The organism is Pseudomonas fluorescens (assembly GCF_902497995.1).
In the GTDB taxonomy this organism is placed as follows: domain Bacteria; phylum Pseudomonadota; class Gammaproteobacteria; order Pseudomonadales; family Pseudomonadaceae; genus Aquipseudomonas; species Aquipseudomonas fluorescens_BK.
Map to the genome: position 1 here is coordinate 1 of NZ_CABVII010000024.1, position 100,622 is coordinate 100,622.

At 60.6% G+C, this 100,622-nt stretch carries 90 protein-coding genes and 1 pseudogene; 49 read left to right on the forward strand and 42 right to left on the reverse strand.

Annotated features, from left to right (window positions below; all coding sequences use genetic code 11):
• A partial coding sequence (locus F8N80_RS32240) for a hypothetical protein (RefSeq protein ID WP_440131173.1) occupies nucleotides 1-65 on the forward strand: 65 nt, incomplete at its 5' end.
• 124 nt (nucleotides 66-189) lie between these two features.
• Here the strand turns inward: F8N80_RS32240 and F8N80_RS24200 are convergent.
• Together F8N80_RS24200 and F8N80_RS24205 are read right to left on the reverse strand one after the other, a co-directional pair.
• On the reverse strand, nucleotides 190-2,400 hold the full coding sequence (locus F8N80_RS24200; protein WP_150784845.1) for an OsmC domain/YcaO domain-containing protein: 2,211 nt from the start codon (nucleotides 2,398-2,400) through the stop codon (nucleotides 190-192).
• A 150-nt stretch (nucleotides 2,401-2,550) separates the two neighbouring features.
• Complete coding sequence (locus F8N80_RS24205) at nucleotides 2,551-3,105, reverse strand: cysteine hydrolase family protein (protein ID WP_150749148.1); 555 nt, start codon at nucleotides 3,103-3,105, stop codon at nucleotides 2,551-2,553.
• A 101-nt stretch (nucleotides 3,106-3,206) separates the two neighbouring features.
• On the opposite strand from F8N80_RS24205, the gene F8N80_RS24210 reads away from it, so the two are divergent.
• The 3 genes from F8N80_RS24210 to F8N80_RS24220 all read left to right on the forward strand — a co-directional run bounded on the left by F8N80_RS24210 (nucleotide 3,207) and on the right by F8N80_RS24220 (nucleotide 6,379).
• Nucleotides 3,207-4,202, forward strand: a complete 996-nt coding sequence (locus F8N80_RS24210; RefSeq protein WP_150749147.1) for a GlxA family transcriptional regulator — start codon at nucleotides 3,207-3,209, stop codon at nucleotides 4,200-4,202.
• A gap of 319 nt (nucleotides 4,203-4,521) precedes the next feature.
• Nucleotides 4,522-5,631, forward strand: a complete 1,110-nt coding sequence (locus F8N80_RS24215; RefSeq protein WP_150784846.1) for a DUF3182 family protein — start codon at nucleotides 4,522-4,524, stop codon at nucleotides 5,629-5,631.
• Nucleotides 5,621-6,379, forward strand: coding sequence for an alpha/beta hydrolase family protein (locus tag F8N80_RS24220; protein WP_150748795.1), 759 nt, complete (start codon nucleotides 5,621-5,623; stop codon nucleotides 6,377-6,379). The genes F8N80_RS24215 and F8N80_RS24220 overlap by 11 nt, the downstream gene beginning before the upstream one ends.
• A 140-nt stretch (nucleotides 6,380-6,519) precedes the next feature.
• On the opposite strand, the gene F8N80_RS24225 is transcribed toward F8N80_RS24220, so the two are convergent.
• The 5 genes from F8N80_RS24225 to F8N80_RS24245 all read right to left on the reverse strand — a co-directional run bounded on the left by F8N80_RS24225 (nucleotide 6,520) and on the right by F8N80_RS24245 (nucleotide 15,107).
• A complete protein-coding gene (locus F8N80_RS24225) occupies nucleotides 6,520-7,506 on the reverse strand; it encodes a lysylphosphatidylglycerol synthase domain-containing protein (RefSeq protein ID WP_150784847.1) in 987 nt (328 codons plus the stop codon).
• Entirely contained in the window at nucleotides 7,506-8,789 is a 1,284-nt protein-coding gene (clsB, locus tag F8N80_RS24230; RefSeq protein WP_150748797.1) for a cardiolipin synthase ClsB, read from the reverse strand. The genes F8N80_RS24225 and clsB overlap by 1 nt, the downstream gene beginning before the upstream one ends.
• On the reverse strand, nucleotides 8,786-9,583 hold the full coding sequence (locus F8N80_RS24235) for an endonuclease/exonuclease/phosphatase family protein (RefSeq protein ID WP_150784848.1): 798 nt from the start codon (nucleotides 9,581-9,583) through the stop codon (nucleotides 8,786-8,788). The genes clsB and F8N80_RS24235 overlap by 4 nt, the downstream gene beginning before the upstream one ends.
• Nucleotides 9,580-10,506 (reverse strand): DUF72 domain-containing protein, encoded by a 927-nt coding sequence (locus F8N80_RS24240; RefSeq protein ID WP_150784849.1) that lies wholly within the window; start codon nucleotides 10,504-10,506, stop codon nucleotides 9,580-9,582. Before F8N80_RS24240 ends, F8N80_RS24235 begins: the two co-directional genes overlap by 4 nt.
• A gap of 284 nt (nucleotides 10,507-10,790) precedes the next feature.
• A complete protein-coding gene (locus F8N80_RS24245) occupies nucleotides 10,791-15,107 on the reverse strand; it encodes a DEAD/DEAH box helicase (protein WP_150784850.1) in 4,317 nt (1,438 codons plus the stop codon).
• Nucleotides 15,108-15,428: 321 nt separating this feature from the next.
• Here F8N80_RS24245 and F8N80_RS24250 point away from each other — a divergent pair, with 321 nt between their 5' ends.
• Together F8N80_RS24250 and F8N80_RS24255 are read left to right on the forward strand one after the other, a co-directional pair.
• A complete protein-coding gene (locus tag F8N80_RS24250) occupies nucleotides 15,429-16,313 on the forward strand; it encodes a sugar nucleotide-binding protein (protein WP_150748801.1) in 885 nt (294 codons plus the stop codon).
• Entirely contained in the window at nucleotides 16,306-17,235 is a 930-nt protein-coding gene (locus tag F8N80_RS24255; RefSeq protein ID WP_150748802.1) for an NAD-dependent epimerase/dehydratase family protein, read from the forward strand. The genes F8N80_RS24250 and F8N80_RS24255 overlap by 8 nt, the downstream gene beginning before the upstream one ends.
• Nucleotides 17,236-17,382: 147 nt before the next feature.
• Here F8N80_RS24255 and F8N80_RS24260 read toward each other — a convergent pair whose 3' ends face one another.
• From F8N80_RS24260 to F8N80_RS24280, 5 genes are all read right to left on the reverse strand, one after another.
• Nucleotides 17,383-18,081: an OmpW/AlkL family protein gene (locus F8N80_RS24260; RefSeq protein WP_150784851.1), complete on the reverse strand. Its 699-nt coding sequence runs from the start codon at nucleotides 18,079-18,081 to the stop codon at nucleotides 17,383-17,385.
• 250 nt (nucleotides 18,082-18,331) lie between these two features.
• The gene (locus tag F8N80_RS24265) at nucleotides 18,332-18,850 is read right to left on the reverse strand and encodes a DUF3299 domain-containing protein (protein ID WP_150748804.1); all 519 of its coding nucleotides are present in this window, start codon (nucleotides 18,848-18,850) and stop codon (nucleotides 18,332-18,334) included.
• A gap of 11 nt (nucleotides 18,851-18,861) precedes the next feature.
• On the reverse strand, nucleotides 18,862-20,127 hold the full coding sequence (locus tag F8N80_RS24270) for an ABC transporter permease (RefSeq protein ID WP_150784852.1): 1,266 nt from the start codon (nucleotides 20,125-20,127) through the stop codon (nucleotides 18,862-18,864).
• Between the two features lies 1 nt (nucleotide 20,128).
• Nucleotides 20,129-20,839 carry an ABC transporter ATP-binding protein gene (locus F8N80_RS24275; RefSeq protein ID WP_150784853.1) on the reverse strand — a complete coding sequence of 237 codons (711 nt, stop codon included), beginning with the start codon at nucleotides 20,837-20,839 and terminating at the stop codon, nucleotides 20,129-20,131.
• Between the two features lie 178 nt (nucleotides 20,840-21,017).
• A complete protein-coding gene (locus F8N80_RS24280) occupies nucleotides 21,018-21,596 on the reverse strand; it encodes a DUF2796 domain-containing protein (RefSeq protein WP_150748807.1) in 579 nt (192 codons plus the stop codon).
• Nucleotides 21,597-21,731: 135 nt separating this feature from the next.
• Here F8N80_RS24280 and F8N80_RS24285 point away from each other — a divergent pair, with 135 nt between their 5' ends.
• Complete coding sequence (locus tag F8N80_RS24285; protein WP_150748808.1) at nucleotides 21,732-22,076, forward strand: hypothetical protein; 345 nt, start codon at nucleotides 21,732-21,734, stop codon at nucleotides 22,074-22,076.
• A 47-nt stretch (nucleotides 22,077-22,123) separates the two neighbouring features.
• Here the strand turns inward: F8N80_RS24285 and trxA are convergent, their stop codons facing one another.
• The 3 genes from trxA to F8N80_RS24300 form a co-directional block, all read right to left on the reverse strand.
• Entirely contained in the window at nucleotides 22,124-22,996 is an 873-nt protein-coding gene (gene trxA, locus F8N80_RS24290) for a thioredoxin (RefSeq protein WP_150784854.1), read from the reverse strand.
• 202 nt (nucleotides 22,997-23,198) lie between these two features.
• A complete protein-coding gene (locus tag F8N80_RS24295) occupies nucleotides 23,199-23,855 on the reverse strand; it encodes a class I SAM-dependent methyltransferase (RefSeq protein WP_150784855.1) in 657 nt (218 codons plus the stop codon).
• Nucleotides 23,852-24,310: a YbaY family lipoprotein gene (locus F8N80_RS24300; RefSeq protein ID WP_150784856.1), complete on the reverse strand. Its 459-nt coding sequence runs from the start codon at nucleotides 24,308-24,310 to the stop codon at nucleotides 23,852-23,854. The genes F8N80_RS24295 and F8N80_RS24300 overlap by 4 nt, the downstream gene beginning before the upstream one ends.
• A gap of 118 nt (nucleotides 24,311-24,428) precedes the next feature.
• Here F8N80_RS24300 and nrdR point away from each other — a divergent pair, with 118 nt between their 5' ends.
• The 12 genes from nrdR (at nucleotide 24,429) to F8N80_RS24365 (ending at nucleotide 33,278) form a co-directional block, all read left to right on the forward strand.
• Complete coding sequence (gene nrdR / locus F8N80_RS24305) at nucleotides 24,429-24,893, forward strand: transcriptional regulator NrdR (protein ID WP_003228656.1); 465 nt, start codon at nucleotides 24,429-24,431, stop codon at nucleotides 24,891-24,893.
• Nucleotides 24,890-26,023 (forward strand): bifunctional diaminohydroxyphosphoribosylaminopyrimidine deaminase/5-amino-6-(5-phosphoribosylamino)uracil reductase RibD, encoded by a 1,134-nt coding sequence (gene ribD, locus F8N80_RS24310; protein WP_150784857.1) that lies wholly within the window; start codon nucleotides 24,890-24,892, stop codon nucleotides 26,021-26,023. Before nrdR ends, ribD begins: the two co-directional genes overlap by 4 nt.
• Nucleotides 26,024-26,069: 46 nt before the next feature.
• Nucleotides 26,070-26,735, forward strand: a complete 666-nt coding sequence (locus F8N80_RS24315) for a riboflavin synthase (protein ID WP_150748813.1) — start codon at nucleotides 26,070-26,072, stop codon at nucleotides 26,733-26,735.
• A gap of 30 nt (nucleotides 26,736-26,765) precedes the next feature.
• Nucleotides 26,766-27,857, forward strand: coding sequence for a bifunctional 3,4-dihydroxy-2-butanone-4-phosphate synthase/GTP cyclohydrolase II (gene ribBA / locus F8N80_RS24320; protein WP_150784858.1), 1,092 nt, complete (start codon nucleotides 26,766-26,768; stop codon nucleotides 27,855-27,857).
• A gap of 91 nt (nucleotides 27,858-27,948) precedes the next feature.
• Nucleotides 27,949-28,425, forward strand: coding sequence for a 6,7-dimethyl-8-ribityllumazine synthase (gene ribH / locus F8N80_RS24325; RefSeq protein WP_095668200.1), 477 nt, complete (start codon nucleotides 27,949-27,951; stop codon nucleotides 28,423-28,425).
• Nucleotides 28,422-28,922 carry a transcription antitermination factor NusB gene (gene nusB, locus F8N80_RS24330; RefSeq protein ID WP_008033741.1) on the forward strand — a complete coding sequence of 167 codons (501 nt, stop codon included), beginning with the start codon at nucleotides 28,422-28,424 and terminating at the stop codon, nucleotides 28,920-28,922. Before ribH ends, nusB begins: the two co-directional genes overlap by 4 nt.
• 24 nt (nucleotides 28,923-28,946) lie before the next feature.
• Nucleotides 28,947-29,912 carry a thiamine-phosphate kinase gene (gene thiL / locus F8N80_RS24335; protein ID WP_150784859.1) on the forward strand — a complete coding sequence of 322 codons (966 nt, stop codon included), beginning with the start codon at nucleotides 28,947-28,949 and terminating at the stop codon, nucleotides 29,910-29,912.
• The gene (locus F8N80_RS24340; RefSeq protein WP_150746813.1) at nucleotides 29,909-30,412 is read left to right on the forward strand and encodes a phosphatidylglycerophosphatase A family protein; all 504 of its coding nucleotides are present in this window, start codon (nucleotides 29,909-29,911) and stop codon (nucleotides 30,410-30,412) included. The genes thiL and F8N80_RS24340 overlap by 4 nt, the downstream gene beginning before the upstream one ends.
• Nucleotides 30,413-30,434: 22 nt before the next feature.
• A complete protein-coding gene (locus tag F8N80_RS24345) occupies nucleotides 30,435-31,172 on the forward strand; it encodes a substrate-binding periplasmic protein (protein WP_150784860.1) in 738 nt (245 codons plus the stop codon).
• A 272-nt stretch (nucleotides 31,173-31,444) separates the two neighbouring features.
• Nucleotides 31,445-32,062 carry a GTP cyclohydrolase II gene (gene ribA, locus F8N80_RS24355; protein ID WP_150746816.1) on the forward strand — a complete coding sequence of 206 codons (618 nt, stop codon included), beginning with the start codon at nucleotides 31,445-31,447 and terminating at the stop codon, nucleotides 32,060-32,062.
• A complete protein-coding gene (locus F8N80_RS24360) occupies nucleotides 32,059-32,478 on the forward strand; it encodes an MFS transporter (protein WP_150746817.1) in 420 nt (139 codons plus the stop codon). The genes ribA and F8N80_RS24360 overlap by 4 nt, the downstream gene beginning before the upstream one ends.
• Nucleotides 32,478-33,278 carry a cobalamin-binding protein gene (locus F8N80_RS24365; protein WP_150746818.1) on the forward strand — a complete coding sequence of 267 codons (801 nt, stop codon included), beginning with the start codon at nucleotides 32,478-32,480 and terminating at the stop codon, nucleotides 33,276-33,278. The genes F8N80_RS24360 and F8N80_RS24365 overlap by 1 nt, the downstream gene beginning before the upstream one ends.
• A gap of 138 nt (nucleotides 33,279-33,416) precedes the next feature.
• On the opposite strand, the gene F8N80_RS24370 is transcribed toward F8N80_RS24365, so the two are convergent.
• The 4 genes from F8N80_RS24370 to F8N80_RS24385 form a co-directional block, all read right to left on the reverse strand.
• Nucleotides 33,417-35,300 (reverse strand): TonB-dependent receptor domain-containing protein, encoded by a 1,884-nt coding sequence (locus tag F8N80_RS24370; protein ID WP_150784862.1) that lies wholly within the window; start codon nucleotides 35,298-35,300, stop codon nucleotides 33,417-33,419.
• 162 nt (nucleotides 35,301-35,462) lie between these two features.
• The gene (gene dxs / locus F8N80_RS24375) at nucleotides 35,463-37,361 is read right to left on the reverse strand and encodes a 1-deoxy-D-xylulose-5-phosphate synthase (protein ID WP_150746820.1); all 1,899 of its coding nucleotides are present in this window, start codon (nucleotides 37,359-37,361) and stop codon (nucleotides 35,463-35,465) included.
• A gap of 92 nt (nucleotides 37,362-37,453) precedes the next feature.
• A complete protein-coding gene (gene ispA, locus F8N80_RS24380) occupies nucleotides 37,454-38,341 on the reverse strand; it encodes a (2E,6E)-farnesyl diphosphate synthase (protein ID WP_150784863.1) in 888 nt (295 codons plus the stop codon).
• A complete protein-coding gene (locus F8N80_RS24385) occupies nucleotides 38,338-38,580 on the reverse strand; it encodes an exodeoxyribonuclease VII small subunit (RefSeq protein WP_064680011.1) in 243 nt (80 codons plus the stop codon). Before F8N80_RS24385 ends, ispA begins: the two co-directional genes overlap by 4 nt.
• A gap of 353 nt (nucleotides 38,581-38,933) precedes the next feature.
• Here F8N80_RS24385 and F8N80_RS24390 point away from each other — a divergent pair, with 353 nt between their 5' ends.
• From F8N80_RS24390 to F8N80_RS24415, 6 genes are read left to right on the forward strand one after another with little or no spacing between them, the layout of a single operon-like run.
• Nucleotides 38,934-39,725 carry a YfaP family protein gene (locus F8N80_RS24390; RefSeq protein WP_150746822.1) on the forward strand — a complete coding sequence of 264 codons (792 nt, stop codon included), beginning with the start codon at nucleotides 38,934-38,936 and terminating at the stop codon, nucleotides 39,723-39,725.
• 48 nt (nucleotides 39,726-39,773) lie between these two features.
• The gene (locus F8N80_RS24395) at nucleotides 39,774-41,468 is read left to right on the forward strand and encodes a DUF2138 domain-containing protein (protein ID WP_150784864.1); all 1,695 of its coding nucleotides are present in this window, start codon (nucleotides 39,774-39,776) and stop codon (nucleotides 41,466-41,468) included.
• Nucleotides 41,453-42,103 (forward strand): DUF1175 domain-containing protein, encoded by a 651-nt coding sequence (locus F8N80_RS24400; protein ID WP_150746824.1) that lies wholly within the window; start codon nucleotides 41,453-41,455, stop codon nucleotides 42,101-42,103. The genes F8N80_RS24395 and F8N80_RS24400 overlap by 16 nt, the downstream gene beginning before the upstream one ends.
• Complete coding sequence (locus F8N80_RS24405; RefSeq protein WP_150784884.1) at nucleotides 42,100-46,665, forward strand: alpha-2-macroglobulin family protein; 4,566 nt, start codon at nucleotides 42,100-42,102, stop codon at nucleotides 46,663-46,665. Before F8N80_RS24400 ends, F8N80_RS24405 begins: the two co-directional genes overlap by 4 nt.
• A 1-nt stretch (nucleotide 46,666) precedes the next feature.
• On the forward strand, nucleotides 46,667-48,286 hold the full coding sequence (locus F8N80_RS24410; RefSeq protein WP_150784865.1) for a DUF2300 domain-containing protein: 1,620 nt from the start codon (nucleotides 46,667-46,669) through the stop codon (nucleotides 48,284-48,286).
• A gap of 3 nt (nucleotides 48,287-48,289) precedes the next feature.
• The gene (locus F8N80_RS24415) at nucleotides 48,290-49,105 is read left to right on the forward strand and encodes a YfaP family protein (RefSeq protein ID WP_150746826.1); all 816 of its coding nucleotides are present in this window, start codon (nucleotides 48,290-48,292) and stop codon (nucleotides 49,103-49,105) included.
• Nucleotides 49,106-49,198: 93 nt separating this feature from the next.
• On the opposite strand, the gene F8N80_RS24420 is transcribed toward F8N80_RS24415, so the two are convergent.
• Nucleotides 49,199-50,254, reverse strand: coding sequence for a PDDEXK nuclease domain-containing protein (locus F8N80_RS24420; protein WP_150784866.1), 1,056 nt, complete (start codon nucleotides 50,252-50,254; stop codon nucleotides 49,199-49,201).
• A 582-nt stretch (nucleotides 50,255-50,836) separates the two neighbouring features.
• Here F8N80_RS24420 and F8N80_RS24425 point away from each other — a divergent pair.
• Complete coding sequence (locus tag F8N80_RS24425; RefSeq protein WP_150746828.1) at nucleotides 50,837-51,100, forward strand: helix-turn-helix domain-containing protein; 264 nt, start codon at nucleotides 50,837-50,839, stop codon at nucleotides 51,098-51,100.
• Nucleotides 51,100-52,440 carry a type II toxin-antitoxin system HipA family toxin gene (locus F8N80_RS24430; protein ID WP_150746829.1) on the forward strand — a complete coding sequence of 447 codons (1,341 nt, stop codon included), beginning with the start codon at nucleotides 51,100-51,102 and terminating at the stop codon, nucleotides 52,438-52,440. The genes F8N80_RS24425 and F8N80_RS24430 overlap by 1 nt, the downstream gene beginning before the upstream one ends.
• A 69-nt stretch (nucleotides 52,441-52,509) precedes the next feature.
• Here F8N80_RS24430 and F8N80_RS24435 read toward each other — a convergent pair.
• The 10 genes and pseudogenes from F8N80_RS24435 to exaC all read right to left on the reverse strand — a co-directional run bounded on the left by F8N80_RS24435 (nucleotide 52,510) and on the right by exaC (nucleotide 62,859).
• A pseudogene (locus tag F8N80_RS24435) lies at nucleotides 52,510-52,748 on the reverse strand (type II toxin-antitoxin system RelB/DinJ family antitoxin).
• 564 nt (nucleotides 52,749-53,312) lie between these two features.
• Entirely contained in the window at nucleotides 53,313-54,059 is a 747-nt protein-coding gene (locus tag F8N80_RS24445; RefSeq protein ID WP_150746840.1) for a S24 family peptidase, read from the reverse strand.
• Between the two features lie 221 nt (nucleotides 54,060-54,280).
• Complete coding sequence (gene ppa, locus F8N80_RS24450; RefSeq protein WP_028620880.1) at nucleotides 54,281-54,808, reverse strand: inorganic diphosphatase; 528 nt, start codon at nucleotides 54,806-54,808, stop codon at nucleotides 54,281-54,283.
• Nucleotides 54,809-55,059: 251 nt separating this feature from the next.
• Nucleotides 55,060-55,881 (reverse strand): zinc-dependent peptidase, encoded by an 822-nt coding sequence (locus F8N80_RS24455; protein ID WP_150784867.1) that lies wholly within the window; start codon nucleotides 55,879-55,881, stop codon nucleotides 55,060-55,062.
• Between the two features lie 6 nt (nucleotides 55,882-55,887).
• Nucleotides 55,888-56,544 carry a DedA family protein gene (locus tag F8N80_RS24460; protein ID WP_150746842.1) on the reverse strand — a complete coding sequence of 219 codons (657 nt, stop codon included), beginning with the start codon at nucleotides 56,542-56,544 and terminating at the stop codon, nucleotides 55,888-55,890.
• A 318-nt stretch (nucleotides 56,545-56,862) separates the two neighbouring features.
• Nucleotides 56,863-57,324 carry a GNAT family N-acetyltransferase gene (locus tag F8N80_RS24465; protein ID WP_150746843.1) on the reverse strand — a complete coding sequence of 154 codons (462 nt, stop codon included), beginning with the start codon at nucleotides 57,322-57,324 and terminating at the stop codon, nucleotides 56,863-56,865.
• Nucleotides 57,325-57,437: 113 nt separating this feature from the next.
• Entirely contained in the window at nucleotides 57,438-58,262 is an 825-nt protein-coding gene (gene eutC / locus F8N80_RS24470) for an ethanolamine ammonia-lyase subunit EutC (protein ID WP_191632973.1), read from the reverse strand.
• 8 nt (nucleotides 58,263-58,270) lie between these two features.
• On the reverse strand, nucleotides 58,271-59,665 hold the full coding sequence (locus tag F8N80_RS24475; RefSeq protein ID WP_150784868.1) for an ethanolamine ammonia-lyase subunit EutB: 1,395 nt from the start codon (nucleotides 59,663-59,665) through the stop codon (nucleotides 58,271-58,273).
• A 51-nt stretch (nucleotides 59,666-59,716) separates the two neighbouring features.
• A complete protein-coding gene (eat, locus tag F8N80_RS24480; RefSeq protein WP_150746846.1) occupies nucleotides 59,717-61,165 on the reverse strand; it encodes an ethanolamine permease in 1,449 nt (482 codons plus the stop codon).
• Between the two features lie 173 nt (nucleotides 61,166-61,338).
• Nucleotides 61,339-62,859 carry an acetaldehyde dehydrogenase ExaC gene (gene exaC, locus F8N80_RS24490; protein ID WP_150784869.1) on the reverse strand — a complete coding sequence of 507 codons (1,521 nt, stop codon included), beginning with the start codon at nucleotides 62,857-62,859 and terminating at the stop codon, nucleotides 61,339-61,341.
• A gap of 297 nt (nucleotides 62,860-63,156) precedes the next feature.
• On the opposite strand from exaC, the gene F8N80_RS24495 reads away from it, so the two are divergent.
• From F8N80_RS24495 to F8N80_RS24510, 4 genes are all read left to right on the forward strand, one after another.
• Nucleotides 63,157-65,070 (forward strand): sigma-54-dependent Fis family transcriptional regulator, encoded by a 1,914-nt coding sequence (locus tag F8N80_RS24495; RefSeq protein ID WP_150784870.1) that lies wholly within the window; start codon nucleotides 63,157-63,159, stop codon nucleotides 65,068-65,070.
• Between the two features lie 171 nt (nucleotides 65,071-65,241).
• Nucleotides 65,242-66,591, forward strand: coding sequence for a UDP-N-acetylmuramate:L-alanyl-gamma-D-glutamyl-meso-diaminopimelate ligase (mpl, locus tag F8N80_RS24500; RefSeq protein WP_150746849.1), 1,350 nt, complete (start codon nucleotides 65,242-65,244; stop codon nucleotides 66,589-66,591).
• Nucleotides 66,588-67,220, forward strand: a complete 633-nt coding sequence (gene ubiX / locus F8N80_RS24505; protein WP_150746850.1) for a flavin prenyltransferase UbiX — start codon at nucleotides 66,588-66,590, stop codon at nucleotides 67,218-67,220. The genes mpl and ubiX overlap by 4 nt, the downstream gene beginning before the upstream one ends.
• The gene (locus F8N80_RS24510; RefSeq protein ID WP_150746851.1) at nucleotides 67,213-67,497 is read left to right on the forward strand and encodes a YceK/YidQ family lipoprotein; all 285 of its coding nucleotides are present in this window, start codon (nucleotides 67,213-67,215) and stop codon (nucleotides 67,495-67,497) included. Before ubiX ends, F8N80_RS24510 begins: the two co-directional genes overlap by 8 nt.
• Before the next feature lie 133 nt (nucleotides 67,498-67,630).
• On the opposite strand, the gene F8N80_RS24515 is transcribed toward F8N80_RS24510, so the two are convergent.
• The 3 genes from F8N80_RS24515 to F8N80_RS24525 all read right to left on the reverse strand — a co-directional run bounded on the left by F8N80_RS24515 (nucleotide 67,631) and on the right by F8N80_RS24525 (nucleotide 70,586).
• On the reverse strand, nucleotides 67,631-68,272 hold the full coding sequence (locus F8N80_RS24515) for an oxidoreductase (protein WP_150746852.1): 642 nt from the start codon (nucleotides 68,270-68,272) through the stop codon (nucleotides 67,631-67,633).
• A gap of 27 nt (nucleotides 68,273-68,299) precedes the next feature.
• Nucleotides 68,300-70,018, reverse strand: coding sequence for a C13 family peptidase (locus F8N80_RS24520; protein ID WP_150784871.1), 1,719 nt, complete (start codon nucleotides 70,016-70,018; stop codon nucleotides 68,300-68,302).
• A 112-nt stretch (nucleotides 70,019-70,130) separates the two neighbouring features.
• The gene (locus tag F8N80_RS24525) at nucleotides 70,131-70,586 is read right to left on the reverse strand and encodes a MaoC family dehydratase (protein ID WP_150746854.1); all 456 of its coding nucleotides are present in this window, start codon (nucleotides 70,584-70,586) and stop codon (nucleotides 70,131-70,133) included.
• Nucleotides 70,587-70,783: 197 nt separating this feature from the next.
• Here F8N80_RS24525 and F8N80_RS24530 point away from each other — a divergent pair, with 197 nt between their 5' ends.
• From F8N80_RS24530 to F8N80_RS24540, 3 genes are read left to right on the forward strand one after another with little or no spacing between them, the layout of a single operon-like run.
• Nucleotides 70,784-71,146, forward strand: coding sequence for a CidA/LrgA family protein (locus F8N80_RS24530; RefSeq protein WP_150746855.1), 363 nt, complete (start codon nucleotides 70,784-70,786; stop codon nucleotides 71,144-71,146).
• Entirely contained in the window at nucleotides 71,143-71,859 is a 717-nt protein-coding gene (locus F8N80_RS24535) for an LrgB family protein (protein ID WP_150746856.1), read from the forward strand. The genes F8N80_RS24530 and F8N80_RS24535 overlap by 4 nt, the downstream gene beginning before the upstream one ends.
• A gap of 10 nt (nucleotides 71,860-71,869) precedes the next feature.
• Entirely contained in the window at nucleotides 71,870-72,460 is a 591-nt protein-coding gene (locus tag F8N80_RS24540; RefSeq protein WP_150784872.1) for an LON peptidase substrate-binding domain-containing protein, read from the forward strand.
• A gap of 108 nt (nucleotides 72,461-72,568) precedes the next feature.
• Here F8N80_RS24540 and F8N80_RS24545 read toward each other — a convergent pair whose 3' ends face one another.
• The 4 genes from F8N80_RS24545 to F8N80_RS24560 form a co-directional block, all read right to left on the reverse strand.
• A complete protein-coding gene (locus tag F8N80_RS24545; RefSeq protein ID WP_150784873.1) occupies nucleotides 72,569-76,084 on the reverse strand; it encodes a calcium-binding protein in 3,516 nt (1,171 codons plus the stop codon).
• A 111-nt stretch (nucleotides 76,085-76,195) separates the two neighbouring features.
• Entirely contained in the window at nucleotides 76,196-78,271 is a 2,076-nt protein-coding gene (locus tag F8N80_RS24550) for a hypothetical protein (protein WP_150784874.1), read from the reverse strand.
• Between the two features lie 320 nt (nucleotides 78,272-78,591).
• Nucleotides 78,592-79,908 (reverse strand): bifunctional DedA family/phosphatase PAP2 family protein, encoded by a 1,317-nt coding sequence (locus F8N80_RS24555; protein WP_150784875.1) that lies wholly within the window; start codon nucleotides 79,906-79,908, stop codon nucleotides 78,592-78,594.
• Between the two features lie 198 nt (nucleotides 79,909-80,106).
• The gene (locus F8N80_RS24560) at nucleotides 80,107-80,805 is read right to left on the reverse strand and encodes a DNA-3-methyladenine glycosylase (protein ID WP_150784876.1); all 699 of its coding nucleotides are present in this window, start codon (nucleotides 80,803-80,805) and stop codon (nucleotides 80,107-80,109) included.
• A gap of 189 nt (nucleotides 80,806-80,994) precedes the next feature.
• On the opposite strand from F8N80_RS24560, the gene F8N80_RS24565 reads away from it, so the two are divergent.
• From F8N80_RS24565 to F8N80_RS24625, 13 genes are all read left to right on the forward strand, one after another.
• Entirely contained in the window at nucleotides 80,995-82,266 is a 1,272-nt protein-coding gene (locus F8N80_RS24565) for a glutamate-5-semialdehyde dehydrogenase (RefSeq protein ID WP_150784877.1), read from the forward strand.
• A 64-nt stretch (nucleotides 82,267-82,330) separates the two neighbouring features.
• Nucleotides 82,331-82,957 (forward strand): nicotinate-nucleotide adenylyltransferase, encoded by a 627-nt coding sequence (gene nadD, locus F8N80_RS24570; protein ID WP_191632975.1) that lies wholly within the window; start codon nucleotides 82,331-82,333, stop codon nucleotides 82,955-82,957.
• Nucleotides 82,958-83,029: 72 nt separating this feature from the next.
• Complete coding sequence (gene rsfS, locus F8N80_RS24575) at nucleotides 83,030-83,524, forward strand: ribosome silencing factor (RefSeq protein WP_150784878.1); 495 nt, start codon at nucleotides 83,030-83,032, stop codon at nucleotides 83,522-83,524.
• A 9-nt stretch (nucleotides 83,525-83,533) separates the two neighbouring features.
• The gene (gene rlmH / locus F8N80_RS24580) at nucleotides 83,534-84,001 is read left to right on the forward strand and encodes a 23S rRNA (pseudouridine(1915)-N(3))-methyltransferase RlmH (RefSeq protein ID WP_007937439.1); all 468 of its coding nucleotides are present in this window, start codon (nucleotides 83,534-83,536) and stop codon (nucleotides 83,999-84,001) included.
• 10 nt (nucleotides 84,002-84,011) lie between these two features.
• On the forward strand, nucleotides 84,012-85,907 hold the full coding sequence (gene mrdA / locus F8N80_RS24585; RefSeq protein WP_150784879.1) for a penicillin-binding protein 2: 1,896 nt from the start codon (nucleotides 84,012-84,014) through the stop codon (nucleotides 85,905-85,907).
• Nucleotides 85,908-85,938: 31 nt separating this feature from the next.
• Nucleotides 85,939-87,042, forward strand: coding sequence for a rod shape-determining protein RodA (gene rodA, locus F8N80_RS24590; RefSeq protein WP_191632976.1), 1,104 nt, complete (start codon nucleotides 85,939-85,941; stop codon nucleotides 87,040-87,042).
• 17 nt (nucleotides 87,043-87,059) lie between these two features.
• The gene (gene mltB, locus F8N80_RS24595; RefSeq protein ID WP_150747293.1) at nucleotides 87,060-88,070 is read left to right on the forward strand and encodes a lytic murein transglycosylase B; all 1,011 of its coding nucleotides are present in this window, start codon (nucleotides 87,060-87,062) and stop codon (nucleotides 88,068-88,070) included.
• The gene (locus F8N80_RS24600) at nucleotides 88,070-89,101 is read left to right on the forward strand and encodes a septal ring lytic transglycosylase RlpA family protein (RefSeq protein ID WP_150784881.1); all 1,032 of its coding nucleotides are present in this window, start codon (nucleotides 88,070-88,072) and stop codon (nucleotides 89,099-89,101) included. The genes mltB and F8N80_RS24600 overlap by 1 nt, the downstream gene beginning before the upstream one ends.
• Nucleotides 89,102-89,282: 181 nt before the next feature.
• Entirely contained in the window at nucleotides 89,283-90,440 is a 1,158-nt protein-coding gene (locus F8N80_RS24605) for a D-alanyl-D-alanine carboxypeptidase family protein (RefSeq protein WP_150747295.1), read from the forward strand.
• 80 nt (nucleotides 90,441-90,520) lie between these two features.
• Nucleotides 90,521-90,796 (forward strand): DUF493 domain-containing protein, encoded by a 276-nt coding sequence (locus tag F8N80_RS24610; RefSeq protein WP_008152827.1) that lies wholly within the window; start codon nucleotides 90,521-90,523, stop codon nucleotides 90,794-90,796.
• On the forward strand, nucleotides 90,796-91,443 hold the full coding sequence (lipB, locus tag F8N80_RS24615; RefSeq protein WP_150747296.1) for a lipoyl(octanoyl) transferase LipB: 648 nt from the start codon (nucleotides 90,796-90,798) through the stop codon (nucleotides 91,441-91,443). Before F8N80_RS24610 ends, lipB begins: the two co-directional genes overlap by 1 nt.
• A 1-nt stretch (nucleotide 91,444) precedes the next feature.
• Complete coding sequence (lipA, locus tag F8N80_RS24620) at nucleotides 91,445-92,467, forward strand: lipoyl synthase (protein ID WP_007894397.1); 1,023 nt, start codon at nucleotides 91,445-91,447, stop codon at nucleotides 92,465-92,467.
• A gap of 171 nt (nucleotides 92,468-92,638) precedes the next feature.
• Complete coding sequence (locus tag F8N80_RS24625) at nucleotides 92,639-93,589, forward strand: S66 peptidase family protein (RefSeq protein WP_150784882.1); 951 nt, start codon at nucleotides 92,639-92,641, stop codon at nucleotides 93,587-93,589.
• 119 nt (nucleotides 93,590-93,708) lie between these two features.
• Here F8N80_RS24625 and F8N80_RS24630 read toward each other — a convergent pair whose 3' ends face one another.
• On the reverse strand, nucleotides 93,709-95,031 hold the full coding sequence (locus F8N80_RS24630; protein ID WP_150747298.1) for a lytic murein transglycosylase: 1,323 nt from the start codon (nucleotides 95,029-95,031) through the stop codon (nucleotides 93,709-93,711).
• Nucleotides 95,032-95,093: 62 nt separating this feature from the next.
• Entirely contained in the window at nucleotides 95,094-95,258 is a 165-nt protein-coding gene (arfA, locus tag F8N80_RS24635) for an alternative ribosome rescue factor ArfA (protein WP_017340991.1), read from the reverse strand.
• Between the two features lie 392 nt (nucleotides 95,259-95,650).
• Here arfA and F8N80_RS24640 point away from each other — a divergent pair, with 392 nt between their 5' ends.
• On the forward strand, nucleotides 95,651-96,544 hold the full coding sequence (locus tag F8N80_RS24640) for a PA4780 family RIO1-like protein kinase (protein ID WP_150747300.1): 894 nt from the start codon (nucleotides 95,651-95,653) through the stop codon (nucleotides 96,542-96,544).
• A 168-nt stretch (nucleotides 96,545-96,712) separates the two neighbouring features.
• On the opposite strand, the gene cueR is transcribed toward F8N80_RS24640, so the two are convergent.
• From cueR to F8N80_RS24660, 3 genes are all read right to left on the reverse strand, one after another.
• Nucleotides 96,713-97,126 (reverse strand): Cu(I)-responsive transcriptional regulator, encoded by a 414-nt coding sequence (cueR, locus tag F8N80_RS24645; RefSeq protein WP_150747301.1) that lies wholly within the window; start codon nucleotides 97,124-97,126, stop codon nucleotides 96,713-96,715.
• Entirely contained in the window at nucleotides 97,123-99,516 is a 2,394-nt protein-coding gene (locus F8N80_RS24650) for a heavy metal translocating P-type ATPase (protein WP_150784883.1), read from the reverse strand. Before F8N80_RS24650 ends, cueR begins: the two co-directional genes overlap by 4 nt.
• Before the next feature lie 237 nt (nucleotides 99,517-99,753).
• Nucleotides 99,754-100,137, reverse strand: coding sequence for a hypothetical protein (locus F8N80_RS24660; protein ID WP_150747304.1), 384 nt, complete (start codon nucleotides 100,135-100,137; stop codon nucleotides 99,754-99,756).
• 146 nt (nucleotides 100,138-100,283) lie between these two features.
• Here F8N80_RS24660 and F8N80_RS24665 point away from each other — a divergent pair, with 146 nt between their 5' ends.
• Nucleotides 100,284-100,481, forward strand: a complete 198-nt coding sequence (locus tag F8N80_RS24665; protein WP_150747305.1) for a heavy-metal-associated domain-containing protein — start codon at nucleotides 100,284-100,286, stop codon at nucleotides 100,479-100,481.
• Nucleotides 100,482-100,622 lie beyond the last annotated feature (141 nt).

Sequence of the window (100,622 nt, forward strand, 5' to 3'; positions counted from 1 at the left end):
TGGCGACCCTGCCGTATCCGAAGAACTACCCGCTCAAAAGCGTGGATGATGTGTTCAACGGCTAAGCCGTTGTAGCGCTTCAGCCAAAGGCCCCGGCTCACTCTGAGTCGGGGCTTTTTTGTATCTGCGGCTTTTGCGTCGTCCGCAAGGGCCCCTTCGCTGCGGTGCGGCGATCCGACAAGCCCGCTCCTACAGAGTGGTCACATTGGCCCGCGCCGAGTGCAGTTTCTTGTAGCTGTCGATCAACCGCAGGTGCCTGTCGAGCCCCTCGAGTTTCATGCTCGTAGGCGTCAGGCCAAAGAAGCGCACGCTGGCGTCCACCGATCCGATCGCTGCATCCATCCGCTCGTTGCCAAACATCCGGCGGAAGTTGGCCTCGTAGTCTTCCAGTTCCAGATCCTCGTCCAGCTTCATCTCCAGCACCACATTCACGGCCTGATAGAACAAGCCACGCTCGACCGTGTTGTCGTTGTACTGCAGGAACATTTCCACCGCCTCCTTCGCCTCTTCATATTGCTGCAAGGCGAGATAAATCAGCAGCTTCAATTCCAGGATCGTCAGCTGACCCCAGGCGGTATTGTCATCGAAATCGATACCGATCAAGGTGGTGATGTCGGTGTAGTCGTCCAGCTCACTTTCAACCAGGCGCTCGGCCAGCGCTCGCAGTTCCTCTTCGTCCAGGCGATGCAGGTTCAGGATGTCGGCGCGGAAGAACAGCGCTTTGTTGGTGTTATCCCAGATCAGATCGTCTACCGGATAAATCTCCGAATAGTCCGGCACCAGGATGCGGCAGGCCTTCGCGCCGATATGCTCGTAGACCGCCATGTACACTTGCTTGCCCATGCCTTCGAGAATGCCGAACAAGGTCGCGGCTTCCTCGGCATTCGAGTTTTCACCCTGGCCGGAGAAGTCCCACTCCACGAATTCGTAATCCGACTTCGAGCTGAAGAAGCGCCACGACACCACGCCGCTGGAGTCGATAAAGTGCTCGACGAAGTTATTCGGCTCGGTCACCGCATGGCCTTCAAACGTCGGCTGGGGCAAGTCGTTGAGGCCTTCGAAGCTGCGGCCTTGCAGCAATTCGGTCAGGCTGCGTTCCAGCGCCACTTCCAGGCTCGGGTGCGCACCGAACGAGGCGAACACACCGCCGGTACGCGGGTTCATCAGCGTGACGCACATCACCGGGAACTCACCCCCCAGGGACGCATCCTTCACCAGCACGGGGAACCCCTGTTCTTCCAGCGCCTGAATACCGGCCAGTATCCCGGGATATTTCGCCAGCACGTTGGCCGGTACATCCGGCAGGGCAAATTCACCTTCGATGATTTCGCGTTTTACCGCCCGCTCGAAGATCTCCGACAGGCACTGCACCTGGGCTTCGGCCAGCGTATTACCGGCACTCATGCCGTTGCTCAGGAACAGGTTTTCAACCAGGTTGGACGGGAAATACACCACCTCGCCGTCCGACTGGCGCACGTACGGCAGCGAGCAGATGCCGCGCTCTTCATTGCCCGAGTTGGTATCGATCAGATGGGAGCCACGCAGCTCGCCGTCGCGGTTGTAAATCTTCAGGCAGTACTCGTCGAGAATGTCGGCCGGCAGTGCATCTTTACGGCCAGGCTTGAACCAGCGTTCATCCGGGTAGTGCACAAACGCTGCGTTGGCGATGTCTTCGCCCCAGAATTGATCGTTGTAGAAGAAGTTGCAGTTGAGTCGCTCGATAAACTCGCCCAACGCCGACGCCAACGCGCCTTCCTTGGTCGTACCCTTGCCGTTGGTAAAGCACATCGGCGAGTGCGCATCGCGGATATGCAGCGACCACACATTGGGCACGATATTGCGCCACGAGGCGATTTCAATCTTCATGCCCAGGTCCGCCAGAATGGCCGACATATTGGCGATGGTTTGCTCCAGCGGCAGATCCTTGCCAGCAATATAAGTGCCCGCCCCGGAAGTCGCCTCTGAGTTAGCAGCAGGCATCAGCAACGCCTGGGCATCGGCGTCGAGGTTTTCCACCTCTTCGATCACAAACTCAGGCCCGGCTTGCACCACTTTTTTCACGGTGCAACGGTCGATGGAACGCAGGATGCCCTGGCGGTCCTTATCCGAGATGTCCGCCGGCAACTCGACCTGGATCTTGAAAATCTGGTTGTAACGGTTTTCCGGGTCAACAATATTGTTCTGCGACAGGCGGATGTTATCGGTGGGGATATTGCGTGTGCTGCAGTACAACTTCACAAAATACGCCGCACACAACGCCGACGACGCCAGGAAGTAGTCGAACGGACCCGGTGCCGAGCCATCGCCCTTGTAGCGGATAGGTTGATCGGCCACCACCGTGAAGTCATCGAACTTGGCTTCAAGTCGAAGGTTGTCGAGAAAATTGACCTTGATTTCCATGGGGGATTACCAGAATAACGGCTAGACGATTTGGTCGCCATTATCCGGCTTTTCAGCGGTAAGTCTTGTGGTTCTCTGTCCTGAGCCAGGTTTACAAAAAGGCCAGAAACGTGCGAACGCTACTGGCCTTTTGATTTTGGAATGAGGCGTTTAGCGACTGGCCGCCAGGAACTCGTTGGTGGACACCACACTCGCATAGGCAAAACCCAAGGCCGACATGAAGGCCGCGTGCACGTGGGCGGCCGGAACGGTAAGACCGTTGAACTCCAGATCGCGGGAGGCACAGGCGTCGTGGATGACGGTGACGGTGTAGCCCATGTCGGCCGCCGCTCGGGTGATGCCATCGACGCACATGTGGCTCATGCTGCCGACCACCACCAATGCCTTGATGCCTTGCTCGTCGAGGATCGATTTCAGTTCGGTTTCGCGGAACGAATTGACGAAGTGCTTGAGCACGACCGGCTCGTCGGCGCGGTTGAGGACTTTGGGGTGCAGCTTCGCGCCGTCGGAGCCGGGCGTGAAGAATGGCGCATCGTCGGAGGTGAATTCATGGCGGATGTGTATCACCGAGTCACCGGCGTCACGGAAGGCTTCGATCAACCGTACAGCGTTGTCCGCCGCGGCGTCGGCACCGGCCAGTGGCCACTTGCCGTGGGGGAAGTAGTCGTTCTGGATATCGACTACGATGAGTGCTTGCCTGGTCATGAATGTTTCCTCGAAGTGTGTGCTGGTGTGAAATGAAGTATCGGGCCTTGCAGGCCGTCCGAGGATTGGCCGCACCGACAATAGCAGGGGGAAAACTGACAATGGACGCAGAAAGGGCCATCGTCGAACTGGGTGTGGTGATCTATCCCGGCGCGCAGATGGCTGCGGTGCACGGGCTGACGGACTTGTTCGCCGTGGCGAACCGGATTGCCGCCGAGCACCAGAGTGCACGGTTGCCGCAGCTGCGGGTCAGCCATTGGCAGGTCGATGGCGAGCAGGTCCCCGAGCGGGTCTATGACAGCCATCCCGCCCTGGACAGGGCATTGGTTGCGGTGTTGATACCCCCCTCGATCGCCGGCTTTTCCGAAGGCCAGGCACCACAGGCGTTGATCCGTTGGCTTCGCCAGCAACATGCCAACGGCGCGATCCTCGGTGGCGTCTGCGTGGGCTCGATTCTCTTGGCTGAAAGCGGCCTGCTCGACGGTCGCAGCGCCACTACCCACTGGACCTCGGCCAAGACTTTCGCCGAGCGTTACCCGGCGATCAGACTCAAGGCCGATACCCCCATCGTCGATGACGGCGACCTGATTACGACTGCCGGTTTGATGGCCTGGTCCGAACTGGGTTTGCGTCTAGTGGACCGTCTGCTCGGGCCGAGCATCGCCACCAGCACCGCGCGTTTCCTGGTGGTGGAACACAGCGACAGCGCGAGCGAGTGCGGCAGCAATTTTTCACCGATTCTCAGCCATGGCGATGCGTCGATTCTCAAGGTGCAGCACTGGTTGCAAAGCACCGGCGCGACGGATGTGTCGCTGACCACAATGGCCGAGCGGGCAGGGCTGGAAGAGCGCACCTTCCTGCGCCGATTCCGCGCGGCGACCGGCTCGAAACCCACCGAGTACTGCCAGCACCTGCGGGTCGGCAAGGCGCGGGAAATGCTCGAGTTCACCAACGGCACTATCGATCACATCGCCTGGACCGTCGGGTATCAGGATCCAGGGGCGTTTCGGGCGATGTTCAAAAGGATTACCGGGTTGGCGCCGAGTGATTATCGGGCACGGTTTGGGGTGGCATCGAGTTCGGCCGCGACGCGATAGTCACTCACAGCAGATCAAAGTGTGGGAGCGGGCTTGCTCGCGAATGCGGTCCAACATTCAACATTTATGTCGACTGTCACGCCGCATTCGCGAGCAAGTCGGATCGCCGCACCGCCGCTCCCACCTTGGGATTTGTGCGAGAGATTAGATCGTGCAAAATGCCGGAATCGAAGCAAGGGTCGTGCAAAATCAAGCAGGCTTAGAGCCATCACTCTCCCCACAACTGGCTGATTTAAAAGCCGTCTCGTGCCAGTGATCCTTGGCCTGATCTCTGCACCGTTTAAGTTACATTCATAAAGCGCCAATTGAAGGGGGATGCATGACCCCAACAAACCGCAAGAAACTGGTGGTCGCCCATTCGGTGCGCCCCGACGCTCCACTGCACGAAGTCGAAACCAATCGCGCACTGGCCCGTTGGCTGGCGCACATCCTCGGGCTCGAATTCGGGGGCAGTTACGACTCTCGGTTGCACAGCGGCCATGACCTTTATCTGTTGCCGACCCAGACCCTGGTAGGCACCGCTGCCGCCCGACAATTGGGCGTGAGAGGGCCGGATGATTTGTGGGGTGGTTACGTCGACCATGACTTCATCTGCACCAAAGCCATCAGCCACGGCTTGCTCAACAGACATGCATTCGCACCCGACGGCTGGGCGCCGTTGTTCTGCGAACGCGTGCGCAACGTGGTGCTTGATGGTCTCAGCGTATTCTCCCTCGATGACGCCCGGCCTGCGGCGGAGCACCTGCTCTACACCGGTCCGATCCGCCTGAAGCCGATTCATGCCTGTGCAGGGCGTGGTCAGGAAGTGATCAAAAGCCTCGACCAGTTCGATGCCATCCTCGCCAGGCCGGATGCCAGGAAGTTGTTCACCGAAGGCGTGGTGTTGGAGCAGGATCTGGACAGTGTCATCACCCACAGCGTCGGCCAGAGCTTTATCGGTGGCAAAGTGTTGAGTTATTGCGGTGATCAATACTTGACCGAAGACGGGCAGGGCGAGCAGGTTTATGGTGGGTCCAACCTGTTGGTGGTGCAGGGGTATTACGACGATTTGCTCAAGCTGGCGTTGTCTGACGATGTACGGCTGGCGATTGAGCAAGCACAGGTTTTCGACAGCGCAGCGGATGAGGCCTACCCCGGCTTTTACGCCTCGCGGCGCAACTACGACATCGCCCAGGGGCTGGACAGTAACGGCAAACGGCGCAGCGGCGTGCTGGAACAATCCTGGCGCATGGGCGGAGCCAGCAGTGCCGAAGTGGCGGCCTTGCAAAGCTTCGTCAACGATCCGGGGATGCGTGCGATTCGCGTATCTTCGGTGGAAAAGTACATCGATCAGCCATTGCCTGCGGATGCGATCGAGGTGTACCGCGGGCCGGCCCAAAACAGTGATTTTCTACTCAAGTACGTAACGGTTAAATCCTATGACGGCTAGAAGCGAAACCATTCAGATCGACATCGACGATGAACAGATGACCGGGACCTTCCTCAGCCCCAAGTCAAAAGTCCCGGGCGTGCTGTTCGTGCATGGTTGGGGCGGCAGCCAGGAACGGGACCTTGAACGGGCAAAGGGCATCGCCGGTCTGGGGTGTGTGTGCCTGACGTTCGACTTGCGCGGACACACCGGGGGCACCGGTATTGCGCTGGCACGGGTGACGCGTGAGGACAACCTGCGCGACCTGCTGGCGGCCTATGACCGGTTGCTTGCCCATCCGGCGCTCGATACGTCGGCGATTGCCGTCGTCGGCACCAGTTATGGTGGTTATCTGGCGTCGATCCTGACGTCGTTGCGCCCCGTTCGCTGGTTGGCGCTGCGAGTGCCGGCGCTGTATCGCGACGATCAATGGAACACACCCAAGCGTGACCTGGACAAGCCCGACCTGCGTGACTACCGCAGCACGCTGGTTCGCGCCGACAGCAATCGTGCGCTGCATGCCTGCGCGCAATTTACCGGGGATGTGCTGCTGGTCGAGTCCGAAACCGATGACTATGTGCCGCATGCCACCATCATGAGTTACCGGGCGGCCTGTCAACAGACGCATTCCCTGACACACCGGATTATCGACGGTTCGGATCACGCCTTGAGCGATCCGGTTTCGCAGCTGGCATACACCTCGATCCTGGTGGGCTGGATTACAGAGATGGTGGTGGGTGAGCGGTTGAGCATTATTCAATCCAGTTGAGATTAGCGGTGTTTTTGCGATCATTCGCGAGCAAGCCCGCTCCCACATTTGATCCCGGTCGTACACAACATTCGTGTCCACAGGAGATCCAATGTGGGAGCGGGCTTGCTCGCGAAGGCGGCACCCGCTTCACCTCAACGCTAAGATGGTTTCTTCGCAATCCGCAACGACTTCGCCTTGGCCTCGACAACCAGATACATCACCACCGTAATCAACAACGGCAAGATGAAATAGATCGCCCGATAAGCCAGCAATCCCGCCACCAGACTCCCCCGTGAAGCCTCATGTTGCAGCAGCGCGACGAACACCGCCTCCAACACCCCAAGCCCGGCAGGAATATGCGTGATCACTCCGGCGATCGCGCTGATCAACAGCACCCCAAGCACCAGCGGATAGTCCAGTTTGCTCGGCAACAGGGTGAAAATCACGGCAGCCATCAGCGACCAGTTCAGTGCGCCGAGGGCCAGTTGCAAGATCGCCATGCGCAGGGATGGCAGATTGATTTCCACCCCGCGGATCGACCATTCCCGGCGCCGGGAAAACTGACAGGCCACCAAGTACCCCGCGCTCGCCAACAGCAACAATACGCCCACCCCTTGCAACGCACCGGTGCTCAGCTTCCAGCCTGGCGGCATCCGCACCAGGCCGCTGGTGAACACCGCGCCGGCAATGACCATGTAGCCGAACCAGTTGGTTGCCAGACTGAGGCCGAGGATCTTCGCGATGTTGCCTTTGCTCACCCCGAGACGTGAGTACAGGCGATACCGCATGGCAACGCCACCGACCCAGGCGCTCAGGTTGAGGTTGAAGGCGTAGCTGATAATGCCCACCGGCAGGATTTGCTTCCAGGTCAGGTCCTGGCGGATGTAAGTACGGCCGATCAGGTCGAAGCAGGCATAGACCAGAAAACTCACCAGGGTCAGCCCGGAGGCGATGATCAGCGTGCGCACCTTGAAATCAGCGAGGTTGCTGAACACCTCGTCCCATTCGATGCGCTGGGCGAGCATCGTGAACAGTACGATCAGCGCCAGGAAAAACAGCATCGTCAGCGGTTTTTTCCAGCGGCTCCAGCGCGACTTATGCGGATGATCGGCGTGGGTCGCCGGTTGCGTTTCAGAGTGGCTCATCAGGTGTCACTCCGGGCGGTATGGGAAAAAGGTGTCAGGCGCGGCTTGTGCGCCGGCAGCCAACCGGCCCATGCCGGAAAGTGTCGCAGGAAGTGAAAAACCAGAAAGCCGACGGTCATGTGCCAGACCCGTCCGCGGGGTGACTTGTCCGCGGACATGGCCTTGCAGTGATTGTCGCTCAGGTCCTCGAGGCGTTCGAACAGTACCCGGTTGAAGGCGCGATCGCGGATCAACACGTTGGCTTCCAGGTTCATGGCCAGGCTCAACGGGTCCAGGTTGCTCGAACCCACTGTGCTCCAGTCCTCATCCACCAGCGCGACTTTGCCGTGCAGCGGGCGGTCGCAGTATTCATAAATCTGCACACCGGATTTGAGCAGGTAGTCATAGGTCATGCGCGCCGCGAGTTTGGCCACCAGCATGTCGGGCTGGCCTTGCAGAATCAGCCGCACATCGACGCCGCGCCGGGCCGCGTTGCGGATTTCGCGCAGCAGGCGATAACCTGGAAAGAAGTAGGCATTGGCGATCACCACGCGCCGTTGGGCGCTGCGGAGCACCTGGTGGTAAACCTCTTCGATGTCGGTCGTATGTTCGCCGTTGTCGCGGTACACCAGGCGTACCTGACCGTCGTGATCGGTGAAGGCCAGTTCCTGGCGCCGCTGACGGCGACGTTGCCACCAGTATTTGGCCCGGGCCGGACGGCCGCTTTGCAGCAGTGCGAAGTGATGGATGTCGGCCACTGCCGGGCCTTGCACTTCCACCGAATAATCCTGTTTGGCCTCGGGACCGAAGTCGGCCAGATGGTCGGCGGAAAAGTTGATCCCGCCAATGAACGCAATCGTGCCGTCGACTACCACTATCTTGCGGTGCAGGCGGCGGAACCAGTTGGTGCGGATGCCCAGATGCTTGGGCGCCGGGTCGAATATCTGAATGCGCACGCCGGCCTCGCTCAACGCCGCGAGGTAGGCGGTGCTCAGTTCGCCGCAGCCAAAACCGTCGAGACTGGCAGTGACCCGCACGCCGCGTTTGGCGGCATCGATCAGCACTTGCTGCAGTTCATTGCCGACCTTGTCCTCGAACACGATGAAGGTTTCCAGCAGGATTTCGCTCTTGGCCTGGCGCATGACGTCGAACACCCGGGGAAAGTACGCTTCGCCGTTTTCCAGCAGCTCCACGCGATTGTTGCCCTGCCAGCCGTACTCGACGTCGACCGTGCCGGGTTCACGGACGGGCGGGGTTGTGGATAAGTGTTCCACGCTGGTTTTTTCCATCGACGGGCTGCTCATAGCTCGATCTCCACCGACAGCGGTGCGTGATCGGAAAGGTGGGACCAGGGGCGCGCCGCCAACACTTGCGGACGGCTGGCCTTGAGGTTGCGCACGTAGATGCGGTCCAGGCGCAACGCCGGCAGGCGTGCCGGGAAACTGCGCGCCGGTTTGCCGTGGAGTTCGGCGAACACTTCTCGCAGACCACAGGGCTTGAGCAGCGCGTCGGCGCGCTGGAGCCAGTCATTGAAGTCGCCGGCGACTACCACCGGGGCATCGGCCGGAAGCTCTGCAAGACGGCTGACCAATAGCTTGAGTTGTGCATTGCGGTGGCTTTCACGCAGGCCCAGATGGACGCAAATGGCATGCACTTCCTGACCGTCGCCGGGCAGGCGCAACACGCAATGCAGGATGCCCCGGTTCTCATGACCGCTGATGGACACGTCGAGATTGTCATGGCGAATGATCTGGAATTTCGACAGCAGCGCATTGCCGTGATCGCCCGCCGGGTACACCGCGTTGCGTCCATAGGCGAACTGCGGCCACAGGGTGTCGGCGAGGAATTCGTATTGCGGCATCTGTGGCCAGTTGCTGTAACGCGCAGGATGATGCTCGTGGGTACCGTGAACCTCCTGCAAAAACACCACGTCGGCCGACACGCTACGCACCGCTTCGCGCAATTCGGGCAGGATGAAGCGCCGGTTCAAGGCGGTGAATCCCTTGTGGGTGTTGACCGTCAATACGGTGAACCGACTGACCGAGTCAATGGTTTGTGCCTGATCATCCGCTACGCTGAGCTGCTCGGAACTGTTCATTGCAGCACTCCTTCGGCAGCAGGCTCGCCGGGGGCAGTGGTGAGGTTTTTATCGAGGTGGAAGCGCTGCAGAAGGCTGCGCGCGTCGAAGGGGGCGCGGACTTTGATGTCGTTGTCGAAATAGCAAAATACCTCGCGGGATTTGCGCACCTTGGGCTTTTGCTTCGGCGCAATCAACTGTGGGTCGCTCGGTTGCTTGCCCTGGTGCCAGGCCTCGATGCGGTCGCCCCAGCGTTTCAGCGCTTGTGGCGTGTAGCCGCTGGCGTAAAGCTCCTCGGCACCGTGCAGCCGCAGGTAAACGAAGTCGCTGGTAATATCTTCGCGATAAGGCCATTTACCGGCGGTATCGGCGATGACCAAGGCAGTGTCGTAGCGTTTCAGCAGACGGACGAAGGCCGGGTCGACGAAGCTTTCATGGCGAATTTCCACGGCATGACGCAACGGCTTTTTCTTGTATGCCTTCAAGCTGGCGTGGCCGTTGAGGTGTGAATCATGCTGACGGGCGAGGGCGGCGGCCTGTTCGGTGTCGTGCGGCAGCTGCTGCAGGAAGGCCTCAAACAGCTCGGCATTGAATTTGAAGTTGGGCGGGAACTGCCAGAGGATCGGACCGAGTTTGTCCTTGAGTTCCAGCACCCCGGAGGCGAAAAAGTTCGCCAGGGGTTTGTGGATGTCGCGCAGGCGCTTGATGTGGGTGATGAAACGTGGCGCTTTGACACTGAACACGAAGCCCGTCGGCGTTTCGGTGTACCACTGGGCGTAACGTTCGGGCCGTTGCAGGGCGTAAAACGATCCATTGATTTCGATACTGTTGACGGCCCGCGACGCGAATTGCAATTCGCGCTTCTGGGCCAGCCCCTTCGGGTAGAAATCCCCCCTCCAGGGCGCATACCGCCAACCTGAAATGCCAATGTGAATCGCCGCCATATCGCCTCCCGTCTAATGGTCTTCGGACTGCCCACGTCTTCTGATGACTGCGGGGCGAGCGATAAAGTTTCGACGGAACTACGGACGGTACACCTTCTACAGAACACAAAAGATCATTGTGGGGCTTGCTCGCTAAGACGGCGGCCCAGCCATTGATGTCGCCTGACACACCGCTTTCGCGAGCAAGCCCGCTCCCACAGGTTCTCTATTGTTTGCAAGTTTTGCATCCAGCATAGATCCCTGTGGGAGCGGGCTTGCCCGCGAAGAGGCCGGGCCAGGCAACATCAATGCCGGATCAGTTTGCTACGAACCTCAGCAGTCGATTGCTGATCCAGCTCCAGCCAGAAAACCTGCTTGCCAGCGATCTCGACAGCCGCGGGCAACCCATCGCGATACACCAACCGATTACTCGCCACCGCCGGCACTTTCGCCCCGGGTAACAGCGTGCCAGCGAGATTCAGCGGATCAACCCCGCACACCGCAACCAGACTCCCGTCATGGGGCCGGCGCCGCACTTCCCGCAGCAACGGAATCGCTTCAGGCAATGCGAACTGCTCGCCCGCCAGACCACTGACAAACCGCCCGCCACGAATCTCACCCCGCGCCTCAAGCTGATGGAAGGTGCGCAGCAATTCCCGCCAACTCGGCAGCCAGTCCGCCTCGCGCTCCAACAGACGCCAGAACACCACGCCATAGCGGCGCAGCAAGGTCATGGCGATATGTTCAAGGGTATCGCCCGGCGTCGGCGCCGGACGTTTGTTCTCCACCACCGGCGCGACAGCCGTGCGGCGCAACAAGGCCCAACGGCCGGCATCGTCCATTCCGCCGACAAACGCCCCGCGCCCGCGTCGGCTGCTGCGAGCCTGGCGTTTACTGGCCGGGGTGATCAGTGCTCGCAGGCCGGCGAAACTGTCGGCATTCACCAGTCCGGCGCCTACCAGTTCCTGCAAGGCGATTTCCAGCTCCGAGCGCAGCAGGTGTGCTTCGTGAACAAGCTCATCGAAAAACAGTGCGCCGTGTTGGCTGAGGGCTTCGTGAACCTTTTGGGTTTTAGGCGACAGTTCGCTGACTGGGGTTTGCTCGGTCAGACTGCTCCACAACCCGACCTGGCTGCGCGGCAACAGCAGGACAGGCGTGCTGCGCAACGCCGTGCTGGCGCTCTTGTTGCGCGCGGTCAGGCGGGTCCAGACCAGTTTGCCGCTGCGGCACAGATCATCCAGCCAGCTCGCCGAATAACCTTTGATCCGCGCCGGCAGAATGTCGCTGTCCCAGGCTGAAGCCGCGCCAGGGTAGCCTTCGAACTGAGCGACAATCGCCGGTAACACCGCGCTGCCCTGGCCTTGGGTCGCCGCGGACAAATGCTGCCAGTCAAACAGAAAACGCATGAAATCCTGCAACGCCACCGGCTCTATTTCCCGCCGCAGACGCTTGACCGTGTAGCGATGAATGCGCGCCAGCAGATGCCGTTCGCACCATTCTTCCTGCGCGGCACCCGGCGTGAATTGGCCGCGCAGCACATAACCTTCGCGCTCCAATTGAGCCAGCGCCCGGGTGACCTGAGGCGCCGGTAATCCCAAAGGTTCGGCAATCGCTTGCAGTGGCAACGGACCAAAAGCGCTGAGCCGCGCGCGAACCACTTCAAGTGCCGCTGCGTCCGTTTCCCAGACTTCATCGAAACCTGGCAACGCCTCCAGCGGCGGCAACAATGTGGCGTGTGGAAAAATCGCCTGCAGGCAGGTCAGTCGCTCCAGTGCCAGCCACAGCGATTGCTCCGGGTTGATCTGCAAACGACTGGCGCGGCCGCTGTCGGCCAAAGCGTTCAGCCATTCGCGCCAATGAGAATCGGCCTGCGCTTCGGCATCGGTGATACACGCCAGGCTCATCAACGCCTCGTGCATTTCATCGATGCCCATGGGCGCGGGCCAGGCTTCGTCGCGAACGGCTTGAATCGCCTCGGCATCCAGGGCCCCGAGGTCGTCGGTGGATTGCGGATCGGTCCAGCGACGATTGAGCACGGCTTGCGTGCGACGCTCTTCCAGCGGTGCATCGTCGAGAAAGGTGTAGGGCCGGGCGCTGAGGATTTCTGCCGCCAGCGGCGAGGGGGCTGGCAGGTCGCGGCTGATCAGGCGCACGTCGCCACGCTCCATGCGGCGCAACAAGGCCAGCCAGCCTTCACTGTCCATGGCGTCGTGGAGGCAGTCGTCGAGGGTCTGCTCCACCAGGGGATGCTCGGGAATCTCCCGTTCGCCGGCGAGGTTTTCCACGCAGGCAAGCTGGTCGGGAAACACGCTGGCGATCAGGTCTTCGCTTTTCATCCGCTGGATCTGCGGTGCGACTTTGCGGCCGCCGGAGTAGCGCGGCAACGCCAGCGCCACCCCGGCATTCCAGCGCCAGCGTACGCCGAACAGCGGCGCTTCGAGCACCGCTTGAGTCAGGATGTGCTCGGCGCCGTTGCTGTGCAGATAACGCCAGACGTCATCCAGATCAAAGCTGTGGCTGCTGGACAGCGACAGCACGATGGCATCCTCGCTGGCGGCTGCCTGCAGTTCGAAGTTGAAGGTGCGGCAGAAGCGCTTGCGCAGGGCCAGCCCCCAGGCGCGGTTGATGCGGCTGCCAAACGGGGTGTGGATGATCAGTTGGGTGCCGCCGGACTCGTCGAAAAACCGCTCCATCACCAGTGTGTCTTGCGAGGGCAGGGCGCCGAGGGCCAGGCGCGCGCGGGCCAGGTAATCCACCAGTTGCTCGGCGCTGGCGAGATTGACGCCGAGGGTGTCGGTCAGCCAGTCGAGCGCGGGCTGCAAGTCACCGGGCGTGGCGCCGAGCAGGTCATCGAGTTGCGCTTGCAGGCGTGCCACCGCGAACGACAGTTCATCACTGCGACCGGGCGCTTCACCGAGCCAGAACGGGATGGTCGGCGGTTGACCCTGAGCGTCTTCGACCCGGACCTTGCCGGTCTCGACCCGCAGGATTCGATAAGAGGTGTTGCCTAACTGGAAGACATCGCCGGCAATGCTTTCCACCGCGAAGTCTTCGTTGACGCTGCCGATGTTCAGCCCCTGAGGCTCCAGCAGCACGCTGTAGTCGGCGTTGTCCGGAATGGTCCCGCCGCTGGTCACGGCGGTCAGTTTGCTGCCCCGGCGACCGCGCAGGGTGCGGGTCACGGCGTCGCGGTGCAGGTAAGCGCTGCGGATGCCCTGACGACTGTTGTAGCCTTCGGCGAGCATGTGCAGCAGCGCCTGGTAATGCTTTTCGTCGAGTTCGGCATAAGGCGAAGCCCGGCGGAACATCTCCAGCAGCGCCTGCTCCTGCCATTCCTGACAGCTGACTTCAGCGATGATCTGTTGCGCGAGTACGTCCAGCGGTGCCCGGGGAATCTGCAAAGTGTCGAGTTCGCCGCGCCGCACACAGTCGAGCAGGGCGATGCATTCGATCAGGTCGTCGCGGGTGGTGGCAAACAATCGCCCCTTGGGCGTACCGCCGACCTGGTGCCCGGAGCGGCCGACACGTTGCAGGAACCCGGCAATCGAGCGCGGCGAGGCGATCTGGCAGACCAGGTCGACGTCGCCAATGTCGATCCCCAATTCCAGCGAGGCAGTCGCGATCAGCACTTGCAGGTCACCGCGCTTGAGCCGTTGCTCGGCGTCGAGGCGAAATTCCTTGGCCAGACTGCCATGGTGGGCGGCTACCGCGTCCCTGCCCAGACGCTCGCTCAAGTGGCGACTCAGGCGTTCGGCCAGGCGTCGGGTGTTGACGAAGATCAGCGTGGTCCGGTGCTCGCGGGCGAGCGCCGCGAGGCGGTCATACACCAGTTCCCAGACGTCGTTGGCCATGACCGCCGACAACGGCACGGGAGGCACTTCGATGCCCAGGTCGCGCGGCCGGGCGTGGCCGATATCAATGATTTCGCACGCGCGGTCGCGACCGACCAGAAAACGCGAGACCGCTTCGATCGGCTTTTGCGTGGCAGACAGGCCGATGCGCATCAAGGGTTGCGTGCACAGTGCCTGCAAGCGTTCCAGGCTCAGGGCCAGGTGGCTGCCGCGTTTGCTGGCGGCGATGGCGTGGATTTCGTCGACGATGACCGTGCGCGTGGTGTTGAGCATTTGCCGGCCGGAGTCGGAGCCGAGCAGCACATACAGGGATTCCGGAGTGGTCACCAGAATGTGCGGTGCTGTCCTGCGCATGGCCGAGCGGTCTTTTTGCGGCGTATCGCCAGTGCGCACGGCGGTATTGATCTGCAGTTCGGGCAGGCCCATCACGCGCAATTGTTCGGTAATGCCGGCCAGGGGGTTTTGCAGGTTGATCTGGATGTCGTTGGACAGGGCTTTGAGCGGCGAGACGTAGACCACCAGCGTTTCGTCGGGCAGGCCACCGTCGGTTTCCAGGCCGCGGTGGACCAGGTCATCGATCACCGCGAGAAACGCGGTGAGGGTTTTGCCGGACCCGGTGGGTGCGGCGATCAGGGTCGATCGGTGCTGGCGAATCAAGGGCCACGCCCGGGCCTGGGCGGCGGTGGCCGTCGGGAAGGTGTTACTGAACCAGGCGCTGACGGCGGGGTGGAAGCCTGTCAGGGCGCTGTCTGCGGGGATGGGCAGATTCATGGGGTCATTTATGCGGATGGGGTGGGGAAGTTGCAAGTACCGCTCAAGATTCCGGCGTTTCTGAGTGCCTCTTCGCGGGCAAGCCTCGCTCCTACGGGGTTGTGTGTTGCTCGCGATGGTGTGGACATCGCGAAATCCGTAGGAGCGAGGCTTGCCCGCGAAGAGGCCGGTGCGGCAATGCAAATCCGGGGGATTTACACTTTACGGATGACGGTTGCGCTCTAAACCCGCAAAATGCAACGATTCCGGCACTATCGACGACATTGCCCGCGCGCAGTGTCGATAAGCCATTGTTCCAATCAGACTGGGCCTGCTGACTCTATGCGAATGCGCCTTATGTTACTGGGCGGCGGAAATGCCCTTGGGCAGGCGCTGATTCGCCTCGGTGCGGAGGAAGACATCGGCTTCCTCGCCCCCCGCCCACCGCAAGACGGCTGGGATGCTGCGAGCCTGACGCAACTGCTCGACGACACCCGCCCGGACGCGCTGATCAACCTTGCCTACTACTTCGACTGGTTCCAGGCGGAGGCGGTCAGCGAGCAACGTCTGGCCGCGCAGGAGCGGGCGATCGAGCGTCTGGCCGAGCTGTGCCAGCATCACAACATCGTTCTGATGCAACCGTCGAGTTATCGTGTGTTCGATGGCTCCCGGGCGACGGCCTACAGCGAAAAAGACGAACCGGTGCCCCTGGGCCTGCGCGGTCAGGCCTTGTGGCGGATCGAGAAAAGCGTACGCGCCACCTGCCCGCAGCATGTGCTGCTGCGTTTCGGCTGGCTGCTCGATGACAGTCCCGACGGCACCCTCGGGCGTTTCCTCGCGCGGGCGGAAACGCCCGAAGAACTGCTGATGGCCGATGACCGTCGGGGCAATCCGACGCCAGTGGATGACGCTGCCCGGGTGATCATTTCGGTGCTCAAGCAACTGGATTGCGCGGCGCCGCTGTGGGGCACCTATCATTACGCCGGGCATGAGGCGACCACGCCGCTGGCGCTGGGGCAGGCGATTCTCACCGAAGCCCGCGCGCTGCATCCGCTGGCCATCGAAGCACCGACCGCCCAGGCTCACGCCGCGCGCCCGGATGCCGCCGAGGAACCGCAACACGCGGTGCTGGCCTGCAAGAAGATTCTGCACACGTTCGGCATCAAACCCCGCGCCTGGCGCGCGGCACTCCCGGGCTTACTGGATAGGTTTTATCGCCATGGCTGACGGCCCTGTTTTAATCACCGGCGGTGCCGGTTTCATCGGCTCGCACCTGACTGATGCCTTGCTCGCCAAAGGCCATTCGGTGCGGATTCTCGATGACCTGTCCACCGGCAAGCGCAGTAATTTGCCGCTGGATAACCCCAAGCTCGAACTGATTCCGGGTGACGTTGCCGATGCGGCGCTGGTGGCGCGGGCGATGGTCGGCTGCAGTGCGGTCGCACACCTGGCGGCGGTGGCTTCGGTGCAGGCGTCGGTGGACGATCCGGTGAAGACTCACCAGAGCAACTTCATTGGCTCGCTGAATGTCTGCGAAGCCATGCGCCAGGCCGGCGTCAAGCGCGTACTGTTTGCGTCCAGCGCGGCGGTCTACGGCAATAACGGCGAAGGCGAGTCGATCGACGAAGATACGCCCAAGGCCCCGTTGACGCCGTACGCATCGGACAAGTTGGCGAGCGAGCATTACTTCGATTTCTACCGTCGCCAGCATGCTCTGGAGCCGGTGATCTTCCGCTTCTTCAACATCTTCGGCCCGCGTCAGGATCCATCCTCGCCGTATTCCGGGGTCATCAGCATTTTCAGCGAGCGTGCGCAGAAAGGCCTGCCGATCACCGTGTTCGGTGATGGCGAGCAGACGCGTGATTTTGTCTACGTCGAAGACCTGGTCGACTTGCTGGTGCAAGCCCTCGAGAAACCACAGGTCGAAGTCGGCGCGGTCAATGTCGGTTGGAATCAGGCCACCACCCTCAAGCAAATGCTTGAAGCGCTGGAGGCGGTGGTCGGTCAGTTGCCGCCCGTGAGCTACGGCCCTGCGCGCTCCGGTGACATCCGCCATTCACGGGCGAACAACCAGCGTTTGCTCGAGCGTTTTACCTATCCGCAGCAGACCCCGCTGCGCGTTGGTCTGGCGCGGTTGCTGGGACGCTAGTGTGTTCGCGGCGATGAGAAGGCGCCTGTTGAGGCGCCTTTCTTTACTTTTGGATTTTTGTAGTCTGGGCTGACGTCTTCGCGAGCAAGCCCGCTCCCACAGGGGAATGCGATCAACTGTGGGAGCGGGCTTGCTCGCGAAGGGGGCTTAGAATTTGTAACCGAGCCCGACCATGTAGATGAACGGATCCACGTCGACATCGACCTTGGCCCGGGTGCCCTGTGCGACTGCGTTATTTTCCACCGTCGCAGTGGTATCGATGTCGATGTAGCGCACCTGGGCGTTGATCATCACATTGTCGGTCAGCATGTAGTCAGCACCGACCTGAAACGCCATGCCCCAGGAATTCTTCGCCTTGAAGTTGCTGAAGCCGTTGGCGCTGGCTTCACTGCCGACGTGTTCATCGAAGATCCAGGTGTAGTTGATCCCCGCGCCGACATACGGCTGGAACGCCGACTTGGCGTCCAGTGGGTAGTACACGAGGCTCAAGGTTGGCGGCAGGTGTTTCAGGCTGCCGAGTTTGCCGTTGGCCGCACCCAGGGCGGTGCCCTTGAGCTTCACGTCATGTTCGAACGGCGAGGCCGCGAGCAGCTCGATCCCCCACTGGCTGTCGAGCATGTAAGCGAAGTTCAGGCCCAGTTGCGTGTCGCTGCTCATGGTGGCCTTGCCACCCAGGTCGGCACCCGCCAGCGGGCCCTGATCGACCTTGACGCTGGAGCTGTCGGCTGTCGGGTTGACGGTGATTGCACCGGCACGAACGATGATGTCGCCGGCGTCATGGGCAAAGGCGAGCGGCGCTGCGAGCGCGAGGGCGAACAGCGAAGCGCTGAGCAAGGGCTTGTGCATTGGGGCTCCAAAGGACGTTGAAAATGTTCGATGTCCAATGGTACGGAGGCGTCTGATACGGTCTTTTGATTCAGCTCAATGAAACTGTGATGATCTTATTGTGTGGGTGCCTTCAAGGGCCTCTTCGCGGGCAAGCCCGCTCCCACAGGGATCTTCATTGAAAACACAATATTTGATGAGCTAAGCAGGACACTGTGGGAGAGGGCTTGCCCTCGATGGCTGACTTGTAGGCGACACATCACTACCGGGTTCACTCCGGCAGCTCATACGCATAAATCTTGTCCGCCGCCATCTGATACCCCGCATCCGCCAGCTCGCTGGTCGACGCCTTGACCTGCAGCGCGCCTTCGATCCAGTACGGCTGATACAACTCATCGAGCTTCACACCGACTTCGCTTTTCACATGCACGATCTGGTTCGACGGCGGTGGCGGTACATGAATGCAGGCGCCGAAATAGGGCACCAGCAAAAATTCTGTAGTGCGACCTTCTTCACTGACTTCCAGCGGCACGATGTAGCCTGGCAAGCGAATGTTCTGGCCGTCGAGGGTTTTCACCACCGGCGCATTCGGCAGGTCCTGCCTGGCCGCGGGTGCCGATTCTGCAGCCAGCGCGTCACCCATTTGCGACAGGTCGTGCAGCGGCGTCATGTTCGGCACTTCCGGTGCGGCGTCCGGCGGGATCATTTCCGACCAGGTCAGGTCTTTCGGCGCGGCCGCCCACAGCGGCAGGGCGACCAGCATCAACAGCGCAAGCAGAGCGCGGGGCATCATTAACGTCCTCATAGTCGGATCGACAGGCCATCGGCCAGGGATTGGCGATACGCGCGCCAGGCCGGCACGCTGCCCATCAGCAACGCAGCGCTCAGGATGCCACCGAGCAGCATCCATTCATATTCGCTTGGCCAGGCCAGTGGCAGATACAAGCCGTAATTCGCCTGGACATAACCCTGGGCAGCGGCGATGCCTATGTAGAGCAGCGCCATGCCGGCTATTACCCCCGACAGCGCCAACGCAAACGCTTCCAGCACCAGCAGGGTCGCGATGTGCCACGGCCGGGCGCCCACCGAGCGCAGAATCGCCATCTCGCGCCGCCGTTCGTTGAGGCTCGTGAGAATGGCGGTGAGCATGCCGATCAACCCGGTCAGCACCACGAACAGCGACACCACGAACAGGGCCTTTTCAGCCGTACTCATCAAACTCCACAGTTCTTGCAGCGCCACCCCCGGCAGGATCGCCAGCATCGGTTCGCCACGGAATTCATTGATTTCGCGCTGCAGGGCAAAGGTCGAAATCTTGCTATTGAGGCCGAGCATGAACGCGGTGATCACTTGCGGCGTCAGGTCCATGTTGCGCGCCTGATCGGCGCTGATCCGACCGTTACCGCGCGCCGGCACCCCGTTGTGCCAATCGACATGGATCGCTTCCATACCGCCGAGGCTAATGTGCAACGTGCGGTCTACCGGGGTGCCGGTGCGTTTGAGAATGCCGACCACGGTGAACGGTTTGTCGTCGTGTTTGACCAGGCTGATCACGGCCACGCCGTGAGCCAATACCAGTTTGTCGCCCAGCGTGTAGTGCAGCGCGTCGGCGACTTCGGCACCGAGCACCACTTCGAACGGATCAGTGGCGAAGGCGCGACCACCGGCCAGTTGCAGGTGTTGCTGACGGCCGTACTGATAATGTTCGAAGTACGCCTCGGTAGTGCCCATCACCCGATAACCGCGATGGGAGTCGCCGAGGGACATCGGGATCGCCCACTTCACTTTCGGGTTGTTGGCGAAGTGTTCGAAACTGTCCCAGCGGATGTTGTTGGTGGCATTGCCGATGCGAAACACCGAGTACAACAGCAAGTTCACTGAGCCGGAACGGGCGCCGACAATCAGGTCGGTACCGCTGATGGTGCTGGCGAAACTGGCCTTGGCCTCGGTGCGCACCCGCTCCACGGCCAGCAGCAGGCAGACCGACAGGGCGATGGCGAACGCGGTGAGGATCGCGGTAAAGCGACGGTTAGCCAGGCTGGCCAGGGCTAGACGGAACAAATACATCTCAAACCTCGAACGGGATGGCGGCGCGATTGAGGTCGGCCAGCGACAGATTGCGATCGAACAACGGCGCCAGGCTCTGGTCGTGGCTGACGAACAACAGGCTCGCTCCGGCTTCGCGGCATTCGGCGAACAGCAAGCGGATGAAATGCTCCCGGGCGTCGTAATCCAGGGCCGAAGTCGGTTCGTCGGCGATCACCAGTTCCGGCTGGCCGATCAGCGCCCGTGCGGCGGCGACCCGTTGCTGTTGGCCGATGGACAGCGAATCGGCGCGGCGGCTGAGGATGCCTTCATCCTTCAGGCCCAGATGCGCGAGCAGGGTAGCGGCGGCCTGATCGACGCTGCCGTGGCGCTGGATCGCCCGTTCGGCACGCAGTCGGGAAAAGTGGCAGGGCAGCTCGACGTTCTCGCGCACCGAGAGAAACGGCAGCAGATTGAATTGCTGGAAAATGTAGCCGGTATGATCGACGCGGAATTTATCGCGCGCGCTGGCAGAAAGCTCGGTCAGTTCCTGGCCGAGCAGGCGAATGCTGCCGCGATCCGGCTTTTGCACGCCACCGAGCAGGCCGAGCAGGGTGGTCTTGCCGCTGCCGCTCGGGCCTTTGAGGAACAGGGTTTCACCCGGTTCCAGGCGAAACGCCGGGATATCCAATAGCGGCGGGTGACCGGGCCAGCTGAAGCCCAGGTCGGACAATTCGATGAGTGCTTGGGTCATATTTAGGTACTTGTCTCAATCTCACATTCAACACCCCGCCCCCTGTAGGAGCGAGCGGTGCGGCGATCCGACTTGCCCGCGAAGAGGCCATCACATTCAACGGATATATCGACTGTCAGGACGCCTTCGCGGGCAAGTCGGATCGCCGCACCGCTCGCTCCTACAGGGATGGGTTGGATCAGAATTTCAGGGCAGCCGCCTTGGCCGTCACCTCAACCCCTTGCTGCCCGCTCGGGCTGATCAGTTGTACCTGAATTTTCCGGGTCGCCGGGAAGACGTTGAAGATGTTCGCCAGGTCCAGGGTCTTCAGCGCACCCGGTGACGAGCAACTGAATTGGTAATGCGCATGGATTTCACTGTGGTCATGGTGATGCTCATCTTTGGCGTCTTCATGGTGATCATCATCGGCATCCGGCTTGCCGCCAAACAACGGGCTTTCCAGTGCCTGGGTCGCCACCACGCAGCCAGCGGCTTTTGGCAGGTTGAACAGCTCCAGCGGTTTCTCAAGCTGCGCACGGACCGCGGCGACCCTGGCCTTGTCGGCGTCGGTGGCGGCGGCGTGTTCGAAACCCACCAGGTTCATCGCCGGGCTTTCCAGCTCCAGTTCCAGGTTCTGGCCGTCCAGCGCTGCATTCAAGCGACCGACGCCGTGTTCGTGGGCGCCAAGGCTGCCGTGCTCATGGTCGTGTTCGTCAGCGGCGTGGGCGACAGCCAGTGGCAACAGGGCAAACGGCAAAGCGAGCAGCAGGCGGCGCATGGCGGATCTCCGGTCAGCAAAATGAATAATATGTTATGTAATCTTATAACGTGCGCATGGAGAGTTTGACCGCCCGCTTGGCGTTACACAAGTCCCATGGGAGCATGTGGGTCAGAAATGTGCAGGAGCAGACTTATGTTGCGTATACGCGGAAGCATCGGCGACTGGCCGGTGGATTTGACGCTGGAGCTGGATGACGCTGACTGGGCGCGGCTGGGAGCGCAGTTGCAGGTGAGCAAGCCCGAGGCCGAGGCCAGTGCTGCGCCGGCCAAATCTGTGAATCAGGATGAGGCGCTGTGGCAGATTGCCAAGGACCTGCTGCGCAAGGCCGGGCAGTTGAGTGGGCCGGATTTGCTGGAGCAGCTTGAAGGATTGACCGGCAGCGCGGCGTCGGGCAAGCGCTTGCTGGTGCGGTTGCGTCACTGCCCGGATGTGAAGGTAGAGAGCGGCGGGGATACGCCGCTGTACCGCTGGCTGTAGGCGCCGGCTTGCTGGCGATGAACGATGACGCGGTTTGTCGGTGACCCTCAGTACAGCGCAGCAAACATCTTGCGACGATACGTGGTCACCAGCGGGTGAGCGTTGCCCAGCAGTTCGAAGACCTGCAGCAACGTCTTGTGCGGCAAGCCTTCGCTGTAGCTGCGGTTGCGGATGAACAGCTTGAGCAAGGCATCCAGCGCCGCCTCGTACTGCTGGCGGGCCAACTGCTGGATCGCCAGTTGGTACACCGCTTCATCGTCCTGCGGGTTTTTCGCCAGGCGCGCTTTCAGGTCCGCCGCATCCGGCAGGTCTTTGGCCTGGCCGAGAAACTGGATCTGTGCCTTGGCACCGGCCAGGGCAGCCTTGTGCTCATCGCTCTTGACCGCGTCGAGCACGGTTTGCGCTTCGCCCAGTTCACCACGTTCGGTAAGGCAGCGCGCGTAGAGAATCAGCGCGCGGGCATTGCTGTTGTCCTCGCTCAGCAGGACTTTGAGGGTGGCTTCGGCGTCGGCAAAGCGGCTGTCATCGAACAGTGCCTGAGCCTGTTCGAATGGATCGGCGGCCGCAGGCGGCGGCATCTGCACATGAGGTTCAAGCATCGTGCGGACTGCGGATTCCGGTTGCGCACCGGCAAAACCGTCCACCGGCTGACCGTCCTTGAACAGTACGACCGTCGGCAGGCTGCGAATGCCGAAGCGCGAGACGATGTCCGGCTCGACGTCGCAATTGACCTTGGCCAGCAGCAACTCGCCCTGATAGCTCTCGGCGATGGTTTGCAGCATTGGCATCAGCGCCTTGCACGGCGCACACCATTCGGCCCAGAAATCCACCAGCACCGGTTTGTGGAAAGAGTTCTCGATCACCGATTGCTCGAAGTCGGCAGTCGTGGCGTCGAAGATGTACGGCGTTTCCTGGCTCATGGGGGATCTCGTAAAAGCTTGGATGGGACAACTATACGGCTTGGTGGGGTGTGGCCGGAAGGGTGGGGCATTGGGAGGTGCGTTGCCTGATCGGGCGCCTTCGCGGGCAAGCCACGCTCCCACAGGTTCAGCGTCGGTCTTGAGAACACCGCCGAACTTGTGGGAGCGGCGGTGCGGCGATCCGACTTGCCCGCGAAGATTTTTAGCCGCGCCGCGCGTGGTACAGGCTCACATGCCGAAACTCTTCCGGCTCCGCCAGATCGGGCAATGTCATCGCCTCCAGCATCTCGATGCGCTGATAGAGCGGGTGCCTGAAATCCCTCACCCGCGAATCCGCCACCAATGCTTCCCGGCCGCGACTCAGAAACGCATCGAGCAACGGCAGATTGGCCCGGTCATACAGCACGTCCGCCACCAGAATCAGATCGAACCGATCCGCCTCAGTAAAAAAATCCGTCGAGTAGCTGAGCGGTACCTCATTGAGTTCGGCATTCGCCCGACACGCGGCAATCGCCAGCGGATCCAGGTCGCAAGCCACCACTTCCAACGCCCCGGCCTTCACTGCGGCAATCCCCGCCACCCCGGAGCCGGCACCGAAATCCAGCACCCGCTTGCCTTTGACCCATTCAGGGAATCGGGCGAGATAGCGCGCCACCGCCAGCCCGCTGGCCCAGCAGAAACTCCAGTACGGCGGCTCATGCAGAATCCGCCGGGTTTCTTCCGGGCTGAAGGCGCGGTCCATGTTGTCGCCGTCGATCAGCCAAAGCTTCAGTTCGGTATCCGGCAAGGCACAGGCCACCAGCTGCGCATCACCGAGCAGTCCGGCCAAGGCCTGTTGCAGGTCGCGCGGTGCAATCATGGTGCTTTGACGAATTGCAGTTGACCCATCGCCTGAGTCGTTGGCTGGCTGATCACTTGCGACGGCAGGTGCAAAATCAACTGACCGGACTGGCTGGCGCGGCCACGCAGTTCAACGCGGGCACCTGCCGGAAAGGATTCCGGGTTGAAACGCAGGCGAAAGGGCAACACCTGGTTGGTGCCGATCAGGCTGGAACTGGCGAGCAATTGTTGCGGGCGGTCCTGGTTGTCGATTACCAGCAGCGCCAATTCGACTTCAGCACCGGCCGGCACGCCGTGCAAGGTGCCGCTCAATTCACGTTGATGCGCGGGCAACGGGCCGAGGTCGGCAGACTCCTTGGCTTTCTTCTGCGCCTGTTCTGGCGCGGGACCGGGCGTCGGAGGCTGGGACGGATCGCTGCTACAGGCCACCAGCAGGCTGAAAAGAGTAAGCAAAATGAGCGGTCGTAACGACATTGGCGGCTCCGGCAAGGTGAAATCCATGGATAGCCAGTCTGTATACCGCAAAGCCTATGGCTTGTCTTGCCACGGGGATGCGCTACCATGGCCCTCCCTTTTTTTGTTGCCTGCCACCATGCACTGTCCCTTCTGCGGTGCCAACGACACCAAGGTCATCGACTCGCGTCTGGTCGCCGAGGGCGAACAGGTGCGCCGCCGGCGCGAATGCCTGGCCTGCGGCGAGCGTTTCACGACGTTCGAGACTGCTGAACTGGTGTTGCCGCGCCTGATCAAAACCGACGGCAGCCGCCAGCCGTTCGACGAAGAAAAACTGCGCGCCGGCATGCAGCGTGCGCTGGAGAAGCGCCCGGTGAGTGTCGAGCGCCTGGAATCGTCGCTGGTGCACATCAAACACAAACTGCGCGCCACCGGCGAGCGCGAGGTCAAATCCCTCGTGGTCGGTGAACTGGTGATGGCCGAGCTGCAAAAGCTCGACGAAGTCGCCTACATTCGTTTCGCCTCCGTGTATCGCCGCTTCCAGGACCTCAACGAGTTCCGCGAAGAGATCGATCGCCTGGCCCGTGAGCCGGTGAAAGAATGACTACGTTCCCAGAACTTGCCATCCTCGACGCCCACTACATGGCCCGTGCCCTGGAACTGGCGCGCAAAGGTCACTACACGACGCACCCCAACCCTCGGGTCGGCTGCGTAATCGTGCGTGACGGACAGATCGTCGGCGAAGGCTGGCATGTGCGCACCGGCGAACCCCATGCCGAAGTCCACGCCCTGCGCGCCGCTGGCGACAAGGCGCGGGGCGCCACGGCTTACGTGACCCTCGAACCTTGCAGCCATCACGGCCGCACGCCGCCCTGCGCCGATGCGCTGGTGAATGCCGGTGTCGCCCGTGTGGTCGCGGCGATGCAGGACCCGAACCCGGAAGTCGCCGGTCGTGGCCTGCAACGCCTGGCCCAGGCCGGCATCGCGACCGAAAGCGGCGTGCTGGAAGGCGAGGCGCGCAAGCTCAATGAAGGCTTCCTCAAACGCATGGAACACGGTTTGCCGTTCGTGCGGGTCAAGTTGGCCATGAGCCTGGACGGTCGCACGGCGATGCACAGCGGCGAAAGCCAGTGGATCACTGGCACAGCGGCGCGTTCGGCGGTACAACGCCTGCGCGCACAGGCCAGCGTGGTGCTGACCGGCGCCGACACGGTGCTGGCGGACAACGCTCGCTTGACCGTGCGTGCCGATGAGCTGGGTCTGGACGCCGAGCAAACTGCTTTGGCGATGAGTCGTGCGCCGCTGCGCGTGCTGATCGACGGCCGTTTGCGTGTACCGCTGGATGCGCCGTTCTTCAAGGCCGGCCCGGCGCTGGTCGCCACCTGCATGGCCATCGAAGAGCAATACGCCAACGGCCCGGAATGCCTGGTCGTGGCCGGCGACGATGGCCTGGTCGACTTGCGTAAACTGCTGGTCGAGCTCGCCCATCGTGGCGTCAACGAAGTGTTGGTCGAAGCGGGCCCGCGTCTGGCCGGGGCTTTCGCTCGGCAAGGTCTGGTGGACGAGTTTCAGATTTTCATCGCGGGCAAGTTTTTAGGTTCGTCTGCGCGCCCGTTGCTGGATTGGCCGCTCGCGCAAATGAAGGATGCGCCCGAGCTTAAAATCATCGAAATTCGCGCCGTGGGCGATGACTGGCGAGTCATCGCCATTCCTTCGCCAGCAGCGAGCGTATAATTCCCGGCCTGCGCCACGCGACGGCTTTGTTCTCGAGGAGGACTCCATGTTTACCGGCATCATCGAATCCATCGGCAGTATTCGTGCATTGACCCCAAAAGGCGGAGATGTGCGGGTACACGTAGAAACCGGCAAGCTCGACTTGAGCGACGTCAAACTGGGCGACAGCATTGCGGTCAACGGCGTATGCCTGACTGCGGTTGAATTACCGGGTAACGGCTTTGCCGCGGACGTCAGTCGCGAAACCCTCGACTGCACCGCCATGAATGACCTGAAAAGCGGCAGCCCGGTCAATCTGGAAAAAGCCCTGACCCCGACCACTCGCCTCGGCGGGCACCTGGTCAGCGGTCACGTCGATGGCGTGGGCGAAGTGGTTGCCCGTACCGAAAACGCCCGTGCCGTGGAATTTCGCATCCGTGCACCGAAAGAACTGGCCAAGTACATCGCCCATAAGGGCTCGATCACCGTCGACGGCACCAGCCTGACCGTGAACGCGGTCGATGGCGCCGAGTTCCTGCTGACGATCATTCCCCACACCCTGAGCGAAACCATCATGGCGTCGTACCAGCCAGGTCGCCGGGTGAATCTGGAAGTGGACTTGCTGGCCCGTTACCTGGAACGCCTGTTACTGGGCGACAAGGCCGCAGAGCCTACAAAGTCCGGGAACATCACTGAAAGCTTTCTGGCCGAGAACGGCTACCTCAATTCCTGAAACTCAATTTTGAAAGAAGGGGGGTGCCTTGTGGCGCTCAATAGCATCGAAGAGCTGGTTGAAGATATCCGCCAAGGCAAGATGGTCATCCTCATGGATGACGAAGACCGCGAGAACGAAGGCGACCTGATCATGGCCGCCGAATGCTGCCAGCCTGAACACATCAACTTCATGGCCAAGCATGCCCGTGGCCTGATCTGCATGCCGATGAGCCGCGAACGCTGCGAACTGCTGAAGCTGCCCTTGATGGCGCCGCGCAACGGTTCCGGTTTCGGCACCAAGTTCACCGTGTCCATCGAAGCGGCCACCGGCGTGACCACCGGCATCTCCGCCGCCGACCGTGCGCGCACCGTGCAGGCCGCTGCTGCGAAAGACGCCAAGGCTGAAGACATCGTCAGCCCCGGTCACATCTTCCCGCTGATGGCCCAGGCTGGTGGCACCCTGGCCCGTGCCGGCCACACCGAAGCGGCGTGCGACCTGGCGCGCATGGCCGGTTTCGAGCCGAGCGGGGTGATCTGCGAAGTGATGAACGACGACGGCACCATGTCCCGCCGTGCGGAACTGGAAGCGTTTGCTGCCGAACACAACATCAAGATCGGCACCATCGCCGACCTGATTCACTACCGGATGATCCACGAACGTACCGTTCAGCGGATTGCCGAGCAGCCGCTGGACAGCGAACTGGGCCAATTCAACCTGGTGACCTATCGTGATTCCGTGGAAGGCGACGTGCACATGGCCCTGACCCTGGGCACCGTGTGCGGCGAAGAACCGACCCTGGTTCGGGTGCACAACATGGATCCGCTGCGCGACCTGTTGATGGTCAAGCAACCTGGCCGCTGGAGCCTGCGCGCCGCCATGGCCGCGGTCGCCGAGGCCGGCAGCGGCGTGGTGCTGTTGCTCGGTCACCCGCTCGATGGCGACGTGTTGCTGGCACACATCCGTGAAACCGCGGAGCACGCACCGGCGAAAAAACCGACCACCTACAGCATCGTCGGTGCCGGTTCGCAGATCCTTCGGGACCTGGGCGTGCGCAAAATGCGCCTGATGAGTGCGCCGATGAAATTTAATGCGATATCCGGTTTCGATCTGGAAGTTGTAGAATACGTGCCCTCCGAATAATGACCGGCAGTTTGCGGGCCTGTATTCGCGGTTAACAAATCACTGAGGGACGCGTAGAAAACGCGTTCCGGCTCTTTAAGAGATCTAACGAATGACCCTGAAGACCATCGAAGGTACCTTCATCGCCCCTAAAGGCCGCTACGCTCTGGTAGTGGGCCGTTTCAACAGCTTCGTGGTTGAAAGCCTGGTCAGCGGTGCAGTTGATGCCCTGGTTCGCCATGGCGTGAGCGAAAGCGACATCACCATCATCCGTGCGCCTGGCGCCTTCGAAATCCCGCTGGTTGCGCAGAAAGTCGCTCAGAAAAGCGAGTTCGCAGCCATCATCGCCCTGGGTGCGGTCATTCGTGGTGGCACTCCGCACTTCGAATACGTGGCGGGCGAGTGCACCAAGGGCCTGGCCCAGGTGTCCATGGAGTTCGGCGTACCGGTCGCTTTCGGCGTCCTGACCGTCGATTCCATCGAGCAAGCTATCGAACGTTCCGGCACCAAGGCCGGTAACAAAGGTGCTGAAGCTGCCCTGTCCGCTCTGGAAATGGTCAGCCTGCTGGCGCAGTTGGAGGCCAAGTGATTAGCGACGAAAGCGATCGTTTCAACCCGCGCGATCCAAAGCCTGCGGATGCCGGCAAGCCATCGAAAAGCGTCAAGCGTCGCGAAGCCCGTCAGCTCGCGACCCAGGCGCTTTACCAATGGCACATGGCCAAGCAATCGCTGAACGAGATCGAAGCGCAGTTCCGGGTCGATAACGATTTCAGCGATGTCGACGGTGCCTACTTCCGTGAAATCCTGCACGGCGTTCCGGCGCAGAAGGACAAGATCGACGCGGCGCTCAAGCCTTGCCTGGACCTGACCATCGAAGAGCTGGACCCGGTTGAACTGGCGGTTCTGCGCCTGTCCACCTGGGAACTGCTCGAGCGCGTCGACGTGCCGTACCGCGTTGTGATCAACGAAGGTATCGAGTTGGCGAAAGTCTTCGGCTCCACCGACGGCCACAAGTTCGTCAACGGTGTACTCGACAAACTGGCCCCGCGTCTGCGTGAAGCTGAAGTGAAGGCATTCAAGCGCTGATCGGCGCTTGAATCCAGTGTCCTGATGGGCGAATTTGAGCTGATCCGCAATTTCTTCGCCGCCGCGCCCTGTGCGCAGGGCGGCGAGGGCGTTGCTCTGGGGATCGGTGATGACTGCGCCTTGCTGGCTGTTCCCCCTGGGGAGCAGTTGGCAATTTCCACCGACACCCTCGTGGCCGGTGTGCATTTCGCAGACCCTTGCGACCCGTTTCTGCTCGGCCAGCGCTCGCTGGCCGTGGCTGTCAGCGACCTGGCGGCCATGGGCGCCACCCCCATCGCCTTTACCCTTGCCCTGACCTTGCCGACGGTAACCGCCGATTGGCTGGATGCCTACGCCCGTGGCTTGAACCTTATGGCGCAAAGTTGCGGTGTGGCACTGGTCGGCGGCGATACCACCCGTGGGCCCTTGAGCCTGACCATGACCGTGTTCGGGCGTGTGCCCAGTGGTTTGGCGTTGACCCGTAGCGGTGCGAAGCCAGGCGATTTGTTGTGCGTTGGCGGTGAGTTGGGCAATGCCGCTGGCGCCTTGCCGTTGGTGCTCGGCCAGCGTACGGCTGAAGCGGCCATTGCCGATCCGCTGCTGGCGCATTACTGGTCGCCGCAACCGCAGCTTGGGCTGGGCATGGCGTTGCGGGGCAAGGCGACCTCGGCGCTGGACATCTCCGACGGGCTGCTCGCCGACTGTGGGCACATCGCCCTCGCATCGAAGGCCGGCATTCAGGTTGAACGGGACAGTTTGCCGTTGTCGAAGCCTTTAGTGGCCTTGCTCGGTCAGTCGGGCGCCGAAGCGGCAGCTCTCAGCGGCGGTGACGATTACGTGCTGGCCTTCACCTTGCCGTCCGTCGAGTTGCCACAACTGATGGCCGACGGCTGGCCGATCCATGTGGTCGGACGAGTCATCGCAGGGCAGGGCGTGACTTTGCTGGATGCCGACGGACAGGACATCACCCCGCAAACCCGGGGTTATCAACATTTTCGGGAGACACCGTGACAGATCATCCCAATCAAGTCCCGGCGGAATTCGTACCGCCCTCGGTCTGGCGCAACCCTTGGCATTTCCTGGCGTTCGGCTTCGGTTCGGGCACTCTGCCCAAAGCACCGGGCACCTGGGGTTCGTTAGTTGCGCTACCCTTTATTCCGTTATGGCAGATGCTGCCCGACTGGGGGTACTGGCTGATGCTGGGCATCACCATGCTGTTCGGCTTCTGGCTGTGCGGCAAGGTGGCGGACGATTTGCGGGTACACGACCACGAAGGCATCGTCTGGGACGAAATGGTCGGGATGTGGATCACCCTGTGGCTGGTGCCGGAAGGTTGGTATTGGTTGCTGGCAGGTTTTCTGATGTTCCGTTTCTTCGATATCCTCAAGCCGTGGCCGATTCACTGGATCGACCGGCATGTGCATGGTGGCGTCGGGATCATGCTCGACGACGTACTGGCCGGGGTGTTTGCGTGGTTGGCGATGCAGGGGCTGGTATGGATTTTCGCCTGAGTGGCGGAACAGGGGACTAAGGATGGCTCGACGCTGGTTGCTGGTGATGGTGTTGGCGATGTTTGGTGCGCTTGCTCAGGCGATGGAGGCGCCGGCGATCCCGTCCGTGATTCATTTGGCCAGCGAAGACTGGGAAGACTATACCGCCGCCGACGGTCACGGCTTGGGCTGGGATGTGTTGCGCGAAGTGTTCGAGCCGGCCGGAGTCAAGCTGGATATCCGTACCGAGCCTTACGTGCGCTCAATGGGCCTGGCCCAGCGGGGCGAAGTGGATGCCTGTGTCGGCTCCTATCGTGACGAGGCCAGCGACCTGCTGTATCCCCGCTGGAGCTTCGATACCGATCACATCTATGCCCTGGGTCTGTCCAGCAACCCGGCGCCGACCCCGGAAACCCTGGGCAACTACCGACTGGCCTGGGTCCGCGGCTACGATTATCAGGACTACCTGCCCAACGTGCGTCGCTACAACGAAGTCTTGCGGCGTACCGGTATCCTGTCGATGCTGGTTCACAATCGCGCCGACTTTTACATTGATGCGCTGACTGAGGTCGACTACGTCGTCAAGCGGGCCAGGGATCCCTCGCAGTTTCGTCGTACCCATATAGCGGAACTGCCGCTGTACCTGTGCTTCGCCGATACGCCCAGGGCCCGTGCGTTGATGGCGTTGTTCGACCAGCGCATGGATGTGCTGGTGAAAAGCGGCCGGCTGAAACCGATTTTCGAGCGCTGGAAGCAGCCTTATCCGTTTGATTCGAATTGATCCCGATCATGCGGCTGCGAGGACTTACCTGGGGTGCCTCCGACCCTGTGGGAGCGGGCTTGCTCGCGAAAGCGGTGTGTCAGGCGACATCATTATTGACTGAGCCACCGTCTTCGCGAGCAAGCCCGCTCCCACAGGAGAAGGGCGGGGCGTGGTTAAGATCAAACATTTTGATCGTTATGCCCCATAATTCAGCCTAAGCGTCTGCTGGAACCTGCTGTTACAATGCCGCGTCTGCGAATCTCCAGTACCTATAGATCAGGAGCACACCGGTGCCTGTCGTTTTTGTCGCCGCTTCCAAGCTGCCAACGCCGTTTGCGCAATTCACCATGCACGGCTTTCTCGATGAGGAGAGCGGGCGCGAGCACGTCGTGCTGAGCCTGGGTGAGTTCATCGATGGAGCCCCGGTACTCGGCCGGTTGCACTCCGAATGCCTGACGGGCGATGCCTTGTTCAGTCAGCGCTGCGATTGCGGCTCGCAGCTCGAAGCAGCCTTGCAGGCCATCGCCCGCGAAGGCCGGGGCGTGTTGCTTTACTTGCGTCAGGAAGGCCGTGGCATTGGCTTGCTGAACAAGATCCGCGCCTATGAGTTGCAAGATGGCGGTGCCGATACCGTCGAAGCCAACGAACGCCTGGGCTTTGCCGCCGACCAGCGCGATTACGCCATGTGCCTGCCGATGCTGCAGCACCTGGGCGTGGAATCCCTGCGTTTGATGACCAACAACCCACGCAAGGTCAAAGCCTTGACCGACATGGGTATCGTGGTCGCCGAGCGTGTACCGTTGCACACCGGCCACAATCCGCACAACAAGCTCTACCTGGCCACCAAGGCCAGCAAGCTCGACCACATGATGGGCAACGAGCACCAGGGTGAGGTAGACCGGGCGTGACCCGCGGTCAGGTGCGGCGGCGACTGTCCGTCAATTGGTGGCAATACCTGGCGCTTGCCCTGGTGCCACTGTTCGTGATCAACGGCGTGTTTGGCCAGGGCGAGGCGATCCTGCCGGAGCTGGCGATGCCATTGTTCATCGCCGGTGTGGCCTCGATGTTTGTCAGCCTGAAATTCTTTGGTGGCTACAAGCACGGGCTGATCGCCACCCAGAAAGCCCTCGACACCCCTGAAGAACCTTCCGCCTGGATTGCCCTGGCCGCCAAGCGCCGCACGGCCTTCCTGGTCGCCAGCCTGCCGGCCTGGATCGGTGCGTTGGCGGTATTCGTCGGCCTTGAAGCAGTGCCGCTGATGCTGCTGGCGCTGTCGACCCTGGTACTGTTCTACCTCTACCGTATTCCGCGTCAACTCGGTTGATGCGCAGCGTCTGGCTGGCGGTGTTGCTGCTCACCGTCAGCGGCTCGGCGACTGCGGTCGAGCGCGTGGTCAGCCTGGCGCCGTCGCTGTCCGAAATCGTCGTCGAACTGGGTTCAGCCGATCTTCTGGTGGGTGTGCTGGATGCCGGTGAGCGTCCAGCTGAACTCAAAGATATCCCTTCCGTTGGCCGCTATGGTCAGTTGGACATGGAGCGATTGCTCAGCCTGAAACCCGACTTGCTGCTGCTCTGGCCCGGCAGTGTCGGCCCGGCCCAGCGTGAGCAACTCAAGCGGCTGAACATACCGACCTACGTCGCCGAACCCCACAACTTCGAACAACTCACCGCGCAGATCGAGGCGATTGCCACGCAACTCGGCAGGCCGCAGCGTGGTGTTTCATTGGCTGGGAATTTGCGTCAGCAACTGGATTCGTTGCGTCAGCGCTATCGTCGGGATGAGCCGTTGCGGGTGTTTTACCAGGTCTGGGATCGGCCTCTGTATACCGTTGGCGGCGGGCAGATCATCAGTGATGCGCTAGAGGTGTGCGGCGCGCGCAATGTGTTCGCCGACCTGGCATTGCCGGCGCCGCAGGTCAGTATCGAAGCGGTGTTGCAGCGCAATCCCGAGGTGATTCTGGCCGGTGATCAGGCGCAGCTCGATGCGTGGAAGGTGTGGCCGCAGGTGGTGGCGGTGGTGCGGGGGCAGTTGCTGTTGTTGACGGACAAAGGCCTGGAGCGGCCGAGTGGGCAGATGATCGAGGCGACGGCCAAGCTTTGTCAGTTGATTTCGCCTGACCGCTGAGACCGAGGTGCCTGCTTCGCGAGCAAGCCCGCTCCCACATTGGATCGAGATCAGCCATACATTTTGTGGCCGACACAGAGCAAATGTGGGAGCGGGCTTGCTCGCGAAGAGGCCGGTTAACGCACCGCAAATCCTTGATCAGATCTCCGGCGTCCAGGTCACCCCGAACATCCACGCCCGACCTTCCTCGCGATACCCATACTGACTACTGTCATGGCTGTACAGCGCCCGGCTGTAACCCTTGTCCAGCAGGTTATCCACCTTCAGCTCAAGCTTGACCTCGCGATTCAGCGCCCAGCTGCTGCGTAACCCCAGCAAGGCATACCCACCCAACGGCTGCTGATTGTTCTCGTCGTCATAGCTGCTGCTCACCGCTTGCCAGCTGGCGCCGAAGCCCAGGCGGTCGAACTGCCGATCCAGATCCAGGCTCAAGGTCCGTCGCGCACGACGGGCCAATGTGTGACCGCTGTCGCGATCCCTTGGGTCGATGATTGCGATGCCGAGGTTGCTCTGCCAACCGAACAGCTCCTGCTTCAATGCTGCTTCAAACCCATTGATCCGCGCCGAGGCAACGTTCTGGGGGCGTGAGTTGCTGCCGAAAATAATCGCGTCTTCCAGATCCGTGCGATACAGCGAAGCTTCCAGCCGGCTGCTTTCAGTCAGTTGACTGCGCCATTGCAGCTCATAGCTTTTCGAGGTCTCGGGCTTGAGATCCGGGTTGCTGAAGTCCGGGTAGTACAGGTCATTGAAGGTCGGCGCGCGAAAGCCTTCGCTGTAGGTCAGCAGCACATCGTTGTCCGGGTTCAGCGGCAGAGTGAAGGTGCCGCTCCAGCTGTTCTGGCCGCCGAACTGCTGGTTCTGGTCGCGACGCAGTCCCAGTTCCGTAGAGAAGCTGTCCGCCTGATACCGATGTTGAATAAACGCCGCGCGGTTCCAGCGGCTGTCTTCGTCAAAGGGTGTGCTGCTATTGATGCGGTCTTCGTACCAGTCGCCGCCGAGGATCAGGCTGTTGCGCTCGTCGAGGGTCAAATCGTTCTGCCAGTTCACCGAGTCGCGATAGGTGTTGAACACGCTGCGCTCCTCGCTGAGCGTGTCGAGGGTCTTCTCGCGGTTTTCGCTGTGACCGACTTCGACGCGGGTTTTCCACACATCGTTGATCTTCGCGTCAAGGTAACTGCTGACGCCACTGACCGTGAATTCGTTGTAGGGTTGCTCCTGGACCGATTCGAAAGTGGTCATGTCGAAGCGGCCGAACGGATTGTCGAACGCGCTTTTGCCGCGGTTATCGAGCAGATTGGCGCCGATTTCGATGTCATCGTCGAGGGCGTGACTCAGGCTCAAGCTGACCGATTTGTTGCGGTACTCATCGTGATCGCCATCGCTCGGATAAGACGCATGGGTGCGATTGATCCCGGCCGTTTCATCGAGACTGGCGCCGAGGTTGAAGCGGGTCTGCTCATCGCCTCCGGATAGCCCAAGGCTGCGTTCCCAGGTCTGGTTGCTGCCAAAGCCCACGTGCAGGCGCGGATGCAGACCTTGTTCGCCGCCACGACGGGTAAATATCTGAATGACCCCACCAATCGCGTCGCTGCCGTAAATCACCGAGCGCGAGCCTCGCAACACTTCCACGCGCTCGACTTGCTCGATATTGATGTGTTGCAGGTTGCTGTCGCCGGAGGTGGAGTTGCCGATGCGTTGACCGTCCACCAGCACCAGGCTCTGCGCCGACTTGGTGCCGCGTATGTACACCCCCGGCAGGCTGCCGCGCCCGCCGGTTTGCCCGATCTGCACCCCCGGTACCCGACGCAGCAGATCCGTGACGCTGCCCGGTTGCAGGCGATCGATGTCTTCGCGGGTGAACACGGTGTTGGCGGCGCTGCTGTCGTTGCGGGCTTCGACCTGGCGGTTGGCGCTGATCAGCACGTCCGGCAGCTTCAGGGCTTGATCGCGTTCGAAGGTGTCGGCCAGCAGCTGGCCGGCCGGCAGAAGAGTCAGCGTCAGGGCGAGGCGGGAGAGTTTCATGGGCAGTCCGTTGGCACTTTAAAGCGACATTTCGTTGATTGCACAAAACCCTGTGGGAGCGGGCTTGCTCGCGAATGCGGTGGGTCAGTCACATTGTTGCCGACTGATCCACCGCATTCGCGAGCAAGCCCGCTCCCACAGGGTTTTGCGTATGTCTGATATTTAGATATTCAGCAATTGCAGTCGCTGACGAATCGATGCTTCGATTCCGGCCTCATCCAGCCCACACTCCGCCAGCATCTGCGCAGGCTTGGCGTGTTCGACATAACTATCCGGCAACCCCAGATGCAGCACCGACTTGAGGATGTTTTCCCGGGCAAGGAACTCGCTGACCGCGGCACCGGCACCGCCCATGATCGCGTTCTCTTCGACAGTCACCAACAGCTCGTGGCTGCCGGCGATCTCGCGAACCAGTGCCTCATCCAACGGCTTGACGAAGCGCATGTCGACCACGGTCGCATCCAGCGTCTGGGCAACTTTCAACGCCTCGGCCAGTTGCACGCCGAACACCAGCAGGGCGACCTTGCTGCCCTGGCGGCGAATCACGCCCTTGCCGATTTCGATCGGTTCGAGGTCTTTCTCGATCGTCGCGTTCGGGCCGGAGCCGCGCGGATAACGCACCGCCGCCGGGCCGTCGAACAGGTGGCCGGTGGTGAGCATTTTACGCAGTTCGTTTTCGTCGCTCGGGGTCATCACCAACATGCCGGGGATGCAGCGCAGGAACGACAGGTCGAAGCTGCCCGCGTGCGTCGGGCCGTCTTCGCCCACCAGGCCTGCGCGGTCGATGGCGAACAGCACGTCGAGGTTTTGCACCGCCACGTCATGCACCAGCTGGTCGTAGCCCCGTTGCAGGAACGTCGAGTAGATCGCCACCACCGGTTTCGCGCCTTCGCACGCCATGCCGGCGGCGAAAGTCACGGCGTGTTGCTCGGCAATCGCCACGTCGAAGTAGCGCTGCGGGAAACGCTCGCTGAATGCCACCAGGTCGGAGCCTTCTTTCATCGCCGGGGTGATGCCCACCAGTCGTGAGTCGGCAGCGGCCATGTCGCACAGCCATTCGCCGAACACGCCGGAATACTTCGGCCCGCTGGCTTTCTTCGGCGCAGCGGCCGGCGCGTCCACGGGTTCGAGTTTGGTGATGGCGTGGTAGCCGATCGGGTCGACTTCCGCCGGGGCGAAACCTTTGCCTTTCTTGGTGACCACGTGCAGGAATTGCGGGCCTTTCAGGTCGCGCATGTTGCGCAGGGTGGCGATCAGGGTCGGCAGGTCGTGGCCATCGATCGGGCCGATGTAGTTCCAGCCCAGCTCTTCGAACAGCGTGCCGGGAACCAGCATGCCTTTGGCGTATTCTTCGGTGCGTCGGGCGATTTCCCAGGCGCCGGGCAGGCGCGACAGGACCTTTTTGCTGCCTTCGCGCATGCTCGCGTAAGTGCGGCTGGAAAGAATCTTCGCCAGGTAGTTCGACAGCCCGCCAACGTTGCGCGAGATCGACATGTCGTTGTCGTTGAGGATCACCAGCATGTTGGCGTTCACTTCCGGCGCGTGGTTCAGCGCCTCGAACGCCATGCCGGCGGTCAATGCACCGTCGCCGATCACGGCAATCGCCTTGCGATCACTGTTCTGCAGGCGGGCGGCAATGGCCATGCCCAGCGCTGCGCTGATCGAAGTGCTGGAGTGACCGACGCCAAAGGTGTCGTATTCGCTCTCGGAACGACGCGGGAAAGCGGCGACGCCGTCCTTCTGGCGCAGGGTGCCCATGCGCTCGCGACGGCCCGTGAGGATTTTGTGCGGATAGGCCTGATGACCCACGTCCCACACCAGACGGTCATCCGGGGTGTCGAACACGTAATGCAACGCGATGGTCAGCTCGATGACGCCCAGGCCGGCACCGAAATGCCCGCCGGTCTGACCGACCGTATAGAGCAATTCCAGGCGCAACTCATCGGCCAGGGTTTCCAGCTCGGCTTCGCCTAACCGGCGCAGGCCGTCCGGCGTGTTGGCACGGTCGAGCAGGGGCGTGGTCGGGCGCTTGCGGGGAATCTCATGAAACGTCGTGGGCATCAGGCGAATCGTTATAGGTATAAAAGAGGCGGCAGTTTACCTGATGCATCGCCCCCTGCCCACGCGTTGGTTTTAACTTGGCGGATACGCCGTCAGTTGCGCCGGTCGACGATATAGCGGGCCAGGTCGCGTAACGGCTCGGCTGCCGCGTCAAACGGTCGCAGGGCATGCAGGGCCTGATCGCGCAATTCCAGGGCGTAGGCCTTGGCTGCGTCGAGGCCTAGCAATGCCGGATAGGTCGGCTTGTCCCGCGCGATGTCGGCACCTTGGCGTTTGCCGAGGGTTTGGGTATCGCTTTCGACGTCGAGAATGTCGTCCTGCACCTGAAACGCCAGGCCGATGGCCTGTGCATAAGCCTGCAACGACTTCAACTGATCTTTCTGGGCACGACCGCTGGCCAGGGCGCCGAGTTGGACGCTAGCCTCGATCAGCGCACCGGTCTTGTGCCGATGCATGTACTCAAGGGCTTTTTGATCGAGTTTCAAACCGACCGAACCGAGGTCGATGGCTTGGCCGCCGACCATGCCGGCCGGGCCTGCCGCCAGCGCCAGGGCGCTGACCATTTGCAGGCGGGTTTCGGCACCCGCAGTGTTCAGGCGCGGATCGAGCAGGGCGCTGAAGGCCAGGCTCTGCAACCCGTCGCCAGCCAGGATCGCGCAGGCTTCGTCGAATTTCCTGTGCGTAGTCGGCTGGCCACGACGCAGGTCGTCGTCGTCCATGGCCGGCAAATCGTCGTGCACCAGGGAATAGGCGTGGATCAGCTCCACGGCACACGCCGCGCCGTTGGCGTGTTCAGCCTTGCCGCCCAGCGCTTCGCAGGCGGCGTAGGCCAGCAACGGCCGCACCCGTTTGCCGCCGTTCATCACGCTGTAGCGCATGGCTTCGTAAAGGCGTGCAAGCTCGGGGCCTGGCGCGATGAACAGGCTTTCCAGTGCCGCGTTGACACGGGCCTGGCTGGTTGCCGAATACGTTGCAATCATTCTGGCAAATCCGCGTCGAAGGGTTCCTCGGCCAACTCGCCATCACGTTCGAGCAGCACTTGAACCTTTTGTTCGGCCTGGGCCAGCGCCGCCTGGCAATCGCGGGTCAGGCCGATGCCTTGCTCGAAAGCCGTCAGCGAGTCTTCCAGGGACAATTCGCCATTCTCCAGACGCTCGACCAGCGTTTGCAGTTCAGCGAGCGATTGTTCGAAATCCAGTGCAGCTTTTTTGCGGGCCATGGCGGCTAATTCCGGTTGACGTTAAACCGGCGCGACACTAGCAGACATGGGGGGTATGGGCAAATGAGCGGGGTATTGGGAGTTGCAGTTTGCGGCGTCTCCAAGAGTGATCTGGGTTATTCGGCTCATTTTGTGAGCCGAATAAGCTCGCTATTCGGCTCACGCCCGGCAAATCCCATGATTCCTACAGCAAATAGAGATCTGTCTGATTGTTAAAAAACCGCTGAATGGCTAATCTTCGGGTCTTCTACAACCCCACAGTCACGGGGCTTTCAGACGAAACGCAGGGTTTTGATCTGTAACGCGCCGAGGATCAGGCGCAAGGTTTCGTCAGGCATGGCAGGAGGCGTCACATGCGTTCATGGCTGCTGTTGCTGATGGGGCTGGTCTGCGCCACCGCTGCCAAGGCCGAACCCACGGCCGAACTGTCGGAACCGGTAGGCGGCTGGCGCTACAACGGCCTGCTGGACCGCAGTGAATATCCTCAGGTCGCCTATCCCACGCCGCCCATCGACCGCGGCGTGCAGCGCAATCGCACGATGATCGAAGGCCAGCTCAAGGCCATCGGCACCCAGCGCGGGCCCCATACCCTGGCGGTCAACGGCAATCCCCTCAATCTGTACACCGACGACCAAGGACGTTTCGCCCGGCCGTATGCCTTTGGCGCCGGCTCCAACAGCGTCGAAGTGCGCAGTGCCGAAGGCCAGTCGCTCAAGCGCGTTCAATTCTATGAAGCCAACAACCTGCGCACGCCGGCGCGGATTCGCCTGGTGCTGGGTTGGGATGATCCGAAGGCCGAGCTTGACCTGCACATCATTACCCCGGACGGCCAGCATGCGTTCTGGGCGCGCCCGGCGATGAACAACGGCGGTGGCCTGGACCCGGATGGCGTCGATGGCCCCGGTCCGGAAATGTTCACCATGACCGCGCCGATGCAGGGCACCTATCTGGTTTATGTGAACTATTGGGGCAACTTCGGCAGCGGCGGCTATAACTTCGATGAGCGCGGTAACCAGAACGAGGTGATTACCTCGCAAATCAACCTGGTTATTAACGAAAACACCGTCGACGAGAAACGCGAGACCTTCATCGTGCCCCTGCGCGCGATCGGTGACCTGCTGCTGGTCAAGACTTTCAACTATTGAACATCTCGCACCACGGATGAATTGTGCTTTGTAAACATGAGCGTGAACATGAGCGATAACACTGTGACGCCGGCCAAACCTTCCCGGCGCTGGCCGGTGCTGCTGGTCGGGCTGTTCCTGGTGGCGGACGTAGCGGCCGGATTGGGCTGGTTCATGCACAACCCCAAGGCGCCGCCGGTACAATTAGCCAGCGACAAGTTGGGCATGAGCCGGCCGGACGGTTTGCTCGAAACCCACTCCTTGAGCCAGTTGCCCAAGGATTTGCTGGCAGTGCCGTTTCTCAAGGAAACTCTCACCGAAGATTTCGTCTTCTATTACCAAACCCATGCCGATCGCCTTGGCTTGATCGGCAGTTTGCGGCGGATCATTTACGAGCATGACCTGAAACTGCAGGACAGCCTGATCGAGGAGCTGTTCGATCAACCAGCGGACGTGGCGTTGTGGCGCGGGGCGGATGGCCGACTCAGGGACTTCCTGTTGGTGATGGATCGCGGTGGCCTGGCCAAGGTGCTGGAACCGCTGGCCAAAGTGGCGCTGGATGATACGCAGCTGACCAGGCTCGGCGAGGTGAACGTCGGCGCCGACGAGGTGGCGCTTTATCAGCTCAACTACAACGCCAGCCGGGCCCTGGTGTTCGCCTCCCATGGCGACAAACTGGTGGTGCTGTCGAATCCGTCCAGACTCTACGATCCGGGCAGCGGCACGCCAGAAAAACCGGGCAGCGTCTCGACCCAGGCCATCGCCGCATTGCTCAACGGCGACAAACTGTTCCCCGAAGCTTTTGGCCTGCAACCGCGAGCGCCTGAGGTTAAGCAGCGTCTGTCGGTCAATTCCAGCGTCCTGGCCATGGGGTATCAGCGCTTCATCCCCAACTTCGCCGGCCTGCGTTTCGACATGGACGACAAGGGCTGGCACAGCTTTCTCGCCATGGATGAACTGGAAAACCAGGCGGATTTCGATTTCAAGCCGATCTGGCAAGCCATGCCCATGGGTGCCAGCGCTTGCGTGGCCTTGCCCCTGGCCGCCGAACAGCAGCAACCGCTGCTGGTAAAACTCGGCGCTGACGATGCGGTTGCACAGGCCCTGACCGAGCACATGGCGGTTGCCGCCGGCCTGTGCTGGTATGCCGATTCGCGGCTGTACACGCCATTGTTGGTGGCCAGCCTGAACGACGATGACAGCGCAAAGCTCGACGGCGATCTGGGCAATCTGTTCGGCTCGATGGTCGGTGCTTACGAAGGCAAGGTCGAAGGGCACGCCTTCCCGGTGGTCGAGAAACAGCAGGGTGAAACCCATCAGTGGCAACGCCAGGTCAGCTCCAACTTCGGCCCGTATAAGGCCAGGGATGCCGAGCAACCGGACGCGATCACCGGCAAGGCATTCATGCGCGTGAGCCTGGCACGCCACGGTTCGACGCTGCTGTTTTCCCTCGACGACAAACTGGTCGACAAGGCCCTCGGCACTCTCGACAAACGCTTCCCGCCGATGGCCGACGTCGTGCCCAAAGACCTGCTGATGCCGGTCTACTTCGGTCCGGATTCCATGGCGCAGCTGATGCAACAGGAAACCCTCGACAGCCTGCCGCAGGACATGGAACCGGTGTTCTACAACGCCGCGCAAACCTACCTGATCCCGAAGCTGCGCAAGCTCGGCGGCTATGGCAAATATGCCCTGATTCTGCCTGAAGGCAGCGAGCCCGACGGCCATTGGCAGTGGCTGCCGCTGGAATGGAAAGCCCTGTGATCGCACTCATCCGAAGCCTCGGCCTGCTGGCGATGCTGCTGGGCAGTCGCGTCTTTGCCGGCGAAGCTGCAGCGCTCGACCCACAGCAATCCCAGGTATTCCGCGCCTGGTTCGTGCGTATCGCCCAGGAACAACTGACCCAGGGCCCGAGCCCGCGCTGGTACCAGCAGGACTGCGCCGGCCTGGTGCGGTTCGCCGCCAATGAAGCGTTGAAAGTGCATGACGATAAATGGCTACGCAGCAATGGCCTGTCCAACCGCTACCTGCCACCGGAACTGCAACTGAGCGATGCGCAACGAAGCCTGGCCCGGCAATGGCGGCAGGGCGGCGGCAAGGTCGGGCCGTACGTCAACGCGATCAAGCTGATCCAGTTCAACAGCCATTTGGTCGGCCGCGATATAGCGCAGGCCCGGCCCGGGGACCTGATGTTTTTCGATCAGGGCGACGACCAGCACCTGATGATCTGGATGGGCCGCTACATCGCCTATCACACCGGCACCACTACCCCGACCGACAACGGCATGCGTTCCGCGAGCCTGCAGCAACTCATGACATGGAAGGACACACGATGGATACCCGACGCAGCCAACCCCAACTTCATCGGCGTCTATCGACTGAACTTTCTCTCCCAATGATCGGTGCCCGCATGCTGCGTTTTTTGCCTCTGCTGTTGGTATTGGTGCTGCCTTTTTCGGCGGTGTATGCCGAAGACACCGTCGAGCCGAGCGGCTATTCGCCGCTGGCCGGCGAAAGCTTTTTCCTGCTGGCTGACAGCAGCTTCGCCAGTGACGAACAGGCGATGGTGCGTCTAGAAGCGCCGGGCCGTGACTATCGCCGGTTTCGCATGGAGCCTTACGGCGGCGCCGATATTCGCGTGTATCGCATCGACAAGCCGCTGGATTTCCTCAAGCGCCAGAAGAACCTGCATCGGGTGGTCAGCGATGGCCAGTTCAAGGGCGAAGGCCTGTCGAACACCCTCGCGTACCTGTGGGACAACTGGTACCGCAAATCACGTCGGGTGATGCAGCGGGCGTTTTCCTACGAGTCGCGTAAACAAGTCACCGAAGAAGTGCCGGAATTGAAGATGGGGACGGCCATCGCCGCGCCAACGCCCTACGACGCGCAGCCGCAATTTGCGCTGATTCCGGGTCTGCCGGTGATCAGCCAATTCCGTTATCCGCTGTGGCAAGCCCAACCGATCCAGCCGCCTGCAGGGGTGAACCTGGCCGGTTCTTCCAGCGAATTCGTCAGTGTTGCACCGGGCAACGTGTACATCCCGTTGGGCAAGCTGAAACCGGGTCTGTATCTGGTGGAAGCACTGATCGGCAAATACCGCGCGACCACCATGGTCTTCGTTTCCAACACCGTGGCGGTGAGCAAGATTGCCGGTGATGAACTGGTGGTCTGGGCCGCGCGTAAACACCAAGGCAGTTCGGTGTCTAAGGTCAATGTGCTGTGGACCGATGGCCTCGGCGTGATGAGCAGTGGCGCCACCGATGCCGATGGTTTGCTGCGCCTGAAACACGTCAGCCCGGAGCGTTCGTTTGTGATCGGCGAGGACGAAGAGGGCGGGGTGTTCGTCTCCGAAAACTTCTATTACGACAGCGAAATCTACGACACCAAACTTTATGCCTTTACCGACCGGCCGCTGTATCGGCCGGGGGATTGGGTATCGCTGAAAATCGTCGGTCGCGAGTTCAGGAATGCTCGCGACTCGGTGCAACCGACCGCCGCCGACGTCAACGTCACCGTGCTCGATGCCACCGGCACCGCACTGCAATCCCTGGCGCTGAAACTCGATTCCAGGTCTGGGACCCAGGGTCGCTTCCAGTTGCCAGACAACGCCGTGGCGGGCGGTTATGAATTGCGGTTCAGCTACAAGGATCAGGCCTACAGCAGCGCCTTTCGCGTCGCCGAGTACATCAAGCCGCACTTTGAAATCGCGCTGAACCAGGCCAAGCAGGATTACCGCACTGGCGAACCCGTGAAGGGCAGTCTTGTGCTGCTATACCCGGACGGCAAGCCGGTGGCCAACGCCAGGTTGAGCCTGAACCTGCGCGCCCAGCAACTGTCGATGGTCGACAATGAACTGCAATACCTCGGGCAGTTCCCGGTGGAGCTGACCAGTACTGAACTGACCACCGATGCCAAGGGCAGCGCTACCCTTGAACTGCCGGCTGCCGAGAAGCCGAGTCGCTACATGCTGACTGTATTCGCCAGCGATGGCGCGGCGTACCGGGTCAAGACCACCAAGGAAATCCTCATCGACCGCGGCGCCGCGAGTTTCAGTCTGCGCGCACCCCAGCGTTTCAGCGCGGTGGGCGACAAGGTTGCGTTCAGTTATCTGCATGAAGGTGGCAGCGAGCAAAGCAAGACAGTCACGCCGAGCAGTTATGAGTGGGTGCGTCTGGAAGACCAGAGCACTGGCGAAGGCCAGCTGGCCGCCACCGATAAAGGCTTCACTTTGGCGTTTGAGCGTCCGGGCACTTACAACCTGGCGCTGAAGGATGACCAAGGCCGTATCGTGGGTGCGAACGGGCATTCAGTCACCGGCGATGGCGTCAAAGCCGTACCGGGAACCGTGGAAATCGTCCTCGATAAACCGGAGTACAACGCGGGCGATGAAGCGCTCGCGCTGATCACTTTCCCTGAACCCGTCAGCGATGCACTGCTGTCGTTGGAGCGGGACAAAGTCGAGGCGACTGCGCTGCTGTCCAAGGGCGACGACTGGCTGAAAATGGAAAAACTCAGTGACACCCAATACCGCGCGCGCATCCCGGTCAAAGATACCTTTGCGCCGAACCTGACGTTTTCGGTTCTGTACACGAAGGGAGGTCAGTACAGTTTCCAGAACGCCGGCATCAAGGTCGTTGCGCCGCAAATCGACGTAGCGATCACCACCGACAAAGAGTCGTATCAACCTGGCGACACAGTGTCGGTCGACCTCACCACCCAGTTCGCCGGCAAACCGATTCCAGCGCACCTGACGGTCAGCGTGGTCGACGAAATGGTCTACGCGCTGCAACCGGAAGTCGCGCCGGGCATCGACCAGTTCTTCTATCATCCGCGCCGCAACAACGTGCGCACCAGCGCCAGTCTGTCGTTCATCAGCTACGACGTGGCACTGCCGGGCAGCCCGGGTGCGCCGGGCACAGCCAACCGCAGCGAGCGCGGGGTGAAAGTGCTGGAGCGGCCGCGTCGCGAAGACGTCGACACCGCCGCCTGGCAGCCGGAATTGGTGACCGATGCCAATGGCAAAACCCGTTTCACCTTCAAGATGCCGGACTCCCTGACCCGCTGGCGCATCACCGCCCGGGCCATCGCCGATGACGGCCAGGTCGGGCAGAAAAAACAATTCGTGCGCTCGGAAAAGCCGCTGTACCTGAAGTGGAGCGGGCCGACCCGGTTCCGCCGCGGCGACACCCCGGATCTCGGTGTATTCGCTTTCAGTCAGGCCGCGAAACCGGTGGCGGCGGAGCTGGTGATTCATTACGGCGGCACCGAACGGCGTGTCCCGGTGACGTTGAATAACGGCATCAATTACCTCCCACTGCCAGCGTTCGAATTGGCCGACGGCGAGTGGACCGCCGAGCTGGTGCAAGACGGCAAAACCGCCGATGCCTTGGCCGTGCACCTGACCACGACCGGCGAAAGTTGGCAGGTCACTCAACGCCAAAGCCTGGACGTGGCCAGCGGTGATACGCCGCTGACCTTGCCCGCGGATGCGACGGATATTCGCTTGCGCCTGGATGACAGTGCGCAAGCGCTGTTCCGTTCGGCACTCGACGATCTACTGAGTTATCCATACGGCGGCGTTGAACAGACCGCCAGCCGTTTGCTGCCATTGAGCATTGCCTATCCGACTTTATCGTCGAACCCCCGGATCCGTGATCGCTTGCGCCTGATCATGCAGAACAGCCGCCTGCGTCTGGTGCAAATGGCCGGGCCGTCGGCGAGCTTCACCTGGTGGGGGATGGATGGCGAGCCGGATGCGTTTCTCACCGCTTACGCCTATTACGCCGACTGGCACGCCAGCAAGGCGCTGGAACTGAGCCTGCCGCCGGAACATTGGCAGCGGGTATTGGAGGTCTATGCGAAACAGGCGAAGAACACGCCGCTGTTGCAGCGGGCGCTGATTGTGTCCTTCGCCAAACAGATGCAACTGCCGGTGAGCACCTTGCTCAGCGGATTGATGGATGACCTGGCGAACGCCGGCGAGGGCAATGCCGCGAACCTGATGGACGATGGCGAGGACAGCATCGTCATGAGCGCTCCGGATTCGGCGCTTGGGTTGGCCAGTGCTCGCGTGTTGACCGCGTCTTTGGCGCGCCAGGCGAAGGTCGATGTGCCGGAGGCTTTCACTCGGCAACTGGCGGATGCGCAACAGCGTCTGGACGTCAGTTCCCAGCCGTTTGCTGAAGCCTTGAATCTATCGCTGCAAGCCTTCGATCAGGCGCACGCTCAAGCACTGTTGCAGCGTTTGCTGCCACAACAATCGACGCTGGAGCGTGCCTTGGCGCTGACCTGGCTGCAACGCAGCATCGAGCAGGCATCGGCCGCCGTCGCACTGACGCCGGGTGAAGGCTGGAAGCAAGAGCGGGGCGCCACGGGTGAGGCTTATTGGGCGTGGCAGGGGACTTCGCCAGTGCCTGGGGTGTTGTCGCTTACTGGAGCGCAGGAGCGCCCGCTGCGAGCAGCTTTGAGCTTCCAGACCCGGCAAGCGCCGGTTGATCCGATGGCTGTGACCGTCACCCGTCGACTGTCGCGCCTGGTATCGGGTGACGAAGCCTTTACCTTCAAACTGGAAGCGGTGGGCAACAAGCCATTGTCCAGTGACAGCCTGTACCTCGATGAAGTGATCATCACCAGCAAAGCCGCGAAACCGCTGCGCTACGGCATGCTCGAAGTGCCGCTGCCACCGGGCGCGGACGTCGAGCGCACCACTTGGGGCATCAAGCTTGTCGGCAAGACTGGCAGCGAACCGAGTGCGCTGGAAAAAGCGCGTTTCGAGCCGGGGCAAATGGCTTACGCGATTCCGGTTGATGCGTTGAGCGGTGAACTGCGCCTGCGTCACTTGGTGCGCTTCTCGCAGAAAGGCCAGTTCAATCTGCCGCCGGTGCGTTTCACTCAGGTGTATGCGCCACAGCATCAGGCTCAGGAACAGAAACCGGCCCTTGGCCAGGCCACGGTGCACTGAGATGATCCGGCCTCGGGTCTGGTTACTGCTGTGCTTGATCCCTGCGCTGGCAACTGCGCAGGACGAGCCGCTGCGCCTGGGCTTCAAGGGTGAACTGCTTTCCTTGAACCGGACTCGGGTGATCTCCCGTGAGCCATTGCCGTCCGGGTTGGAAACCCCGCTGGGCAGTGTGTGGAAGCTGTTCGTTTACGGCTGGCTGGTGGATACCGGCGCGCGTGAACCGGCTTATGAATGTCGCGGGCAGTCGAAAGAGGAAGTGTATTGCTGCACGTCGGGCGGCAAGATTGAGCGCGATCAGGCGCTGGTGAAATCCTGCGGGTTGTATTTTGAACCTGGGCGATTGGGCATCACAGGCGTTGAGTGGCGCCAGTATTGGCAGGCGCGCCAGGCACCGCAATGGTTGCTGGACTTGCCGGCGTTGCAGCCTGCCACTCGGGTTTCAGTGAATGAATTGTTGCAGGCGCTGAGCATGATGCCGGCGCAGGAACAGGCGCGGCGGGTATTGCTCGATGTGGTTTTGACCGCCGCCGATGGCAATGTCGTGGGTGAGCTCGGCGGCCGGTTGCGGGTGAAAACCTGGAGTTGGCTGGACGATCAGGATCCTGCGTCGCGCCAGGGTGGTTTTGCCGGGTGGTTGGCGGATGGAACGCCGGTCTGGGCCGGTGGCCGAGGAACCAGTCAGAGGGTGCTGCGTAATTACAGCGAGGCACTGTCTTCGGTGTTGCCCGTCGCGTGGCCAGCAGACGCGGGGCGTTGCGTCGAGGTCAGCCTGTTTTCGCGCTATCCGATCGGACGCGTTCTCGCGGGGGATCGGGTGGTTGAGTCCGGGCCTATGCAGGGCGACTACCGGGTCGAATTCGCCAACGGTAACCACCTCGATATCCACAGCGACGGCGAACTCTTTTTGCTCAAGGACAAGTTGGTCGCCCGCCTGGACCGCGAAGAATACGTCGCCCGCGTCCTGCAGCGCGAAGCCAAAGCCGAACCCGCCGAAGCTGCCAAGGCCCTGGCCGTCGCCATCCGCACCTACCTCCTGCAAAACGCCACCCGCCATGGCGACTGCCTGAGCATAGACGACAGCAGCAGTCGCCAGCGCGTCGCCCCACGCCCGGCCACCGCCGAGTCACGCAATATCGCCGCCTGGACCAGCGACCTGGTCCTCGCCGGCAGCATCGTCACCTACCACTCCGACCAGCCCGGCCCGGACCAACTCTCCTGGCAACAAGCCGTGGAACAAGCCAACGCCGGCCAACGCTACGACGCCATCCTGCTGCACGCCTACCCGCGCGCCAGTCTCAGTCGCTGGGACAATCCCGTTGCCTCCTGCGAGGCATTGCCGGCCGCTCAGGACTGGCTACAAAAACAGCGCCGCAGCTGGCGCCAACGCCTCGAAAGCGAAACCGGCTACAACGAAGCCAGCACCTTCGCCGTCTGTCGCCTCACCTTCGGCCGGCCCCATGTCGACCGCGAACGCCAGCGCATTTACGTGCGCGGTGTACTGTCGTTGCAAGACCGTCTCGACCTGACCCACGAGTACCTGCACCTGGCCTTCGAAGCGCACCCCAACGGCCAGGATGAAACCTACATCGAAGGGCTCGCCCGCCACCTCTTGCTGGAATAGACCATGAAACTCCGATATCCACAGGGCTTGCTGTTCCTTTACGCCTGTTGCGTATTGCCGATGACGATAGCCGCCGACGCCGCGGTCAAACTCGACACGCCGATGGGTGGCTGGCGTACCGGTGCACCTGAAGGTGAAGGCGAAAATTTTCGCCAGGTCGTCAACTACCCCGCGTCCTCGGTGAACACCCCGGTCGGGCAGGCCAACACCGCCCGCATCACCGGCCAGATCAAAGCCACGCCCAAATCCGATGAACCCGGCCGGTTGATCGTCAATGGCGTCAGCATGCCGCTGAAGATCGACCCCGCTGGCCGGTTTGATCGACCGTTCTCATTTCCCAACGGCAGCAACAGCGTTGAAGTGCGCAGCCCTGACGGCCAGCAACGCCATCGCACGCAGTTCCTCAACACCAGCGGCGGTGCCACTGCGGCCAAATTGCGGGTGCTACTGGCATGGGACAGCGATGGCACGGATCTGGATCTGCACCTGATAACCCCGGATGGCGCGCACATCTGGTACGGCGATCGCGTCGTCCCCAATGGTGCGGCGCTGGATGTCGACGTGACGACAGGCTACGGCCCGGAAATCTTCGCCATGCCGGCGCCGATCAAGGGGCAATATTTGGTGTACGTGAATTACTTCGGGGGCGGGTATCGCAGTGATGTGGAAGGACAGGAAGACGCGGTTCAGCCACTGACGACGGCGCAGGTGACGGTGATTACGGAGGAAGGGACGCCGAACGAGAAGATGGAGACGTTCCTGGTGCCAATGCGGGCGGTGGGGGAGTTGACGTTGGTTAAGGGGTTTAGTTATCCGTGAGGCTCAGATACAGCGAACGCAGCTTTGCATTACATAGACTCACCCGATCGAGCCACTTGCCACTCCATTACAGGGGTTTATAGATCTGTTCGGTCAGTCATCCTCCATGGAGTCGTCATCACTTGCCAGCTCGCGCTCGATCTGTTCAATGCTGGGCAGGCTGGTTTGCAGCTCTGCCGGCAGGGATTCCACCAATTGGTATTCGGCCACGCCAATGGGGCGGGCGTTATCACGCAGGGCATATTCGGCCACTACCTTGTTCTTGCTCTTACACAGAAGAAGGCCGATGGTCGGGCCGTCCTGCGGATGCTTGAGCTGGGCATCTACTGCGGTGAGGTAAAAGCTCAGTTGACCCAAATGCTCTGGCTTGAACTTGCCAGACTTGAGTTCGATTGCCACATAGCAGCGTAGTTTCAGGTGATAAAACAGCAGGTCGATGAAGAGCTCGTCGCCGCCTACATCCAGCAGCACTTGCTGGCCGACGAAGGCAAAGCCTGCACCTAGTTCCAGTAAGAACTCGGTGACATGCTTGACCAGAGCGTTTTCGATCTCGCGCTCCTGGGCATCAAGAGTCAAACCGAGGAAGTCGAAACGGTACGGGTCTTTCAGTGATTCGCGAGCCAGATCGGACTGCGGTTTGGGCAAGTGACTATCGAAGTTACTGACTGCATTGCCGCTTCGCTCCAGCAGACGGGTCTCGATCTGCATTACTAAAATGTTGCGCGACCAGTTGTGCTCGATGGCCTGGGCGGCGTACCAGCAGCGGGTTTGCGGGCTGGGCAATTTGTCCAGCAGCGCTAACTGGTGATACCAAGGCAATTGTGCAAGCACCTCTTGCACAAATTTTGCGTCCGGCCACGCTTCGGCAAACGCGCGCATGTATTTGAGGTTGCGTGGGGAAAACCCTTTCATATCAGGAAAGGCTGCGCGCAAATCCTGAGCCAGGCGGTCGATTACCTTGGTACCCCAACCCTGTTGTGCCTGCCGAGACAAAATATACTGACCGATCTGCCAGTAGAGCAGCACTAGTTCGCGGTTCACCGCCAGAGTGGCGCGCTGCTGGGCATTATGGATGCGGCCTTTGAGGTCGGCCAGCCAATCTCCATAGCCTTCGGGCGGCATGGTCATGCTAGCAGGGGTATCGCTCATGCTTTTTTCCCTTGTGGCTTTTTCGGCGCGGACTCGTTTGCCGTCATCTCGGAGTAGAGGTCAATAGAAGGCGAGGCCATAAAAAAGCGCCGAGCGAATGGGAGCACTCTGCACCGATCCAAACGGTGGGCTGCTAAATCCAATTCTGATTTGGCAGTGACGGTCGAAGATTAGTCAGCGCATTTATCAGGCGCAAGCAGGTTGGACTTTCAAGGAAATTTCCTTCAAAAGAAATAGAAGCTTCTTACTTTAAAGCCTATCGAATCGCTCATCGGCGGCGACCGCCATCGCATAGCTTTCAATTTGTGCTTTTACCTCAAGGTCGATTTTCTGTGATGGACGCTTCAGCTCTACGACAGGGGAGTTGACGTTGGTTAAGGGGTTTAGTTATCCGTGAGGGGGTCTCAGCAGGGTTGCTGATTGACGCTCACAAGCTACAAATTTCGATTTCATGGATAATTTTGTAGCTTTCAAGCCACAAAGTTGACTGTTGATGAAAATCACAATCGATGTTGCGATTTTTGTGTCTTAGGGGCTACAGTAATCGAAAAATTGACGATTATTGATGCTCAGGGGCTACAAATGACGACTCTGTTTGATGTTGCCGATATGTTGAAGCAGGCCCGAGGTAAAGCCCGCTTGAGTCAGGAAGCCTTGGCTAAACGTGCTGGCGTATCCCGTTCGACCGTGGCGCGCATGGAAACCATGTCTAAAGGCGATATGAGCGTCTCGGCATTCGTTCGCCTGTTGGAAGCGGCCGGGTATGACTTGAAGCTGGTGAAGGCCGGACATGAGCGTACCGTTGAAGACATCCTGGCCGAGCAGCGCTCCGGAGTTTCTGAATAATGATTTTAGATGTCCATGTCAGCGCAAGAACCGTCGCCAAACTCTACCGAGAGCGCGATGAGTACATCTTGAAGTACTTGCCTGGGACGGAAAATGGGGACTTCGCCAGCTTGGCGTTGCCTGTTCGGGAGGAGCCTTGGCGGTGGCCCCGCGATCTGTTCCCGTTTTTTCGACAGAATTTGCCTGAGGGATATTTGCTAGGGGTAATCCGTGAGGAATTTGGCGCATTGCTCGACGGCACCGACCTTTCATTGCTGGCTGTAATCGGTGGCGCCGGGATTGGGCGGGTGACCGTCACGCCTGAAGGCGTCGCGCCGGGCGCCGAAATGGAGCCCTTGGAAATTGACCAATTGTTGACCGCCGAAAACACCACAGAACATTTTGCTGCACTGGTGCGACGTTACGCACGAGCGGCGATATCGGGTGTAGTACCTAAATTCATCGCGACAGATATCAAACATCACGATTTTCCTTTGGGCAAACCCACCCTGCGTACTGGTTTTCACATCATCAAAGGCTCGGATGACACGACACCCTACCTGGGCTTCAACGAGTTCTACACCATGCGTGTGCTAGAGCGATTGCAGGTCGTACCGGTAGCCACCTGCAGCATGTCGGACGATGGACGAATATTGGTAGTGGATCGTTTCGACGTCGATGAACACGGCCAGCCGCTCTGTGGGTTGGAAGATGCGTGTGGATTGTTGGGGCTTCCGCCTCATGAGAAATACGCAACCACCACCGAACGAGTATGGAACGCCACTCGCCCTTACATACCCGGAGACCGGCTACGGGAGCAGCGTGAGCACTTCGGTTGGCACATTTTGGCGAACTACGTGGTGCGAAACGCCGACTGTCATGCCAAAAACATCGCGCTCTATTACACCTCGCGAGCCGACGTCGCGTTCACACCAATCTATGACTTGGTAACCACTCAGGCTTATCCCCGCTTCGCCTCGAATCCCCCAGGTTTATCTGTGGGCGGTCGGCAGACCTGGACGCCGGGCCGCACGCTCGAGATCTTCTTCAATGGTGTTTTGGGGATTCCCCCGCGTCAGTACGCCATGATGGTCGAGCAACTGTGCGAGTCGGCTATCACCGTGGGAAAAGAAGTGATCGAAGCCGCGAAAAACGAACCTGCCTGGCGTGATGTGGCTAAACACATGGTGCACGCCTGGAACGAAGGCATGGAAACGTTACGGAGTTCGAAAGCGGCTCCGCATTTTCGAGGGTTGGATACCGCCATTACGGAGGCGGGGTTCTCAGTCCCGCGAGCGGCAGAAAGCAGTCGAGTACAGATTGGCCGTTCCGAGTTGTTGGCGCCGAGAAAACGCAGGTAAACCCCGTATCAGGCAATACTCGACTGACCCAATGCTGAGGGTATTGATCGGCTAGGATCAAACTCGAGGCTATAGGTCATCCAGACTTACCTTGACTCTCTGAGGGGCGGCAAGACGTTCGGTGACCACTGAGAGGAGCGCTTCATCCTCTGCGCTAAGTAGTGCTGCCTCGAAAGGCAATTTGCATCGCTCGACGACGTATTGAAGGGATTGGCGCAAAAGCTCCGAGGCCGTCACCCGAGTTTCTCCAGCTCTTCAAATGAACGCGGCTTCAGGTCATCGTCAATGCGAATGTTGATGGAAGCCATGGTGAGATGCCTGTAATGACGGTTGCCGCTAGATTAGCAGTTACGTTCCTAGCTCCACAGTCCTTCTTTCAGGCATTAAAAAGCCGGCTTGTGGCCGGCTTCTCGGGGACTGGCTTGATTCATTTTTGGTAAACCGCGCCAGCCTTCAAAACGTACACCCGGATCTTGCGTCCGGCTGTGGGACTCGGCGAGAAAGTGATCTGCCGGGTCGGTGCGATCTGAGCCTTGGGAGGGTCGATGCGCAAATGTGGGGCGCAGCATACTGATTTTTTTGAGAAATTCCCAGCTTGGTGTGTGTGATGGAGCTGTCGGGGATGCTTTGGGCCGTAGATCAGGCTTGGGTTTTGAGGGTGAATGTTCCGCCGCCTTCGTCGGAACGCCGCCCGGGGCAAGCCCGCTCCCACAGGGGACTGCGTTGGTTACGCACTTTGTGTCTGATGCAAAATCCTTGTGGGAGCCTGCTCGTGAAGGGGCCGGGCCTGCTGCACTAGACCCTCGCGCACCATTTCCCACAGGGGTTGTGTGATGACGGCAGGCGTGGATGGCGAATAAAGAACCGCGGCATTACAGGAACGGCACCGGGGGCCTGCGTTTGTTCAGGGTCGACCACCAGAATACCCAGCCCAATACCCTGATGTTCTGTTCTTCGATTTGCGCAGCCCTGAAGATCTCATCCGGGTATTCAGCGCTGTTGTGGCTGCGCATGCGCAGTGCGTTGCCCGGAATCCGATGCAGATACTTGATCCGCAACATACCGTCATGCTCGATGGCGTAAATCTCGCCATCGATAATTTGCGTGAGCCCGCGGTCGATGGCGAGGAGGGAGCCGTCTTCAATCTTTTCGGCCATGCTGTTGCCGATCATGCGCGCGCAGATGGCGTCGGCGTGGTTGATTTCCAGGGAGTCGAGATCGGCACGAGTCAGGCGGATGGATTGGCTGGGGTCCTTCGTGACCTGGGTTTTGTGGGTGCCGGCCGTGATGACTGTTTCTTTGTAGAAGGGCAGTTCGACATCGATCGGCTCGATGACTCTGTAGGTGCCGCGGATCGCCTGGGCGTCGAAGGTGTTGCCGGACTCGTCGAGCAGACGCAGTTCTTTGGGGTCTTTCGGGCCTTCGCCGGTTTTCAGCCATTGACTGTTCACGGACAGTTTTCTGGCGACTTCTTCCATGCAATGGGCGGGTACACCGCGGGCGTACCAGTTGTGGACGTTTTGCGGCGCCGTGTCCAGGAATTCAGCGAATCCTGTTGTCGTAATGTTCGCCGCTTCGAGGAGCGCTTTAAACCGTGGACCGCTAGTGTTCTTTTTCATAAACGCGAGTCTACTGGCGCCGGGTGGGGCTTTGAATAAACGAACTGTTCAATTTGCGAGGGAAATTTAGACCGGATGTAAGACGCATTTAGAGAAAATTAAACAACAAAACCCATATTTTCAGACCCGTATGCGGCGTGTTTAAAGAGGGCTTTTCAGGCAGCCACAAAAAACCCCGGATCAACCGGGGTCTTCTTGCAGCTTGCAGCTGACAGCTGGCTTTAGCCTTTATAGGCAGCAACCGACTTCATGATCTCGGTGCGAGCGGCTTCTGCGTCGCCCCAGCCTTCGATCTTCACCCATTTGCCTTTTTCGAGGTCTTTGTAGTTCTCGAAGAAGTGCTTGATCTGTTCCAGCAGCAGAGGCGGCAGATCGGTGTATTCCTTCACGTCGACGTACAGCTGGGACAGCTTGTCGTGTGGGACTGCGATGACTTTGGCATCGCCGCCGCCGTCGTCGGTCATGTGCAGGATGCCAACTGGGCGGGCGCGGATGACCGAACCTGGGGCAACCGGGTAAGGGGTCACGACCAGCACGTCGAGGGGGTCACCGTCGTCGGCCAGGGTGTTCGGGATGAAACCGTAGTTGGCCGGGTAGAACATCGGGGTGGCCATGAAACGGTCAACGAACAGGCAATCGCTGTCTTTGTCGATTTCGTATTTGATCGGCGCGTGGTTGGCCGGGATCTCGATCGCGACGTAGATGTCGTTCGGCAGGTCTTTGCCAGCCGGAATCTTGCTGTAGCTCATTGGGCGGTGCCCCCCGTTAGTTGACCAAAAACACTTGGCCGGATTGACCAAAAAGTGGCGGCGATTATAGGCATATTCCGCCACCGATGCCATGTACCAGAGGTCGTAGAGACCGGGGTGTCCTGTCTCACCGATACTATCGCTTTTTGACGGCGTCCGTTGCGGCCATGCTGCGTTGCCGCTCCTCGCCATAGCCAGCTATGACACAACGGCCACTCGTCAAAAGAGGGACGTATCGGTGAGACAGGACACTAGTCGTGTGCCTCGTGTGCCTGATAGACCGGGTTTTCGGCCAGAAGTTGCCGCAGCCGGGCGAGCGGGTCCTGCCGGTAAAACAGCTTCAGCTGCTCATAGACCTCAGGATACGCCTCATGCAGCAAATCCGGGGCGCTGAAGAAGTATTCGCTGGTGACCGCGAAAAACTCGGCGGCGTTTTCCGCTGCGTAGGGGTCGATGGCGGTTTCGGCGTCGGGATTGCGCTCAAGTTGCCCGTCGAGATCGTCGTAGGCCTCTTGCATGACCTTCGCCCAGTCGCTGACGCGCATGTCGGCGTGCAGCGGCGGCAGGCCGTTGGCGTCGCCGTTGAGCATGTCGAGTTTGTGCGCGAGTTCGTGGATCACCAGGTTGTAGCCTTCCCAGCCGCCACTGGCCATCACGCCGGGCCAGGCGAGGATGACCGGGCCTTGTTGCCAGGCCTCGCCACTGTGCTCACCGTCCCATTCGTGCTCGACCCCGCTGGCGTCACGATGGCGTTGGGGGCTGAGGAAGTCGTCGGGGTACAGGACGATTTCGTGGAACCCCTGATACCAGTTCAGATCGCCCAGATGCAGCAACGGCAGTTGCGCCTGGGCGGCAAGCAGCAGGCGTTGCTCCTGGTGAAGTTCGACGCCGGGCAGGGCGGTCAGGTGTTTGTCGTCGAGAAACAGCACGCAGGCTTCGCGCAGCCACTGGTCTTCGGCAGCGCTGATGCCATCGAGAAAACTCAGCTGATGGCGCACCCGCTGCCACATGTCATCGGCAATCGGGTGCCTGCCCAATATGCGCCGACGACGCCAGGCGCTAAGCGACCACATGCCGGATCAGCGCGGTTGGGCTTTGGACGCGGCGTTGCCGAAGCGGCTGCGGACGACGCCGATGATCATCGGCAGCAGCGATAGCAGAATGATGCCCACCACCAGCAGCGACAGGTTTTGCTTGATGAAGGGTACGTTGCCGAAGAAATAACCGAGCGTGACCAGGCCGCCGACCCACAGGATAGTGCCGAGGACGCTGAAGCCAAAGAAACGCGGGTAAGGCATTCTCGCCACACCGGCGACGAACGGTGCAAAGGTGCGGATGATCGGCAGGAACCGCGCCAGGGTCACGGTTTTGCCGCCGTGCTTGTCGTAGAAATCATGGGTTTGTTGCAGGTAATCGCGACGGAAGATCTTCGAGTTCGGGTTACTGAACAGCTTTTCTCCTGCCGTTCGTCCGATCACGTAGTTGGTGCTATCGCCGAGGATCGCCGCCAGCATCAGCAAGCCGCCCAACAGCACCGGGTCCATGCCACCACCGGCCGCGACGGCGCCAGCGATGAATAGCAAGGAATCGCCCGGCAGGAATGGCATCACCACCAGGCCGGTCTCGCAGAAGATTACCAGAAACAGGATGGCGTAGATCCATGGCCCGTAGTTGTTCACCAGCAAGTCGAGGTAAACATCGAGATGCAGGATAAGGTCGAGCGGGTTGAAATCCATGGAGGGCACCTGTGGTGACGGCCCGACTCGGCAGGCCTGTGCGGATGACTTCGCGAAAGCCTACGGATAGCGGTAGTTTTTCTTACAAGCCGGAAAGTTCAGCATTATACGGACTGAAGGGGGAAAAGCGCGTCGAGTTTGTAGCGGGGGATTTCGCACAAGACCAGCGGGGGTTGGCGCGATTTTTTTTGTAGGAGCAGCCGGTCGACGCTCGATTGCTCGCGATGACGGTGTGTCATTCAACACATGTATCGCAAGTAAGACGGCTATCGCGAGCAATCGAGCGTCGACCGGCTGCTCCTATAGATGTGAGGCGAATCAGAGCCCGTCGCTGATCGGCAACACGTAGTTCTTGAACTCGGTGTCTTCCTTGAACCCTATGGATTCGTAGGTTTTCTGCGCCACTTCGTTGTTGCTGCTGGTGGAAACACGCATGCGCACGGCATTGGTTTCCTTGGCCATTTTCTTCGCCGTACGGATCAGGGTGTCGGCCACCAGCTGGCGGCGCGCATCTTCGGTGACATAGATGTCGTTGAGAATCCACACGCGCTTGAGCGAAAGCGACGAAAAGCTCGGGTACAACTGGCAGAAACCCATCAGTCTGTTGGTGTCGTCATCGGCCAGGGCCAGGTAGATCACCGATTCCTTGCGCCGCAGGCGTTTCTCGAGAAACGCCCGGGACGAATCCGGATACGGCAATGAGCCATAAAACTCGCGATATTTGACGAATAACGGGGTCAACAGGTCCAAGTGTTCGAGGGTCGCTTGAATAATCCGCATGGTAGGTCTCGTCTTCAAGTGGCTGTCTTACGTGTTGACGGCGATGGGAAACCCCTGGCGGCCGTGCATCGATCCTGCCTGAAACCCGAATGGAAACGCAATGCGGAAACGGTTCAGGCATGCGGCGTGCTTAGTAGGAAATTTCCTTTTTTATCTGCACCTGCGTCCGACTCCAGCGTTTGGACCTGAGCCTCGTCCTTGAGATGGACCCCCGACAACTGGCGCCGGCAGGCTTCGCGCATCAGATAAAGCAAACGATGTGCCGCCATGCCATAACTCAGGCCTTCGAGTCGCACGTTGGAGATGCAATTGCGATAAGCATCCGTCAGGCCGATCTTTGGATTGTAGGTGAAATATAATCCCAGGCTGTCTGGCGAGCTGAGGCCTGGGCGTTCACCGATCAGGATCACGACCATCTTGGCGCCCAATAACTCGCCAATTTCGTCGGCCACGGCAACGCGGCCTTGCTCAACCAGAACCACAGGTGAAACCGACCAGCCCTCAGCCTCGATCTGTTCTTCCATCCGGGTCAGGAACGGCACGGTGTGGCGATGAACGGCCAGGGCCGACAGGCCGTCGGCGACGACGATGGCCAGATCGACGCCGCCGGGATTGGCCGCTGCGAGATCGCGCAGGGTCTGCGCCGAGGCCTCACTCAACTTTCGTCCCAGGTCGGGGCGCTGCAAGTAACTGTTACGGTCCGTTGCCGCGCTGTGCAGCAACAGGCTTTCACGTCCACGCGCCGCCAGTTGCGAGCCGAGCGCGGCATGGTCGAACGGCAAGTGCACTGCATCCCGGGCCTGGGCGTGGGCGTATTGGAAATCCAGCTGCGCATGGGTTGGCATACTGGTGCCGGTGCGGCCCAAGGCAATCCGCGCCGGCGTCAGGCGGCGCAGTCCCAGCAAGGGGTTTGGCTGATCAACAGGTGGTTTATCCATTAATACATTCATCCCAGTTGCGCCATGGCCTGACGGAAGGCTGGCGGCAGGCTGTCGCCGAAGTGAATCTTGCCGTCCGCCTGAGTGAATATGCCCATTTTTGCCAGCCATTTTTCGAACTCCGGCGCCGGTTTCAGCCCCAGGGTCTGGCGAGCGTAGAGCGCGTCGTGGAACGAAGTGGTCTGGTAGTTGAGCATGATGTCGTCGGAGCCGGGGATGCCCATGATGAAGTTGATCCCGGCCACGCCCAACAGGGTCAGGAGGGTGTCCATGTCATCCTGATCGGCTTCGGCGTGGTTGGTGTAGCAGATGTCGCAGCCCATCGGTACGCCCAGAAGCTTGCCGCAGAAGTGGTCTTCGAGGCCTGCGCGGATGATTTGTTTACCGTTGTAGAGGTATTCCGGGCCGATGAAGCCTACAACCGTATTCACCAGGAACGGCTTGAAATGACGCGCCACGGCGTAGGCCCGGGTTTCGCAGGTCTGCTGATCGATGCCGTGGTGGGCATTGGCCGACAGGGCACTGCCCTGGCCGGTCTCGAAATACATCAGGTTCTGGCCCAAGGTGCCGCGATTCAGGCTCAGACCGGCGTCGTAGCCTTCCTGCAAGACGTTGAGGTTGATGCCGAAACTGGCGTTGGCCGCTTCGGTGCCGGCGATTGACTGAAACACCAGGTCCAGCGGAACACCGCGATTGATGGCTTCAATCGAGGTGGTGACGTGGGTCAGCACGCAGGCTTGAGTGGGAATCTCGTAGCGCTGGATGATGGCGTCGAGCATTTCCAGCATGGCGCAGATGGAGCTGAGGCTGTCGGTGGCCGGGTTGATGCCGATCATCGCGTCGCCATTGCCGTACAGCAGGCCGTCGAGAATGCTCGCGGCGATGCCGGCGGGTTCATCGGTGGGGTGGTTCGGTTGCAGGCGTGTGGATAACCGGCCGCGCAGGCCCAGGGTGCCGCGGAATCGGGTGACCACGCGGATTTTCTGCGCCACCAGCACCAGGTCCTGCACGCGCATGATTTTCGACACGGCGGCGGCCATTTCCGGGGTCAGGCCGGGGGCGAGGGCGCGCAGGCTTTGTTCGTCGGCGGCATCGCTGAGCAGCCAGTCGCGCAAACCGCCGACGGTGAGGTGGCTGACGACCGCAAATGCCTGTTTATCGTGAGTGTCGATGATCAGCCGGGTGATTTCATCGGACTCGTAGGGAATCAGAACTTCCTGCAGGAAGTGGGTAAGCGGGATGTTCGCCAGCGCCATCTGCGCGGCCACCCGCTCGCCATCGTTGAGTGCCGCGACACCCGCCAGAAAGTCCCCGGAGCGCGCCGGACTGGCCTTGGCCATGACCTCCTTGAGGCTGTCGAAACGGTAGGTGTGGCCACCGACAGTGTGAGCAAAACTAGCCATAAAGATTCTCCGTGACGGCGCAGATGGGGGCTGCGCCGTAATTTGCAGCCGTCAGTGCAGGGCTTTTTCGGCTTTCTGAATGGCCGCGAATTCTTCTTCGGGCGTGCCTGCCACCAAGTGATGCCTACTGTAGAAAGCGAAGTAAGCAATTAACACTCCATAGATGATCGCAGCGCCAACCACCACGCGCGGATCTACCAGAAAACCCGCCACCACGGCGATGCAAGCCAGCACCAGCGCGACACCCGAGGTGAAGATACCGCCCGGCGTGCGGTATGGCCGATCCATCTTGGGGCGCCGAATGCGCAGCGTGATGTGCGCCGCCATCATCAATACGTAGGAAATGGTCGCACCGAACACCGCCACCAGAATCAGCAAGTCACCCTGACCGGTCAGCGACAACCCGAACCCGATGATGCCAGGAATGATCAACGCCAGTACGGGGGCCTTGCTCTTGTTGGTTTCTGACAGTTTGCGCGGCAGGTAGCCGGCGCGGGACAGCGCGAAAATCTGCCGCGAGTAGGCGTAGATGATGGAGAAGAAACTGGCAATCAGCCCGGCCAGGCCCACCAGATTGACGAAGTGGCCCATCCAGGTCGAGCCGCCATAGGCCTTGCTCAGTGCTTCGACCAACGGATTGCCCGAGGTCACCAGGGCATGTGCACCTGCACCTCCTGGGCCGATCACCAGAATCAGCAGGGCAAAGCTCACCAGCACCAGCATGGCGCCAATCAGTCCGCGGGGCAGGTCGCGTTTCGGGTTTTTGGTTTCTTCAGCCGCCAGCGGCACACCTTCGACGGCGAGGAAAAACCAGATGGCATAGGGAATGGCGGCCCAGACGCCGACGTAGCCGAAGGGCAGGAAGCTGCTGGCGCCCTTGGCCTCGGTGACCGGGATGTCGAGCAGGTTGGCGACGTTGAAGTGCGGCACCATGGAGATCAGGAACACCCCCAGTGCCAGAGCGGCGACGGCGGTGATGCCGAACATCAATTTGAGGGCTTCACCGACGCCGAAAATATGGATGGCAATAAAAATGATGTAGAACGCCAGGTAGATCATCCAGCCGCCAATGCCGAACAGGGACTCGCAATAGGCGCCGATAAACACCGCGATCGCCGCAGGGGCGATGGCGTATTCGATCAGGATCGCGGTTCCGGTCAGGAACCCGCCCCAAGGGCCGAACGCACTACGGGCAAAACCGTAGCCACCGCCTGCGGTCGGGATCATGGAAGACAATTCCGCCAGGGAAAAGCACATGCACAGGTACATGGTCGCCATCAGCAGCGTGGCGAGAAACATACCGCCCCAGCCACCCTGGGCCAGGCCGAAGTTCCACCCCGCGTAATCGCCGGAGATGACGTAGGCAACACCGAGGCCGACCAGCAGGACCCAGCCTGCCGCACCTTTTTTCAGTTCGCGTTGCTGGAAATAGTCGGAGCCGACTTTTTCAAAGTCCACAGAGGAGCCGGGTGCGGAAGCACCAGGGGATTCGCTAGGCATCGAGTTCACCATTTCTTATTGTTTTTGGCCGGCGCGGTGCCGGAATGTGCGGGGCACCCCTGTGGGATCGGGCTTGCTCGCGAAGAGGTCGGGACATTCAACAGGGAGGTTGACTGTCAGACCGCTTTCGCGAGCAAGCCCGCTCCCACAGGGGATTGCGGTGTGCTGATGGGTTAGAAGAAGCCCAGCGGGTTGATGTCGTAGCTCACCAGCAGGTTTTTGGTCTGCTGATAGTGATCGAGCATCATCTTGTGGGTTTCACGGCCGACGCCGGACTTCTTGTAGCCACCGAACGCGGCATGCGCCGGGTACAGGTGGTAGCAGTTGGTCCACACACGACCGGCCTTGATGGCGCGGCCCATGCGGTAGGCGCGGTTGATGTCGCGGGTCCACAGACCGGCACCGAGGCCGAACTCGGTGTCGTTGGCGATGGCCAGGGCTTCGGCTTCGTCCTTGAAGGTGGTGATGCTCACCACCGGGCCAAAGATTTCTTCCTGGAATACGCGCATTTTGTTGGTGCCCTTGAGCAGGGTCGGCTGGATGTAATACCCGGTCGCCAGGTTGCCCTCGAGTTTTTCCACCTTGCCGCCCGTCAGCAGCTCGGCGCCTTCGCCCTTGGCGATTTCCAGGTACGAAAGGATTTTGTCGAATTGCTGCTCGGACGCCTGGGCGCCGACCATGGTGTCGGTGTCCAGCGGGTCGCCACGTTTGATTTGCAGGACTTTCTTCATCACGACTTTCATGAAGTCGTCGTAGATCGACTCTTGCACCAATGCGCGGGAAGGGCAGGTGCAGACTTCGCCCTGGTTGAAGAACGCCAGCACCAGGCCTTCGGCGGCTTTTTCGATGAAGGTTTCTTCGGCTTGCATGATGTCGGCGAAGAAGATGTTCGGCGACTTGCCACCCAGCTCCACAGTGGACGGAATGATGTTCTCGGCGGCGCATTTCATGATGTGCGAGCCGACCGGGGTCGAGCCGGTGAAGGCGATCTTGGCGATGCGTTTGCTGGTGGCCAGGGCTTCACCGGCTTCTTTGCCGAAGCCTTGCACCACGTTGAGCACGCCCGGCGGCAGCAGGTCGCCGATCAGCTCCATCAGCACGGTAATGCCCAGCGGGGTTTGCTCGGCAGGCTTGAGTACCACGCAGTTGCCGGCAGCCAGGGCCGGGGCGAGTTTCCAGGCGGCCATCAGGATAGGGAAGTTCCACGGGATGATCTGCCCGACCACGCCCAGTGGTTCATGGATGTGATAGGCCACGGTGTTGCCGTCGATCTCGGCGGCGCTGCCTTCCTGCGCACGGATGCAACCGGCGTAGTAGCGGAAGTGGTCGGCGGCCAGCGGGATGTCGGCGTTAAGGGTTTCGCGCACGGCTTTGCCGTTGTCCCAGGATTCGGTGATTGCCAGGACTTCCAGGTTCTGCTCGATGCGGTCGGCGATTTTCAGCAGCACCAGCGAGCGCGCCTGGACGGACGTGGCGCCCCAGGCATCGGCGGCCGCGTGGGCAGCGTCCAGGGCCTTTTCGATGTCTTCGGCCGTGGAGCGCGGGAATTCGGCAATCGGTTGGCCATTCACTGGCGAGGTATTGGTGAAGTACTGACCTTTGACAGGCGCGACGAACTCGCCGCCGATGTAGTTACCGTATTGGCTCTTGAACGAAACGATAGCGCCTTCAGTACCGGGGTGAGCGTAACGCATGATGTTTCTCCTTGGCTTTTGTATTTATAAGGGAGCGCGCATGTGCGCTTGTTATAAGCGTAGAGCAAAGGTCGGGCCACTGCGCTGTAGCCCAGGTAAATCAAGGCCTTGCGCGATTTTTGTCGGACAGGCGGGCGCAGCCTGTGACGCTTTCGGTACATCCCATGTGACACTTTGTACCGTTTGTGGCACAGCTTGTGACCGGGTGGTCTTGCCAGCATTGCAATGCTGGCTCTGCTGGAGGATGCTCGCGTACAACAGGGCGGCGTGAAAATCGCTCGGGGAGAAGAACAAGAAATGCACGACAACCATTTGAGTCGCCATGCCCACCAGGTTTTGACCGTCACTCAGGGAAAATCGCACCTGCAGGGTCCCGGCAGCGATCCATCCATTGCCCGCTCCTGGCTGCGCTGCCTTGAGGACTACCACCTCGATCCGGCCCTGACCATGGCCCCGACAGTGCTGGAACATGGTCGCCTCCTGGAAAGTCGCGAACGCTTGCAGCAGGTGTTGCACATTGCCGGCAACGAAATGTCCAGCCTTCATCAGCAGCTCTCCGGCGCCGGCCATGCGGTGCTGCTCACCGATGCCCGCGGGGTCATTCTCAACTGTGTCACCGCGCCGGCCGAGCGGAAAATTTTCGAACGCGCCGGGCTTTGGCTTGGCGCCGACTGGAGCGAAGCCTGTGAAGGCACCAATGGTATCGGCACTTGCCTGGTGGAGCGTCAATCCCTGACCATCCACCAGGATGAACACTTTCGCGGTCGCCATACAGGCCTGACCTGCTCGGCAAGCCCGGTATTCGATCCTCATGGCGAACTGCTGGCGGTGCTCGACGTGTCTTCGGCGCGCCACGAAGTCTCGCGGCAGAGCCAGTTCCACACCATGGCGCTGGTCAACCTTTCGGCGAAGATGATCGAGAGCTGCTATTTCCTGCGTTATTTCGACAATCAATGGTTGCTGCGTTTTCATCTTCAGGCCGAGTCCGTCGGCTTGTTCAGCGAAGGACTGCTGGCGTTCGACGGGGAAGGGCGAATCAGCGCAGTCAACCAGAGCGCGCTGAACCTGTTGGGACATATCCGCGGTGGGTTGCTGGGCAAACCGGTCGAGGCGTTTTTCGATTGCTCGCTGGATGAACTGCTCGGCCGTGCGAGCGTCAATGCCAGCGCCAGTTGGCCGCTGCGCACCCGTGACGGCCGGAGCCTGTTTGCCTTGCTGCGAGGGCAACCACGCAGCATTCCGGTACCGCTGGTGCGCAGTCCGATGGTTGCCGATCGTTCCCGGCTGTCCGGGATCTGTCTGGGCGACACCGCGTTACAGGAGGATTTTCGCAAATCCCTGCGAGTCTTCGAACGTGACGTGCCATTGCTGATCAACGGCGAAACCGGGTCCGGCAAGGAGGCCTTCGCCAAAGCCGTGCACCACGCCAGTCAACGGGCCGAAAAAGCCTTCGTCGCGCTCAATTGCGCGGCCATTCCTGAAAGCCTGATCGAGAGCGAGCTGTTTGGCTATCGCGGCGGCAGTTTCACCGGGGCGCGCAAGGAGGGCATGCGCGGCAAGTTGCAGCAGGCCGATGGCGGTACCTTGTTTCTCGATGAAATCGGCGACATGCCGCTGGCCTTGCAGACCCGGCTGTTGAGGGTGCTGGAAGATCGTCAGGTGGTACCGATTGGCGGCGAGCCGGAGTCGGTCAATGTACGAATTATCAGTGCCACTCACCGCAATCTGTTGGAACGGGTGCAGGACGGCAGCTTCCGCGAGGATTTGTATTATCGGCTCAATGGGCTGGAAGTTGCACTGCCGGCGTTGCGCGAGCGCAGCGATAAATCCCAGCTGCTCGATTTTTTGCTGGCCGAAGAGGCTGGCGGCGAAACGGTGATCATCGACGCGCCGGCACGGCAGGCGTTGCTGGGTTTTGCCTGGCCGGGGAATGTACGGCAGTTGCGCAATGTACTGCGTACGTTGGCCGCATTGTGTGAAGGCGGACGAATCGGGCTGGAGGATTTGCCGGCGATGATTCGCCAGGCTCGGCCGGCGCCGGTCGTGGCCGCCGAAGCGCCGTCCGAGCATCCGCTGGAGGATGCCGAGCGGCTGGCGCTGCTCAATGCGCTGGAGCAGACACGTTGGCATATGACCCACACGGCCGAACAGCTGGGAGTCAGCCGCAATACCCTCTATAGAAAGCTGCGTAAACACGGCATAGCCCGGTAAACGCACCTCCCCATGTAGGAGCGAGGCTTGCCCGCGAAGGGGGCCTCGAGGCCGCCAAAAGCTTCGCGGGCAAGCCTCGCTCCTACAGGGCTGTGGTGGTCCAGTCCGAAACACAAGGTGCGAATTTCCCCTCCCTGGGCTAACCTGCGGCCATGTTTTACGAGGTCGACTATGCACATTCATATTCTTGGTATCTGCGGTACTTTCATGGGTTCGATGGCGGTTCTGGCCAAAGAGCTGGGCCACCACGTGACGGGCTCCGATGCCAACGTCTATCCGCCGATGAGCACTCAGCTGGAGGCGCAGGGCATTGAGTTGACCCAAGGCTACGACCCGGCGCAGCTCGATCCGGCACCGGATCTGGTGGTGGTCGGCAACGCCATGTCCCGCGGCAACCCGGCCGTCGAATACGTGCTGAACAAAGGCCTGCCTTACGTCTCCGGCCCGCAATGGCTGGCGGATCACGTGCTGCAAGGCCGCTGGGTGCTGGCCGTTGCCGGTACTCACGGCAAGACCACCACCAGCAGCATGCTTGCCTGGGTGCTGGAACATGCGGGCATGAGCCCGGGTTTCCTGATCGGCGGCGTGCCGCAGAACTTCTCGGTGTCGGCGCGCCTGGGTGACACGCCCTTCTTCGTCATCGAAGCCGACGAATACGACAGCGCCTTCTTCGATAAACGCTCCAAGTTCGTTCACTACCGCCCGCGCACGGCGATCCTGAATAATCTGGAGTACGATCACGCCGATATTTTCCCCGATCTTCCGGCAATTGAACGGCAATTCCACCATTTGGTGCGGACGATTCCGAGCGAAGGCCTGGTGATCCATCCGACTACCGAACCGGCGTTGCAGCGCGTGATCGAGATGGGCTGCTGGACGCCGGTGCAAACCACCGGTGCTGGCGGTCAGTGGCAGGTCAAGTTGCTGAGCGAAGACGGTTCGATATTCGAAGTGATGTTCGAAGGCGTCGCCCAGGGCGTGGTCGAGTGGGACATGACCGGACAACACAACGTTGCCAACGCCCTGGCTACTTTGGCTGCGGCGCGTCACGTCGGCGTTGTGCCGTCCATGGGCATCGCCGCGCTGAGTGCCTTCAAAAGCGTGAAGCGACGGATGGAGATCGTCGCGCAAGTCCGTGGCATCACTATCTACGACGACTTCGCTCATCACCCGACCGCCATCGCTACCACCCTCGACGGCCTGCGCAAGCGCATTGGCGACGCCCCGTTGATCGCGATCATCGAGCCGCGCTCCAACTCCATGAAGCTCGGCGCTCACCGTGATGGCTTGCCGGAAAGCGTGGTCGATGCCGACCAGGTGATCTGGTATGCGCCGGCCAACCTCGGTTGGGACCTGGGCGCTACCGCAGCGCTGTGCACCGTGCCGTCGATCGTCAGCGATTCGCTGGAAGGCATCGTCGAGCGCGTGAAGAGCCAGGCCCAGCCCGGCACCCACGTGGTGATCATGAGCAACGGCGGCTTCGGCGGCCTGCACGGCAAACTCGCCGAGGCGCTGCAATGAACAATGGTCCGGAACGCATCACACTGGCGATGACCGGCGCTTCCGGCGCCCAGTATGGTTTACGCCTGCTGGACTGTCTGATTCGCGAAGACCGCGAGGTGCACTTCCTGATTTCCAAGGCGGCGCAACTGGTGATGGCCACCGAGACCGACGTTACGTTGCCACCCAAGACGCAAATGATGCAGGCCTTCCTCACCGAATACACCGGCGCGGCCGCCGGGCAGATTCGGGTGTACGGCAAGGAAGACTGGATGTCGCCGGTGGCTTCGGGCTCTGGCGCGCCGGCGGCGATGGTGGTGGTGCCGTGTTCCACCGGTACCTTGTCGGCCATTGCGACGGGGGCCTGCAATAACCTGATCGAGCGTGCCGCCGACGTCACTTTGAAGGAGCGTCGCCAGTTGATTCTGGTGCCGCGCGAGGCGCCGTATTCGAGCATTCATCTGGAGCACATGCTCAAGTTATCGACTATGGGTGTGACGATTTTGCCGGCGTCGCCGGGCTTCTATCATCAGCCGCAAACGATCGATGATCTCATCGATTTCGTCGTGGCGCGGATTCTCAATCTGCTGAACATTCCCCAGGACATGCTGCCGCGCTGGGGCGAGCACCATCTGACCAGCGATGAATAAGCTGCTGGTGCTGGTGCTGGCGTTGCAGCTGACGGGTTGCGCCACCGCGCGTACGCTCGATGCCGCCAAGCCGGGGGCGCCGGTGGTATATTCGGGGACCCGGCTGGATTTGTATGCCATGAATGGCGGTTGCTGCGCCATGGACCGCTTTGGCGCAGAAGCACCGAGCTACCCCGGCCTTGACCTGCCGGCCAGCGCCTTGCTCGATACATTGTTGTTGCCGCTGTCGTTGTTGACTGTGATTGGGGTCAGTTTTCAGGCGACTGGCGGGTTGTAGCTCGACATTGGATCGGCGTCGCGCCCTTCGCGAGCAAGCCCGCTCCCACATTTTGACCGAGCTCGTCCGGAAAACTCGGTCAAAATGTGGGAGCGGGCTTGCTCGCGAAGGCGTCATTTCAGGCGCCAAAGGACTACCTACCTAACTTGCGCAACTCATCCGACTCGACAATCCGCAGCCCATCCTGCTCTTCCAGCGCCAGTCGCCACAGGGCGCGTGCCAGTTGGCAGGCTTCGATGCCGCGATATTTGCCGGGGATCAAGCGGGACAAGGGCCCAACGAATTGCTCGGCCATTCGCGGTTCAATGCGTTCGCCCAGCAGCAACGAAGGTCGGCAAATGGTCAGTTGCGGCCAGTCCTGCGCGCGCAATGCGTATTCCATCTCGCCTTTGACCCGGTTATAGAAAATCGAGGATCTGCGATCGGCCCCCAAGGCACTGATCACGATCAGGTGCCGTGCGCCCATCTCCCGTGCACGTTTGGCGAACGCCACCACCATGTCCAGGTCCACCGCGCGAAACGCCTGTTCCGAGCCGGCCTGCTTGATCGTGGTGCCCAGGCAGCAGTAGGCGATGTCGACGCGACCGTTCAATTGCGGCAGAAATACCGCCGGGTCGCCGACCGGGTTTTCCAGATGAGGGTGCTCGGCCAATGGCCGGCGTGATGGCGCCAATACTCGCGTAATCGTTGGCTCATTGAGCAGACGGTCGAGAAGATGTTCACCGGTCAAGCCCGTGGCTCCGGCAAGCAATACGTGCTGAGGCGTCAAGTACATAGTGTTTCCCCCTTGATACTATTGAGCTTAGTCGCTCTTTGCATCCTTGCTGCGGATAGAGGCACTTTGCAGTGCCTTTCGTGCTTGCTGTTTGCGTAGCAGCTGCCAGTGGGAGAGCACGGTTTTCGGCGCCCAGATCTGCGGCTCGGAGGCTTCGAAGCTGTCTGCCAGTTCGCGCTCGGCCACGGTGGCCTTGGCCAGCTTGAAGGCGTGCTCCAGATCGTCGGTCTGGTTCAGCGCCTGAGCAAACAAGGCATCGCCAAAGTAAGTGAAGTTGGCTTGTTCAGAGCAGCCGAAGGACACCCGGTCGGCCCGCGAGGCCGTCATGATCAGGGTGCGCTCGTCTTTCAGGGCCGGGATGAAGCCGCCGGAGTAGCAAGACGAAATCACGATGATCTTGTCGCGATTTTTCAGCGGTGCCAGGACGGCAGCAAGTTCGTCGGCCGGCAGATCGGACAGTTCCATGCGCGGCTGGTCGAGCACCAGTTCATGTTCGCTGGTGCCGTGGCTGGTCAGGTACAGGAAAATCAAATCTTCCGGGCCGCTGCGCTCGGCCAGCGTCAGGGCGGCGCGGCGCAGGTTTTCCCGGGTGGCCATCGGCCGGTCGACAAGGTGGTCGCGATGGTTGACCAGGCGGATCTGGCCAAAGGCGCCGAAGCGGCTGGTGAGCATGTTGCTGACGTAATCGGACTCGCGCAGGAACACGCTTTGCTTGCCGTCACCACCAAGGGTCAGGGTGTAGAGCTCGATCGCCGGGGTCGAGGCCGGTACGTTGGCCAACGCGTCGTCAAGCAGGCGGCCCTGGGCCAGCAAGCCGAGCTCGAGCGGGTCGGGCAGTAACTTGCCGTCGGCATCGCGCACGCGCTGGCCGTTGATCCAGGTACCGCTCTGCACCGTGCCATCGGTCAGCACCAGCGTGCCGTGACCGTTGTAATTGTCGACGTCGAATTGGCCGATATAAAAGCTGCCATCGGGCAGGTTCAATCGGCCCTGGCCGGTAAAGCGCCAGTCGTTGAACTGGCCGATATAGTGGCTGCCGTCGGCGCCGATCATCTCGCCCTTGCCGTTGAGCGAGCCTTCCTTGAACAGGCCAAGCCAGACATCGCCGTCGGCGTTCTCGTAGCGACCCTTGCCGTGCAGTTGATTGTTCTTGAAACCGCCGACGTAGATGTCGCCATCGGCACTGTTGAATGTCCCTTTGCCTTCCAGCTGACCGTCGACGAAATGGCCGGTGAACTGATTGCCGCTGGCGTCGCCCCGCTGGCCTTCGCCGTTGGGTTTGCCGTGGGCGAACTGGCCCTGATACGAGCTGCCGTCTTCGAGCTCGAGACGCCCGAGCCCCGAGTATTGATCGGCTTTGAATTCCCCGCGATAGGTCATGCCGTTTTCTTTGAGGGTGCCTTCACCGTCCCGTCGCCCGGCCTTGAAGCCGCCGGTATAGCTGCTGCCGCTGGTGCTCAGCTGACCCTTGCCGTCGAACAGCCCTTGATTGAAAGACCCGCGATAGACTTCGCCGTTACTGCCGTGCCATTCGCCCTGGCCATGCCATTGGCCCTGATCGAACCCGCCGGCGTACCAGCTGCCGTTCGGATAGTCGACGCGGCCCTGGCCTTGCAGCAAGCCATTGACCAGATCGCCACGATAGCGACCGCCGTCCGGCAGGCGGGCGTCGGGAGGCAACAGTGATTCGCCATCGCCGCAAGCGGTGAGTAATAGGGTCAAGGCAAGGAGTGCTAGTGAGCGCATAGCGGGATCCGGGCAATTAGGCGACCGAGTATGCCGCAGCTCGGTGTCCTTACATAGCCAGGACAAAGGAGAGGGCGCGAAACAGCGTGAGCTGCTTCGCCTCCGGGATGGTTTATACGAAGCAGAGGGACAAGGGTTGCGCGATATACGCCGGTTTTTCCGAGCCTTCGATTTCCAGGGTGGCGGTGGCCTTGAGCAGCCATTGGCCGGGTTTTTTCTCGGTGACTTCGGTCAGATCGACCTTGAGTCGCACTTTCGAGTCGACCTTGACCGGCTGAATGAAACGCACGCTGTCGAGGCCGTAATTGACCACCATCTTCAAGCCTTCAGGCATGACGAGGATGTCTTCCATCAGTTTGGGGATCAGCGACAGCGACAGGAAACCGTGTGCAATGGTGCTGCCAAATGGCGTTTGCGCGGCTTTGACCGGGTCGACGTGGATGAACTGATAGTCCCCTGTGGCTTCGGCGAACAGGTTGATGCGCTCCTGATCGATGGTGAGCCATTCGGAACGTCCGAGTTCCTTGCCGATATAATCTTTGAGCTCTGCAACGGGAACATAGGGCATTGAGACCCTCCTTGGGTTCATCGGTTTTATAGTTTTGAGGTGGGGGGATTTGACCTCCCGGATTACCTCTTTAGATCAACATGGCAAATGGCTCCGGTCAACTGTCCATGCTTCTTGCGAATGCCGATCCATAGCGTCGGCATGTTTATAATGCGCAACCCGCCATTGCGGGTGACGGGTTTTGCGGGAGATGAAGGATGTTGTTACGTGGCCTGACCTGGCTGGTGCTGTTCCAATTGCTCGGGACCGCCCTCAACCATTTGTTTTTGCCGGTGCTACCGGGGCCGATCATCGGCCTGCTGCTGTTGCTGGTGTTTCTGATCAGCCGTGGCCAGGTCGGTGAGCCGCTGAACCTGGCGGCCAGCAGTCTGCTGCGCTACCTGCCGTTGCTGCTGGTGCCACCGGCCGTGGGCGTGATGGTTTACGCCGCCGATATCGCGGCGGACTTCTGGGCCATCGTCGGCGCGCTGGTGTTGTCGCTGGTGCTGTCCCTGGCGTTTGCCGGAGTCTTGATGCAGCGCATGATCAAGCGTCACGCGCCTCATGAGGACGGCCAATGATCTTCGACTGGCACGGAGCCTGGGCATCGGTGATTCATCATCCGTTATTCGGCATTGGCGTGACCCTGGGCGCCTATCAATTGGTGTTGGCGGCGTTCGAGAAAACCCGCTGGATCTTTCTGCAACCGGTGCTGGTTTCCATGCTGCTGGTGATCGGTGTGCTGGTGGGATGCGGCCTGACCTACGCTGAATACCGCAAGAGCACCGAGATTCTCAGCATCTTGCTCGGCCCCGCAACGGTCGCGCTGGCGGTGCCGCTTTACCTCAACCTGCGGCGGATTCGTCAGTTGTTCTGGCCGATATTTACTACGCTGGTGATAGGCGGCGTGGTTGCCACGGGCATGGGCGTATTGCTGGGCTGGTGGTTTGGCGCCGAACACATGATCCTGATGACCATGGCGCCGAAGTCGGTGACATCGCCGATTGCCATGCTGGTGGCCGAGCAGATCGGTGGCGTCGCGGCGCTGGCGGCGGTGTTCGTGTTGATCACCGGGGTGATCGGGGCGATCTTCGGGCCGAGTCTTTTGACCCGGCTCGGGGTCCACAGTCCTGAAGCCCGCGGCATGGCCCTGGGCATGACCGCCCACGCGGTCGGCACGGCGGTGGCGATGCAGGAAAGTGAAGAGTGCGGCGCCTTCGCGGCGCTGGCGATGAGTCTGATGGGCGTGGCCACGGCGGTGTTCCTGCCGTTGGCAGTGTCGATGGTGGTGTAAGGAAATATTTATGAGCTTGCCGCTTTTTCCGCTGAACACGGTGCTGTTTCCTGGCTGCATCCTCGACTTGCAGATTTTCGAGGCGCGCTACCTGGACATGATCGGCCGCTGCATGAAACAGGGCGGCGGCTTCGGCGTGGTGTGCATTCTCGATGGCGAAGAAGTTGGCATCGCTCCGGCGGGCTATGCGCTCGTCGGGTGCGAAGCGCGGATCACCGATTTCAAGCAGCAGGACAATGGCCTGCTGGGCATTCGGGTGCAGGGCGGGCGGCGTTTCCACGTGGTGCGCACCGAAGTGCAGCGCGATCAGTTGATTGTCGCCGAGGTCCAGTGGCTGGAAGACGAACCCGAACAACCGCTCCAGGACGAGGACGCCGATTTGGTCGCGCTGCTCAAGGCCTTGGCGGAACACCCGATGGTCGAAGCCCTGAATATGGGCAACGAAGCGATCGGGCAACAATCGCTGGCTAATCAGTTGGCGTATTTGCTGCCGTTCGCCGAGTTGGACAAGATCGATCTGTTGCAACTTGACGATCCGCAGCAGCGGCTGGACGCGATCCAGGCGCTGCTGGATGAGTTGCAAGGGGAGTTGTTTGCCTGAGGCGCTGGTGACGGTCTGGCAGGTTTAACGCCCCTTCGACAGTCAAGCATGTGGCAAACCTGGCGTGACGATAAACGTCATGCCAGGTGTGTATCTAATCAGTACGGGTCAGGCTTTCTCGATCGGTACTATCAACAGATCCTCGGGTTGGATGCGATACTCCGGATCCGTATCGATTCCCCAATAATCGTTCGTCGAGTTGTAGTGCACCGTGCCGTGAGTTCGTGACGAGAAGTCGATGTTTTTAACAACAACCGTTACGGCCAGTTCGTTTCGTTCCTGGTGCGCACGAATGTCAGCCAACAGGGCGTCGATGCTGGCGTAGCCTTGTGCGTTCATCACATAGAGTTGCAGCACTTCAAATAAAAGTTCGACGGTATAAATATTTCCAGATGAAGTTGCCACGCTGATGGATTCCACCGGTCCCGGGTGGTCCAGGCTCGGCAACTGGACCACCGCGCTACCGACTTGCAGGTTTTCGGACGTCAGCCGTATTTCGTTGCGCGTTACAGTTTCTTTCATTTCGGTACTGAAGAGCGTCCAGGTCGATGCGTCAGAGGTTTGTGCGATGGCGCCAGGTGTGGACAGGCTGAGCAGGGTGTCGCTGACAGGATAGACATCGTAGTTCGAGGCTTGGCCATGCAGTACGTAGATACCGGTATGTGGAGGTGCGGGAAATTTAACCTGCTGGGGAGTGGTGGCGAGCAAAAATGGCTTTATTCGTATGGGGCTGATAAAGCGATAGTGGCCGTGCCGAGGCTTCAGGCATTCCCAGGCCATACGTGATTTGTGACCCGGCGTGGCGGCGTCTTCAATGTAGGAAATGTGCGGGGGAGTTAGCCGATAGGATTTGCCATCCTGCATAACCAGTACAATGTCATGCGCGCTGTGAACGCCGGCGATCCGAATACTGCCACTCGTATGGGCCGCAGTTTTTGGCTGTGGTATTTCGCGAATGATGCCTGTGAAATTAATAATTTTCGAGGGCAGCCAAACCCATATATTGAAATTTGAGTACGTCAGGTAGGTATAGTCCGAGGTGCCAATGTTCGCTTCCATGTCATAACTGACTCTGATTTCAAATATTTCTTCATTTGTGTAATCCAAATAAAACACCGCGGAAGTTTCGGGTGTGTTGGCGTAAGCGATGAAATCGACTCTGCGGCCAGCGCGTGAAACAAAGTTGTGCGTCGACTCCAGCTCGCCGATCACTACGGTTCCGCTGTTGGCGATGTGCGGGGCAGGCGCGGGCTGTCCGCCGGTCACTATGCATTCTACGTCGTAAGCGGCTGAGTCAGTCAGATGAGAAGGCAAGAGGGGCGTCAGCTGGTAACTGTCCCGGGTTTTAAACAGCAACCGATTGTTTTTCACCTGACGCTGACCGTCGACATGTTCGTAGACATTCTCGATGGTCAACACGTGTTCGGGGAGTTCGCCCTCCTTGCCCCGCAACGAACGGATGACCAGCGAAGTATCGATGATCTGCCAGTGTTGAATGCGCTCCATTGGCCAGTCGAATACGACAAGGCTCGATTGTTCGCCGTCTTCGACAATGGTCACTCGAGCCGTGGTGTCGGCGATGAAGTAGCGATCTGTACCGGGGCCGCCATCAACCCGACAGTCCGGCCCGCGGATCGCGATGGTGTCACCGCCAGGTCCGGCATTGATCTGGTCGTTACCGTTGGCCGAGATCTGGTCGGCCATGTCGCTCCCGGTGACCCGATTCAAACCGCTTCGCAAGGTCGAGATGTTTTCGATGGATTTGAGCTGCGCGACCGGGATGTCGTCTTTCGCAGGGTCTTGGTGGCGCAAGGCAACCTTGCCGGTCTGCAGATTGATGTCGTAACCGACATGACGGGTATCAGTGGCCGGAAGGGATCCCTCGAAGGTCAGTGTGTCGGAACCCTCGCCCCCGTCAAGAATGCTGGTTCGGGCAGGTCGCAGTGGCCGGTTCAGTTCCGCTTCGGTTGTTTCGAAGTAAAACCCGTCATCCTTGTCGCCGCCGGTCAGTGCCTTGGCGCCCTCCCGATAGCGGAAGGCATTGGGCTTGTCCTTGACGCCGAAGACCTTGTCATTGCCGTCACCAAGCCGCCAAAAAACCCCTTTATTTTCACCTGGGCTTCCTTTGACGCTGCCGTTGAGGTTTGGCGGGATCCCATCACGAGCATCGATAACGTCGTCTGTACCAACGATAACCGGCTCGTTATCAAGTTCGTACGGTTGTTCCCCGGCGTTTTCGTCCCATTGGTAGTGCCAGATTTTGATGGTCCGCAGCGTAACGTCGAAACTGCCGTTTACAATGTATTCCAGTTGGTCTTTATACGCGCCTTCAAGCAAGTCTTTTGTCGAGAGCTCTAACTGAAGGCTGTAATCGCTGAGGGTCTTGGCAATCTTGTGGCGATCCATCACGTGCTGATCCAGCTTGACCCCCCAGAAGGCGAACCAGCCAGCGCGCAGACGTTCGTGAGCGCTCAGTTCAATATAATCATCAATGTCGTCCACGATCCGCGCGGCCCGGTAGATTTCCGCTCCAACGATGAGTATGGCGGCGGCAGCGATGCCAACAGGTCCGGCGACACTTCCGTAACCGGCCAGCGCCGCCGCGCCCAATACAAGGCTGAGGCTCGCGCTGGCCACGCTTACGCCGCCACTGACATAATGGTCCTGGGCCACCTTGCCTTGCGAGGCGGCGGCGGCATTAAAGGCATTGACGGCACTGATAACGTCAAACGGCAGGGTGATCACGCTGGCAAATAGCCCGGCCCCCCGACTGAATACGCTGCCTACCGATGTGGCGGAAAACCGTTTGAGTACGACAGCGCCGCTCTCGATCATCGCAACGCCGCCCTTGGTCAGGCCTCGTTCGACGATCAACGAACCCACTTCACTCGCAATCGATGCACCGTTGAACACCGCTTCGCCCGTGTCGCCAACCTTGAGGGCTTCCATGGCCCCCCTGAAGCCACTATAGATTCCGAAGGCCTGCATCCCTACGCCTGTGCCGCCCAGCACATAGTTTTTGGTCTTGGCCCAGCGTGGATACTGGTTAACGGACTCGACGGAATGAATGTCCAGTTTTTGCGCCGCCTTGCTTAGCTTGTCGAGGCGATCCAGCGAGCTGCCCGGTATCAGCGGATCCGAGCCGACGAACAGGGGAGGGGCGTCGACCGAGCGGCTCATGGCTATTTCATAGAACAGAGTGGCTACGGTGCCACTGTCTGAGGTTTTCACGGATTTAACACGGACCTCCACCTTGGTTGAGTCAAAACTCAGTCCATCCACAAAAAACTGGTCGGGGGTTTGCATGTTCGCGTTTGCCGTGCTGATGGCGCGGCCATGCACCATCGCGCCCAAGGCCTTGAGTTCTACGCGAGTGATGTTGGAGTTGCCAAATCGCAAGGGCCCGAACTGTTTATCAAGGATTTTGAGTGAGCGAGGGGATACCTGGCTTGGGTGTGTTGTGTCTGGCGCTTCCGTGGGGGCAGGTGTCAAAGGTGGCGCGCTGGGGAGCGTATCAATTTTTCCGGCTGCCGGCGCATGACTGTTGGCCGAAGCGCCGATCGCCGTTACCTGAAGGGGGCGGTGGGTTGCACTTTCCATGGCGGGTTCGATAAGTTGTGCCATTGTTTAATCCTTTAAATAATGAGCGTTTTAAAATACAAATTTTCGTATGGGTGTCAGGCCCATGTATGAGCATGAAAGATGAAGAAGGCGGCCCTTTAAAAAACCTGAAGCTCAAGGCCACACCACCTCATCCCCGAATTCGTCTTTATTGCCCGACAGCCTGAGTATGGGTTTACCCGCGGCCTCCACTTCATCGATCAACAAGTCGTATTCATGTGTGTTGGTGTTCCCCGCATGCGTAGAGGCTTCGATTCGTTCGGCCCGACTGCCGGCCTGGTCCTCGATGTCGTTTACTTTTGCTCCCTTGGTCAGGGATGAGTTCAACAGCCAGATCCGCTGTGCTTTCAGCCCTTTTTTGCTTACCGAAATCAATCCTTCGTAGTCATCGGAGGGAAACCAGGTGGGTGGTGTGGAGCGGGCCGCTGAATTGAACATCTGGTTTTCTTCATGAGGGACGACTTCCATGTTTCGGGTATCCAACGCATACAGAAACATTACCTTCTGTCGCTCTCTGGTGCGTACGTAGTTGCGTTCATGGTCCCAGGCGATCGGGCTTCCTGCATCCGACCAATCGGAGGATGCGCTGCTTTGCGTGTCACTGGTATCACTGGTGTCGCTGGTGTCGCTGTCCGAAGGCGTATTGTCAGTGCTTCTTCCGGGGTGTTTGTTGGTTTGCGTGTTGAATCGCAAGTACTCGGGGTCCGGAGCGCTGGCGTACATCAGGCCTTCCTTGAGGCTGAAGGTGGCGCTCATCGGCTTATGGGTGGTGGCGCCGGGTCGGTGGGCATAGCGAGCAAGCATGGCGTCGTCGTTCGCCAGTTCGAACGGAGTGCGCTCGTCGCCCCTGAACAGGGCCGGGACGTCAGTTCGATACAGGCACTTATTCTTGTTGCGCAGGTACCCCATTTTCGCCAGGAGCGCCTCGCGTAATTCGTGAGTCATGCTTGTTTCGGGGGCATACCAATCATGCCGCGCATTACGCCTGAGATTCAGCTCCTCGATGACATCGTTGCCGAGTTGATCGAGGCGGCGGGGGTTGCCGACATCTTCAGTTTGTTGTTTGTGCGTGTGTGCCCATTGAGGCATCGTCAGCTCGTTCTTCATGTGCTGTTGCAAGCGAGACAGCTGGCTCGGCAGCAGGTTGTAGGACTGCAAGAACCTCTGGCGTTCGTTTGGTGACATGGTCGGGTGCAGCCAGTGGAGTGAATCGCGCAACAGGTTAACGACTGGGTTGTCCGTTACATTCGGTTCGACCCATTGCGGGGGCTTGCCGGACAACTGCGCTTGAGCCCGAAAACGCTCGATGTCCTGACCATGAATCCCGTAGAGCTCCCAGATCTCTTGATCGGTCCAGTGCCTCAGGTGAGTGGGTTGCGAGCCGAATCCTCCGGCAGGAGGGTCGACCTTGATCCAGTTTCCGAAACTGTCTCTGAATGCAAATCGTGTGTCAGATTCATCCGGCCCGGACCTTGGCTTGAATTCGTAATAGCCCTGGGCGTCCGGCGAGCGCATCGATGCAGTGTAAAGTCTTTGGTTGATGTAAGCCGGCGTGTCGGTAGAGCGCGGCCGTTTAGGTGCGATGGTTGTAGAGGACTGCTCGCTGGTTGACGGCGCAGGCCGCTTGGGCGCGAAGCCACTGCCTGTCTGTTGGTCATGGTTGACCAGCTGATTTTCGCTGGTCTGCGCTGTCAGGCGCCAGGTCGGACTCCCATCGTTTTTATAAAGTACCGGGCCGGACGGGTTCTGTTCCGTCAGTAACTTCACTCGATAGGCACCGATAATTTCGTCAAGACCGGCATGGGCTGTATGCAGTACGCCTTCATGGACAACATCGACAAATTTGCGCCCGACAATCAAGCGGAAGCCGTCCGCGTCTGGTGCTTGCATGCCACGCAGAAAGTTGTCCGATAACCAGTATTTATTCAATGAGCTGGCGTTCTTCAGATGTCCGGCAGGTGTTCGAATGGGCAAGCTGGTTATTTCAATGGTGGGAGAGGGGGAGGCATCAACCCCGGGGCGTGGAGCATGACCCTGAGTTGACATCGACGAAGCCTCTGCATCGGAAGGCCAGGCGACTCGTGGCACATAGGTCGGGATGTTCAGGTCAGACCTTGTCGACGGCTCATTGGTTGATACAGGATCGTGCGGGGTAGTGACAGGTGGTTTACGTGGTGTTTTCGGGCTCATGTAAAACTCACTGTTAAATGGATTTATTAAGTAATGTATGTTTAATGGTATTTCCGTTGGGGGCAATTGCGCGCAATGTTCAGCGCAAGTTGGTTTTATTTAATGTACTTGATTTTTCAATTCATAAAGGTGCGGGTGTGAGGAAGTTCTGAATAAAAATGTAACTTCAATTATTGGATTTGTCGGGCTCAAAACAACGCAGTCGCGCTGGCGAAGTTCGGGTGTTGAGCGCAAGCGCCACTCTCATTGGAAAAAACCCTGGAGAGTGGCGAGGAGGGAGATCTGTAGTGTTATGGATGTACAGGGACGAACCGGAGTATTCAGTACGCGTACCGCAACATCGCATGCGGCAGATGGCGCAGGGCAAAGAAACTGAACAATGCCAACAGTGCTGGCAGGATCAGCCACCAGACCTTGAACGGCATGGCGTTGAGTGGCGTCTGACGCTGATTCAGCCACAAACTCGCGGCACACACGCACGCAGCCAGCATGGCGCCGGCCAGCACGTCGGTCGGCCAGTGCGCTCCCAGATAAACCCGCGACAAGGCAATCGACAGCGCCGGCAGGCAGGCCAGCAGCAGCCAGGTCAGGCGCATCCGTGGCGGCTGTCCGCGACCGGCGAGCACGGCCAGGGTCAGGAACAAGGCAAACGACCCCGAAGCGTGGCCGCTGGGCATGCTGTAGCTGGTCAATGGATCGCTCAGCACTTCCGGGCGTACCCGGGCGAAGAAATTTTTGGTCGCGGTATTGGCCAGGGCGGTGCAGAGCAGGGTGCCGCCGGCAAACAGCGCCTGGCGCCATTGCCGGCACAGCAATAGCAGGCCGGTGAGCAGGGCGCTGAACAGCAGCATGTTGCGGAACTCACCGATCAGGGTGAAGGTGACCGCCACTTCATCCAGCGTCGGGCTGCGGTGCTCCTGCACCAGGGCCATCACGCCCTGATCAAGAGCGGTCAAGTGCGGATAGCCGATGAACAGGCCGATCAGGATCAGCAGGCTCATGCAACTGATCCAGGTCGTCGCCCGGCGATGGCGGCGCAGGCTGCTGGTCGCGCTCAAGCCGACCATCACCGCGACACTGCCGGCGACGATGCCAGCCTGCAGCCAGAAACCTTCCGGCAACGGCAGGCGGATCGCCGCGCCGGTGGCCCACCCCGGCAGCAGATAGGCGACGCTCCAGCCGGCGGCGGCCAGCAGGCTGACGGCGGCGAAGCGCGGGAACGGCATGTCGAACATCCCGGCGACCATCGGCAGCATGGGGCGTAACGGCCCGATAAAGCGTCCGACCAGCAGGCTGGCGATGCCATAACGCTGGAAATAGGCCTCGGCCCCGGCGATCCATTCCGGGTGATGGCGCAGCCCGGGCAGACGCCGGATATTCTGATGGAAATGCCGCCCCACGAAGTAGGAAACAATATCGCCCAGCACGCCGGCGACGAACCCCAGCAGTAGTGTTTCGCTCAATGACAGCGCACCACTGCCGGCCAGAACCGCCACGGCAAACAGCAATACCGTACCGGGGACGATTAGCCCGGCAATTGCCAGGCATTCCACGAAGGCCACGATGAATACCGCAGCGGCCAGCCATTGCGGGTTGACCGTTAACCATCCGGTCACGCTATCGAGCCATGGGCCCATAAAGACAACTCCATAGAAATGTTCCAATCGGCCTCAAGGGACGAGCGTAATCTTAAAATCACCACAGGACCCCATGTGGGAGCGGGCTTGCTCGCGAATGCGGTGTGTCAGTCGCCATTGATGTTGCCTGACACACCGCATTCGCGAGCAAGCCCGCTCCCACATGGGGATACTTTTTACTTCCAGTCCGGGTGCATCTCACGACAGCAACAGATAATCGCGGCCTTCGACTTGCCCTCGTCGCAGCGGGTTGCGTGTGCAATAAGCGGCGTAGGCGGCATCGACGAAGCGGTACATCAGGTGTTCGTCACGTCCATGGGGGATGCCCAGGCGCGTGGTTTGAATGATGTGGGCGGGTGCCGGGCCGACGTCTTCCACCAGCAGTACTTCATGGTCGAAGCGTTTGGCGTCCCAGATCGGCACCTTCAGGCCCAGCGCCTTGCAGAGCAATGTCTGTCCGGCACAGAGCTTTTGCGAGGGACGAGGGCGGCCCTGGGCATCCGGATTGTTCAACAACATTTGCGCCAGGCTCGCCGGTCCGCTCAATTCATCGACCCAGGGATAGCCGGATTTGATCAACACCGCATTGCCGGGACCTTGGGCACTGAAGTTCAGGGAATCGCCGCCACGGGCGTAATACATATAGATGTGACCACCATCCAGAAACAAAGCCTTACGCTTTTCTGTGTAGCCAAGGGAAGCATGGCTGCCTTTTTCTTCGAAGTAATAGGCTTCGGTCTCGATGATTCGAGCGCTCAGCCAGAGTTCACCGACCCGATGCCGGATCACTTTGCCCAGTAATTCCCGGGCCAGCGTTTGGGCGTCTCGGTCGAAAAACGCGTCCGGGAGGGCCGTGGGCAGGCTCGTCGCGGACGCACGAACAGTCAGGTCGGTCATGATGAACGGCGTTTATCAGGGCTGAATGAGTCGTGATGATAACAATTTGCAGCTTAATCACGGCTGAACGTCGGCAAATTGCCCTCGATTTCGACCATCCGCCTGTCACCGCTGTTAGTCCCGGGACGCGACAGCTATAATCTGCCGCTTTACTCTTTACCAAGACCTTAGCAAAGACCACTCCAGACCATGACTGAGTCCGTTCTAGACTACATGACCCGTTTGGGTCGCGCTGCCCGCGAGGCTTCCCGCGTCATCGGCCGTGCCAGCACTGCGCAGAAAAACCGCGCGTTGCAGGCGGCTGCCCATGCGTTGGACGCTGCACGCGCCGAGCTGACAGCCGCCAACGAGCTGGATTTGGCTGCTGGCCGCGCCAACGGTCTTGAACCGGCCCTGTTGGAGCGTCTGGCGCTGACCCCGGAACGCATCGACGGCATGATCGTCGGTTTGCGTCAGGTTGCCGCGCTGCCGGATCCGGTCGGTGCGATCCGCGACATGAGTTATCGCCCCTCAGGGATTCAGGTGGGGAAGATGCGCGTGCCGCTGGGCGTGATCGGGATCATCTACGAATCTCGGCCAAACGTGACCATCGATGCTGCCAGCCTGTGCCTGAAGTCCGGCAACGCAACCATCCTGCGCGGCGGCTCCGAGGCCATCAACTCCAACCGTGCCATTGCCGCCTGTATCCAGCGCGGCCTGGCCGAGGCCGATCTGCCGGCGGCCGTGGTGCAAGTGGTCGAAACCACCGATCGCGCCGCCGTCGGCGCGCTGATCACCCTGCCTGAATACGTCGATGTCATCGTTCCCCGTGGCGGCCGTGGCCTGATCGAACGCATCAGCCGCGATGCGCGCGTGCCGGTGATCAAGCACCTGGACGGCATCTGCCACGTCTACGTCAGCGCCCATGCGGACCTGGCGAAAGCCCAGCGCATCGCGTTCAACGCCAAGACTTACCGTTATGGCATCTGCGGTGCGATGGAAACGCTGCTGGTGGATCAAGTCGTCGCCAAAGACTTCCTGCCATCGATGGCTGCACAGTTCCGCGAAAAAGGCGTCGAGCTGCGTGGCTGCGAACGTACCCGGGCGATCGTCGAGGCTGTTGCGGCAACAGAAGAAGACTGGAACACCGAATACCTGGCGCCGATCCTCTCGATCCGCGTGGTCGACGGACTGGGCCAGGCCATCGAGCACATTAACAAGTACGGCTCCCATCACACCGACTCGATTGTCAGCGAAAACCTGGCAGACACCCGACGTTTCGTCGCGGAAGTCGATTCGTCGTCGGTGATGATCAACACCCCGACATGCTTCGCCGATGGCTTTGAATACGGATTGGGTGCCGAGATCGGCATTTCTACTGATAAGCTGCACGCCCGCGGCCCGGTGGGTCTCGAAGGTCTGACCTGCGAGAAGTACATCGTGGTCGGTGATGGTCAGTTGCGCGGCCAGGCGTCGGTCTGACTTGGGCGACCTCAATCCGTCGGCCCCGGTGACCACCTGCGAACCTGCGCCTCGACGCATCGGCATGCTGGGTGGGACCTTCGACCCAGTGCACATCGGCCATTTGCGCGGTGCGCTGGAAGTCGCCGAATCGCTGGCGCTCGATGAGCTGCGCCTGACACCCAGTGCCAGGCCGCCTCATCGCGGTACGCCACAGGTGTCGGCCAAAGACCGTCTGGCGATGGTCGAGTGCGCGGTGGCCGGTGTGGCGCCGTTGGTGGTGGATGCCCGCGAATTGCAGCGGGACAAACCGTCCTACACCCTCGACACCCTGGAGCTGATGCGCGCCGAACTGGCCGCCCAGGACCAGGTTTTTCTACTTTTGGGCTGGGACGCATTTTGCGGCCTGCCCACTTGGCACCGCTGGGAAGAGTTGCTCCAGCATTGCCACATCCTGGTGCTGCAACGCCCGGATGCCGACAGCGAACCGCCGGATGCCTTGCGCAACCTGCTGGCAGCGCGCTCGGTGAGCGAACCGCTGGCCCTCAAAGGGCCGAGCGGACAGATTGCATTCGTCTGGCAGACGCCGCTCGCGGTATCCGCCACCCAGATCCGTCAACTGCTGGCCAGCGGTAAGTCGGTACGTTTCCTGGTGCCCGACGCGGTCCTGGCCTACATCGATGCGCACGGACTTTACCGTGCGTCGAACTGAAAAAGGGCGCGCTTCAAGGCACGTGATCACGTGTATCGAAGCGCCCGAACATACGAGCAAAACGAGTTTTATATGACTGACAAAGACCAAACCAAAGTAAAGCGCAAAGGCACGTTCAAGAGCGCTCCGCTGCCAGAAACAGTAATAGCCGGCCCGGCACTCCTGGGCGAAGAGCTGGTCAAGGTCGCCGTAGCGGCCCTGGAAGACGTCAAGGCCCAGGATATCCAAGTCATCGACGTTCGTGAAAAGCAGAGCATCACTGACTTCATGATCATCGCTACCGGTACTTCCAACCGTCAGATCGGCGCGATGCTGGATAAGGTCCGCGAGGCGGTCAAGGCCAGGGGCGTCAAGCCATTGGGTGAAGAAGGCAAGGGCGACAGCGACTGGGTGCTGCTGGACATGGACGATGTCATCGTCCACATGATGACCGCCTCGGCTCGTCAGTTTTACGACCTGGAGCGTCTGTGGTCCGGTGCAGAACAGAGCCGTGCTCTGAACGCGGCTCACCACAGCCCGGAAAACACCCATGAGCACTTCGTCAAGCTCAACAAAGACCAGCAATAAGGGACCACTGTGCGACTGCGACTGATCGCCGTCGGTTCACGCATGCCCAAGTGGGTGGAAGAAGGCTGGCATGAATATGCCAAGCGTCTTCCGTCCGAGCTGGCGCTGGAACTGGTGGAAATACCGCTCAACACCCGCGGCAAGAACGCCGACGTGGCGCGCTTCATCCGTCAGGAAGGCGAAGCCATGCTGGCCAAGGTCGGGCCGAACGAGCGTGTTGTCACCCTCGAAGTCCACGGCAAGCCCTGGAGCACCGAGCAGCTGGCGGTCGAGCTCGATCGCTGGCGGCTGGACTCGCGCACGGTGAATTTCATGGTCGGCGGCCCCGAAGGGCTGGCGCCGGAAGTCTGTGCCCGGGCCGATCAGCGCTGGTCGCTCTCGCCGTTGACGTTGCCGCACCCGCTGGTGCGCATTCTGATCGGCGAACAGCTGTATCGTGCCTGGACAGTCTTGTCCGGCCACCCTTACCACAAGTAGTTCTGCCCTCATGTCCCAGCCAATCCGCCTCAAGGACCACGAAAAAGACGCCCGTCTGGTGCGTGGCCGCGTCGTGTTCGGGGCAATTGCGGTGGTGACGCTGATCTGCGTGCTGATCGCGCGGTTGTATTTCCTTCAGGTGATTCAGTACGAGTACCACTCGACCCTGTCGGAAAACAACCGCGTCCATGTACAGCCGATTCCTCCGACTCGCGGGTTGATCTTCGACCGCAAGGGCGTGGTGGTGGCCGATAACCGGCCCAGCTTCAGCCTGAGCATGACCCGCGAACGCTCGGGCGATTGGCAGCAAGTGCTCGACGTGATCGTCGAAGTGCTGGAATTGACGCCCGAGGACCGGGTGATCTTCGAGAAACGCATGCGTCAGGGGCGTCGGCCGTTCGAGCCGGTGCCGATCCTGTTCGAACTGACCGAAGAGCAGATTGCCCGCATCGCGGTGAACCAGTTCCGCCTGCCTGGTGTAGAAGTGGTCGCTCAGCTGGTTCGTCACTATCCGCAGGGCGCGCACTTCGCGCACTCGGTGGGTTACATGGGGCGGATCAACGAGAAAGAGCTGAAGTCGCTCGACCCGGTGAGTTACAGCGGCACCCATCAAATTGGCAAAACCGGCATCGAGCGCTTCTACGAGCCGGAATTGCACGGTCAGGTCGGTTACGAAGAAGTCGAGACCAACGCTCGGGGCCGCGTACTGCGGGTGCTCAAGCGTACCGAACCGATTTCCGGCAAGGACATCGTGCTGAGCCTGGACATCAAGTTGCAGGAAGCGGCCGAGGCTGCATTGGGCGGTCGCCGTGGCGCGGTGGTGGCGCTGGACCCGAAAACCGGCGAAGTCCTGGCGATGGTCAGTCAGCCGAGTTTCGACCCGAACCTGTTCGTCACCGGCATCAGCTTCAAGGCCTATGCCGAGCTGCGTGATTCCATCGACCGGCCGCTGTTCAACCGGGTCCTGCGTGGCCTGTACCCGCCGGGTTCGACCATCAAGCCGGCGGTGGCGATTGCCGGCCTGGATGCCGGTGTCGTGACCGCCTCGAGTCGAGTGTACGACCCCGGCTATTACCAGTTGCCCAACTACGATCACAAATACCGTAACTGGAACCGTTCCGGTGATGGCTTCGTCGATCTGGACACGGCGATCATGCGTTCCAACGACACCTACTTCTACGACCTGGCTCATAAACTGGGGATCGATCGATTGTCGGCGTACATGGGCAAGTTCGGCATTGGCCAGAAGGTCTCGCTGGACATGTTCGAAGAGTCGCCCGGTCTGATGCCGACACGGGAATGGAAGCGGGCGACCCGGCGCCAGGCCTGGTTCCCGGGCGAAACCCTGATTCTGGGGATCGGCCAGGGCTACATGCAGTCGACTCCGCTGCAACTGGCCCAGGCCACTGCACTGGTGGCCAACAAAGGCGTCTGGAACCGGCCGCACCTGGCCAAGACCGTCGAAGGCGAGCGGCCCAAGGATGAGAATCCGATGCCGGACATCGTCCTGCGCGACCCGTCCGACTGGGCCAAGGTCAACCACGGCATGCAGCAGGTGATGCACGGCGCCCGGGGTACGGCGCGCAAAGCGGCGATCGGTGCGCAATACCGCATCGCGGGTAAAAGTGGTACGGCCCAGGTCGTCGCAATCAAGCAGGGCGAGAAATACGATCGTTCCAAGGTCCAGGAACGCCATCGTGACCATGCCTTGTTCGTCGGCTTCGCGCCGGCCGACAACCCGAAGATCGTGGTGTCGGTGATGGTCGAGAACGGCGAGTCCGGCTCCGGCGTTGCTGCACCCGTGGTGCGTCAAATCATGGACGCCTGGCTCCTGGACCAGGAAGGTCGGTTGAAAGCCGAATACGCCAGCCCTATCAGTGCGGAGGCTACGGCCCGTGAACAGTAATTTCGATCGCATTCTCTCCAGTGAGGATGTGATGCGTCGTCGTGCGACGCTGTTGCAACGCATGCACATCGACGGCCCGCTGCTGATCCTGTTGCTGACGCTCGCCGCCGGCAGCCTGTTCGTGCTGTATTCGGCCAGCGGCAAGAGCTGGGACCTGCTGGCCAAGCAAGCCACTTCGTTCGGCATTGGCCTGGTGTCGATGGTTGTCATTGCCCAATTCGAGCCGCGCTTCATGGCCCGCTGGGTACCGGTCGGTTATGTGATCGGCGTGCTGTTGCTGGTGGTGGTGGACGTGATGGGCCACAACGCCATGGGCGCCACGCGCTGGATCAATATTCCCGGGGTGATCCGCTTCCAGCCCTCGGAATTCATGAAGATCCTGATGCCGGCGACCATCGCCTGGTACCTGTCCAAGCGCACCTTGCCGCCGCAGCTCAAGCACGTGGGCGTCAGTTTGTTTCTGATCGGCTTGCCATTCATCCTGATCGTGCGTCAACCCGACCTTGGCACTTCATTGCTGATCCTGGGGGGTGGTGCGTTCGTGCTGTTCATGGGCGGCCTGCGCTGGCGCTGGATTCTCAGCGTGCTTGCCGCCGCCGTGCCGGTGGCTGTCGCCATGTGGTATTTCGTCATGCACGATTATCAGAAGCAGCGAGTCCTGACGTTCCTCGACCCGGAGAGCGATCCGCTGGGCACCGGCTGGAACATCATTCAGTCCAAGGCGGCCATCGGTTCCGGCGGCGTGTTCGGCAAGGGTTGGCTGCTGGGCACCCAGTCGCACCTGGACTTCCTGCCGGAAAGCCACACCGACTTCATTATTGCGGTCATGGGTGAAGAGTTCGGTCTGGTGGGCATCTGCGCACTGCTGCTGATTTATCTGCTGTTGATCGGTCGCGGGCTGGTCATTACCGCCCAGGCCCAGACATTGTTCGGCAAATTGCTCGCGGGCAGCCTGACCATGACATTTTTTGTTTACGTTTTCGTCAACATCGGTATGGTCAGTGGCCTGTTGCCGGTCGTGGGGGTGCCGTTGCCGTTCATTAGCTACGGAGGAACTTCGCTGGTGACGCTGCTGTCAGCGTTTGGGGTTTTGATGTCGATCCATACCCATCGTAAGTGGATCGCACAAGTTTGAATAAGGTGAAGATTTCAATGCAAGTAATGCGTGGCTGGGCGACTCGGTACGCGCCATGGGTCGGCCTGGTAAGCATCCTTGGCACAGCGCAGGACGCGTTGGCCGGCGATTACGAAGGCTCACCCCAGGTGGCCGAATTCGTCGGTGAAATGACTCGCGACTACGGTTTTGCCGGTGAACAGCTGATGGGCGTGTTCCGCGAAGCCGAGCGCAAGCAGTCGATTCTGGACGCGATCTCGAAACCCGCCGAGCGGGTCAAGCAGTGGAGCGAATACCGCCCGATGTTCATCACCGATGCGCGCATCGCCCGTGGTGTGGACTTCTGGCGTCAGCATGAGGCGGTACTGGCTCGCGCGGAACAGGAATACGGCGTGCCGGCGCAGGTTATTGTGTCGATCATTGGCGTTGAAACCTTTTTCGGGCGCAATACCGGAAATTTCCGGGTCGTCGACGCCTTGTCGACCCTGGGTTTCGACTATCCTCCCCGTGCCGAATTCTTCCGCAAGGAATTGCGTGAGTTCCTGCTGCTGGCCCGGGAAGAGCAGGTCGATCCGTTGACCCTCAAGGGCTCTTACGCCGGGGCGATGGGCTTGCCGCAGTTCATGCCGAGCAGCTTTCGCGCCTATGCGGTGGACTTCGACGGTGATGGCCACATCAATATCTGGAACAACCCGGACGATGCCATTGGCAGCGTCGGCAGTTACTTCAAACGCCACGGCTGGGTGGCCGGTGAACCCGTGGTCAGCCGCGCCGATGTGCGTGGCAATCAGGTGGACGAGGGTTTGACCACCGGTATCGAACCGACTAAAACCGTCGGGGAGTTGCGAGCGCTGGGGTGGTCAAGTCATGATGCGCTGCGCGATGATATGCCGGTCACGGCATTCCGCCTGGAAGGTGACAAGGGTCCTGAATACTGGATGGGCCTGACGAATTTTTACGCGATTACGCGTTATAACCGCAGCGTGATGTACGCCATGGCCGTACATCAACTGTCTGAACAGCTGGTCCAAGCACGGGGCGTCAAGTAATGCGGGCATTGCCTATGAATAAACCCCTGAAGCTGATGGCATGCGCCGCGTTGACGGTGCTGGTCGCCAGTTGTTCGACCAGCCGCTCGCCGACGCCAAAGTCTCCTTCTTCTTCTTCTTCTTCTTCCACCGCCGTGCGCGCAACGCCAGGCCTGGACATCAACCGCGCGCACAAAGACGGTGCGCCATGGTGGGACGTCGACGTATCGCGCATCCCTGATGCGACGCCGACCCTGCACAGCGGTCCTTATAAAGCCAACCCGTATACCGTGCTGGGCAAGACTTATTTTCCGCAGCAAGAATCCAAGTCCTACGTCGCGTCGGGCACGGCGTCCTGGTACGGCACCAAATTCCACGGCCAGAACACCGCCAATGGCGAGGTCTATGACCTGTACGGCATGAGTGCCGCGCACAAGACGTTGCCGCTGCCCAGTTACGTTCGGGTGACCAACCTGGACAACAACAAGACCGTGGTCCTGCGGGTCAACGACCGTGGACCGTTCTACTCTGACCGAATCATCGACTTGTCCTATGCCGCCGCCAAGAAGCTCGGTTATGCCGAAACCGGCACGGCGCGGGTCAAGGTCGAAGGCATCGACCCGCAGCAATGGTGGGCCGCCAAAGGGCGTCCGGCACCGTTGATGCTTAACGAGCCGAAAATCGCGCAAAATAACGCCCCGGTGATCACGGCTTCGGCCGGCACCGTGGAACAATGGACGCCACCGCCGCAGCAACACGCCGCGGCCGTCGTACCTGTGCCGATCGATGCCAAAAAAAACGCTTCTGCACCAGCCTCTGGCCAGTATCTGCAGGTGGGCGCGTTCGCCAACCCGGACGCTGCAGAACTCCTGAGATCGAAGCTCAGCGGGATGGTGAGCGCTCCGGTGTTCATCAGCTCGATCGTGCGTAATCAACAGACACTGCATCGGGTGCGCCTGGGGCCGATCGGCTCGCCGGGTGAAATCCAGCAAGTGCAGAACAGCGTGCGCCTGGCCAATCTCGGTTCGCCGAGCCTGGTCACCGCCGAGTAATACGTAGTACTTGATTGAGGGTTCGCTTGCGGTCTGGGGGGTGAACCTGGTTGTTGGCTCGTTGAAGAACAAAAGCCCGGCAAGGGTTCTGAGTGAACAACTGAACACGCGACAGCCTGTTAGAAAGCTGTCTGATTAGTTTTGCCTTTGGGCAGTTTCCATTAGCGATTTCGAGAGACGGATGAACATCACCACCTTTGCCAAACGCCTGTGCCTGCTAGTCCCGCTGCTCCTCTCGCCTGCCGCGTTCGCGGTCGAGATGATGCCGTCGCCACCACAACTGGCTGCCAAATCCTATGTGCTCATGGATGCCAGCAGCGGCAACGTGCTGGTGGAGAACAACGGTGACCAGCGTCTGCCTCCGGCCAGCCTGACCAAGCTGATGACCGCGTACATCGCGACCCTGGAAATCCGTCGTGGCCAGATCGGTGAAAACGATCCGGTGACCGTCAGCGAAAACGCCTGGCGCACCGGCGGTTCGCGGATGTTCATCAAGGTCGGCTCGCAAGTCACCGTCAGCGACCTGCTGCACGGCATCATCATCCAGTCGGGCAACGACGCCAGTGTTGCGCTGTCCGAGCACATCGCCGGCAGCGAAGACGCATTCGCCGACATGATGAACAAAACCGTGGCCGACCTGGGCATGACCAACAGCCACTTCATGAACCCGACCGGTCTGCCGAACCCGGAGCACTACTCGTCGGCTCACGACATGGCTGTGCTGGCCCGCGCGATCATCCACGAAGACCCGGCTCACTACGCGATCTACTCGCAGAAAGAGTTCTTCTGGAACGGCATCAAGCAACCTAACCGCAACCTGCTGCTGTGGCGCGACAAGACCGTCGACGGTCTGAAAACCGGCCACACCGACGAAGCCGGCTACTGCATGGTGTCTTCGGCGGTACGTGATGGCATGCGCCTGATCGCCGTGGTGTTCGGCACCAACAGTGAAGTGGCTCGTGCCTCCGAAACCCAGAAGCTGCTGACTTACGGTTTCCGCTTCTTCGAAACCCAGACCTTCTATCAGAAAGGCGCCGAGCTGGCTCAGGCTCCTGTCTGGAAAGGCACCACCAACCAGGTCAAGGCCGGCCTGGCCCAAGACCTGACCATGACCTTGCCCAAAGGCCAGCTGAAAAAGCTCGCTGCCAGCATGACCATGAACCCGCAACTGATGGCGCCAATCGCCAAGGGCGACGTGATCGGTAAAGTCGAAGTGAAACTGGACGACAAGGTGGTGCACAGCGCCGACCTGATCGCCCTCGACGCGGTCGACGAGGGTGGTATCTTCCGCCGCATGTGGGATAGCATCCGTCTATTCTTCTACGGCTTGTTCAACTGAATCAGTGTGGACCTGCATGGCCCCGCCCCGATCCGGAGCGGGGCCATGTCCGTTGCCACGGCTTACGAGGCCGTTACGCCATGACAGATACTGAAGTAAAGGCGCCAAAAATCGAATTCCCCTGCGCGGATTACCCGATCAAGGTAATCGGCGACACCGGTGTGGGTTTCAAGGACAAGATCATTGCGATCCTTGAGAAGCACGCGACCGTTGACCACAAGACCCTGGCCGAACGCCAGAGTACCAACGGCAAGTACACGACCATCCAGTTGCACATCATCGCCACCGGCCAGGAGCAGCTATACGACATCAACAGCGAGTTGCGGGCCACCGGTTTCGTGCATATGGTGCTGTGATGTCTGGCACGCTGGGCTTTCGCGAGCTTGGCCAGATGGCTTACGAGCCGGTCTGGCATGCCATGCAACGCTTTACCAACGAACGCGGCAGTGACGCCGCCGACGAGATCTGGCTGGTCGAGCACCCGCCGGTATTCACCCAGGGCCAGGCTGGCAAGGCCGAGCACTTGTTGCTGCCGGGGGATATCCCGGTGGTGCAGGTCGATCGCGGTGGTCAGGTGACTTACCACGGTCCGGGTCAATTGGTGGCCTATCTGCTGCTCGACGTGCGCAAGCTGGGTTTCGGCGTGCGTGACCTGGTCAGCCGCATGGAGCAGTGCCTGATCGAGCTGCTGGCCAGCTACGGCGTAACGGCTGCGGCCAAGCCGGATGCCCCGGGTGTCTACGTCGACGGGGCGAAAATCGCTTCTCTGGGTCTGCGGATCCGCCACGGTTGTTCCTTTCATGGCCTGGCCCTGAACGTGGATATGAACCTGGAACCGTTTCGACGGATTAATCCCTGCGGCTACGCCGGGCTGGCGATGACCCAGCTCTGCGATCACGCAGGATCGATTGAATTTGCCGAGGTAAGTGCCCGGCTGCGCGAGCAGCTCGTCAAACACCTCGACTATGCTGAGCAGACGACCCTAACGGGCGGAATCGACTGATATGACTACTGATGCAGTGCAAACCATGATCCCGACGCTGGATGTCACCGAGCGTCCGGCCCCGCGTGCCAAGGTTGAAGCCGGCGTCAAGCTGCGCGGCGCCGAGAAGGTTGCACGCATTCCGGTGAAGATCATCCCGACCACCGAACTGCCGAAGAAACCCGACTGGATTCGCGTGCGCATCCCGGTTTCGCCGGAAGTCGATCGCATCAAGGCCCTGCTGCGCAAACACAAGCTGCACAGCGTGTGCGAAGAGGCGTCCTGCCCGAACCTGGGCGAGTGCTTCTCCGGCGGTACCGCGACCTTCATGATCATGGGTGATATCTGCACCCGTCGCTGCCCGTTCTGCGACGTTGGCCATGGTCGTCCGAAACCACTGGACGTCAACGAGCCGCAAAGCCTGGCCATCGCCATCGCCGACCTGAAACTGAAATACGTGGTCATCACCTCGGTTGACCGCGACGACCTGCGTGACGGCGGTGCCCAGCACTTTGCCGACTGCATCCGCGAGATCCGCAAGCTGTCGCCGAACGTGCAGCTCGAAACCCTGGTCCCGGATTACCGTGGCCGCATGGACGTCGCACTGGAAATCACCGCCGCCGAGCCGCCGGATGTGTTCAACCACAACCTGGAGACCGTGCCGCGCCTGTACAAGGCCGCGCGTCCGGGTTCGGATTACCAGTGGTCGCTGACCCTGCTGCAACGCTTCAAGCAGATGATGCCGCACATTCCGACCAAGTCCGGCCTGATGCTGGGCCTGGGCGAAACCGACGAAGAAGTCATCGAAGTCATGAAGCGCATGCGCGAGCACGACATCGATATGCTAACCCTGGGCCAGTACCTGCAGCCGTCCCGCAGCCACTTGCCGGTCCAGCGTTTCGTACACCCGGACACCTTCGCCTGGTTCGCCGAGGAAGGTTACAAGATGGGCTTCAAGAACGTCGCCTCCGGCCCGTTGGTACGTTCCTCGTACCACGCCGACGAGCAAGCGAAGCTGGTCAAGGCCGAACTGATGTCGTCCTGATCGCGATGTGAAAAAGAGCCCGCAAGGATTCTCCTCTTGCGGGCATTTTTTTTGCCCGGCCTACACCCATTACAGTTTTTTCCTGCAACCTGCGGGGCGACTGACCCTCTTCTGTTTGTCCCCGTTCCTGACTACTGTGTGCTTGTCGCTTTCACGCAGGGAGATTCATGGATGACCGTTAGACCCACCCACACGCTTTGTCCTCACGCTCCGGTTCCGGCCCTGCCGTCGCAAGGGCTGATCGGCGTCATCGCGCCCGCCGGTCCCGCAGCGCTGGACACCGATAAAGCCATCGCCTGGATGCGCGCGCGCGGTTATTCGTTGCGGGTGTATCCCGGAGTGTACGAGCGCGATGGCTACCTGGCCGGTAGCGACGAGGTGCGGCTCAATGACCTGCACGCCGCATTTGCCGACAGCGAGGTCGATGCAATCATCTGTCTTCGCGGCGGTTACGGTACACCGCGATTGCTCGATCGCATCGACTTCGAGCTATTGCGCAGCAACGCCAAGCCGTTCATCGGCTACAGCGACATCACCGCACTGCACTTGGCGATCAGCCGTTACGCGGGCTTCGTGACCTTTCATGGGCCAATGCTCAATGCTGATCTGTTGGGTGACAAGCAAAAGCCAACCGAGTCGTCGTTTTTCAATATGCTCAGGGGGCAGATGAAGGCGGGCAGCGTACTGGCGCACCCAGTGGCCTGGCCGTTGACCACTCTTGAACCTGGCATCGCTCACGGGCGTTTGTTGGGGGGCAATCTGTCGATGATCGCCGCGACCATGGGTACACCGTACGAGATGGATGCCGAGGGGGTGATCCTGTTCATCGAGGACATCAACGAGCCTCTGTATCGCATAGACCGGCTGCTGACTCACCTGCGACTGGCAGGCACGCTGCGCAAGTTGCGGGGGGTGCTGGTGGGGGATATCGCGGGAGTGGATGGCGCTGCGCTGGAGCGGTTACTCAAGCAGACCTTTGCCTCGTTGCGGATACCGGTGCTGTCCGGGTGGCGCAGCGGGCATTGCGATCCGAACCTGATGTTGCCGATGGGGGCGTTGGTCAGACTGGATGCGGGGAATAAGGAATTGGTATTGGAGCAGGATGTGGTGGTCAAGCCCTAGAACCAGGTCGTCTGATAGTCAGTCTTCGCGGGCAAGCCTCGCTCCTACAGTTGATCTGTGTTGTTCACAGATCCCCTGTAGGAGCGAGGCTTGGTCTGGGCGGCATTCCGACGAAGCTTTTAGCGGTTACGCAGGCCTTCGAGCAGCCTGTGCGTCGGATACCCATCCGCCGGCCAGCCAAACGACTGCTGTGCACTGCGGATCGCCTTGCGGGTGTTGGCGCCGATGATGCCGTCGGCGGTGCCCGCATCGTAGTTCTGCGCGCTCAGCAGGCTTTGCAGTTCAATCCGCTCGGTACGGCTCAGCGGCATATCATCTTTTGGCCATGTGCCGCTGATCAGGCCGGCACCGTTGAAACGCTCGGATAACAGGCTGACGGCCAACGCGTAGGACGACGAGTTGTTGTACTTGAGGATCGCGCGGAAGTTGTCGAGGACCAGGAACGCCGGGCCGCTATAACCGGCTGGCAGCAGCAGGGCCGCGGACAGCTGTTCGGAGCCTGGCGGAACCTGGGCGCCATTGGGTAGCGTGACCCCCAGTTGCAGCCATTCGGCAACACTCTTGCGAATCGTGCCATCGGCCAGAACGTAGTTGAAGCTACTGGCCAGTTGTACTTCGAAGCCCCACGGCTGGCCTTTCTGCCAACCCGAGCTTTGCAGGTAGTGCGCCGTCGAGGCCAGTGCATCGGCGGGACTGCCCCAGATGTCGCGGCGGCCGTCACCGTCGAAGTCCACGGCGTGAGTGTTGTAGGTGGTCGGGATGAACTGGGTCTGGCCCATGGCCCCGGCCCAGGAACCGAGCATCGCCTCCGGTTCGATATCACCCTGTTGCAGGATTTGCAGTGCAGCAATCAGTTGCGCGTGGGCAAACCCGGGACGCCGGCCTTCATAGGCCAGGGTCGCCAGTGAGTTGATCACCGACTTGCTGCCCTGGAACTGACCGAAGTTACTCTCCATGCCCCACACCGAAACCAGTGCCTGACGATCGACGCCGTAGCGCTGCTCGATGCTTTGCAGGATGTCGGCATATTGGCTGACCAGCGCCTGGCCTTTGCGTACCCGCAGCGGCGACAGGGCGCCGTCGAGGTATTCCCACACCGGGCGGGAAAATTCCGGTTGGCTGCGGTCGGCGCGGATCACGCTGGTGTCCAGGCTGACATTGGCAAAGGCGCGGTCGAACAGATCGGCGCGGATGCCGGCGGCCAGAGCGTCCCGGCGAAAACCCGCCTGCCACTCGGCGAAGGTCTGGGTCGGCTGGATGTCGAGCTTGTCACCGGTCGGCACCACGGGCGGAATCACCGCAGGGGCTGTCGCAACGGGGAGGGTCTGAAGCGGTTGGGCGTCGGCGGCGGTCGGTTTTTCCGCGCAGGCGACTAGCAAAATGAGGCTGGAGGCAGCGATCAGTTGGCGAAGGTGCCAACGACGGGAAAGACAAAGGGGCATGCACAGGTCCAGGGAATACGAATCAGGTGCAGACCTTAACATGTTGAGCGATTGCTTGCCTTTCAGGCCGCCAGAAAGTAAGAAGCCTCCCAGTTGTCAGACTGGAAGGCTTCGCGGCGGTAGCTGCCTTTGCCTTTGCCGGCTCGTTCCTGACGGCTGCGGAACAGTGGCTGGGCGATGATGGATTTGGCCTTGTTCGGGCCATTTTTCGATGGCTTCTTGCTCATGAACAGCTCTCTTGTGTGAGGGGTTTTTGCGGGGAAAATAATCTGCCGAAGTTGTGGTTTTGTCTATAGGGCAAATGGATGCCTTTGTCTCTGCTGACTTCGGCTGCGGGCGGCGGAAATCGAGGCGTATCCAGAAAAATCCTGCGAAGGGTATGAATCCAGAGATCAACTTCTGTCGCAAATGCCCTTGCAACCCATCGTCAACAAGTGACGCGGGCTCGGCTATGATCCTGAGCGGACGATAAACGGTGGTCGGGTTTGCCGGTTTTTTCCGGCACATTGTGCGCGTTCGTAATGTTCATAGGTCGGCAACCCCTCCCCCGAATGAGTGGATTGCCGTATAACGAATGACTTTCGCGTGTTTGGTAATAAAGGACCCACAATAAAAGCTGATGAAGACTCCAAAACGCATTGAACCCCTGATCGAGGACGGTCTGGTCGACGAGGTGCTGCGCCCTCTCATGAGTGGTAAAGAAGCAGCTGTTTACGTGGTGCGCTGCGGTAACGAGTTACGTTGCGCGAAGGTCTACAAGGAGGCGAATAAACGCAGTTTCCGTCAGGCGGCCGAGTATCAGGAAGGTCGCAAGGTACGCAACAGCCGTCAGGCCCGGGCGATGGCCAAGGGCTCCAAGTTCGGCAAGAAAGAAACCGAAGATGCCTGGCAGAATGCCGAAGTGGCGGCGCTGTTCCGTCTGGCCGGTGCTGGCGTTCGGGTGCCCAAGCCTTACGACTTCCTGGAAGGCGTGCTGCTGATGGAGCTGGTAGCCGACGAATATGGCGATGCCGCACCGCGTCTGAACGACGTAGTGCTGGAGCCGGATCAGGCGCGCGAATACCACGCGTTCCTGATTTCGCAGATCGTGCTGATGTTGTGTACCGGTCTGGTGCACGGTGACTTGTCGGAGTTCAACGTACTGCTGACCCCGACCGGTCCAGTGATCATCGACTTGCCGCAGGCGGTGGATGCGGCGGGTAACAACCACGCGTTCAGCATGCTGGAGCGGGACGTGGGCAACATGGCGTCCTACTTCGGGCGGTTTGCCCCGGAGTTGAAGAAGACCCGGTACGCCAAGGAAATGTGGGCACTGTACGAAGCCGGCACCTTGCACCCGGCCAGTGCTTTGACCGGTGAGTTCGACGAGCCGGAAGAGTTGGCCGACGTTGGCGGCATCATGCGCGAAATCGAGGCCGCACGCCTCGATGAAGAACGCAAACAGGCGGTACGCGCCGCAGACGACGCACCACCTGGCAAGACCGAAGAACCGCCTCCGCCCTGGATGCAGTGACAGGTCAATAAAAACCCGGCTTCGGCCGGGTTTTTCATAGATGCCCTTTTTTGAAACCGCGTCGCCTGCATCGCGGCGTCAGACCAGACAACCCACAAGCGTCATACCCCACACTCAAAGATTGATTGTGAACGCCACTCGCAAACATTAATGATTAGGGACTGGCGATCAGGCATGAGCGGTCGCGGCGCAACATCCCGACTCAAGATTTTTGAGGATCGGGCAATCGGGACGGTGATCACCATGGCAGTGCTCGACCAGGTCCTGCAGCGTGTCGCGCAGTTGGCCGAGCTCGAGGATCTTGCGGTTCAGTTCCTCGATATGCTGACGGGCCAGGGCCTTGACATCGGCGCTGGCGCGTTGACGGTCCTGCCAGAGGGTCAACAATTTGCCGACCTCTTCCAATGAGAATCCCAGGTCACGGGAGCGCTTGATAAACGCCAGGGTGTGCAGGTCGTCGTCGCCGTACACTCGATAGCCACTGTCGGTACGATGGGCGGCCTTGAGCAGGCCGGTGGATTCGTAATAACGAATCATCTTCGCGCTCAGGCCGCTCTGGCGGGCCGCTTGGCCGATGTTCATGGGTTGTCCTCCAGATCCTTGGGTTTCCAGGTTTTCAACAGTAGCGCATTGCTCACCACGCTGACGCTCGACAACGCCATGGCCGCGCCAGCGAGTACCGGGTTGAGCAAACCTGCGGCTGCCAGCGGAATGCCAATCAGGTTATAGACGAAGGCCCAGAACAGGTTCTGCCGGATCTTCGCGTAGGTCTTGCGGCTAATGTCCAGCGCCGCCGGCACCAGCCGTGGATCATCGCGCATCAAAGTGATTCCGGCGGCGTGCATGGCAACGTCGGTGCCACCGCCCATGGCGATGCCGATGTCGGCAGCCGCCAGGGCCGGGGCGTCGTTGATGCCGTCGCCGACCATTGCCACGATCCCGGTTTTCTTGAGTGTGGTGACGGTGGCGGCTTTGTCGGCCGGCAGCACTTCGGCGTGGACATCTTTAATGCCGAGCGCCTCGGCGACCACTTTGGCACTGCCGCGGTTGTCGCCGGTCAACAGGTGGCTGCTGATGTTGCGTGCGCCGAGTTGTTGCACCGCTTGCAGCGCGCCGGCTTTGAGGGTGTCACCGAAGGCGAACAAGCCCAGCACTTTCGGCTCGGGGCTTTGCTCGATCAGCCAGGACAGGGTCCGGCCTTCGGTTTCCCATGCGCTTGCACTCTCAGCCAGTGGACCGGCGCTCAAACCGCTCTCTTCCAGCAGGCGGCGATTACCCAGCGCCAGCCGACGCCCATCGAGGGTGCCGGCAATGCCGCGCCCGGTCAGGGACTGGCTGTCACTGACATCGGCCACAGTCAAGCCACGTTCGGCGCAAGCGTCCAGCACGGCCTTGGCCAGTGGATGTTCACTGCCGCGCTGCAGGGCACTGGCCCTTTGCAGCAGAGCGGCTTCGTCAGCGTCGATCGCACTCAAATGGGCGATGCGTGGTGTGCCCGAGGTCAGCGTGCCGGTCTTGTCGAACACCACGGCGCTGACTTCATGGGCACGCTCCAGCGCTTCGGCGTCCTTGATCAGAATCCCGTAGCGCGCCGCCACACCGGTGCCGGCCATGATCGCCGTTGGCGTGGCCAGTCCGAGTGCGCAAGGGCAGGCAATCACCAGCACCGCAACAGCGTTGATCAGCGCCGTTTCCATCGGCGCCCCGTACAGCCACCAACCGATCAAGGTCGCCAACGCGATCAGCAGCACCGTCGGGACGAATACCTGGCTGACTTTATCCACCAGTTTCTGGATCGGCGCCTTCGCCGCTTGAGCGTCTTCCACCAGGCGGATGATCCGCGCCAGTACCGTTTCCGCGCCCAGGGCCTGGGTGCGAATCAGCAACCGGCCTTCGCCATTGATTGCACCGCCGGTGACCTTGTCGCCGGGCTGTTTCGGCACCGGCAGGCTTTCTCCGCTGATCAGCGCTTCATCGGCGTGGCTCTGGCCTTCGACGACTTCGCCGTCCACCGGGAAGCGCTCGCCGGGTTTGACCATGACCAGATCATTGAGGTGCAGGGCGCTGATGGCGACGTCTTGCTCACGGCCGTCGATCACTTGGATCGCTCGCTCCGGACGCAAGGCTTCGAGGGCGCGGATGGCGCTGGCGGTCTGGCGCTTGGCGCGGCTTTCCAGGTATTTGCCCAGCAATACCAGCGCAATCACCACCGCCGAGGCTTCGAAGTACAGGTGCGGCGTGCGCCCGGCGGCGGTGGCCCATTCATAGAGACTCAAGCCATAACCGGCGCTGGTGCCCAGCGCCACCAGCAAATCCATGTTACCGGCACCGGCACGCACGGCTTTCCACGCGGCGATATAAAAACGCGCACCGAAGATGAATTGCACGGGCGTCGCCAGCGCGAATTGCACCCAGGCCGGGAACATCCAGTGCACGCCGAAGGGTTGCAGTACCATCGGCAACACCAGCGGCAAGGCGAGGGCGATCGCCATGATCAAGGCCCAACGCTCGCGGTGCAGGCGCTGTTGCTGATGGTCGGTTTGCGGGTGTTCGACTTCCCAAACGCTGGCGCCGTAACCCGCCTTGGACACGGCGGCGATCAAGGCCTGCGGCTCGACTTGGCCGAGCAACTCGAGGTGGGCGCGTTCGTTGGCCAGGTTGACGCTGACACTCTTCACCCCTGGCACCTTCGCCAGCGTACGTTCGACCCGGCCGACGCAGGAAGCACAGGTCATGCCGTCGATACTCAACTCCAGAGTCTGCTGCGGCACGCTGTAGCCGGCTTGGTGCACGGCGTCCATCAGGGCCGGCAGACTGTCGCTGGGCGCTTGAACCCGGGCCTGCTCGGTGGCGAGGTTGACGCTGACGGCACTGGCGCCGATGACTTTGCTCAAGGCCCGCTCGACACGCCCGGCGCAACTGGCGCAGGTCATGCCGGCAATCGGCAGATCGAAAGTGGTGGATTCGGACATCGGTCGCGCTCCCTGTAGAAGATACCTACAGGATCAACCTTGCCATGCGGGCAAGGTCAAGCACCATTCTGAAAATAGCTGCATGCTTGATTTGAGTGGGGCTGGATGATCGCGTCGCCCCCTTCGCGAGCAAGCCCGCTCCCACTTTCGATCGAGTTCTTTCAGAGAGAATGCGATTAAATGTGGGAGCGGGCTTGCTCGCGAAGGGGCCATATCATTCAACATCGAAGCCGAATGTCAGTATCCGAGGGCTGCAGGCTTCAAATACATTCCCTCCTGCGTCATCGCAATCCGGAACTTCAACACGTCCCCGGCCTTGAGCGTGACGCTCTGCGAGCCCGGCACCAGCATCCCCGGATTGCAACCCGGGGCCTGTCCCGGCAGCAGTTTCAGGCGCAGGGACACGCTGCCCGGCGGCAGGTTGAACGAGGTGCTCTGTTCCTGGAACAGCCGCGCTGCCAACTGGTCCTGGATGTACACGCCGATCTCGCAGGAGGTCGCGACTTCCAGGCGCTCGCGGGAGATGATCAGCACGCCATAGTCCTCCCCGGCGGCGTGTACCGCAGATGTCGCGGCAAACAGGCTGATGAAGCCAAGCAGGCTGAAAGCTGACCAGCGCATGGCTGAATCTCCTGAAGTCGAATCACTGATGGACGCAGCTTGGCCGAGCGCGGCGACGATTGCCAGTCCGGCCGTTTGCCGCAGAACTTGACCTTGCCATGGTGGCAAGCTCCAGACTGCTCGCCATCCACTCAAGGAGTCATCCCATGCAAGTGTTCAACGTTCAAGGCATGTCCTGCGGTCACTGCGTCAAAGCCATCACTGAGGCGCTGCAAGCGAAGGATCCGGCGGCTAGCGTACGGATCGATCTGGCAGCGAAAGAAGTCGGGGTCGAGAGTGCGTTGACGGCGGATCAGGTGATCGCGCTGATGACCGAAGAAGGCTACGAAGCGAAAGTCGCCTGAGATCAAGCGCGACCCCCTGTAATTGGATGGACTCGCCCACGCCGAGGCGTCAATGCGCCACGGTGGCAGTCTAAACAGCCAACGACAGCGAGGGCGAGTCCATGAAAAAGCATACTTCGATTGATCAATCATTGTCTTCTG

Coding starts and splice junctions, on each gene's coding strand:
- F8N80_RS24200 (WP_150784845.1), bottom strand. CDS start 2,400: ATGGAAATCAAGGTCAATTTTCTCGACAACCTTCGACTTGAAGCCAAG.
- F8N80_RS24205 (WP_150749148.1), bottom strand. CDS start 3,105: ATGACCAGGCAAGCACTCATCGTAGTCGATATCCAGAACGACTACTTC.
- F8N80_RS24210 (WP_150749147.1), top strand. CDS start 3,207: ATGGACGCAGAAAGGGCCATCGTCGAACTGGGTGTGGTGATCTATCCC.
- F8N80_RS24215 (WP_150784846.1), top strand. CDS start 4,522: ATGACCCCAACAAACCGCAAGAAACTGGTGGTCGCCCATTCGGTGCGC.
- F8N80_RS24220 (WP_150748795.1), top strand. CDS start 5,621: ATGACGGCTAGAAGCGAAACCATTCAGATCGACATCGACGATGAACAG.
- F8N80_RS24225 (WP_150784847.1), bottom strand. CDS start 7,506: ATGAGCCACTCTGAAACGCAACCGGCGACCCACGCCGATCATCCGCAT.
- clsB (WP_150748797.1), bottom strand. CDS start 8,789: ATGAGCAGCCCGTCGATGGAAAAAACCAGCGTGGAACACTTATCCACA.
- F8N80_RS24235 (WP_150784848.1), bottom strand. CDS start 9,583: ATGAACAGTTCCGAGCAGCTCAGCGTAGCGGATGATCAGGCACAAACC.
- F8N80_RS24240 (WP_150784849.1), bottom strand. CDS start 10,506: ATGGCGGCGATTCACATTGGCATTTCAGGTTGGCGGTATGCGCCCTGG.
- F8N80_RS24245 (WP_150784850.1), bottom strand. CDS start 15,107: ATGAATCTGCCCATCCCCGCAGACAGCGCCCTGACAGGCTTCCACCCC.
- F8N80_RS24250 (WP_150748801.1), top strand. CDS start 15,429: ATGCGAATGCGCCTTATGTTACTGGGCGGCGGAAATGCCCTTGGGCAG.
- F8N80_RS24255 (WP_150748802.1), top strand. CDS start 16,306: ATGGCTGACGGCCCTGTTTTAATCACCGGCGGTGCCGGTTTCATCGGC.
- F8N80_RS24260 (WP_150784851.1), bottom strand. CDS start 18,081: ATGCACAAGCCCTTGCTCAGCGCTTCGCTGTTCGCCCTCGCGCTCGCA.
- F8N80_RS24265 (WP_150748804.1), bottom strand. CDS start 18,850: ATGCCCCGCGCTCTGCTTGCGCTGTTGATGCTGGTCGCCCTGCCGCTG.
- F8N80_RS24270 (WP_150784852.1), bottom strand. CDS start 20,127: ATGTATTTGTTCCGTCTAGCCCTGGCCAGCCTGGCTAACCGTCGCTTT.
- F8N80_RS24275 (WP_150784853.1), bottom strand. CDS start 20,839: ATGACCCAAGCACTCATCGAATTGTCCGACCTGGGCTTCAGCTGGCCC.
- F8N80_RS24280 (WP_150748807.1), bottom strand. CDS start 21,596: ATGCGCCGCCTGCTGCTCGCTTTGCCGTTTGCCCTGTTGCCACTGGCT.
- F8N80_RS24285 (WP_150748808.1), top strand. CDS start 21,732: ATGTTGCGTATACGCGGAAGCATCGGCGACTGGCCGGTGGATTTGACG.
- trxA (WP_150784854.1), bottom strand. CDS start 22,996: ATGAGCCAGGAAACGCCGTACATCTTCGACGCCACGACTGCCGACTTC.
- F8N80_RS24295 (WP_150784855.1), bottom strand. CDS start 23,855: ATGATTGCACCGCGCGACCTGCAACAGGCCTTGGCCGGACTGCTCGGT.
- F8N80_RS24300 (WP_150784856.1), bottom strand. CDS start 24,310: ATGTCGTTACGACCGCTCATTTTGCTTACTCTTTTCAGCCTGCTGGTG.
- nrdR (WP_003228656.1), top strand. CDS start 24,429: ATGCACTGTCCCTTCTGCGGTGCCAACGACACCAAGGTCATCGACTCG.
- ribD (WP_150784857.1), top strand. CDS start 24,890: ATGACTACGTTCCCAGAACTTGCCATCCTCGACGCCCACTACATGGCC.
- F8N80_RS24315 (WP_150748813.1), top strand. CDS start 26,070: ATGTTTACCGGCATCATCGAATCCATCGGCAGTATTCGTGCATTGACC.
- ribH (WP_095668200.1), top strand. CDS start 27,949: ATGACCCTGAAGACCATCGAAGGTACCTTCATCGCCCCTAAAGGCCGC.
- thiL (WP_150784859.1), top strand. CDS start 28,947: ATGGGCGAATTTGAGCTGATCCGCAATTTCTTCGCCGCCGCGCCCTGT.
- F8N80_RS24345 (WP_150784860.1), top strand. CDS start 30,435: ATGGCTCGACGCTGGTTGCTGGTGATGGTGTTGGCGATGTTTGGTGCG.
- F8N80_RS24365 (WP_150746818.1), top strand. CDS start 32,478: ATGCGCAGCGTCTGGCTGGCGGTGTTGCTGCTCACCGTCAGCGGCTCG.
- F8N80_RS24370 (WP_150784862.1), bottom strand. CDS start 35,300: ATGAAACTCTCCCGCCTCGCCCTGACGCTGACTCTTCTGCCGGCCGGC.
- dxs (WP_150746820.1), bottom strand. CDS start 37,361: ATGCCCACGACGTTTCATGAGATTCCCCGCAAGCGCCCGACCACGCCC.
- ispA (WP_150784863.1), bottom strand. CDS start 38,341: ATGATTGCAACGTATTCGGCAACCAGCCAGGCCCGTGTCAACGCGGCA.
- F8N80_RS24385 (WP_064680011.1), bottom strand. CDS start 38,580: ATGGCCCGCAAAAAAGCTGCACTGGATTTCGAACAATCGCTCGCTGAA.
- F8N80_RS24390 (WP_150746822.1), top strand. CDS start 38,934: ATGCGTTCATGGCTGCTGTTGCTGATGGGGCTGGTCTGCGCCACCGCT.
- F8N80_RS24395 (WP_150784864.1), top strand. CDS start 39,774: ATGAGCGATAACACTGTGACGCCGGCCAAACCTTCCCGGCGCTGGCCG.
- F8N80_RS24400 (WP_150746824.1), top strand. CDS start 41,453: ATGGAAAGCCCTGTGATCGCACTCATCCGAAGCCTCGGCCTGCTGGCG.
- F8N80_RS24405 (WP_150784884.1), top strand. CDS start 42,100: ATGATCGGTGCCCGCATGCTGCGTTTTTTGCCTCTGCTGTTGGTATTG.
- F8N80_RS24410 (WP_150784865.1), top strand. CDS start 46,667: ATGATCCGGCCTCGGGTCTGGTTACTGCTGTGCTTGATCCCTGCGCTG.
- F8N80_RS24415 (WP_150746826.1), top strand. CDS start 48,290: ATGAAACTCCGATATCCACAGGGCTTGCTGTTCCTTTACGCCTGTTGC.
- F8N80_RS24420 (WP_150784866.1), bottom strand. CDS start 50,254: ATGAGCGATACCCCTGCTAGCATGACCATGCCGCCCGAAGGCTATGGA.
- F8N80_RS24425 (WP_150746828.1), top strand. CDS start 50,837: ATGACGACTCTGTTTGATGTTGCCGATATGTTGAAGCAGGCCCGAGGT.
- F8N80_RS24430 (WP_150746829.1), top strand. CDS start 51,100: ATGATTTTAGATGTCCATGTCAGCGCAAGAACCGTCGCCAAACTCTAC.
- F8N80_RS24445 (WP_150746840.1), bottom strand. CDS start 54,059: ATGAAAAAGAACACTAGCGGTCCACGGTTTAAAGCGCTCCTCGAAGCG.
- ppa (WP_028620880.1), bottom strand. CDS start 54,808: ATGAGCTACAGCAAGATTCCGGCTGGCAAAGACCTGCCGAACGACATC.
- F8N80_RS24455 (WP_150784867.1), bottom strand. CDS start 55,881: ATGTGGTCGCTTAGCGCCTGGCGTCGTCGGCGCATATTGGGCAGGCAC.
- F8N80_RS24460 (WP_150746842.1), bottom strand. CDS start 56,544: ATGGATTTCAACCCGCTCGACCTTATCCTGCATCTCGATGTTTACCTC.
- F8N80_RS24465 (WP_150746843.1), bottom strand. CDS start 57,324: ATGCGGATTATTCAAGCGACCCTCGAACACTTGGACCTGTTGACCCCG.
- eutC (WP_191632973.1), bottom strand. CDS start 58,262: ATGGATAAACCACCTGTTGATCAGCCAAACCCCTTGCTGGGACTGCGC.
- F8N80_RS24475 (WP_150784868.1), bottom strand. CDS start 59,665: ATGGCTAGTTTTGCTCACACTGTCGGTGGCCACACCTACCGTTTCGAC.
- eat (WP_150746846.1), bottom strand. CDS start 61,165: ATGCCTAGCGAATCCCCTGGTGCTTCCGCACCCGGCTCCTCTGTGGAC.
- exaC (WP_150784869.1), bottom strand. CDS start 62,859: ATGCGTTACGCTCACCCCGGTACTGAAGGCGCTATCGTTTCGTTCAAG.
- F8N80_RS24495 (WP_150784870.1), top strand. CDS start 63,157: ATGCACGACAACCATTTGAGTCGCCATGCCCACCAGGTTTTGACCGTC.
- mpl (WP_150746849.1), top strand. CDS start 65,242: ATGCACATTCATATTCTTGGTATCTGCGGTACTTTCATGGGTTCGATG.
- ubiX (WP_150746850.1), top strand. CDS start 66,588: ATGAACAATGGTCCGGAACGCATCACACTGGCGATGACCGGCGCTTCC.
- F8N80_RS24510 (WP_150746851.1), top strand. CDS start 67,213: ATGAATAAGCTGCTGGTGCTGGTGCTGGCGTTGCAGCTGACGGGTTGC.
- F8N80_RS24515 (WP_150746852.1), bottom strand. CDS start 68,272: ATGTACTTGACGCCTCAGCACGTATTGCTTGCCGGAGCCACGGGCTTG.
- F8N80_RS24520 (WP_150784871.1), bottom strand. CDS start 70,018: ATGCGCTCACTAGCACTCCTTGCCTTGACCCTATTACTCACCGCTTGC.
- F8N80_RS24525 (WP_150746854.1), bottom strand. CDS start 70,586: ATGCCCTATGTTCCCGTTGCAGAGCTCAAAGATTATATCGGCAAGGAA.
- F8N80_RS24530 (WP_150746855.1), top strand. CDS start 70,784: ATGTTGTTACGTGGCCTGACCTGGCTGGTGCTGTTCCAATTGCTCGGG.
- F8N80_RS24535 (WP_150746856.1), top strand. CDS start 71,143: ATGATCTTCGACTGGCACGGAGCCTGGGCATCGGTGATTCATCATCCG.
- F8N80_RS24540 (WP_150784872.1), top strand. CDS start 71,870: ATGAGCTTGCCGCTTTTTCCGCTGAACACGGTGCTGTTTCCTGGCTGC.
- F8N80_RS24545 (WP_150784873.1), bottom strand. CDS start 76,084: ATGGCACAACTTATCGAACCCGCCATGGAAAGTGCAACCCACCGCCCC.
- F8N80_RS24550 (WP_150784874.1), bottom strand. CDS start 78,271: ATGAGCCCGAAAACACCACGTAAACCACCTGTCACTACCCCGCACGAT.
- F8N80_RS24555 (WP_150784875.1), bottom strand. CDS start 79,908: ATGGGCCCATGGCTCGATAGCGTGACCGGATGGTTAACGGTCAACCCG.
- F8N80_RS24560 (WP_150784876.1), bottom strand. CDS start 80,805: ATGACCGACCTGACTGTTCGTGCGTCCGCGACGAGCCTGCCCACGGCC.
- F8N80_RS24565 (WP_150784877.1), top strand. CDS start 80,995: ATGACTGAGTCCGTTCTAGACTACATGACCCGTTTGGGTCGCGCTGCC.
- nadD (WP_191632975.1), top strand. CDS start 82,331: ATGCTGGGTGGGACCTTCGACCCAGTGCACATCGGCCATTTGCGCGGT.
- rsfS (WP_150784878.1), top strand. CDS start 83,030: ATGACTGACAAAGACCAAACCAAAGTAAAGCGCAAAGGCACGTTCAAG.
- mrdA (WP_150784879.1), top strand. CDS start 84,012: ATGTCCCAGCCAATCCGCCTCAAGGACCACGAAAAAGACGCCCGTCTG.
- rodA (WP_191632976.1), top strand. CDS start 85,939: ATGCGTCGTCGTGCGACGCTGTTGCAACGCATGCACATCGACGGCCCG.
- mltB (WP_150747293.1), top strand. CDS start 87,060: ATGCAAGTAATGCGTGGCTGGGCGACTCGGTACGCGCCATGGGTCGGC.
- F8N80_RS24600 (WP_150784881.1), top strand. CDS start 88,070: ATGCGGGCATTGCCTATGAATAAACCCCTGAAGCTGATGGCATGCGCC.
- F8N80_RS24605 (WP_150747295.1), top strand. CDS start 89,283: ATGAACATCACCACCTTTGCCAAACGCCTGTGCCTGCTAGTCCCGCTG.
- F8N80_RS24610 (WP_008152827.1), top strand. CDS start 90,521: ATGACAGATACTGAAGTAAAGGCGCCAAAAATCGAATTCCCCTGCGCG.
- lipB (WP_150747296.1), top strand. CDS start 90,796: ATGTCTGGCACGCTGGGCTTTCGCGAGCTTGGCCAGATGGCTTACGAG.
- lipA (WP_007894397.1), top strand. CDS start 91,445: ATGACTACTGATGCAGTGCAAACCATGATCCCGACGCTGGATGTCACC.
- F8N80_RS24625 (WP_150784882.1), top strand. CDS start 92,639: ATGACCGTTAGACCCACCCACACGCTTTGTCCTCACGCTCCGGTTCCG.
- F8N80_RS24630 (WP_150747298.1), bottom strand. CDS start 95,031: ATGCCCCTTTGTCTTTCCCGTCGTTGGCACCTTCGCCAACTGATCGCT.
- arfA (WP_017340991.1), bottom strand. CDS start 95,258: ATGAGCAAGAAGCCATCGAAAAATGGCCCGAACAAGGCCAAATCCATC.
- F8N80_RS24640 (WP_150747300.1), top strand. CDS start 95,651: ATGAAGACTCCAAAACGCATTGAACCCCTGATCGAGGACGGTCTGGTC.
- cueR (WP_150747301.1), bottom strand. CDS start 97,126: ATGAACATCGGCCAAGCGGCCCGCCAGAGCGGCCTGAGCGCGAAGATG.
- F8N80_RS24650 (WP_150784883.1), bottom strand. CDS start 99,516: ATGTCCGAATCCACCACTTTCGATCTGCCGATTGCCGGCATGACCTGC.
- F8N80_RS24660 (WP_150747304.1), bottom strand. CDS start 100,137: ATGCGCTGGTCAGCTTTCAGCCTGCTTGGCTTCATCAGCCTGTTTGCC.
- F8N80_RS24665 (WP_150747305.1), top strand. CDS start 100,284: ATGCAAGTGTTCAACGTTCAAGGCATGTCCTGCGGTCACTGCGTCAAA.